Annotated in this window: 99 protein-coding genes, 1 tRNA gene, 1 pseudogene and 1 riboswitch (2 of these 102 cut by a window edge); of the genes and pseudogenes, 50 read left to right on the top strand and 51 right to left on the bottom strand. The window is 74.8% G+C overall.

Going from position 1 to position 114052, the window contains the following annotated elements; all coding sequences use genetic code 11:
* Nucleotides 1-274: the 5' portion of a hypothetical protein gene (locus tag QC029_RS31040; protein ID WP_336621551.1), read on the bottom strand. The gene continues 221 nt to the left of window position 1, outside the view; only the first 274 of its 495 coding nucleotides appear in the window; its start codon is at nt 272-274; its stop codon lies beyond the left edge, outside the window.
* 438 nt (nt 275-712) lie between these two features.
* Between QC029_RS31040 and QC029_RS00945 the strand changes: the two genes are divergently transcribed.
* The 3 genes from QC029_RS00945 (at nt 713) to QC029_RS00935 (ending at nt 3337) form a co-directional block, all read left to right on the top strand.
* On the top strand, nt 713-1660 hold the full coding sequence (locus tag QC029_RS00945; protein WP_279553318.1) for an MIP/aquaporin family protein: 948 nt from the start codon (nt 713-715) through the stop codon (nt 1658-1660).
* Between the two features lie 590 nt (nt 1661-2250).
* On the top strand, nt 2251-3006 hold the full coding sequence (locus tag QC029_RS00940) for a hypothetical protein (RefSeq protein WP_279553317.1): 756 nt from the start codon (nt 2251-2253) through the stop codon (nt 3004-3006).
* 257 nt (nt 3007-3263) lie between these two features.
* Nucleotides 3264-3337 (top strand) — tRNA-Met (locus QC029_RS00935).
* A 271-nt stretch (nt 3338-3608) separates the two neighbouring features.
* Here QC029_RS00935 and QC029_RS00930 read toward each other — a convergent pair.
* Entirely contained in the window at nt 3609-5090 is a 1482-nt protein-coding gene (locus tag QC029_RS00930) for a PLP-dependent aminotransferase family protein (protein ID WP_279553316.1), read from the bottom strand.
* 73 nt (nt 5091-5163) lie between these two features.
* On the opposite strand from QC029_RS00930, the gene QC029_RS00925 reads away from it, so the two are divergent.
* The 3 genes from QC029_RS00925 to QC029_RS00915 all read left to right on the top strand — a co-directional run bounded on the left by QC029_RS00925 (nt 5164) and on the right by QC029_RS00915 (nt 9030).
* Nucleotides 5164-5985 (top strand): DMT family transporter, encoded by an 822-nt coding sequence (locus QC029_RS00925; protein ID WP_336621552.1) that lies wholly within the window; start codon nt 5164-5166, stop codon nt 5983-5985.
* A gap of 1039 nt (nt 5986-7024) precedes the next feature.
* On the top strand, nt 7025-7228 hold the full coding sequence (locus tag QC029_RS00920) for a cold-shock protein (protein WP_006604579.1): 204 nt from the start codon (nt 7025-7027) through the stop codon (nt 7226-7228).
* 350 nt (nt 7229-7578) lie between these two features.
* Complete coding sequence (locus QC029_RS00915; protein ID WP_279553313.1) at nt 7579-9030, top strand: DEAD/DEAH box helicase; 1452 nt, start codon at nt 7579-7581, stop codon at nt 9028-9030.
* Between the two features lie 111 nt (nt 9031-9141).
* Here QC029_RS00915 and QC029_RS00910 read toward each other — a convergent pair whose 3' ends face one another.
* A complete protein-coding gene (locus tag QC029_RS00910; protein ID WP_279553312.1) occupies nt 9142-10227 on the bottom strand; it encodes a hypothetical protein in 1086 nt (361 codons plus the stop codon).
* 202 nt (nt 10228-10429) lie between these two features.
* Here QC029_RS00910 and QC029_RS00905 point away from each other — a divergent pair, with 202 nt between their 5' ends.
* The 10 genes from QC029_RS00905 to QC029_RS00860 all read left to right on the top strand — a co-directional run bounded on the left by QC029_RS00905 (nt 10430) and on the right by QC029_RS00860 (nt 19790).
* Complete coding sequence (locus QC029_RS00905) at nt 10430-10834, top strand: sortase-dependent protein (RefSeq protein WP_279553311.1); 405 nt, start codon at nt 10430-10432, stop codon at nt 10832-10834.
* Nucleotides 10831-11442: a class F sortase gene (locus QC029_RS00900; protein ID WP_279553310.1), complete on the top strand. Its 612-nt coding sequence runs from the start codon at nt 10831-10833 to the stop codon at nt 11440-11442. Before QC029_RS00905 ends, QC029_RS00900 begins: the two co-directional genes overlap by 4 nt.
* 87 nt (nt 11443-11529) lie before the next feature.
* Complete coding sequence (locus QC029_RS00895) at nt 11530-12021, top strand: RNA polymerase sigma factor (protein WP_279553309.1); 492 nt, start codon at nt 11530-11532, stop codon at nt 12019-12021.
* Nucleotides 12005-12472: a hypothetical protein gene (locus tag QC029_RS00890; protein WP_279553308.1), complete on the top strand. Its 468-nt coding sequence runs from the start codon at nt 12005-12007 to the stop codon at nt 12470-12472. Before QC029_RS00895 ends, QC029_RS00890 begins: the two co-directional genes overlap by 17 nt.
* A 671-nt stretch (nt 12473-13143) precedes the next feature.
* The gene (locus QC029_RS00885) at nt 13144-14061 is read left to right on the top strand and encodes a sulfotransferase domain-containing protein (protein ID WP_279553307.1); all 918 of its coding nucleotides are present in this window, start codon (nt 13144-13146) and stop codon (nt 14059-14061) included.
* A gap of 123 nt (nt 14062-14184) precedes the next feature.
* Nucleotides 14185-14301 carry a DUF418 domain-containing protein gene (locus QC029_RS00880; protein ID WP_336621550.1) on the top strand — a complete coding sequence of 39 codons (117 nt, stop codon included), beginning with the start codon at nt 14185-14187 and terminating at the stop codon, nt 14299-14301.
* 78 nt (nt 14302-14379) lie between these two features.
* Nucleotides 14380-14500, top strand: a riboswitch (cobalamin riboswitch).
* Between the two features lie 49 nt (nt 14501-14549).
* Nucleotides 14550-15590, top strand: coding sequence for an ABC transporter substrate-binding protein (locus QC029_RS00875; RefSeq protein WP_279553305.1), 1041 nt, complete (start codon nt 14550-14552; stop codon nt 15588-15590).
* Nucleotides 15591-15676: 86 nt separating this feature from the next.
* Nucleotides 15677-16702, top strand: a complete 1026-nt coding sequence (locus QC029_RS00870) for a FecCD family ABC transporter permease (RefSeq protein ID WP_369281310.1) — start codon at nt 15677-15679, stop codon at nt 16700-16702.
* Nucleotides 16699-17523 carry an ABC transporter ATP-binding protein gene (locus QC029_RS00865; protein WP_279553303.1) on the top strand — a complete coding sequence of 275 codons (825 nt, stop codon included), beginning with the start codon at nt 16699-16701 and terminating at the stop codon, nt 17521-17523. The genes QC029_RS00870 and QC029_RS00865 overlap by 4 nt, the downstream gene beginning before the upstream one ends.
* A 107-nt stretch (nt 17524-17630) precedes the next feature.
* On the top strand, nt 17631-19790 hold the full coding sequence (locus tag QC029_RS00860; RefSeq protein WP_279553302.1) for a SpoIIE family protein phosphatase: 2160 nt from the start codon (nt 17631-17633) through the stop codon (nt 19788-19790).
* 162 nt (nt 19791-19952) lie between these two features.
* On the opposite strand, the gene QC029_RS00855 is transcribed toward QC029_RS00860, so the two are convergent.
* Genes QC029_RS00855 through QC029_RS00830 form a run of 6 tightly spaced genes read right to left on the bottom strand, consistent with a single transcriptional unit; the run spans nt 19953 to nt 25703 of the window.
* Complete coding sequence (locus QC029_RS00855) at nt 19953-21014, bottom strand: NAD(P)/FAD-dependent oxidoreductase (protein ID WP_279553301.1); 1062 nt, start codon at nt 21012-21014, stop codon at nt 19953-19955.
* Between the two features lie 10 nt (nt 21015-21024).
* The gene (locus QC029_RS00850) at nt 21025-21543 is read right to left on the bottom strand and encodes an isoprenylcysteine carboxylmethyltransferase family protein (RefSeq protein ID WP_279553300.1); all 519 of its coding nucleotides are present in this window, start codon (nt 21541-21543) and stop codon (nt 21025-21027) included.
* Complete coding sequence (locus QC029_RS00845; RefSeq protein ID WP_279553299.1) at nt 21540-22628, bottom strand: type III polyketide synthase; 1089 nt, start codon at nt 22626-22628, stop codon at nt 21540-21542. Before QC029_RS00845 ends, QC029_RS00850 begins: the two co-directional genes overlap by 4 nt.
* Complete coding sequence (locus tag QC029_RS00840; protein WP_279553298.1) at nt 22625-23806, bottom strand: NAD(P)/FAD-dependent oxidoreductase; 1182 nt, start codon at nt 23804-23806, stop codon at nt 22625-22627. The genes QC029_RS00845 and QC029_RS00840 overlap by 4 nt, the downstream gene beginning before the upstream one ends.
* Entirely contained in the window at nt 23806-24642 is an 837-nt protein-coding gene (locus QC029_RS00835) for a UbiA family prenyltransferase (protein WP_279553297.1), read from the bottom strand. Before QC029_RS00835 ends, QC029_RS00840 begins: the two co-directional genes overlap by 1 nt.
* Nucleotides 24639-25703 carry an NAD-dependent epimerase/dehydratase family protein gene (locus QC029_RS00830; RefSeq protein ID WP_279553296.1) on the bottom strand — a complete coding sequence of 355 codons (1065 nt, stop codon included), beginning with the start codon at nt 25701-25703 and terminating at the stop codon, nt 24639-24641. The genes QC029_RS00835 and QC029_RS00830 overlap by 4 nt, the downstream gene beginning before the upstream one ends.
* Nucleotides 25704-26205: 502 nt before the next feature.
* Here QC029_RS00830 and QC029_RS00825 point away from each other — a divergent pair.
* The 4 genes from QC029_RS00825 (at nt 26206) to QC029_RS00810 (ending at nt 30433) form a co-directional block, all read left to right on the top strand.
* On the top strand, nt 26206-26520 hold the full coding sequence (locus QC029_RS00825) for a hypothetical protein (RefSeq protein WP_279553295.1): 315 nt from the start codon (nt 26206-26208) through the stop codon (nt 26518-26520).
* Nucleotides 26521-26722: 202 nt separating this feature from the next.
* On the top strand, nt 26723-27439 hold the full coding sequence (locus QC029_RS00820; protein ID WP_279553294.1) for a TetR family transcriptional regulator: 717 nt from the start codon (nt 26723-26725) through the stop codon (nt 27437-27439).
* Between the two features lie 168 nt (nt 27440-27607).
* Entirely contained in the window at nt 27608-29230 is a 1623-nt protein-coding gene (locus QC029_RS00815) for an MDR family MFS transporter (RefSeq protein WP_279553293.1), read from the top strand.
* A 999-nt stretch (nt 29231-30229) separates the two neighbouring features.
* Nucleotides 30230-30433: a cold-shock protein gene (locus QC029_RS00810; protein ID WP_093658049.1), complete on the top strand. Its 204-nt coding sequence runs from the start codon at nt 30230-30232 to the stop codon at nt 30431-30433.
* Nucleotides 30434-30726: 293 nt separating this feature from the next.
* Here the strand turns inward: QC029_RS00810 and QC029_RS00805 are convergent, their stop codons facing one another.
* The 3 genes from QC029_RS00805 to QC029_RS00795 form a co-directional block, all read right to left on the bottom strand.
* Nucleotides 30727-31794 (bottom strand): protein kinase family protein, encoded by a 1068-nt coding sequence (locus QC029_RS00805; protein ID WP_279553352.1) that lies wholly within the window; start codon nt 31792-31794, stop codon nt 30727-30729.
* Between the two features lie 472 nt (nt 31795-32266).
* Nucleotides 32267-33898: a cellulase family glycosylhydrolase gene (locus QC029_RS00800; RefSeq protein WP_279553292.1), complete on the bottom strand. Its 1632-nt coding sequence runs from the start codon at nt 33896-33898 to the stop codon at nt 32267-32269.
* Between the two features lie 516 nt (nt 33899-34414).
* Entirely contained in the window at nt 34415-35869 is a 1455-nt protein-coding gene (locus QC029_RS00795) for a glyceraldehyde-3-phosphate dehydrogenase (RefSeq protein ID WP_279553291.1), read from the bottom strand.
* 148 nt (nt 35870-36017) lie between these two features.
* On the opposite strand from QC029_RS00795, the gene QC029_RS00790 reads away from it, so the two are divergent.
* Nucleotides 36018-36875, top strand: a complete 858-nt coding sequence (locus QC029_RS00790; protein WP_279553290.1) for a hypothetical protein — start codon at nt 36018-36020, stop codon at nt 36873-36875.
* Between the two features lie 493 nt (nt 36876-37368).
* On the opposite strand, the gene QC029_RS00785 is transcribed toward QC029_RS00790, so the two are convergent.
* Nucleotides 37369-38574 carry a S8 family peptidase gene (locus tag QC029_RS00785; protein ID WP_279553289.1) on the bottom strand — a complete coding sequence of 402 codons (1206 nt, stop codon included), beginning with the start codon at nt 38572-38574 and terminating at the stop codon, nt 37369-37371.
* Nucleotides 38575-39043: 469 nt separating this feature from the next.
* On the opposite strand from QC029_RS00785, the gene QC029_RS00780 reads away from it, so the two are divergent.
* The gene (locus QC029_RS00780; RefSeq protein WP_279553288.1) at nt 39044-39553 is read left to right on the top strand and encodes a GNAT family N-acetyltransferase; all 510 of its coding nucleotides are present in this window, start codon (nt 39044-39046) and stop codon (nt 39551-39553) included.
* A gap of 126 nt (nt 39554-39679) precedes the next feature.
* On the opposite strand, the gene QC029_RS00775 is transcribed toward QC029_RS00780, so the two are convergent.
* Nucleotides 39680-41101, bottom strand: a complete 1422-nt coding sequence (locus QC029_RS00775) for an NAD(P)-binding domain-containing protein (protein ID WP_279553287.1) — start codon at nt 41099-41101, stop codon at nt 39680-39682.
* 670 nt (nt 41102-41771) lie between these two features.
* Here QC029_RS00775 and QC029_RS00770 point away from each other — a divergent pair.
* Nucleotides 41772-42230, top strand: coding sequence for a CBS domain-containing protein (locus tag QC029_RS00770; protein ID WP_279553286.1), 459 nt, complete (start codon nt 41772-41774; stop codon nt 42228-42230).
* Between the two features lie 138 nt (nt 42231-42368).
* Here the strand turns inward: QC029_RS00770 and QC029_RS00765 are convergent, their stop codons facing one another.
* Nucleotides 42369-43871 (bottom strand): SulP family inorganic anion transporter, encoded by a 1503-nt coding sequence (locus QC029_RS00765; RefSeq protein ID WP_279553285.1) that lies wholly within the window; start codon nt 43869-43871, stop codon nt 42369-42371.
* A gap of 370 nt (nt 43872-44241) precedes the next feature.
* Between QC029_RS00765 and QC029_RS00760 the strand changes: the two genes are divergently transcribed.
* From QC029_RS00760 to QC029_RS00750, 3 genes are all read left to right on the top strand, one after another.
* A complete protein-coding gene (locus tag QC029_RS00760; RefSeq protein WP_279553351.1) occupies nt 44242-44625 on the top strand; it encodes a MerR family transcriptional regulator in 384 nt (127 codons plus the stop codon).
* 157 nt (nt 44626-44782) lie between these two features.
* Nucleotides 44783-46468, top strand: coding sequence for a ribonuclease J (locus QC029_RS00755; protein WP_279553284.1), 1686 nt, complete (start codon nt 44783-44785; stop codon nt 46466-46468).
* Nucleotides 46469-46562: 94 nt separating this feature from the next.
* Entirely contained in the window at nt 46563-47294 is a 732-nt protein-coding gene (locus tag QC029_RS00750) for a spermidine synthase (RefSeq protein ID WP_279553283.1), read from the top strand.
* Between the two features lie 213 nt (nt 47295-47507).
* On the opposite strand, the gene QC029_RS00745 is transcribed toward QC029_RS00750, so the two are convergent.
* The 9 genes and pseudogenes from QC029_RS00745 to QC029_RS00710 form a co-directional block, all read right to left on the bottom strand.
* Nucleotides 47508-50327 (bottom strand): DUF5682 family protein, encoded by a 2820-nt coding sequence (locus QC029_RS00745; protein ID WP_279553282.1) that lies wholly within the window; start codon nt 50325-50327, stop codon nt 47508-47510.
* Nucleotides 50328-50332: 5 nt separating this feature from the next.
* Complete coding sequence (locus QC029_RS00740) at nt 50333-51445, bottom strand: AAA family ATPase (protein WP_279553281.1); 1113 nt, start codon at nt 51443-51445, stop codon at nt 50333-50335.
* A 22-nt stretch (nt 51446-51467) separates the two neighbouring features.
* Nucleotides 51468-52994: a VWA domain-containing protein gene (locus QC029_RS00735; protein ID WP_279553280.1), complete on the bottom strand. Its 1527-nt coding sequence runs from the start codon at nt 52992-52994 to the stop codon at nt 51468-51470.
* The gene (locus tag QC029_RS00730) at nt 52991-54409 is read right to left on the bottom strand and encodes a hypothetical protein (RefSeq protein ID WP_279553279.1); all 1419 of its coding nucleotides are present in this window, start codon (nt 54407-54409) and stop codon (nt 52991-52993) included. Before QC029_RS00730 ends, QC029_RS00735 begins: the two co-directional genes overlap by 4 nt.
* Nucleotides 54379-54897 (bottom strand): hypothetical protein, encoded by a 519-nt coding sequence (locus QC029_RS00725; protein WP_279553278.1) that lies wholly within the window; start codon nt 54895-54897, stop codon nt 54379-54381. The genes QC029_RS00730 and QC029_RS00725 overlap by 31 nt, the downstream gene beginning before the upstream one ends.
* A gap of 655 nt (nt 54898-55552) precedes the next feature.
* Nucleotides 55553-56011, bottom strand: coding sequence for an NAD(P)-dependent oxidoreductase (locus QC029_RS00720; RefSeq protein ID WP_279553277.1), 459 nt, complete (start codon nt 56009-56011; stop codon nt 55553-55555).
* A gap of 125 nt (nt 56012-56136) precedes the next feature.
* A pseudogene (locus QC029_RS31035) lies at nt 56137-56181 on the bottom strand (hypothetical protein); the annotation flags it as partial.
* A gap of 96 nt (nt 56182-56277) precedes the next feature.
* On the bottom strand, nt 56278-56424 hold the full coding sequence (locus QC029_RS00715) for a hypothetical protein (protein WP_279553276.1): 147 nt from the start codon (nt 56422-56424) through the stop codon (nt 56278-56280).
* Between the two features lie 234 nt (nt 56425-56658).
* Nucleotides 56659-57228: a snapalysin family zinc-dependent metalloprotease gene (locus QC029_RS00710; protein ID WP_279553275.1), complete on the bottom strand. Its 570-nt coding sequence runs from the start codon at nt 57226-57228 to the stop codon at nt 56659-56661.
* A 423-nt stretch (nt 57229-57651) separates the two neighbouring features.
* Here QC029_RS00710 and QC029_RS00705 point away from each other — a divergent pair, with 423 nt between their 5' ends.
* Nucleotides 57652-58272, top strand: a complete 621-nt coding sequence (locus QC029_RS00705; protein WP_279553274.1) for an L-threonylcarbamoyladenylate synthase — start codon at nt 57652-57654, stop codon at nt 58270-58272.
* Between the two features lie 256 nt (nt 58273-58528).
* Here QC029_RS00705 and QC029_RS00700 read toward each other — a convergent pair whose 3' ends face one another.
* Both QC029_RS00700 and QC029_RS00695 read right to left on the bottom strand, forming a co-directional pair.
* Complete coding sequence (locus QC029_RS00700; protein WP_279553273.1) at nt 58529-59536, bottom strand: 1-aminocyclopropane-1-carboxylate deaminase; 1008 nt, start codon at nt 59534-59536, stop codon at nt 58529-58531.
* 65 nt (nt 59537-59601) lie between these two features.
* The gene (locus tag QC029_RS00695; protein ID WP_279553272.1) at nt 59602-60336 is read right to left on the bottom strand and encodes a GntR family transcriptional regulator; all 735 of its coding nucleotides are present in this window, start codon (nt 60334-60336) and stop codon (nt 59602-59604) included.
* Nucleotides 60337-60694: 358 nt separating this feature from the next.
* On the opposite strand from QC029_RS00695, the gene QC029_RS00690 reads away from it, so the two are divergent.
* The 3 genes from QC029_RS00690 (at nt 60695) to QC029_RS00680 (ending at nt 63015) form a co-directional block, all read left to right on the top strand.
* On the top strand, nt 60695-61357 hold the full coding sequence (locus QC029_RS00690) for a cupin domain-containing protein (protein ID WP_279553271.1): 663 nt from the start codon (nt 60695-60697) through the stop codon (nt 61355-61357).
* Nucleotides 61347-61487, top strand: a complete 141-nt coding sequence (locus QC029_RS00685) for a DUF6126 family protein (RefSeq protein WP_279553270.1) — start codon at nt 61347-61349, stop codon at nt 61485-61487. Before QC029_RS00690 ends, QC029_RS00685 begins: the two co-directional genes overlap by 11 nt.
* A gap of 637 nt (nt 61488-62124) precedes the next feature.
* On the top strand, nt 62125-63015 hold the full coding sequence (locus QC029_RS00680; protein ID WP_279553269.1) for an alpha/beta fold hydrolase: 891 nt from the start codon (nt 62125-62127) through the stop codon (nt 63013-63015).
* Nucleotides 63016-63239: 224 nt separating this feature from the next.
* Here QC029_RS00680 and QC029_RS00675 read toward each other — a convergent pair whose 3' ends face one another.
* From QC029_RS00675 to QC029_RS00665, 3 genes are all read right to left on the bottom strand, one after another.
* Nucleotides 63240-64049, bottom strand: coding sequence for an ABC transporter permease (locus QC029_RS00675; RefSeq protein ID WP_279553268.1), 810 nt, complete (start codon nt 64047-64049; stop codon nt 63240-63242).
* Complete coding sequence (locus QC029_RS00670) at nt 64046-65056, bottom strand: ATP-binding cassette domain-containing protein (RefSeq protein ID WP_279553267.1); 1011 nt, start codon at nt 65054-65056, stop codon at nt 64046-64048. The genes QC029_RS00675 and QC029_RS00670 overlap by 4 nt, the downstream gene beginning before the upstream one ends.
* A gap of 256 nt (nt 65057-65312) precedes the next feature.
* Nucleotides 65313-66725, bottom strand: coding sequence for an FAD-dependent oxidoreductase (locus tag QC029_RS00665; RefSeq protein ID WP_279553266.1), 1413 nt, complete (start codon nt 66723-66725; stop codon nt 65313-65315).
* Between the two features lie 291 nt (nt 66726-67016).
* Here QC029_RS00665 and QC029_RS00660 point away from each other — a divergent pair, with 291 nt between their 5' ends.
* Nucleotides 67017-68078: a nitrous oxide reductase family maturation protein NosD gene (locus QC029_RS00660; RefSeq protein WP_279553265.1), complete on the top strand. Its 1062-nt coding sequence runs from the start codon at nt 67017-67019 to the stop codon at nt 68076-68078.
* Nucleotides 68079-68153: 75 nt separating this feature from the next.
* Here QC029_RS00660 and QC029_RS00655 read toward each other — a convergent pair whose 3' ends face one another.
* Complete coding sequence (locus tag QC029_RS00655; RefSeq protein ID WP_279553264.1) at nt 68154-68750, bottom strand: TetR/AcrR family transcriptional regulator; 597 nt, start codon at nt 68748-68750, stop codon at nt 68154-68156.
* A 248-nt stretch (nt 68751-68998) separates the two neighbouring features.
* Between QC029_RS00655 and QC029_RS00650 the strand changes: the two genes are divergently transcribed.
* Nucleotides 68999-69904, top strand: a complete 906-nt coding sequence (locus QC029_RS00650; protein WP_279553263.1) for an NAD(P)-dependent oxidoreductase — start codon at nt 68999-69001, stop codon at nt 69902-69904.
* Nucleotides 69905-70034: 130 nt separating this feature from the next.
* On the opposite strand, the gene QC029_RS00645 is transcribed toward QC029_RS00650, so the two are convergent.
* The 4 genes from QC029_RS00645 to QC029_RS00630 all read right to left on the bottom strand — a co-directional run bounded on the left by QC029_RS00645 (nt 70035) and on the right by QC029_RS00630 (nt 75497).
* The gene (locus tag QC029_RS00645) at nt 70035-71690 is read right to left on the bottom strand and encodes an FAD-dependent oxidoreductase (RefSeq protein WP_279553262.1); all 1656 of its coding nucleotides are present in this window, start codon (nt 71688-71690) and stop codon (nt 70035-70037) included.
* An 18-nt stretch (nt 71691-71708) separates the two neighbouring features.
* Entirely contained in the window at nt 71709-72629 is a 921-nt protein-coding gene (locus QC029_RS00640; protein WP_279553261.1) for a diiron oxygenase, read from the bottom strand.
* A gap of 507 nt (nt 72630-73136) precedes the next feature.
* Nucleotides 73137-74405 carry an acyl-CoA dehydrogenase family protein gene (locus QC029_RS00635; protein ID WP_279553260.1) on the bottom strand — a complete coding sequence of 423 codons (1269 nt, stop codon included), beginning with the start codon at nt 74403-74405 and terminating at the stop codon, nt 73137-73139.
* Nucleotides 74406-74540: 135 nt separating this feature from the next.
* Nucleotides 74541-75497, bottom strand: coding sequence for a sulfite exporter TauE/SafE family protein (locus tag QC029_RS00630; RefSeq protein WP_279553259.1), 957 nt, complete (start codon nt 75495-75497; stop codon nt 74541-74543).
* A 585-nt stretch (nt 75498-76082) separates the two neighbouring features.
* Between QC029_RS00630 and QC029_RS00625 the strand changes: the two genes are divergently transcribed.
* Complete coding sequence (locus tag QC029_RS00625; protein ID WP_279553257.1) at nt 76083-76619, top strand: winged helix-turn-helix domain-containing protein; 537 nt, start codon at nt 76083-76085, stop codon at nt 76617-76619.
* Nucleotides 76620-77157: 538 nt separating this feature from the next.
* Here QC029_RS00625 and QC029_RS00620 read toward each other — a convergent pair.
* Nucleotides 77158-77616 carry an Rrf2 family transcriptional regulator gene (locus tag QC029_RS00620; RefSeq protein WP_279553256.1) on the bottom strand — a complete coding sequence of 153 codons (459 nt, stop codon included), beginning with the start codon at nt 77614-77616 and terminating at the stop codon, nt 77158-77160.
* Nucleotides 77617-78243: 627 nt separating this feature from the next.
* Here QC029_RS00620 and QC029_RS00615 point away from each other — a divergent pair.
* A complete protein-coding gene (locus QC029_RS00615; protein ID WP_279553255.1) occupies nt 78244-78900 on the top strand; it encodes a CAP domain-containing protein in 657 nt (218 codons plus the stop codon).
* A gap of 117 nt (nt 78901-79017) precedes the next feature.
* Here the strand turns inward: QC029_RS00615 and QC029_RS00610 are convergent, their stop codons facing one another.
* Together QC029_RS00610 and QC029_RS00605 are read right to left on the bottom strand one after the other, a co-directional pair.
* On the bottom strand, nt 79018-79512 hold the full coding sequence (locus QC029_RS00610) for a lamin tail domain-containing protein (RefSeq protein WP_279553254.1): 495 nt from the start codon (nt 79510-79512) through the stop codon (nt 79018-79020).
* A 326-nt stretch (nt 79513-79838) separates the two neighbouring features.
* Nucleotides 79839-80543: a ribonuclease H gene (locus QC029_RS00605; RefSeq protein ID WP_279553253.1), complete on the bottom strand. Its 705-nt coding sequence runs from the start codon at nt 80541-80543 to the stop codon at nt 79839-79841.
* A gap of 134 nt (nt 80544-80677) precedes the next feature.
* Here QC029_RS00605 and QC029_RS00600 point away from each other — a divergent pair, with 134 nt between their 5' ends.
* A complete protein-coding gene (locus QC029_RS00600; protein ID WP_279553252.1) occupies nt 80678-81415 on the top strand; it encodes a 3-keto-5-aminohexanoate cleavage protein in 738 nt (245 codons plus the stop codon).
* A gap of 169 nt (nt 81416-81584) precedes the next feature.
* On the opposite strand, the gene QC029_RS00595 is transcribed toward QC029_RS00600, so the two are convergent.
* Genes QC029_RS00595 through QC029_RS00585 form a run of 3 tightly spaced genes read right to left on the bottom strand, consistent with a single transcriptional unit; the run spans nt 81585 to nt 84522 of the window.
* Nucleotides 81585-82463 carry an ABC transporter ATP-binding protein gene (locus QC029_RS00595; RefSeq protein WP_279553251.1) on the bottom strand — a complete coding sequence of 293 codons (879 nt, stop codon included), beginning with the start codon at nt 82461-82463 and terminating at the stop codon, nt 81585-81587.
* A gap of 56 nt (nt 82464-82519) precedes the next feature.
* Complete coding sequence (locus tag QC029_RS00590; protein ID WP_279553250.1) at nt 82520-83548, bottom strand: iron chelate uptake ABC transporter family permease subunit; 1029 nt, start codon at nt 83546-83548, stop codon at nt 82520-82522.
* The gene (locus tag QC029_RS00585) at nt 83545-84522 is read right to left on the bottom strand and encodes an iron ABC transporter permease (protein WP_279553350.1); all 978 of its coding nucleotides are present in this window, start codon (nt 84520-84522) and stop codon (nt 83545-83547) included. The genes QC029_RS00590 and QC029_RS00585 overlap by 4 nt, the downstream gene beginning before the upstream one ends.
* Nucleotides 84523-84758: 236 nt before the next feature.
* Between QC029_RS00585 and QC029_RS00580 the strand changes: the two genes are divergently transcribed.
* The 10 genes from QC029_RS00580 (at nt 84759) to QC029_RS00535 (ending at nt 97067) form a co-directional block, all read left to right on the top strand.
* Entirely contained in the window at nt 84759-85799 is a 1041-nt protein-coding gene (locus tag QC029_RS00580) for an ABC transporter substrate-binding protein (protein ID WP_279553249.1), read from the top strand.
* An 80-nt stretch (nt 85800-85879) separates the two neighbouring features.
* Nucleotides 85880-86785 carry a siderophore-interacting protein gene (locus QC029_RS00575; RefSeq protein ID WP_279553248.1) on the top strand — a complete coding sequence of 302 codons (906 nt, stop codon included), beginning with the start codon at nt 85880-85882 and terminating at the stop codon, nt 86783-86785.
* 123 nt (nt 86786-86908) lie between these two features.
* Nucleotides 86909-88471, top strand: a complete 1563-nt coding sequence (locus tag QC029_RS00570) for an aspartate aminotransferase family protein (protein WP_279553247.1) — start codon at nt 86909-86911, stop codon at nt 88469-88471.
* Between the two features lie 23 nt (nt 88472-88494).
* On the top strand, nt 88495-89796 hold the full coding sequence (locus tag QC029_RS00565; protein WP_279553246.1) for a lysine N(6)-hydroxylase/L-ornithine N(5)-oxygenase family protein: 1302 nt from the start codon (nt 88495-88497) through the stop codon (nt 89794-89796).
* Nucleotides 89793-90365: a GNAT family N-acetyltransferase gene (locus tag QC029_RS00560; protein WP_279553245.1), complete on the top strand. Its 573-nt coding sequence runs from the start codon at nt 89793-89795 to the stop codon at nt 90363-90365. Before QC029_RS00565 ends, QC029_RS00560 begins: the two co-directional genes overlap by 4 nt.
* Nucleotides 90362-92194 (top strand): IucA/IucC family siderophore biosynthesis protein, encoded by a 1833-nt coding sequence (locus tag QC029_RS00555; protein ID WP_279553244.1) that lies wholly within the window; start codon nt 90362-90364, stop codon nt 92192-92194. Before QC029_RS00560 ends, QC029_RS00555 begins: the two co-directional genes overlap by 4 nt.
* A 6-nt stretch (nt 92195-92200) precedes the next feature.
* Nucleotides 92201-93775, top strand: coding sequence for an MFS transporter (locus tag QC029_RS00550; protein ID WP_279553242.1), 1575 nt, complete (start codon nt 92201-92203; stop codon nt 93773-93775).
* Nucleotides 93772-96024: a penicillin acylase family protein gene (locus QC029_RS00545; RefSeq protein WP_279553241.1), complete on the top strand. Its 2253-nt coding sequence runs from the start codon at nt 93772-93774 to the stop codon at nt 96022-96024. Before QC029_RS00550 ends, QC029_RS00545 begins: the two co-directional genes overlap by 4 nt.
* Complete coding sequence (locus QC029_RS00540; protein WP_279553240.1) at nt 96021-96629, top strand: GNAT family N-acetyltransferase; 609 nt, start codon at nt 96021-96023, stop codon at nt 96627-96629. The genes QC029_RS00545 and QC029_RS00540 overlap by 4 nt, the downstream gene beginning before the upstream one ends.
* Before the next feature lie 66 nt (nt 96630-96695).
* Entirely contained in the window at nt 96696-97067 is a 372-nt protein-coding gene (locus tag QC029_RS00535) for an MmcQ/YjbR family DNA-binding protein (protein ID WP_279553239.1), read from the top strand.
* A 21-nt stretch (nt 97068-97088) separates the two neighbouring features.
* Here QC029_RS00535 and QC029_RS00530 read toward each other — a convergent pair whose 3' ends face one another.
* Nucleotides 97089-97697, bottom strand: coding sequence for a PadR family transcriptional regulator (locus tag QC029_RS00530; RefSeq protein ID WP_279553238.1), 609 nt, complete (start codon nt 97695-97697; stop codon nt 97089-97091).
* Nucleotides 97698-97844: 147 nt separating this feature from the next.
* On the opposite strand from QC029_RS00530, the gene QC029_RS00525 reads away from it, so the two are divergent.
* On the top strand, nt 97845-98237 hold the full coding sequence (locus QC029_RS00525) for a nuclear transport factor 2 family protein (RefSeq protein WP_279553237.1): 393 nt from the start codon (nt 97845-97847) through the stop codon (nt 98235-98237).
* A 64-nt stretch (nt 98238-98301) separates the two neighbouring features.
* Nucleotides 98302-100323: an NADPH-dependent 2,4-dienoyl-CoA reductase gene (locus QC029_RS00520; protein ID WP_279553236.1), complete on the top strand. Its 2022-nt coding sequence runs from the start codon at nt 98302-98304 to the stop codon at nt 100321-100323.
* Here QC029_RS00520 and QC029_RS00515 read toward each other — a convergent pair.
* The 7 genes from QC029_RS00515 to QC029_RS00485 all read right to left on the bottom strand — a co-directional run bounded on the left by QC029_RS00515 (nt 100320) and on the right by QC029_RS00485 (nt 109328).
* The gene (locus tag QC029_RS00515) at nt 100320-100940 is read right to left on the bottom strand and encodes a TetR/AcrR family transcriptional regulator (RefSeq protein ID WP_279553235.1); all 621 of its coding nucleotides are present in this window, start codon (nt 100938-100940) and stop codon (nt 100320-100322) included. The two genes, QC029_RS00520 and QC029_RS00515, sit on opposite strands and share 4 nt — an antisense overlap.
* Nucleotides 100925-101701, bottom strand: a complete 777-nt coding sequence (locus tag QC029_RS00510) for an enoyl-CoA hydratase family protein (RefSeq protein ID WP_279553234.1) — start codon at nt 101699-101701, stop codon at nt 100925-100927. The genes QC029_RS00515 and QC029_RS00510 overlap by 16 nt, the downstream gene beginning before the upstream one ends.
* A gap of 165 nt (nt 101702-101866) precedes the next feature.
* Entirely contained in the window at nt 101867-103057 is a 1191-nt protein-coding gene (locus QC029_RS00505; RefSeq protein WP_279553233.1) for an acyl-CoA dehydrogenase family protein, read from the bottom strand.
* Nucleotides 103058-103116: 59 nt separating this feature from the next.
* Entirely contained in the window at nt 103117-105123 is a 2007-nt protein-coding gene (locus QC029_RS00500; RefSeq protein WP_279553232.1) for a biotin carboxylase N-terminal domain-containing protein, read from the bottom strand.
* Nucleotides 105124-105133: 10 nt separating this feature from the next.
* The gene (locus tag QC029_RS00495) at nt 105134-106738 is read right to left on the bottom strand and encodes an acyl-CoA carboxylase subunit beta (protein ID WP_279553231.1); all 1605 of its coding nucleotides are present in this window, start codon (nt 106736-106738) and stop codon (nt 105134-105136) included.
* Complete coding sequence (locus QC029_RS00490) at nt 106735-108468, bottom strand: acyclic terpene utilization AtuA family protein (protein ID WP_279553230.1); 1734 nt, start codon at nt 108466-108468, stop codon at nt 106735-106737. The genes QC029_RS00495 and QC029_RS00490 overlap by 4 nt, the downstream gene beginning before the upstream one ends.
* Nucleotides 108465-109328 carry a TIGR03084 family metal-binding protein gene (locus QC029_RS00485; RefSeq protein WP_279553229.1) on the bottom strand — a complete coding sequence of 288 codons (864 nt, stop codon included), beginning with the start codon at nt 109326-109328 and terminating at the stop codon, nt 108465-108467. Before QC029_RS00485 ends, QC029_RS00490 begins: the two co-directional genes overlap by 4 nt.
* A 108-nt stretch (nt 109329-109436) precedes the next feature.
* Between QC029_RS00485 and QC029_RS00480 the strand changes: the two genes are divergently transcribed.
* Nucleotides 109437-110279, top strand: a complete 843-nt coding sequence (locus QC029_RS00480) for an NADPH-dependent F420 reductase (protein WP_279553228.1) — start codon at nt 109437-109439, stop codon at nt 110277-110279.
* A 63-nt stretch (nt 110280-110342) separates the two neighbouring features.
* On the opposite strand, the gene QC029_RS00475 is transcribed toward QC029_RS00480, so the two are convergent.
* The 3 genes from QC029_RS00475 to QC029_RS00465 form a co-directional block, all read right to left on the bottom strand.
* Nucleotides 110343-111143 (bottom strand): TetR family transcriptional regulator, encoded by an 801-nt coding sequence (locus tag QC029_RS00475; RefSeq protein ID WP_279553349.1) that lies wholly within the window; start codon nt 111141-111143, stop codon nt 110343-110345.
* Between the two features lie 166 nt (nt 111144-111309).
* Nucleotides 111310-111858 (bottom strand): thiol-disulfide oxidoreductase DCC family protein, encoded by a 549-nt coding sequence (locus QC029_RS00470; RefSeq protein ID WP_279553227.1) that lies wholly within the window; start codon nt 111856-111858, stop codon nt 111310-111312.
* The gene (locus QC029_RS00465) at nt 111855-112262 is read right to left on the bottom strand and encodes a hypothetical protein (RefSeq protein WP_279553226.1); all 408 of its coding nucleotides are present in this window, start codon (nt 112260-112262) and stop codon (nt 111855-111857) included. The genes QC029_RS00470 and QC029_RS00465 overlap by 4 nt, the downstream gene beginning before the upstream one ends.
* Nucleotides 112263-112553: 291 nt before the next feature.
* Here QC029_RS00465 and QC029_RS00460 point away from each other — a divergent pair, with 291 nt between their 5' ends.
* Both QC029_RS00460 and QC029_RS00455 read left to right on the top strand, forming a co-directional pair.
* Nucleotides 112554-113030 (top strand): NUDIX domain-containing protein, encoded by a 477-nt coding sequence (locus QC029_RS00460; protein WP_279553225.1) that lies wholly within the window; start codon nt 112554-112556, stop codon nt 113028-113030.
* A gap of 79 nt (nt 113031-113109) precedes the next feature.
* Nucleotides 113110-114052: the 5' portion of an ABC transporter ATP-binding protein gene (locus QC029_RS00455; RefSeq protein ID WP_279553348.1), read on the top strand. The gene runs 791 nt beyond the window's last position; only the first 943 of its 1734 coding nucleotides appear in the window; it begins with the start codon at nt 113110-113112; the stop codon falls past the right edge of the window.

Genomic DNA, 114052 nt, shown 5'->3' with positions numbered 1-114052 from the left:
GCTTCGGTCCGCCCGGGGACTTCGCACAGCACGTCGACGCACTGATCGCCTCGGGCCGGCGCGGCGACGCGGTCAGGCACTTCACGACCAGGGCCCGGGGCGTGCCGGGCTTCGTCGTCGCGTCGATGCGGCTGGTGCCCGGCGTGCGGCCGAAGCTCACGGCGATGGCCCACGCGCTGCCCCACGACATCGCCGTGATGGACGACACCCGGCGGGGCAGGCCCCTGGCGGCCGATGTGTGGTCGGCCGCGACCGCGCGGGCGCTCGTCCTCACCGGCGGAAGGAGCCCCGCGGGTTTCCGGCGCGCCGCGCAGGCGGCTCACCCGGGTGCTGCCCGCCGCCGACCAGCGCACGCTCGACGGTCTCGGCCACGGTGCCGTGGTGATGGCGCCCAGGAGGCTCGCGCCGAGCCTCGTCACGTTCTTCCGGGACTGAGGTCCTCGCACGGGCCGACGGCGGTGAGCGCGGGCCGGCGGGCGCCGGGGCGGTCCCGGATGTCACCCCGCGGCTCCGTGCCGGTTCGCCCGGGCCCGGGTCCGGGCCCGGCTCCGCGACGGGCGGGGCGGGGGCGGGGGTCCACGGCGTGCCCCGGACGGCCGGGGCCGGACGGGTGGCATCGGCCCGTACCGGCGGGAATACGCGGTAGGCATACCGGTACCACCCCGGTCGCGGTGCGCGCCGAGACCGTTCCGGACCACTCGAGGGGACCAGTATGGCCGTAGAGATCCCGCCCCTGGTGAAGCCGTCCCGGCTCCGGCGCCGAGGAGGCCTGTGGGGCGAATGCATGGCGGAGTTCCTCGGGACGTTCGTCCTCATCTGCTTCGGGTGCGGCGTGGTGGCCATGGCGGTCGCGGCGCTGCCCGGATCGGGGCGCACCGAGGGACCCACCACGTTCTTCCTCGGCGCCGGGGACTGGCTGCTGATCACCTGGGGCTGGGGCATGGCCGTCGTCTTCGGCGTGTACGTGGCCGGAGGGGTCAGCGGAGCGCACATCAACCCGGCGGTGACCCTGGCCTTCGCGGTGCGCCGCGGGTTCCCCTGGGCCAAGGTCCTCCCGTACGTGGTCTCGCAGGTGATCGGGGCCTTCGCCGGGGCGGCACTCGTGTACGGCGTCTACCACGAGGCGATCAGCACCTTCGACGACGCCATGCCGGGCCCGAAGACCAACGGGCACACCCTGGCGTCCTTCTCCATCTTCGGCACCTTCCCCGCCCCGTACTTCCAGGGCGGTGTCTGGGGGCCCCTGGTGGACCAGATCGTCGGCACCGCCTTCCTGGTCGTCTTCGTCGTGGCGCTCATCGACATGCGGAACACCGGTGTCAAGGCGAACCTCGGACCGCTGCTGGTGGGGCTCGCCGTGGCCGCCATCGGCATGTCCTTCGGCGCGAACGCCGGGTACGCCATCAACCCGGCCCGTGATCTCGGCCCGCGCCTGTTCGCGTGGGCGGCGGGCTGGCAGGAACTCGCGATGCCGGGAACCCTGGACGGGGTCTTCAGCAACTACTTCTGGATCCCCATCATCGGACCGCTCGTCGGTGGCGTCATCGGCGTGCTGGTCTACGACCTGCTCGTCGGCGACGTCCTGCACATCCGCGCGCAGGAGGAGGCGGCGCCGGAGGTCGGCCGGACCCGCCCCCAGACGTCGACCGACAAGGAGTGACCGCGGGAAGCCCGCGGGGCCGGCGGACGCCGTGCTCCCGCCCCGGTGCCGGAGGCGGTCCGGGAGACCGCCCGGCCGAACGGGTCGAGGACGTACGCCGCGCGACGACCGCGCCGCCCGACGCCTTCCCGGCGGGCCGCCTGACCGACTGACCGACCCGCCGAGGTGGTGACGCATACCGGGTGTGCTGCCCCCCGGCCTGGTCCGCTCCGGCAGCCGACCGCGTCGGTGTTCTCCCACGACGGTGTCCTCCAGCACGGGGACAGCGACGGGAACGGAGGCGTGGCCGTCGAACGGATCGCCTGACGCGCGACACGGCGACGCGGCGACGCAACAGGTGACACGTTCCAGGAGAGGGACCGCCTTCTCGATGAGGGACCGGAGGCCGTGGCGTGGCACCACCCGCGTCACCGCTCCCGCACCGGCGCCTCAGGCGGAGGCGGAAGGTGTCGCGCGACGCGGAGGCCGGGCCGGGGTACGGGTGTCGGTGCGGTGTCGGCCGTGTCGCGTATCGACGAGGAGGCGGCTTTCGGCCACATTGGCGAGTAGCATCCGGCAACAACACCCCCCTACAAGGAGCGTGAGCCGTCATGGCCGATGAGTGCATCCAGAGTGTGTACGCGCAGCGTTTCGCCGCCGATCTGGAGAACAACCGCGCCGAACAGCGGGAGATCGACGAGCAGATCACCAGGCTCCGGGCACGGCTGGAGCAACTGCGGGCGGACGAGCGGTGGTTGTCCGAGATGCGGCAGGAGACCGCCTCGGCGACCGGGGCCCACCAGGGCGCGGAGGACGGCGGCGCGGACGGGGACGGCAGCGCGGACGGGGACGGCGGTTCCGCCTCCGCCCCGGTCCCGGTGGAGGAGACGGCCGTCCCGCAGCCGCGGCAGGAGGAGACGGTCGGCAAGCCGGCCGCCACCGGGAAGACCACCGCCGGGAAGACCACCGCCGGGAGGACCGCCGCCAAGTCCGGTGGGCGCAAGTCCGCCCGGAAGAGCCCCGCGAAGAAGGCCGCCGCCGGGAAGACCGCCGCGAAGACGGCGGGGCGGAAGCCCGCGGGGCCGTCACTGCGCGAGCTGGCCCGGGAGGCTCTGGAGCACCACGGCGAGCCCCGGTCGGCCGCGGAGATCACCAAGGAGTTGCAGGCCGCCCACCCCGAGCGCACCCTGACCGTCCAACTGGTGCGCAACGCCCTGGAGAAGCTGGTGGCGACCAGTGCCGCCGAACGCTCCAAGCAGGGCAGCAGCGTCTACTACACCTCCTCGCAGCCGTCGGCGACCGCGGCCCCGGACACCGAGGGGACCGAGGCGCCGCAGACGGCGGAGCCGGCCACGGCGGACGCGTAGGAACACCGCCGTCACGCCTCCCTCGGGGTGGCCGCCGGCCTGCTGTGCGCGGACCGCGAGCCCCCTCCCGGCCTCTCGGGCGCGGCGGCCGGGCCGACCACCGGGTCCGGGACCTGTCCGTCGGCGCCGTGGCCGAGGACACGGTGGCGGGCCCCACCGGGTGCGGGGCGTTCGGCGTCGACGCGGCCCGGGATCCACGCCTCCGCGCCGGCCCGTTTCGCTGAACGCCGTGATGTGTCGTAGAGTTCAGGAACCGCCGCGGGGTGGAGCAGCTCGGTAGCTCGCTGGGCTCATAACCCAGAGGTCGCAGGTTCAAATCCTGTCCCCGCTACTGGAAGGGTCAGGCCCGGCGCATTCTGCGCCGGGCCTGATCTGTTCGCTCCCCGGAAGTGCGTGCGGCACGCGGGGAGATGTGGCCGGCCGGGAGTGTGGCGCGAAGCGGGTGCTCCCGTCGTGTCCCGCGCCGGCTCCGGACGGAGACCGCCCGTCGTCCTACGCGGTGCACGGGAGAGCGGGCCCGCCCCACGGGAGTCTCGGCCGTGTCGGGCGGCACGGGCCTGCTCGGCGTACGCGTCCGGCGCCTGGGCCGCGGCCCCTCAGCGTCATCGACGGTCTCCCGCCCCTCCCGGGGCGTCGCCGAGTCGGGGGCAGGCCCGGTGGAGCCGGTGGACGCCCTCTCCGATCTGCCCGGTACCGGGGGTGCTCACATAGCTCAGGCGCAGACGGGGTCCGGGGGGCTCGGCCGCGAAGTAGGGGCTGCCGGGGGTGACCGCCACGCCGGCGCGCAGGGCCGCGGTGACGACGGCGTTCTCGTCGGTGCCGTCGGGAAGCCGCAGCCACAGGTGGTAGCCGCCGCGGGGGCACCGATCGGGGACGAGGTGGGGAAGGACTTCGCGCAGGGCGGCCAGGGCGGCGGTCCGGCGGTCGCGCAGGGCGGCTGCGAGGGTGCGCAGGTGGCGGGACCAGGCCGGGGAGCCGACGAGTTCGAGCGCGGTCTCCTGCAGGGGGCGGGGGACGAAGAGGCTGTCGACCACCTGGATGGCCCGCAGGCGTTCGTAGACGGGCCCGCGTGCGGTGAGGGCGCCGATCCGCAGACTGGGCGAGGTCGCCTTGGTCAGTGAACGTACGTGGACGACGACCCCGTCCGGGTCCTCCGCGGCGAGCGGCGGCGGCAGCCGCGGAGTGTCGGCGTGGGCCAGGCGGCGGGCGAAGTCGTCCTCGAGGACGAAGGCGTTGTTCGCCCGGGCGATCCGCAGCACCTCCTGCCGCCGCTGCGGGGGGAGTACGGCACCGGTGGGGTTCTGGAACAGCGGCTGGCAGACGAAGACCCGGGCCCGGGTGGCCCGGAAAGCCTCGGCGAGCAGGTCGGTGCGGACACCGTCGGCATCGACCGGGACGGGGACGGGGCGCAGGCCCGCGGCGCGGGCCACGGCGAGGACGCCGGGGTAGGTGGGGGATTCGACGAGGACGGGCGCGCCGGGTGAGGCGAGGGCCCGCAGGGCGGTGGTGAGCGCGCTCTGGCCCCCGGCGGTGATCAGCACGTCGGAGGCGCTCAGACGGCCGTTCGGTCCGCCGACGTCGCGGGCGAACCAGTGCCTGAGCTCGGCGATCCCCTCGACGGGGGGCCGGGACCAGGCGCCGGGCCTGCGGCCGGCGCGTGCCAGGGCCGCCGCCAGGGCGGATTCGGGTTGCAGGGTCGCGTGCGGGTATCCGCCGTTGAGGTCGATGACTTCGGGCGGTGGAGCGGTGAGCGTCGCCAGCACCCCGTCGGCGCCGGCGCTCCATGTGCTCGCGTCGACGGCCACCGGGGACGCGTCCGCGCTGAGGGCCACGTCCTGCCAGGAGACGTCGCCCGGTGCGCCCGGGGTGCGGCGGGGAGCCGAGCGGAAGACACCGGTCCCGGGCCTGGTGACGACGAGGCCCTCCGCGGCGAGGGCGGAGACGGCCCGGGACACCGTCACCGGACTCACCCGGTACCGGTTCACCAGCTCCCGGCTGGAGGGCAGCTTCTCCCCTTCGGAGTAGCGCTCCAGGTCGTTCCGCAAGGCCGTCACCAACTGAGCGACACTGCTACGCTCCTGCATGACGGTACAAGATAGCGCTACCCATCCGGCGACAGTAGCGGCGGGCAGCGGCACCCTGCTCGCGGTGCTCGCGATCGTGTCCTTCTCCTTCAGCTTCCCGGCCACGGTGTGGGCCCTGGACGGCTTCGGTCCGTGGACGGCGACCGGCGCACGGGGCCTCCTGGCCGGTCTCCTGGCGGCGGTCTGCCTCGCGGCGGCCCGCGTACCCGTGCCCGAACGCAGGCACTGGCCGGGCCTGCTGACGGTTGCCGGTGGATGCGTCATCGGCTTCCCCCTGCTGACCACGCTCGCCCTCCAGGTCTCCACGACCGCGCATTCGGCCGTCGTCATCGGCGTCCTCCCCCTGGCGACCGCCGTGGCCTCGGCCGCGATCACCGGCCGGCGGCCCCCTCGGGCCTTCTGGGCGGCGGCCGTGCTGGGCGCCGTCGCCGTCGTCTCCTTCGCGCTCCGGCAGAGCGGCGGGCTGCCCACCCTCGGTGACGCGTACCTCTTCGGCGCCCTGCTGGTGTGCGCCGCCGGATACGCCCAGGGAGGACGGCTCGCCTCCCACCTGCCCGGCTGGCAGGTCATCGCCTGGGGCGTCGTCGCCGCCCTGCCCTTCTCCGCGCTCGTCACGGTCCTCGCCCTGCCCCGGGAACCGGCCCACCCGACCGCCGGGGCAGTCGTCGGCCTGGTCTACATCGCCGCCGTGTCCCAGTTCGGCGGCTTCGTCCTGTGGTACCGGGGGATGGGCGTCATCGGTGTTCCCAGGGCGAGTCAGATCCAGCTGGCCCAACCCCTCATCACGCTCGTCTGGTCGGTCTTCCTCATGGGCGAGCGGCTCCCTCCCCTGGCCCCTCTCACCGCCCTGGTGGTCCTGTGCTGCATCGCGGCCACCCAACGCGTCCGCCACTGACGCGCGCGGGCGACGAGTCGCGGGCGCTCCGCAACATCCCCCGCCGGCACCCCCGCCGGCGGCTCCCACCGGAGCGGGGCCTCGAACACCGGGCGGACGACGGGCTCCACGGGTGGGCGGAGCAGTCCGCTCCCGGCCCCGTGCGCCTCCCGCGCCGGGCACACGGGACCGTGCCCTACGTCACATCCGCGACGCCCGGTCCTTCCCCGCCGGGATCCCGGGAACCACCATGCGCGGGAGGGCCTCGGCGCCCCTGACGCAGTCCTGTTCTCCCGGAACCGGAAAACCTACTGTGTTCGCACGAGATACCGGCAGGCACCGAAGCCGGGACCCCCGTCGTGGGCGGCGGCCGGTGGTGCCGGGGCCCGCAGAGTGCCCGACAGGGCGAGGGGTACGGGTGTCCCGGGAGGACCGGCCGAGCACCACCGACAGCCTCGGCGACGGCTCCCCCGCCTGCGCCACGGACCGCGCCGCGGAGATGCCCGGCGCCGCCCTCCCGCGGGCCGTCGGCGAGGCCGGACCCGTCACCCCTCCGCGGTCCGGGGACGGGCGCCGCCGCTCCTCCCGCTGCCGGCCGCGCATCGCCGGGTGCCCGCGAACTCGCCGACCGGGACGGCCCGCTCGAGGACGACGATGCGGCCCGGCCAGGAGCCGCGCCGGTCGGCCGACCCCTGGCCGAAGGGCCCGGGCGACGCACCCGGGCACGGTGGGGGCCGCCCTCTCCGCACAGGGGCGTTCCCGTCCGCGGAGACGGATATCTGCTGTCGCGGGAGGAGAAAAAATCCAAAAGCTCCGCGAGATCTCCGCGGCGCGGCGGGAGGAGGCCGAAAAGCCTTCCGCCCACCGCCGCTCTCCCCGTGCTAGTGTCGATCTCAGTTGCAGTTGTGGTTCCCAAAGACTTACAAGTGCCCTCACCGCCATCCTGTGCGGTGGGTGCGCTTTCTTGTTTCCGGTGCTTTTTCCGGACGGGGCAATCATCGCGGCGACTCGGGGGCCGCGCAGTGCGGTCCCGGAAACTGCCCCGTCAAAGGAGACAGACATGGCTACTGGCACCGTGAAGTGGTTCAACAGCGAAAAGGGCTTCGGCTTCATCGAGCAGGACGGCGGCGGCGCCGACGTCTTCGCCCACTACTCCAACATCGCCGCCCAGGGCTTCCGTGAGCTTCAGGAAGGCCAGAAGGTGAGCTTCGACGTCACGCAGGGCCAGAAGGGCCCGCAGGCCGAGAACATCGTTCCCGCCTGACGCCTGGCGCGTTCGAGAGCCGGGGCCCGCATCCTTCGGGGTGCGGGCCCCGGCTCTTCGCCTTTCCCGGCCCCGGCCCGGTGCGCCGAGCCGACTTCCGCACCCTGCCGGGGCGCGAAGCCGCGCGGGTTCCACGGCGGGCCGCGCCCCGGACCCCGGGCCGGCCCCCGTCGTCCCGAACGGGTCCGGGCGGCCCCGCCGTTCCGCGACTCCCGGCCCCCGGCTCCCGTGGCCCATTCCGGGCCGTCCGGACTTCATTTCCGTTTTCCACCGGCACGTTCCTGCGTTTTCCCGCCCGCTCGTTTCAGCCAGGGGAATCCTCGACACGCGCCGTTTCGAGGAGGTTCCGCATGAACCGCGCCACCCGTACGAACGACCGCCGCTCCTTCACCGCGAAAAGCACCTCCGCCGGTTCGGGCAGGAGCGGCGGATTCCGCTCGCGGGCTCCCGGCCGCCCGGACGTCCGCGGCCGCTCCGGCGGCCACGGACGCCGGCCCGCCTCGCTCCAGGGCGAGTTCGCGCCGCCGGTCACCGTCACGCCCGCCCTGCCCGCGGCGGCCACGTTCGCCGAACTGGACATGCCGGCCGCGCTGCTGAGGACGCTCACCGACCTGGGCATGAACGAGCCGTTCCCGATCCAGGCGGCCACCCTGCCGAACTCGCTGGCCGGCCGGGACGTCCTGGGCCGGGGCCGCACCGGGTCGGGCAAGACCCTCGCGTTCGGGCTGGCCCTGCTCGCCCGCACCGCCGGGCAGCGCGCCAGGCCGCGCCGGCCGCTGGCCCTGGTCCTCGTGCCCACCCGCGAGCTGGCCCAGCAGGTCACCGACGCGCTCACCCCGTACGCCCGCTCGCTGTCCCTGCGGACGGTCACCGTGGTCGGCGGCGTGTCCATCGGGCGGCAGGCCGGCGCGCTGCGCTCCGGGGCCGAGGTGGTGGTCGCCACCCCGGGACGGCTCAAGGACCTCATCGAGCGGGGCGACTGCCATCTGGACCAGGTCGGGGCCACCGTGCTGGACGAGGCCGACCAGATGGCCGACATGGGCTTCATGCCCCAGGTCACCGCGCTGCTCGACCAGGTGCGCCCCGAGGGGCAGCGGATGCTGTTCTCGGCCACCCTGGACCGCAACGTCGACCTCCTGGTCCGCCGCTACCTGAACGACCCGGTGGTCCACTCCGTCGACCCCTCGGCGGGTGCGGTCACCACCATGGAGCACCACACCCTGCACGTCCACGGCGCCGACAAGCACGCCGTCACCACCGAGATCGCGGCCCGCGACGGCCGGGTGATCATGTTCCTGGACACCAAGCACGCCGTGGACCGGCTCACCAGGCACCTGCTGAGCAGTGGTGTGCGCGCCGCCGCACTGCACGGCGGCAAGTCCCAGCCCGAGCGCACCCGCACCCTCACCCAGTTCAAGGACGGCCACGTCACCGTGCTGGTGGCCACCAACGTCGCCGCCCGCGGCATCCACGTCGACAACCTCGACCTGGTGGTCAACGTCGACCCGCCCGGCGACCACAAGGACTACCTGCACCGCGGCGGCCGTACCGCGCGGGCCGGCGAGTCCGGCAGCGTCGTCACCCTGGTCACCCCCGACCAGCGGCGTGCCATGGACCGTCTGATGGCCTGCGCCGGCATCGTCCCGCACACCGCCCGCGTCCGCTCCGGAGAGGCCGAACTGAGCCGCATCACCGGCGCGCAGGCGCCCTCCGGCGTCCCCGTGACCATCACCGCACCGGTACAGGAGCACGCCAGGCGCGGCGGGGCCCCGTCGCGCCGCCGCCGGAACCGCGGACGCTGACGACGCCCGGCCGCAGACGCCGGACGCCCCGGACCCGCCACGGTCCGGGGCGTTCCCGGCGCACCACCACCGCGCACATGGCCGGCCGGGGGCGGCCCCTGGAACGGGCGGTCAGAACGGGCGCTCGTACGGGTGGTCCCTCACCCGGTCGTAGATCCCGCGCAGCCATGGCCGGCGGACGGCGGGCAGCCGTGCCAGCGTGGCGAGGAACACCCCGGAGTCGGGCCGGAACGGCTCCCACGGGTGCGGCGGCGGCGGATCGTCGCGCAGAACGCCGTCGGGCAGTCCGCGCGTCGCGGGGACCGGCGGGCGGACCTGACGGAAGGCCAGGCACGCCCACACGTCGGCGGCCAGCGGCACGGTGTCCACGGCGCCGGACGGCTGCCACACCCGTCCCGTCCGGGGGTGCCGCGGAACCAGGGCGATGTCGGCCGCGGGGCCGCAGGCGGGCAGGCCCGGTCCGGCCGGGGCCGCCTGCCTGGCCGACGGTCCCGGCGGGAGCAGCGCGCCGAGCGCGCGGCCGAACGTGTCCGCGGCGAGACCGCCGGGAACGGCCACGGGTCCGCCCGCCGAGGCGGCCAGCAGATGCGCCAGCGCCGCCCCGACCGCCGCCTCCCACCGCGGGCTCCACGCTCCTGACGGCTCGACCGGCGGCGTGGCCTCCCACTCCCCCGGCAGCACGTCCCAGTCGTCCCAGTCGTCCCAGTCGTCCGTGTCGTCCGTCCGAGGAGCCGGTTCGTCGGCCGGGAGGCGGCGCACGGCGTTCGGGGCGAGCCACACCGCCTGCCACGACGAGCAGTCGTCGATGCGGGTCGCCGCGGGCAGGCCGCACCGCGCGCACGCCAGGTTCGGGCCGTCCCTCCCGTCCGGCCCGATGCAGTAGCCGCCGCACCGCTCCGGGATCAGGACGGTGCCGCGCACGTCGCCCGGTGCGACGACGACCGCTCCCGGCTCGCCGCAGGACAGGGCGTCGACCGGTGCGAACACGCCGCGCTCCTCCGCCTCCTCCGCCCCGATCCCGCTCCACAGCCGCCACGGCGGGCCGAAGGGCTCCGGATCGACCGCGTACGTCCCCGGCTCCATCAGCGCGGGGAGCAGTTCGTGCCGGTACCGCTGGTGGGCGTGAACGGGAAGCGCGACCTGCGACACGGGGGCGGTCAGCACGGCGCCGCACCGCGCGCACGCGAACACGGCCATACGTCCTCCCCACCGCCCGGACAGCCGGATCATCCCCCACCCGGCGACCGGCGGCCAACCCCCTCCTCCTCCGCGTGTGGCGGCCCCTGACGGCTTTGCCGTCTCTTTACAACCAGTCCGGCCGCCGCCTCGTCTCTCCGCTCGATCCGTAACGCAGCCCGCCGCGTCACCCGGTGGGCCGACCGACGAGAGAGAGCGATCCATGCGCCGAACTGTCCTCAGTGCCACGGCACTGGCGTGCGCCGCCGTGCTGGCGAGCGCGGCGCCCGCGCTCGCCGACGGGGCGAGCCCGGTCCCCACGAACGGGCCGGCCACCGTGGCCCCCGCCCCCGCCCCGCCCACCGCGGCTCCCGCGCCGGCTCCGTCCACCGCGGTCCCCTCCGCCGCGGCGCCGACGCCGGTCGCGAGCGTCCCGCCGGCCCCGACGCCGGCGCCGAGCCAGGTCTCCGTCGTGCCCAGCGGCGCGCCGGACACCGGTGCGGCGCCGGTGTCGTCGCGCTCCGGGGCCGGGACCGCGGGCGGGCTGGTCGGCGCAGCCGCCGCGGTGCTCGTCGGCGGCGGCGCGGCCACCCTCCTCGTACGTCGCCGGCGGGCGACCGGGGCATGACGTCGCTCTCCAGGCGCGCCTTCGCCGCCGCGGCGCCGGTCTCGCTGCTCGTGGGCTGCGGCGGCCCCCGTGCCGGCCGGGACGCGACCGCACGGTCCGCCGGCACGCCACCGCCCCCGCGGCCCGCGGCGAGGACGGCACGCGCCCTCGGCCGTTCGGTCCCGGTCCGGTTGCGCATCCCGGCCATCGGGGTCGACACCCCGGTCATGCGGCTGGGGCTGGCCTCGGACGGCAGCGTGCAGGTGCCCCCGATCACGGCGCACGACCGGGCGGGCTGGTACCGGCACTCGCCGACGCCGGGTCAGACCGGCCCGTCGGTGATCCTCGGCCACACCACGGTCGGCGTCCACGGGGACGGGGTCTTCCGGCACCTCGCGCGGCTGCGGCGGGACGAGCGGATCGCGGCGCGCCTGGAGAACGGCACGACGGCGGTGTTCGCCGTCGACGCCGTACGGACGGTCGCCAAGGCCGCTTTCCCGGTGGACGCGGTCTACGGGAACGTGGACCGCCCCGAGCTGCGGCTCATCACCTGCGGCGGCCCCCGCGGCGGTGACGGCTACCTCGGCAACGTGATCGTCTTCGCCGCGCTGGCCTCGGCCGGCCCTTGAGCCCCCGCCCGGGTCCCGGGCCGGTGGAACCGTACTCCAGCGGCCCGGGACCCCTGCCCGCATGTGCCACCACGACCATGGAGAGCGTTGAAACGGTCCCGCAGGAGAGCAGCGTCCGAGCTGTTCGCCGCCCTCTACCCGCGTCTCGCCGGCTGGTGCCGCCGGCTGGTCGACGACGACGAGACGGCCCACGAGATCGCCTCGGAGGCGTTCACCCGGCTCTGGGCCCGCTGGACGTCCGTCGCGGAGCCCCAGGGTTTCCTCTACGTCACCGCGGCCAACCTCGTCCGGGACCACTGGCGCAAGCTGGAGCGCGAGCGCAGGGCGGTGCGCCAGGTCACCGCCGAAGCCGTCGTCGGCCCGCAGACCGAGCAGGCCGACCCCTCGGTCCGCCTGCTCGTGCAGTCGCTGCCGGAGCGACTGCGCGTCCCGATCCTGCTGCACTACTACGCCGACATGTCGATCCGGGAGGTGTCCGTGCTGACCGGGCGCAAGGAGGGAACCGTCAAGGCCGACCTCCACGCGGCCCGGGAGCTGCTCCGCGCCCACCTGAGGAGAAGCCTTGATCACACACGCTGACGAGGGTCCGGACTTCGAGCCGGACGATCCCCTCGCCGTCATCCTGCGGCCGTCCTCCGAACGCCTCGGTCCGCCCCCCGGCCGCTACGAGGCGATCCGCCGCGCCGCGGCGCGCCGCCGGCTGCTCCGCGCGGCGGCCGGGGTCGGCGTGTCGTGCGCCGTCGCCGCCCTCGTCGCGCTGCCGCTGTACTTCTCCGCACAGGTGGCGCCCGTGCCCCCGGCGGTCCCCCTCGCCCCGCCGCCCGCGAGCGGTCCGCCGGCCTCGCCCTCCCCGTCGGCGCCACCGGAGACCGCGAGCCCCCGCCCCGCCGGGGAGGAGCGCCCCGGCACCCCGCCCGGGCCGGCCGACCCCACCCACGCTCCGTCGGCGATACCGGGCTCTCCGTCGGCCGAGCCGACGGTGGTCCGGAGCCCGCCCGTCGCCACGGCCGGGAGCGGCGCCCGGCCGTAGGCCGCGGCCCGCGCGGTCGTGGCCGCCGCCGGCGCGTCCGGAAGGCCGCGCGCCCGCACCTTCGTCCGCCGCCGTCCGCGGTCCCCGGAGGGCCGCCGCACGGGGGCCGCGGGCGGGAAACGCACCGGCAGGGCGACCGGGCTCCGGTCGAAGGGCCCCTGCCGCCGCTCCGGTTCCTCCACGCCGACGACCGGTTCGGTGCCGGGGATGCGGTCGCGGGGCTTCCCCGCGGCGACCGCGGCGACCACCCGGGCGGGGCTCCTCGCCGGGCAGGTGTGCCGGCCCACGCCCCGCGCCGGGTGGGCGCGGTGTGACGACCCGCCGGATTCCGGTCCGCGGGACCGGGCGCGGCGCCATGGCGCCGGTGATGCCGGGGCTCACCCGCGACCACCACGAGCGCCGGAGTGCCTGATCGTCACGGGACCGGCCCGATGCCTCAAGGGGCTGACGGCAACGAACACGGCGGGCCGGTCGCTCCCCGCCGCGCGCCGTTCGACGCCGTGCGGCGGGCGGATTTCCCCGCAGGCGGCAGGCCCGAGGACCTTTCACCGACGGTGTCGGCGGGCGGCGTTCCGCGCGCCGAACGCGGGGGCTCCCCCCCGGGAGGCGGGCCCGCCCGTGGCCGGTATCGCGCTGTTGAGCGGCCGGCACGTCCGGCGGAGAATCCCGCCATGCGCACACAGATGCCCCCTCGGCGCACGTACCGGAGTTTCTTCACCGACAGCACGTACTGGGACAGCTACCGGCCGCGTCCCGGCGACATCGTCATCTCGACCCCGCCCAAGGTGGGCACCACCTGGACACAGCGGATCACCTCCGTCCTGGTCTTCCAGAGCACCCGGCTCCCGGGGCCCCTCATGGAGATCAGCCCCTGGCTCGACTGCGCCTTCGTCCCCCTGGACCGCATGCTCGGGACCCTGCGGGAACAGCGGCACCGGCGGTTCATCAAGACCCACCTCCCGATGGACGCCCTGCCGGTCCACTCCGAGGTGTCGTACCTGGTCGTCGGACGCGATCTGCGGGACGCCGCGCTCTCCACCCACAACCACGCGATGGGCACCGGCCGGGCGGCCGGCCTGCTCCCGCCCGGGCCCGTCGGCGACGACGTCCACACCCCCGTCCATCCCCCGGTCCCCGAGGACGTCCACGAGCACTGGCGCGGGTACTTCACCCGCAGCGCCTTCCCGTGGGAGTCCGACGGCTGGCCGTTCAACTCGCCCACCCACCACCTGGCATCCTGGTGGCGGCACCGCGACGAGCCCAACGTCCTCTTCCTCCACTACCAGGACATGCTCGACGACCTCGACGGGCAGATGCGCCGCGTCAGCGCGTTCCTGGACATCCCGGTGGACGAGGGCCTCTGGCCCGAGCTGGTACGGGCGTGCACCTTCTCCGACATGCGCTCCGGGCAGGACCGGATCTTCGGGGAGGGCGCGATCGGAACCGCGGCCACCTCGTTCCGGTTCTTCCACAGGGGACACAGCGGGCAGTGGCGCGGCACCGCCACCGAGGAGGACCTCGCGCTGTACCGCGCGGCGATGGAACGGCTCCCCGCCGACCTGCGCGCCTGGCTCGCCCGCGACGCGTGAGGAGCGGCCGGCCGCGGGCCCGCCCGGCCGGCGGCGGCCGGCCCCGAGCGGCGGGCCGTCCGTCCCGCGCGGCGGAACGGACGGCGGAACGGACGGCTCGACGGCGCGGGGCGGGCGTGGTGGGTGATCGGGCTGTGGGCGGCGGTGTGCGCGGTGCTGACGGCGGGCTCCGCGCTGTGGCTGCGGCGGTTCTCGGCGGGGCCGCCGGAGGCGCTCCAGAGGTGGGCCCCGCGCCGCTGAGGCGGGGCGTCCGCACCCTTCCTTCCGCCCCACCCGCGCGGGTGCGTAGTATCGCCTGGTCATCACCGCGACGGGTGCCAGGAAGCCGGTGCGAATCCGGCACGGTCCCGCCACTGTGACCGGGGAGCACAACCCTTCGTGAACGCCACTGCGCAAGCGGGAAGGCCGGGGGAGCGTCGATCCGGGAGTCAGGACACTGTCCTGTCGCGGGTCTGTCCGAGGAGCGAGGACTCCGCAGGAGGCGTCACGTGTACGACGGCATGTCCCGTCCTTCTTCTTCCCACCCGTCCGGTGCGCGCCGGACGGCCGCGCGCGGCCCGTTGGCGCTGGCACTGGCACTGGTCGCCGCCCTGGTGGCCGGCTGCGGCGCCGGCGGCGGCACGGGCGACCGGGCGGCGTCCGGTTCCCCGGAGGGTTTCCCCGTCACGGTCGACAACTGCGGCGTGCGCACCACGTACGAGGAGCCGCCCTCACGGGTCGTGACCATCCACCAGCACCCGGCGGAGCTGATGCTCGCGCTCGGGCTGAGGGACGTCATGGTCGGCACCGCCTTCCCCGACTCGGCGGTGCTGCCCGAGTACAGGGAGGACTTCGAGAGCGTCCCGGAGCTGGCGGAGAAGGAGCCCTCCTTCGAGACGGTCCTGGAGGCCGAGCCGGACTTCGTCTACGGCGGCTACGGCAGCGCCTTCGCGGAGAACGAGGGCCGCTCCCGGCAGGCGTTCGCCGACGCGGGCATCGACACCCACCTCAACCGCGAGTACTGCGGCGACGGCGGAGCCACCATGGACGACGCCTACGAGGAGATCCGCACCATCGGCAGGATCTTCGGCGTGCGGGAGCGCGCCGAGGAGCTGGTGGCCGACCTCCGGAAGCGGACCTCCCGGGTCGCCGAGGCCGTGGAGGGCGCGCCCGCCGTGCCGGTGTTCGTCTACGACAGCGGCGACAAGTCCGCCTTCACCGCGGGCGGCAGGGGCCTGGGCACCGAGATCATCCGGCTGGCGGGCGGACGCAACGTGTTCGACGACCTCGACGAGGTCTTCGGGGACGTCTCCTGGGAGCAGGTCGTCGAGCGCAGGCCCGAGGTCGTCGTGATCTACCACTACCGCGGTGCGGGCAGCGTCGAGGCGAAGAAGGAGTTCCTGCTCTCCCAGCCCGCCCTCGCCGACGTTCCCGCCATCAGGAACAAGCGGTTCGCCGTCCTGCCGCTGACCGCGACCCTGGTCGGCGTACGTCCCCCGCACGCGGTCGGGGACCTGGCCCGCGCCCTGCATCCCGAGCGCTTCCGGTGACGGCCCGCCCGGCGGCGCCGGAGGCCCCCGGGGCCGAGGCCGGCGTCCCCGCGCGGAGGAAGCGTCCCGGCCCCCCGCCCTACCCGGTGGTCCTGGCGCTCCTCGGCGCGCTCCTGCTGGTCTCGCTGACGGCCGGGGTGGCGATCGGCTCGGTACGCGTCCCTCCCGGCCAGGTCTGGGGCATCGTCGCGCACCACCTGGGGGCCGGCTGGGTGGAGGCGGACTGGACCCGGGCGCGCGAGACCATCGTGCTGGACGTGCGCGCCCCCCGCGTCCTGCTGGGCGCCGTGACCGGTGCCGGGCTGGCGGTGGTCGGCACGGCCATGCAGGCGCTGGTCCGCAATCCGCTCGCCGATCCGTACCTGCTGGGCGTGTCCTCGGGCGCCTCCCTGGGCGCGGTGCTGGTCATCGTCTCCGGCGTCGCCCTCTTCGGCCCCCTGTCGCTGCCGGTGTCCGCGTTCGCCGGCGCCCTCCTCACCCTGCTGCTGGTGTACGTGACCGCGCGGGCGGGAGGACGGATCACGTCGGTGCGGCTGGTGCTCTCCGGGGTCGCCGTCGCGGCGGTGCTGACCGCCGCGACCCACCTGGTGCTGCTGACCGCCGAGCGGGGCAACCAGGCGCGGGAGGTCCTCGCCTGGACGCTCGGCGGCCTCGGCGGGGTGCGCTGGGGCACCCTCTGGCTGCCCGCGGCCGTCCTGGTGGCGGCCGTCGCGCTGCTGCTGGTGCAGGCCCGCCCGCTGAACCTGCTGCTGGCCGGTGAGGAGGCGGCCACCACCATGGGGCTGGACGTGGCACGCTTCCGCGCCCGGATGTTCGTCCTGCTGTCCCTGGTCACCGGTGTCCTGGTGGCCGCGGCCGGGCCCATCGGCTTCGTCGGCCTGATGCTTCCGCACACCGTGCGGCTGTTCGCCGGCGGTGACCACCGCCGCGTCCTGCCGGCCGCCGCCCTGGCCGGAGCGGTGTTCCTGGTCTGGGCCGACATCGCGGCCCGTACCGTCGCCGCTCCGCAGGAGATTCCCGTCGGGGTGCTGACGGCCCTGTGCGGCGGGCCGTTCTTCCTGTGGCTGATGCGCCGGGACGCCCGGCGGAGCACCAGCCGGAGGGCCCCGTGAAGGCGGCCGGACTCGGGGTCGAGGACCTCACGGTCGCGGCCGGGGCCCGCCTGCTGGTGCGGGAGGTGTCCCTGACCGCCTCCTCCGGCGAGGTGGTCGGTCTGGTCGGCCCCAACGGGAGCGGCAAGTCCAGCCTGCTGCGCGCCGTCTACCGGGTGCTGCGCCCCGACGCCGGGCGGGTGCTCGTGGACGGGGCGGACGCCTGGTCCCTGCCCGCGCGCCGGCTGGCCCGCACCATGGCGGCGGTGGTGCAGGAACCGGGCGCCGGCCTCGATCTGACGGTGCGCGAGGTGGTGGCCATGGGGCGCACCCCGCACAAGCGGCTCCTCGACGGCGACACCGCCGACGACGCCCGGCTGGTGGCCTCGTCCCTCGCCCTGGTCGGGGCGGCGGAGCTGGCGGACCGGCCCTTCGACAGGCTCTCCGGCGGCGAGCGGCAGCGTGTGCTCATCGCGCGGGCCCTGGCGCAGCAGCCCGCCCTGATCGTCCTCGACGAGCCCACCAACCACCTCGACGTCCGCCACCAGCTGGAGGTGCTGGGCATCCTGCGCCGCCTCCCGGCCACCGTTCTGGTCGCCCTCCACGACCTGAACCTGGCCGCCTACTACTGCGACCGCCTCTACGTCCTCAAGGACGGCCGGGTCGCGGCGTCGGGGCCGCCCCGGGAGGTGCTCACGGTGCGGCTGCTGGCCGAGGTGTACGGCGTGGCGGGGGAGGTCGTCCTCCACCCCCGTACCGGGGCGCCCCACGTCACGTTCCTGCCGGAGGAGACCGCACCGGGCACGCAGGGGTCGCCGGAGAGCGGTCCGCTTCCCCGCTGACCGCACCCGACGGCCCGGAGGACGCGTCCCCGCCCCTCGGCGGGTCCGGGAGCGCGGCGGGGAGATGCGCCGGGCCTGCTCCGTGCGGTCGCCACGGACCGGGCGTAATGTCCCTTTACGTGAGCTATGGGCATGATGGGCGATCGAGCGACGAGGAGGCCGTGGACGGGGCGCTGGCCGCCACCGTGCGCCAGACCGGTGCCTCGGCCGGGGCCGTCTACCTGCTCGCGCGGGACGAGCCGATGCTGGGTCTGGTGGTGATGTGCGGCGTGCCGGCCGCGACGGCCTCGCCGTGGCGGCGGCTGCCCCTGGTGGTCGCCGGCCCGGTCTCCGCCGCGGTGCGCGAGAACCGCCTGGTGTGGGTGGCGGGCCAGGAGGACATGGCCCGCGACTACCCGCGTGCCGCGGCCGCCCTGCCCTACCGGTTCGCCCTCGCGTCCGCCCCCCTCGAGGGCACCCGCCGGCGCTGGGGCGCCCTGCTGCTGGTGTGGTCCGCCGGCCGCCCCCCGCACCTCACCCGCCGCGAACGGGGCCACATCGCCTCCAGCGCCCGGCGCATCGCCCACCTGCTGGACCACGCCGCCCGCCCCCCGACCATCCCGGACCAGCCGCGGCTGGTCCCCGTGAACGATCCCGGCGCGCCCGCGGCGCAGTCCGCGCTCGCGGCCGCCGACCTCGTCGAGCGGCTGCCCGTCGGCACCGTCGCCCTGAACCTGGAAGGGCGTGTCACCTACCTCAACACCGCCGCCGCCGAGCTGCTGGGAAGCAGCACCGACCGGCTGCTGGGCACCGTCCCCTGGCAGTCGCTGCCCTGGCTGGACGACCCCGTCTACGAGGACCACTACCGCGCCGCGGTGCTCAGCCGGGAGCCCGTCGCCTACACCGTCCTGCTCCCGCCCGACCGGTGGCTGGACTTCCGGCTCTATCCCGACGACAGCGGCATCAGCGCGCTGATCACCCCCGGCCACACCCCCGGCCGCGCCGCCGCGGGCCCGCCCGGCCCGGCCGCCGCGCCGTTCTCCGCCGTCGCCTCCCCGGTCAGCGTGCCCGCCGCCGCGGGACGGATCCACCAGCTGATGCACCTGGCGGCCGCGCTGAGCGAGACCGTCAGCGTGCGGGACGTCATCGGCCTGGTCGCCGACCAGGTCCTGCCCGCCTTCGGCGCCCAGGGCATGGTGATGTCCGCCGTCGACGCCGACCGGCTGAGGATCACCGGGCACCGCGGCTACGCCCCCGAGGCCATCGAGCTCCTGGACGGCCTGCCGCTGGACACCGACCTCACCCCCGTCGGCCACGCGCTGGCCAGCGGCGTCCCCGCCTTCTTCGCCAACCCCCGGGAGATCGCCCGCGCCTACCCGCGGTCGCCGGCGGTCAGCGGCAAGCAGGCCTGGGCGTTCCTGCCCCTGATCGTCTCCGGGCGGGGCGTGGGCTGCTGCGTCATCTCCTACGACCGCCCCCACACCTTCACCGCCGGGGAACGCGCCGTCCTCACCTCCCTGGCCGGCCTGATCGCCCAGGCGCTGGACCGCGCCCGCCTGTACGACACCAAGCACGAACTCGCCCACGGCCTCCAGCAGGCCCTCCTGCCCCACAACCTGCCGGCCCCGAAGGGGCTCCAGGTCGCCGCCCGCTACCTGCCCGCCACCTACGGCATGGAGATCGGCGGCGACTTCTACGACCTCATCCGCCTGGACGAGGCGAACACGGCGGCCGTCATCGGCGACGTCCAGGGCCACAACACCACCGCGGCCGCGCTCATGGGCCAGGTCCGCACCGCCGTCCACGCCCACGCCACCACCGGCGCGTCCCCCGGCGCCGTCCTCGCCCGCACCAACCGCCTCCTGGCCGATCTCGACCCCGGTCTGTTCACCAGCTGCCTGTACGCCCACCTCGACACGGCCCGCCACCGCGCCCGCCTGGCCACGGCCGGACACCCGCCTCCCCTGCTGCGCCACCCCGACGGCCGCGCCGAGGTCCTGCGCCTGCCGCCGGGCCTGCTGCTGGGCATCGACCCCGGCGTCCACTACCCCACCATCGAGATCCCCCTGCCGCCCGGTACCACGCTCGCCCTGTACACCGACGGCCTCGTCGAAGCCCCCGGCACCGACATCGACGACGCCATCGCCCGCCTCGCCCACCTGCTCGCGCGGGCCGGGCAGCGGGACCTCGACTCCCTCGCCGACGACCTCGTCCGCAGCACCACGCCTCCCGCACCGCGCGCCGACGACATCGCCCTGCTCCTCATCCGGGCGTCGCCCGGGCGGTGACGGGCCGGCCGGACGGGTGTCCGCGGCCGGCGGTCCGCCGCCGGGCGGCAGGCCGCCGGGGTGCCGGCCGGTGAACCGCGTGCGCCGCGCGGGGTGGCGGCGGGGTGGTGGCGGGGTGGTGGCGGGGTGTGGTGGCGGGGTGATCGCAGGGACGCCCCCCGGCTACCCGCTCCCCCGGCCCGTCACCGCCCGGGCGCGCTCCCCCGCCGGGCGCGCCAGGGCGTCGACGGCCGCGGAGAACAGCCACGGCAGCCGCTGCGCCGCGGGCACCAGCGCCACACGGACCAGGGGCGCCCTCGTCGCGCCGAGGAGCGCGTGGGTCAGCCAGCGGTAGCGGCGGGTGATCCGCCGCCACTGCCGCTCGTAGGCCGCCGGGTCGCCGCCGGCGACCGCCCGCACCGCCGCCGGCGCCTGCGCGAGCGCCAGCGCGATGCCCTCACCGGTCAGCGCGTCGACGTATCCGGCGGCGTCGCCGACGAGCAGCACCCGGCCGGCGGTGCGCGCGCTCGCGCCCTGGCGGAGCGGGCCCGCCCCGCGTACCGGTCCGGCGGACCGGGCGGCGGCCAGCCGCTCCCGCAGCTCGGGGAAGGCGGCGAGGTGGTCGTCGTACGGTCCGCGGCCGGTGGTGAGCACGGCGACGCCCACCAGGTCGTCGGCCACCGGGGTCACGTAGGCCTCCGCGTCGCGGGCCCAGTGCACCTCGACGTGGTCGCTCCAGGGGGCGAGCGCGTAGTGGCGCCGCAGCCCGTGCCGCGGGCGGACCCGGTGCGGCCGGTCCAGGCCCAGGGCCCGGCGGATCGGCGAGTGCAGGCCGTCGGCCGCGACGAGGTGGCCGGCACGGGTGCCGTCGACCACCACACCGTCCTCGTCCTGCTCGACACGGCGCACGGTGCGCTGCTCCACCCGCACGCCCGCGGCCAGCACCGCCTCGCGCAGCGCCGCGTGCAGCACCGTGCGGCGCACCCCGCGGCCCGGGCCCGCCCGGAAGCCGGCCTCGGCCCGGCGCGGTCCGGCGACGTACCGGACGCCCCGCAGGTCGTGCCCCGGCGGGTGCACGCCGAGTGCCGCCAGGGCGGCGACGGCGCCCGGCATCAGGCCCTCGCCGCACGCCTTGTCGACGGTGCCGGCGCGCCGCTCCCAGACGGCGACGTCGAGCCCCGCCCGGGCCGCGTGCAGGGCCGTGGCGAGCCCCGCCGGCCCCCCGCCGGCGACGAGCAGGTCCATGCGCGCCCCCTCAGGCCAGCCGCGCCAGGGCGGCGTCCTCGGCGCGGATGCGGGTGGCGAGCAGGAAGCCGTTCAGCGTGGTGAAGACGGCCGCCGTGATCCAGGCCGAGTGCACCAGCGGGAGCGCGAGCCCCTCGACGACGACGGCGACGTAGTTCGGGTGGGGGATCCAGCGGTAGGGGCCGCCGGTCACGCGGGGCGCGCCGGGCACGACGATCACCCGGGTGTTCCACTGCCGGCCCAGGGTGGCGATGCACCACCAGCGCAGCGCCTGCGAGGCCGCGACGAGGACGAGCATGGACCAGGCCAGGGCCGGTGCGGTGTCCGGCCGCCGCACCCACACCTCCACGAGCGCTCCGGCGAGCAGGCCCGTGTGCAGCACCACCATGAACGGGTAGTGGCCCCGCCCGGACTCCACGCCGCCCCGCGCGATGCTCCAGGCGGCGTTGCGGTTGGACACGACGAGTTCGGCGACCCGCTCCAGGCCGACGGCCAGGACCAGGACGGTGAACAGGACCTCGCCGCTCACCTCTCGCCTCCCGGGGCGCGCAGGAGGACGAGCTCGGAGCAGAAGCCCGGGCCCATGGCGAGCATGAGCCCGTGGGAGCCGGGCCGGGGCGGGTGGTCGGCGAGCGTGTCCGCCATGACGTGCAGCACCGAGGAGGAGGACAGGTTGCCGATCCGGCGCAGCGAGTCCCAGGTCACCCCCAGGGCGTCCCGCTCGACCCCGAGCGCTTCCTGCAGGGCCTCCAGGACCTTGGGGCCGCCGGGGTGCGCGACGTACCAGCCGATGTCGTCGCCGGTCAGCCCGTGGTCGGCGAGGAAGCCGCGGACGTCGTCGCCGACGTACCGGCGCACCAGGTCGGGGACCGAGGAGTCGAGCACGATCCTGAGCCCGCCGGAGCCGACGTCCCAGCCCATCGCCCGCTCCGTGTCGGGGTAGAGACGGCTGCGCGAGGCGAGCACCTCGGGACGGGCGGGGTTCTCGGACCGCGCCAGCGGGTGCTCGGGGCCGACGGCGACCACCGCCGCGGCGCCGTCCCCGAACAGGCCGCCGGCCACGAGGTTGGCCGCCGAGGTGTCGTCGCGCTGGAGCGTGAGCGAGCACAGTTCGACCGACATCAGCACCGCGACCGCGTCCGGGCTGCCGCGCAGCAGGTCGTGCAGGCGGGCGACGCCGGCCGCGCCGGCGACGCAGCCGAGGCCGACGAGGGGCAGGCGCACCACGTCGGGGCGCAGCCCGATCTCCGCCGCGACACGGGCCTCGAGCGAGGGGACGGCCAGGCCGGTCACCGTGCACGACACGATGTAGTCGACGTCGGCCGGCGTGAGGCCGACGTCCTTGAGCGCCTCGACGACCGCGCGGCCGCCGAGTTCGACGCCGGCCCGGATGAAGACGTCATTCGACCGGCCGAAGTCCCCGAGCCGGGCGTACTCCTCCAGCGGGAGCACGGTGTGCCGGGTCTCGACGCACGCGTTGCGGTGGAGCCGCTCGACGACGCCGCGGTCGACCGTGCCCTCGACCAGCGTGGTGGCGAAGGACTCGGTGATCTCCTCCTGCCGGTGGCGGTGCTCGGGCAGGATGCCGCGGACGCTGAGGACGCGCATGGTCATGCTGGCTCCCGGGATCGGCCGGTCGGACGGGTGGGTACGGCGAGCGCCCGGCCGAGGCCGAACGCGACGGTGGGGGTGAGCCGGCCCCGGGCGAGGCCGAGCTCGACGAGGCCGTCGAAGACGCGCTGGTCGGCGGCCGAGGCGCGCAGCCCGGCCTCGACGACGCGCGCGCTGCGGGCGAGCCGGGCGGCCAGGGCGGTGTGGCGCAGGTGGGGCAGCAGGATCCGGCGGGTGGCGCGGGCGTGCCGCTCGCCCGCCCGCTCGGGTCGTCCGTCGTGCCGGGCCTCGGCCGCGGCCCGGCCGGCCGCGATGCCGGTGGCCACCGCGTAGTAGATGCCCTCGCCGGTCAGCGGGTTCACCAGGCCGGCGGCGTCGCCCGCGAGCAGTACGCGGCCGGCCGGAGGACGCCAGCGCGCCGTCGAGAGCGGCAGGTGGTGCCCGACCCAGTCCCGCCCGCCCTCGGCCGCGCCGGGCAGGAGCGCCTCCAGTCGCTCGAGCAGCTGGGCGCGGGTCGGCGCCGGCCGGTCCTCGCGGAGGACCTCGCCGTACCCGACGTTCGCGTGGCCGTCACCGCGGTCGAAGGACCAGGCGTACGACGGCTGGTGGCGGATGCCGAACTCGATGACCTGTGCGCCGCGCCGCCCGGGCGCGACCGGGGCGTAGCCGCGCAGCGCCAGGGCCGCCGGGCCGCGGGGGCGGCCGAGCGCGCGCCGGACGGCCGAGTGGGCGCCGTCGGCGCCGACGACGACCGCGGCGGAGATCTCCTCGTCCAGGACCACCGCGTCGGTGTGCTGCCTCAGGTCGCGGACCCGGTGCCGCAGGAGCCGGGCGCCGGCGGTGACCGCGGCGTCGACCAGCCGGGCGTCGAGGACCCGGCGCGGCACCACCCACGCCGGGCGGGCCATCCGCCGCTCGGCGGCCAGGCCGCCCCGGCCGAGGCGGAGGCGTTCGACCGGGACCCGGTCGTCGACGAGACCGGTGACGCCGACCTCGGCGAGGAGGTCGAGGACGTGCGGGGCCACCCCGTCGCCGCAGGCCTTGTCCCGCGGGAAGTCCGCCCGGTCCAGGAGGGCGACGCGCAGGCTCGCGTCGGCGCGCAGCGCGCCCAGGGCGGCGGCGGCGCCGGCCGGTCCGGCGCCGACCACCACGAGGTCCCAGCGGGCGGGCGCGGGCGCCATCAGCCGGCCGCCACGAGCAGCATGACGTCGAGCAGGGCGATGGCCACCGCGGCCCGGAAGGGGGTGCGCCCGCGGGCGGCCAGCGTGAGCGCCGCGAGGACGGCCACCAGCGCGAGGACCACCCACGCCCACGCCGGAGGGGTCCCGGCGGGACCGAGCACGGCGAGCAGCGAGGCGGCGGGCAGCAGCACGGCGGCCAGGACGCGCGAGGGGCGTTCGCCGATCCGGTGCGGCAGGCCGCGGACGCCGGTGCGCTCGTCGTCGGCCAGGTCGGGCAGCGTGTTGAGCAGATGCGCCCCGACGCCGAGCGCGGCCCCGGCGCCGGTCGTCCACAGGGGCGCCCAGGCCGGGGAGGGGCCGGCGAGGGTGACGGCCGAGGGCAGCGCCCCGAAGGCCCCGGCGTACGGCACCCAGGACCACGCGGTCGCCTTGAGCCCGAGGTTGTAGACGTGGCCCGCCCCGGTGACCAGGACGACGTTGACCAGCGCGCTGCGCCAGCCGGCGAGCGCGGACAGCACGAGGCAGGCGAGCGCGGCCGCCACCAGGGCGCGCACCACCCGGCCGACCGGGAGGGCTCCGGTGGCCAGCGGCTTGTCGGTGCGGCCGACGGCGCGGTCGCGGGGGAGGTCGCGCAGGTCGTTGCCCCAGCCGATGGTGAGCTGGCCGGTGAGCACCGCCCCGGTGACGACGGCGGCGTCGAGCGGGCGCAGGTCGCCGCGGAGCGCGAGCAGGCCCGCGATGGCGGCGACCGCCAGGGCGGGCCCGCCGTGGGCGGCGGCGAGCAGCGCGAGCGCGGGCGGCGGTCCGGGGCGCGCCGGGGCGGAGCCGGCGGTCACGGGCGGCGCCGCACCGCGACCGGCCCGCGGCGGATCGCGTCGCCGAGCGCGCCGAGCACGGTGCGCGGGCGCAGCACGGGCGTCCCGCCGGACGCGGCCTCCCTCATGCCCTCGACCACCTCGGCGAGCACGTCCGGGCCGTCCTTGGTCGGGGCCCAGTCGAGTTCGGCGCGCGCACGGGTCGTGTCCAGCGTCGGGAGCGCGAAGCCCATGTCGAGCCACCCGGTGTCGACCTGCTGCAGGCGCGCGTGCCAGGCGGCCGACATGGCGGCGCGCACCACCGGGGAGGGCACGTGCACCAGCCTGGCACCGAGCGCGTCCGCGATGACCGCCGCGGTCACGGGCGTGTCGGCGGCGAGGTTGAACGGCCCTGCCGCGCGCCGGTGGAGCACCGCGGCGATCGCCTCGGCGACGTCGTCGGTGTGGACCATCGGGATGGTCAGCCGCCGGTCCATCGGCAGGACCGGCAGCAGGCCGAGCGCCCTGGCGGGCACGGGGGCGGGCACCCCGTACCGGAGCAGGGAGCTGCCGGCGGCGCGCCGCCCGACGATCCCCGGCCGGAGGCGGGTGACGAGCGTGCCGGCGCCGGAGGCCTCGTGCCGGTCGAGGAGGCGCTCGGCCGCCGACTTGTGCCGGCTGTAGCGCGAGGTGGGCACGCCCCCGGTGGGCCAGGACTCGTCGACCGGGCGGTCGTCCTTCTTCGGTGAGTAGGCGCCGACCGAGGACATGTGGACCAGATGGGGGACGCCGGTCTCGGTGACGGCCCGGAGCACCCGGCGGGTGCCGCCGATGCCGAGTTCGGCGAGGTAGACGAGGTCGTGGGACGGCTGGAAGCCCCACGCCAGGTGGACGACCGCGTCCGCGCCGTCGAACGCCTCGACGAGCGTCTCGTGGCAGGACTCGGTGCTGAGGTCGGCCGGGTACCAGTGGACGCCGCGGCCGTCGGGGCCCTCGGGCACCCGCCGGACCACGCCGGCGAGGTCGTGCCCGCCCTCGGCACGCAGACGTCGTACGACGGCGGAGCCGATGTTCCCGGTCGCCCCGGTGACCACGATGCGCATGCAGGACCGGTGCCCCGTCGCCCGCCCGCTCACACGAGGCATCCCGGCATCCGGCGGACACCCGCGGCGCCCGGCGGACGGCGGCGGCACCGGTCGGCCCATCCGGTTCACCCGGACGGGCCGGCCTGCCGTCCCGCGGCACGGGACGCTGCCGCGGAACGCCGAGGCGCCGGCGGCTCAGGGGCAGCCGCGCCGGGCGCTGTCGACGCCGAGGCCGTCCGGCACCGCGCACGGCGCCGTGTCCGGCACCGGACGGCGCGGGGACCGGCGGCGGGGTGGCGCCGCCCGGCCTCGCGCGGCCGGGCGGTCCGCGCTCGCGTGCGCGAGGGTGTCGCCCCACCCCCGCCCACCGGTGGCGGAGGTCTGTCCCACCGGCCCCCGCGTGGGCCGCCGACCCCTATACGGAATCCTCAACTCCCCTGTGACCTGCGGCTTTGTCAGTGCCCCTCGGTAGAATGAAGGGAGTTCGAGACGGTCGGACGACGACCTCAGGAGGATGCCGATGGCCGCTGCCGCGCTCGCCGCCGAGCACCGTTCGAAGGCCCTGACGACACCCGCGACCACCCCGCTGCCCACCTTGACCACCCTGCCGAAGAAGCCGCTCCCGGCCGGCCGGCCCCGTGAGTGGTACGTCTCCCACAACCGCCGCCTGAAGGCCATGCGCCTGGCCATCGCCCTGCTCGACGCCGGCGTCCACCGCCCGGAGCAGGCCTCCGGCCGGAGGATACGCGCCACGGCCGAGCGGATCGGCGTCCGCCCGCCCTCCGACGCGACCTGCCGCCTGGTCCGTTCCCTGATCGGTCACGACAGCCGCTGACCCCGCCAGGCGCCCCGCACGAAGACGCCGCCGGATGCCGTCCCGTACGGAACGGCATCCGGCGGCGTCGCGCTCACCGGGGCCCGTCCCTGCCTCCGCCCCCTGCCGGAGACACCTCACACCCCCAACGGGTCCCGCGTCCCGGTGGCGGCCCGAGCGCAGGCGGGGAAAAGATTTTGCAGAGTGTGCATTTTTGCATACCATGCAACGCATGCCGGAGAAGGGAACCGCGACGAGCGGACTGCGGGAGCGCAAGAAGCAGGCCACCCGCGCGGCCCTCAGGGAGGCGGCGGTACGGCTCGCGGCGGAGCACGGGGCGGAGAACGTCACCGTGGAGGCCATCAGCGAGGCCGCCGGTGTCTCCCCGCGGACGTTCTTCAACTACTTCGACTCCCGCGACGACGCCTTCGTCATGGCCGACGCGGAGTCGGGCGCGCGGGTCCGGCGCGGTGTGCTCGAGGCACCGGCCGGGGTCTCCCCGCTGGAGGCGCTGCGCGACGCCCTGGCGGCGGAGCTGGCGGAGATCGAGCAGAGGCACGAGGTGTGGAGCCTCCACGCCAGAGTGCTGAGCGCGTCACCGCACCTGCTCGCGCGCAGCCTCGCCGCCCACCTGGCCGACGAACTCGGCCTGGCCGAGGCGCTCGCCGAGCGCACGGGTTCCGGCTCGCGTCCGTGTTCCCCGTCCGCCGCGGACCGGGCGCCGTGCGCCTCCGGGGACGAGCGGCGGAGGGCCGAACCGGGACTGTACCCGCGGCTGCTGGCCGCCGTCGGCGGCGCCGCCGTGAGGGTCGCCGTCGAGTACTGGTGCCCCCGGCAGGACAGGCTCGCCTTCACCGACGTCTTCCGGCAGGTCTTCGAGCACCTCGCCGCCGGACTGCCCGCGCCGCCCGAGGAGCCCGAGGAGCCCGAACGGCGCTGACCCGGCTTCCGATCCACCCGCCCGGCCGGGCGGTACTCCCGCGTGCCCCGTCCGCACCGCCGTGCGTTCGGCACCGGCGCGTGCGTGGGCCGCCCACCGAGCCCCCAGAACCCCGAGAGGGACGTAGTGACCGCATCACAGGCGTCTGAACAGGCGCCGCCCACCTCCATGACCGACCGGCAGATACTCCAGGCGATGTCCGGACTGATGGCCGGCATGTTCGTCGCCATCCTGGCGGGCACCGTGGTGGCCAACGCGCTGCCCCGGATCATCACCGACCTGGGAGCCAGCCAGTCCTCCTACACCTGGGTCGTCACCTCCGAACTGCTGGCCATGACGGCGACCGTGCCGCTGTGGGGCAAGCTGTCCGACCTCTACGACAAGAAGCTGCTGCTCCAGCTCTCCCTCGGCCTGTTCGTGGTCGGCTCACTGCTCGCCGGGTTCTCCCAGGGCGTCGAGCTGCTGATCTTCAGCCGGGTGGTCCAGGGCATCGGCGCGGGCGGTCTGACCGCCCTGGCCCAGATCGTCATGGCCGCCGTCATCCCGCCCCGCAGACTGGGCAGGTACGCAGGCGTCTTCGGCGCCGTCTTCGCCGTGGGCACCGTGGCCGGACCGCTGATCGGGGGCGTCCTGGTGGACACCTCGTGGCTCGGCTGGCGCTGGTGCTTCTTCATCGGCGTGCCGTTCGCGCTGCTGGCGATCGTGCTGCTGCAGCGCACCCTGCGGCTGCCCACCGTCCGCCGCGAGGCGAGGATCGACTTCCTGGGCGCCTTCCTGATCGTCGCGGGCGTCTGCGCGCTGCTCATCTGGACCTCGCTGGCCGGGAACCGTTTCGACTGGGCCTCCTGGCAGACCGCCGCCCTGACCGGCGGCGGCGTGGCACTGCTGGCCGCCGCGGTCTTCGTCGAGTCGCGGGCCGCCGAGCCGGTCGTTCCGCTGGAGATCTTCCGCAACCGCACCGTGACGCTGACCACCGTCGCCAGCCTGCTGGTCGGTGTCGCCATGTTCGGCGGCACGGTCTTCCTCTCGCAGTACTTCCAGATCTCCCTGGGCAAGTCCCCGACGGTCGCCGGCCTGATGAGCCTGCCGATGATCCTGGGCCTGCTGGTCTCGTCCACGGTCGCCGGACAGGTCATCAGCGCGACCGGCAGGTGGAAGAGGTACCTGGTCGCGGGCGCGGTCGTCATGACCGCCGGGCTGGGGCTGCTCTCCACCATCGACTCCGGCACGGGCTTCGGCCTGCTCAGCCTCTACATGGCGGTCCTCGGCGTCGGCGTCGGGATGCTGATGCAGAACCTGGTGCTGGCCGCGCAGAACGACGTCCCCGCCGCCGAACTGGGCGCCGCCACCTCCGTGCTGTCCTTCTTCCGCAGCATGGGCGGCACGATCGGCACCAGCGTGCTCGGTGCGATCCTGGCCAACCGCGTCGCGACCGAGATGGCCCGGGGCCTGGAGGAGGCGGGCATCCCCGCCGGGACGGGCCGGGCCCCCGGCGGCGGGGAGGGCGGCGTCCCGGACGTGGCCACCCTGCCGGGGCCGGTACGGGCGATCGTGGAGCACGCGTACGGGGTCGCCACCGCGGACCTCTTCCTCGTCGCGACGCCCTTCGCCCTGCTCGCCCTGATCGCCGTGGTGTTCCTCAAGGAGAAGCCGCTGAAGACCACCAGCGGCATGGAGCGGCTCGCCGAGGAGACCGGCGGCCCCGCCGGCCGGGCCGCGGGCGGCCCGGAACACCGGCCCGCGGACGGTGCTCCGGAGAGCGGCAGGGAGCCGGCGGCCCCGGTCGGCTGATCCCGCCGGAGCCTCCACGGCCGGCGGGGAGCTGCCACGCCTCGGAGCACGGATGCCGTGCGGTGGGGGCTCCGGGGGCGGCACCGCCGACCGGGCCGGTGCCGTCCCGGAGGTGCCGGTCCGCCGGCGCGCCCCCGAACGACGGGCGCGGCTTCGCCCCGCTCCGTGGCGCGCCGCAGCGGCACCGGCGGTCTCGGCCTCGGCCTCGACGGGGTACGCGTCCGCGCCGGACGCGTCGCGGGCACGGCCGCCGTCGAGTGCTGATCGTCGACGGCCATCCCGTCGTACGGGACGGTCCGCGCGGCATGTTCGCCTCCGGTCCCGGCTTCGCCGTCCCCGGGAGGCCGGAGGCGGGCTCGAAGGGGTCGGACTCGCCCTGCGTCTCGATCCGGACGTCGTCCCCACGGACCCGCGCATGCCCGCCGACGGCGGGGGCGAGGCGGGCGCCACCGGCTACCCGCCCGAGGACGCGTCCCGTGACGGACCGTTCACGGCGGTCCGCGCGGCCACCGAAGGGCGCGCCGTCCCGTCCCCCGCCGTCGCGTCCCGTCGGGGGTGCGGACCGGCGGACGGGGCACCCTCCGCGGCACTCCGCCGGGAACCGCCGACCGTTCCTGCGCCGCCCCGGCCACCGGGCGGTGACGCACGGTGCCGTCCCCGGGCGCGAGGGGACCGGGACGGCCCCGGTCCCGTGTCCCGCGCCCCGGCGGGTCCGGTCGGACCCGCCGGTACCGCGCCGGCGCCCGTGCACGGTCCGGCCCGGCCGGCTCCGCCGGGCGCACCCCGTCGGAAGATCCGCCGGAACACGATCGGCCGTGTCGGTGGCGGTTGCCGATCGTGCGGTGTAGCGTCGTCATCAGCAGTCGTGGTTCCGAAGTTTCGTTCGCCCGTGGTCACGATCACGGGCGTTCTTGCTGTTCAGCTCTCCTCCGGACCAGGGCGATCACCTCCCGGGCCCGTAAGGCGGGTCCGGTTCCCGCGAAGGAGAAGGAAGAGATCATGGCCAAGGGCACTGTGAAGTGGTTCAACAGCGAAAAGGGCTTCGGCTTCATCGAGCAGGAGGGCGGCGGACCTGACGTCTTCGCCCACTACTCCAACATCGCCGCCCAGGGGTACCGCGAGCTGCACGAGGGCCAGAAGGTCGAGTTCGACGTCACCCAGGGCCAGAAGGGCCCGCAGGCGGAGAACATCCGCCCTGCGTGACCCCGGCACCTCCGCAGGCCCGGCATCCGTCTCGGATGCCGGGCCTCGCCCGTTCCCGGCCACACGTCCGCGTCCGCGTCCGGCGGCAGGGGCGGTCCGATCGCCGTCCGGCACGGGTTCGCGCCGCCGCTCCGGAGCCCGCTCCACTCCGGACGGGTGGTCGCGCCGTCCGGGCCGCCGAGCGGGTTCCGCACCGGGTGCGCGCGGACGGGGCACCGCCCTGCCTGCCGGGGTCGCCGAGGGCCGGTGCGGGGCGGCCGGTACCCGCTGAGGTCACGGCCCCCGGTGGCCCCTCAGCCGGTGGACGGGCTGTGCGCCGCGCCGATCCGGCGGATCTCCTCCAGTGGGTACGGGGTCTCCCTGCTCTCGTGGCGGAACCGGCGGAAGAAGTCCGCCATCACCGCGGTGAGCGGCGCGTGGCGGGCGATGACGGCCGCGGCGGCCTCGGGGATCCCCGTGGGGCGCTCGCCTCGGGCGTACGCGCGCACCTGCGCCTCGCGGTCGTCCCGCCCGTGTCCGTACAGGGCGGTGACCAGCCAGTTCACCAGGTAGGCGACCGAGTAGCAGCGGTCATAGGTCTGATGCCGGTCGACGAAGTCGGCCTCCTCCCCCGACAGCTCGAACCGGGAGGAGATCGCGAGTCCGTAGTCCGCGAAGTAGAGGCGCCGGCCGTCGGTCAGGATGTTCTCGAAGTGGGCGTCGAAGTGCAGGAGCCCGCGGCCGTTCATGAACGAGATTCCGGCTTCCAGTTCCCTCTCCACCATGGCGCAGGCCCGGTCGGCGGCCTCGCCGCCCGCTCCGATCCGAGTGCTCAGCCACTGGTGGAGGTTCTGCGGGATGTACTCCAGGAACAGCGCGACGCTCGCCGAGGACTGCCGCAGGGCCTCGATCCGGCGGCGCACCTGCGCTCCGCCGCCCCAGTAGGCGACGGCCCGTTCGACGTCGGCCAGTTCCTCGGGCAGGGGCGTCGAGTCGGGCAGCACCCTCCAGTGGTACGTCAGGGGGAAGCCCTCGTGTTCCGCCGCGAGCACCCAGTTCGTCGTCATGATGTGCGCGGCGAGTTCCCTCCAGGCCCCGAAGCCCGGCCCGCCGATGGCGCCGATGCCGTACTGGCAGAAGACGGGCAGCTCGAACAGGTTCGCCGTGGACCGGACGTGCTCGGGTCGCCTCTCCACGTCGGTGAGGGGCACCCGCTTCACGAAGACCGGGGTTCCGCCGACCTCCAGCAGGGCCGACTTGCCGCCGATACCGGAACCGAGCGGCACGGCGGCGTCCACGAGTTCGCGCAGGGCGTGGTCGCTGCGCAGGGCCAGGGCCGTGGAGACGGCGGCGTGTGCGGCAAGACGCGCGCCGCGCGACATGTCCGGGGACTCCACTGCTGCCTCCACCTGGTGACCGGCCTCGACGCCGCGACGGCTGCGCGCCCTCGCCGGGCGCGGCCGTGCCCGGCGAGGGCTGCGCGGTCCGGACTCCGGGACGGGCGGGGGCGTCCGGGTTACCGGTGCGACGACGGACCCGGCCCCTTCGTGACGCACTGTACGCGGTGCCCGGCGGCGGAATCGGCGGAACGCGGCGCCTTGGCGGACCGCCCCTGGCGGACCGCCTCCGCCGGCGGCTCCGGGGCCGTCCGTCCGGTCGCGGTCCGGGCACTTCCGGGTTCCGGGCGGCCGTACCGCTTCGGCTTCCGGCGCGGGAGCAGCGACCCGTCCCGAGGACGGGGGCGCCGGCTTCCCGGGCCCGTGCCGGCATACGCGCCCGAGCGGCGCCGGAGGTCCGCTCACCGGCGGGCCGGCCGCGGGGGCCGGGGCGCCCCGCCGGTGAGGAGGGACCGGATCAGGCGACGGCGCAGGCGCTGCCGCTGAGCGTGAACGCGGTCGGCGCGGTGTTCGTACCGCCCCGGCCGGCGAGGAAGCCGAGGGTGACGGAGCCGCCCGCCGGGATGGTGCTCGTGTAGGACGCGGGGGTCACGCTCACCGATCCCCCGTCCTGCGCGGGCGTACCGCCCCACATGGTGCTGATGACCTGGCCGTCGGGGAGGGTGAACGCGAGTGTCCAGTCCCTGATGGCGGCGGTGCCGGTGTTGCGGATCACGATCTCGCCCTGGAAGCCGCTCCTCCAGTCCCCCACGACCCGGTAGCCGACGGAGCAGGTGCCCGTCGTGCCGCCGGTGGTGGTGACGGTGACGGTGCCCGAGCGGGCGGAACGGTTGCCGGCCGCGTCCTCGGCGTAGACCGCGAAGGTGTGGACGGTGCCGGGGGTCAGGCCCGTGAGGGTGACCCGGTTGGTCTCCGAGCCGGCGACCCGGGTCTCGGCGCCGCCGTCGACCCGGACGATGCCATAACCGGTGACGCCCACGTTGTCGGTGGAGGCCGTCCAGCTCAGGGTCGCGGAACCGGCGGTCACCTCGGAGGCGGTGGGGGTGCCGGGGGCGGTGGGGGCCTCGGTGTCGCCGGGGCCGCCACCGCCGAAGACGGTGGCCTCGCGGGAGGTCTGCGCGATGCCGTCGGCCCCGTGGAAGACGCGCTGGCCCCAGGCGCTGAGCCGGCCGGGGTCGAAGTCGATCGCCAGGTCGAGGATCGGGTCGGTGTTGCCGCTCCAGGACCAGGCCAGGTAACCGAGGTCGAGCCGCTCGGCGGTGGCCATCATGGCGTCCTCGTTGGGGTCGCCCCACTGGTCGGCGGGGCCGCCGAACTCGCCGATGAGGATGGGCAGTCCGGCGTCGACGAAGGCGTTGAGGTAGTCGGAGACCTTCTCGGCGGTGTCGTAGACGCTGTACATGTGGATCGAGAAGATCAGGTTGCCGGTGGGGTCGGCGTCGTAGACCGTCCGCGCGTCGGCGCGCATGACCCCTTGCCAGTCCTGGCCCCAGTTGGGCGCGTCCACCATGATCGTGTGCTCGAATCCGGCGCCGCGCAGCTTCTGGACGGCCTCGATGGTGGGCCGGGTCCAGCCGGCGGGGTCGGTGTTGCCCCAGGGCTCGTTGCCGATGTTGATGATGACGTAGTCCTCTTCACCGACGAGTACGTCCCGCAGGCCGATCCAGTAGTCGGCCGCCTGGTCCAGCGAGGCGGCGGCCGGCTCCTCCCCGTAACCGGTGGTGTCGTGCACCTCCAGTACGCAGATCAGCCGATTGGCCTTGCACTGGTCGATGACGCGGGCCACGTCCTCCGGGCTGTTCTCGGCCCAGCGGTGGCCGTTGGCGAGGACGACGCGAACGGTGTTGGCGCCCAGTTCCTTGATGTCGGCGAGCGACTGCGTCTCGTTCGGGTACCAGGTGTGGGCGTGGTTGACGCCGCGCATGACGAAGTCGTTGCCGTTGGCCTCGAGCAGGCGGCCGTCGCGGATGTGGAGGCCCGCGGCCGTCGCGCCGGCCGGCTCGGCGTGCGCGGCCGGGCTCAGGCCGCCCACGCCGAGGAGGGCGGCCAGCCCGGCTAACAGGACGGCCAGTGCTCTCGTTCTTCTCACTGCGACTCCGGAAGTGGACGGAAACCGACGTGGGTTTCTGATGGATTTTGGGAGCGCTCCCATGCTTCTCGTGTCGTTCGGGCCCCGTCAAGACGTCGCACATGGGCACTCTCTCCGGGATGGCCGGAGGGCGGCGGCTGGAGGTCGGCGGCCGGAGGGTGCCTCCGACGGCCTCGCACCTGTGCGACCGCGGCGGGTGCGAGATCGCGGGCACGCGGGCACGCAGCTTCCGGGCCGTTCCGTACCGCCGCCGCACCGCCCCCGTGCCCCCGCGGCGGCTCGGCCTGCGGGGACACGGGGGCGGGAGGCGTCCCGGTCGCGGGACGCCTCGGCACGCCCGTACCGCGACCGGGCCGGAGGCAGGTCCTCCGCCGCGGCCGGCGGCCGGCGGATGAGGGGCGGGACGGCAACCGGGCGCCGATCGGGACCACCGCCGCCCCGCCCGCCGGGTCACCGGGCCGGACGGGGCGGGGCGAGGCGAGGCGGGGCTGAGTGAAGCGGGGCGGGGCGCCGGGATCAGACCGCCGGGGCCGGGTACGTCGGGTACTCCACTCCGGAGACGTACTGAACGACACGGGTGACCTGGCAGGAGTAGCCGAACTCGTTGTCGTACCACAGGTAGAGGATCGCGTTGTCACCCTCGACCTTGGTGGCCCCGGCGTCGACGATCGAGGCGTGGCGCGAGCCGATGAAGTCGCTGGAGACCGCGTCGGGAGCGCTGATGAAGTCGATCTGACGCTTGAGCGGCGAGGTCAGCGACACATTGCGGAGGTAGTCGAGCACCTCCTCGCGGGTGGTCTCGCGCGCGAGTTGCAGGTTGAGGATCGCGATCGACACGTCCGGCACCGGGACGCGGATGGAGCTGCCGGTGATCCTCGCCTTGAGGTCGGGCAGCGCCTTGGCCACGGCGGAGGCGGCGCCCGTCTCGGTGATCACCATGTTGAGCGGCGCCGAACGGCCGCGGCGGTCGGACTTGTGGTAGTTGTCCAGCAGGTTCTGGTCGTTGGTGAACGAGTGGACGGTCTCCACGTGGCCGCGCAGGACGCCGTACTCGTCGTCCATCGCCTTCAGGGGCGGGACGATCGCGTTGGTGGTGCAGGACGCGCAGGACAGGATCCGCTCGTCCGGCTTGATCGTCTCGTGGTTGACGCCGTGGACGATGTTGGGGACGTCGCCCTTGCCCGGGGCGGTCAGGACGACCTTGTCGATGCCGGGGCGCAGGTGCTTCGACAGGCCCTCGCGGTCGCGCCACCTGCCGGTGTTGTCGATGAGGATGGCGTTCTTGATGCCGTACGCGGTGTAGTCCACCGACGACGGGTCGTCGGAGTAGATCACCTTGATCTCGTTGCCGTTGGCGATGATCCTGCCGTTCGCCTCGTCGACGGTGATCGTGCCCTGGAACTGGCCGTGGATGGAGTCGCGGCGCAGCAGCGAGGCGCGCTTGACGATGTCCTTGGCGTCCTGGGCCGCCGCTCTGCGGACGACGATGGCGCGCAGCCGCAGACCGTTGCCGGAACCGGCCTTCTCGATCAGCAGACGGGCGAGGAGACGGCCGATGCGGCCGAACCCGTAGAGGACGACGTCGCGCGGCTCGCGGCGCTCGATCCTGTCGGCGCCCGTGGCACCGGCGACGGCCTCGGCGGTGAACTCCTCCACCGACAGGCCGCGGTCGTCGGCCCTGTACGTCGCGGCGAGCATGCCGATGTCGATCTGGGAGGGGCCGAGGTCGAGCGTGGTGAGGGCCTGCAGGAACGGCAGCGTGTCGGTGACCGAGAGTTCCTCACCGGCGATCTGCCGGGCGAATCGATGGGTCTTGAGGATGCTGACCACCGACTTGTTCACCAGGGAGCGGCTGTGGAGCAGGACCGTGACGTCCCGCTCCCGGTGCAGCTTCCCGATCATCGGGATCATCGACTCCGCGATCTCCTCGCGGTACTTCCAGTTGGTGAACGAGTCCACGGTGGCAGTCACAAGTTCATCTTTCGAGCTAGGCGGTGCTCATATGTTAACCACCCCTCGTTCCGATCACTCAGGCAGGTCTCCCGAGCGGGCGCCGCCGGACCGCGCCGGCGCCCGGGAGCCCTGACACCGGCGCGGACGCCCTGCCATCCTGGACGCCATGACCACGGGGAACGGCGAAGACGACACGGATCGCGGCCTCTTACGGCGCAGGCGCTGGACGGGTGCGGCCCTCACCGTCGTGGCCACCGCGCTCGCGCTGGTCCACCTGGCGTGGCCGGACCTGAGGATCGACAGCACGACGGTCGCCCTGCTCGTGATCGCCGCGGTGCCGTGGCTGGGCGACCTGTTCCACAGCATCGAACTGCCGGGCGGCGCGAGGCTGGAGTACCGGCGGCTCGAGGAGCGCATCGGGGCGGCGGAGGAACGCGCGACACGCCTGGACCAGCAGGTGGACGGAGCCGCGGCGACCGCCCGCGTGGCTCTCGCCGTGGCCAACAGCCCCGATCCGGACGAGGACGAGCGGGACGACGGCTCCCGGGCCGTCGAGGCGCTCGACCGCCTCGTCGCCGAGTACGCGGAGCTGCGCGCGTCGATGCCGAGCGGCCCGCTGCGCACCGCGCGGCAGGAGCGGGTCTTCGGCGAGATGCTGAAGGTGGTGCCGCGCGTGCCCGGCTTCGACGTCGACGCCCTGCTCGCCTCCGGCGAGCCCGGCGAGCGCCTGGCCGCCCTCGCCCGCCTGTACGCCGACCCGGACCCGGCGAAGCTGGAACGGCTGGTGGACGCCGCGGTCCGTGAGGAACTGCCCTTCCTCACCTACTGGTGCGCCAACACCGTCGAGCGCCTGCTGAGCGGGACGGACGCGGACGCGGTCCCCGCCGGCCTCGTCCGCCGCCTCCGCTCCCGCCTGCGCGAACTCCCCGCCGAGAGCGACCGCGCCCGCTCCCTGCGCCGCGTCCTGCGGCGGCTCGGCCCGCCGGAGGACCCGGGCGTCATCGGCGGCATCCCCCGCCGGTGAGCGGCGCCCCGGGGGTCGGGCCGTGTTCGGGGTCCACTTCCGGTTGGCGGTCCCGGTACGGCTCCATGTCCGCACGCGGGTGCCGTCGGCGGAGGAGCGGTCGGTCACGTCCGGGCACTCGCCGGCCAGGCCCGTGAGGGTGCCGGTGGCGCCGCTGCCGCCGTTGCGCGGACCCGCGTCCTGGTTGAGGGCGAGGCCCCACGTGACGGTGCCGCTGCTCCGGTCGCGGCCGTGTCGGACGGCGTCGGCCGTGTCCTCGTTGCGCCGGTTGGCGATCCACGTGCCGCCGGAGAGCTCGGTGCTGAACTGCCGTACGTTCGGGCACTGGTCGTGGACCCGGGTGTCGACCGCCTCCGGGGGCGGAGGGCGGCGGAGGGGACGGAGGGCGGCGGCGCGGGGACGACGAGGCCGTCCCCTCCGGGGGTGGGCCCGGAGGGGACGGCCGTGGTCGTGCGGGCCGGGGAGGCCCCGTGGTGGTGCCGTACCGCCGGTGCTACGGGACGAGCCGCAGCATCCGGTTCGGGGAGCCGGTGCCGATGCTGGTCAGCGTGTTGGCGGTGGCCCCGCTCACCAGCGCGTTCGAGACCGCGGACGGTGTGGCGCCGGGGTGGCCGGCCAGGTAGACGGCGGCGGCTCCGGCGACGTGCGGGGCGGCCATCGAGGTGCCGGAGATGGTGCTGGTGGCGGTGTCACTGGTCCGCCAGGCCGCCGTGATGGACGAACCCGGGGCGAAGATGTCCAGCACCGAACCGTAGTTGGAGTAGCTGGCCTTGGCGTCCGTGTTGGTCGTGGCGCCGACGGTGATCGCGCTGGGCACGCGCGCCGGGGAGGACGAGGAGGCGTTGGTGGAGGAGTTGCCCGCCGCGACCGCGTAGGTCACCCCCGAGGCGATGGAGTTGGCGACCGCGTTGTCCAGCGAGGTGCTGATGCCTCCGCCCAGCGACATGTTGGCGACGGCGGGCTTGGTGGCGTTCTGGGTGACCCAGTTGACACCGGCGATGACACCCGCGGTGGTGCCGGAGCCGCTGTTGTTCAGCACGCGCACCGCCACGATCTTCGCCTTCTTCGCCACGCCGTACGTGGTGCCCGCGGCGGTGGAGGCGACATGCGTGCCGTGGCCGTTGCCGTCCTGGGCGATGTTGTCGCCGTCCACGGCGTCGTAGCCGTTCACGGCCCGGCCGCCGAAGTCGCTGTGGCTGACGCGCACACCCGTGTCGATGACGTAGATCGTCACACCGCTGCCCGCGGAGTCGGGGTAGGTGTAGGTGCCGTTGAGCGGGGTGTCGGCCTGGTCGATGCGGTCCAGGCCCCAGGGCGCGTTGCTCTGGGTGGCGTTCAGGTGGACCTTCTGGTCCTGCTCCACGGAGGCGACCGCCGGGTCGGCGGCGAGCCGCTTCGCCTCGGCCTCGGACAGCTCGGCGGCGTAGCCGTTGAGCACGGTGCCGAAGGTCTGCTTCACCCGGCCGCCGTACTCGGCCACGAGGCTCTTGCCCGCCCGGGAGGTGGCCTTGACGCCGGAGTCCTTCTTGAGCGTGACGATGTAGCTGCCCTTCACGGCCGTGGGGGACCCTGCGTGCAGAATCCTTCCTTCGGCGGGAGCGGCCTGCGCCGGCAGGGCGATGAGGGTGCCGAGCAGCGCGGCGGCGGCCACCGGGACGGTGACGGCGATACGGCTCTTGAGGGAACGCGATCTTGCCATTACGAGGGATCCTCCTCATTGGCAGCGCGCCGGATGGGGCGCGCACTGTGGGGGGGTACGCGGGATCGCGTACGCAGCCGGGAGCCCGCGTTGCGACTCCCGGCTGAACAGCAGAGTGATCCAACTACGTGCGTTAGGCAAGAGAGTTGACCGCCTGTCATGGCACCGACACAAATTTTTAATGACGGCACGGCGCATTGCGGTCGTTCACCCCGAAGCGCACCGTTCGCCCCGTCTTCACCGGCTCGCACCGGAGACGGCCGCGGCACCGGGGACACCGGAGACCTCGGGGACCTCGCGCGCGGGGCCGTGCCCGCCCCGCGCGCGGTGCGGAGCGCGGATACGGCGCCGGGTGGGGTCAGGCGGGGTGCGTCTGCCCGTACTTCCCGGGCGGGCCCTTCGGAACGCCGGTGCCGCGGCGCCCGGTCATCGCGTTGCGCGGAGGGCGCGGACCGTCCGGGGTCCGTACATGATCTCAGGCATCGAAGCGGGAACCGGAGCACCGCGGTGGCGCATCCGCCCGTACCGGCCGGACGACTGGGAGGCCGTCTCCCGGATCCACGACGCGGCACGGCTGGACGAGCTGCGCGACTCGGTCGGCGTGGAGGCGTTCCTGACGCCTGCGGAGACCTACGAGGGCGAGGGGCTGTTCGACGGCCGGGTCCGGGTGGCCGAGGGCGGCGGTGCCGTCGTCGGCTTCGTCGCCCTCGCCGACGACGAGGTCACCTGGCTGTACGTCGACCCGGCCCGCTACGGCGAGGGGGCCGGAACCGCACTGCTGCGCCACGCCGCGGCACACGGCGGTCCGCGTGTGGAGACCACGGTGCTCGCGGGCGACGAGCGTGCTCTCGGCCTCTACCTCCGCGAGGGCTTCGTCATCGCCGAGACCAGGGAGGGCCGATCGGCGGGGAACGAGGCCTTCCCCGCCACCGGTCACGTCATGGAACTGCGCAGTCCTCACCGGGAGTCGACCGCCTGAGGTCCGGCGTCGCACGGACGAAGGCCGCGCCGGCCGGCGGCCTGCGCCGGGCACAGGGCGGGGAGGGCGGCGCGGGGCCGCGACCGGTCCCCCGATCCGGTCGCGGCCCCGCGGGTCCGGGGGTGGTCACGCGCCGCAGCAGCCGCCCGCCGGGGCCCGGTCGGCCGCCTCGGCCGGCGTCGCGGCCGGGGCGGAGGCGCCGAGCCGGACGAGCTGCGGGGCCGGGGCGCAGCAGCCTCCGCCGGTCCGGTCGCCGCCCTCGGCCGCCTCGGGGGCGTCGAAGAGTCCGGCGCCGCCGCAGACCCCGGTCTCGGGCAGGGTCAGCTCCACGCGGTCGGCTGATTCCAGGTCGCCGGCGAGGGCGGCGGCGACGGAGCGGACCTGCTCGTAGCCGGTCATCGCCAGGAAGGTCGGGGCGCGGCCGTAGGACTTCATGCCCACCAGGTAGATCCCGGTCTCGGGGTGGGACAGCTCGCGGTGGCCGTGGGGGTAGACGGTGCCGCAGGAGTGGACGTTGGGGTCGATCAGCGGCGCGAGCTCCACCGGCGCCTGGAGGCGCTCGTCCAGGTTCAGGCGGACCTCGGACAGGAAGGACAGGTCGGGGCGGAAGCCGGTGAGCACGATGACCTCGTCCACCGGCTCCAGCCGCCGTCCGTCCTCTCCGGCCGGCACCAGGCGTCCGTCGCCGTCGCGCTCGACGGCCTGGGTGCGGAACCCGGTGACCGCCTCCGCGTACCCGTCCTCGACGGCGGCCTTGGCCGCCAGACCCAGCGCCCCGCGGGCGGGGAGCTGGTCGGCGCTGCCGCCGCCGAAGGTCGAGCCGGAGATGCCGCGGCGCAGGACCCACACCGCCTTCGTCCCGGCGCCGTCCTCGGCCCGGGCGAGGTCGGCCAGACAGGCCAGCGCGGTGAAGGCGGAGGCGCCGGAGCCGATGACGGCGGTGCGCTTCCCGGCGTAGCGGGCGCGGACGGCCGGGTCCTTGACGTCGGGGACGCGGTAGGCGACGCGGTCGGCCGCCGCCCTCTCCCCCAGCGCGGGCAGGCCGTCGCCGCCGGCCGGACTCGGGGTGGCCCAGGTGCCGGAGGCGTCGATCACCGCGCGGGCCAGGACGCGCTCCTCGCGGCCGTCGGCGGTGGTGAGGTGGACGGTGAAGGGCTGGGCGGCGCGGTCGGCGTCGACCACGCGGTCGCGCCCCGTCCGGGAGACGCCGGTGACGGTGGCGCCGTAGCGCACCCGCTCCCCCAGGACGTCGGCCAGCGGCTGGAGGTAGGAGGCGGCCCAGTCGCCTCCGGAGGGGTAGGCGGCCGGGTCGGGCCTGCTCCAGCCGGTGGGGGCGAGCAGCTTCTCGGCGACCGGGTCGACGACCTCGCCCCAGGTGGAGAACAGCCGCACGTGCGACCACTGCCGCACCGCGGTGGCGGCCGAGGGCCCGGCCTCCAGGACCAGCGGTTCGAGGCCGCGTCCGATCAGGTGGGCGGCGGCGGCCAGGCCGACGGGGCCGGCTCCGATCACGGCGACGGGCAGTTCGGCGGTGGCAGGCGCGTGCACGGTCGGCTCCTTCTGATTCGACATGTGTCGATGGCTTGCGCGGCCAGCATGTCACCTGATTCGACAGCCGTCAACATAGGCGGATATCGAATCAAGGGGCGGGTCGTGGAGCGTGCCGCCGTCGCCGGAACCGAGCCGGAACCGAGCCGGCGCCGACGGGGCCGGACCGCGTGCCGGAGGCGCCACCTGGGCCGACGGCCGGGTTTCGGCATTCGGGGCGGTGGCGGATACGGTGGAGGGAACGCGCCCTGTGGGCGCGGGGTGTGCCGGGAAGCCTGGTCGGCGGCAGCAGGGGGCCGTACGTCCGTGTGCCGACACCCCGGAGGTCCTTCCCATGGATGCCACTCGCCGCGAGCGTTCCCCCTCCTCCGGACTGCCACCGTGGCCGGAGCGTCGGACGGTGGCCCCGGCCGGCGCCGGCTCCCCCCTTCCCTCTCCCCCTCCGACCGGCGAGCCTGTCCCCCGATCCGGCCGGTGCCGCGTGCGTCGGAGCCCCCCGCCGGTTCCCCGCCTTCCGCCGGAGCGGCCGGGATCCCGCTCGAACGCCGCGACGGCGGCCGACGCCGTCCGTACGGGCAGGGGACGCGGGGCGCGGACGCCGACGACATCCCCGACGACCACCAGCAGTCCGGCCCCGGGCACGGCGGCGCCGGACCGTGAGGAGGCGGCCATGCGTGCGCGGAACCTCGCCGAGCCCTACCCGTTCGTCAGCACGGACGACAGCGCCGTGGAGGCGGCCCGGCTGCTGGCCGAGCGGTCGCTGCCGGCCCTTCTGGTCCTCGACGCCGACGGCCTGCCCAACGCCGTCGTGCCCGGCTCGCAGCTCATCCGGCAGATCCTGCCCTCCTACGTGCTGGACGACCCGCAACTGGCGGCCGTCGTCGACGAACAGCACATGGCCGAGGCCTCGGAGCGGCTCGGGAACCTCACCGTCGCCGAATGGCTGCCGCCCCATGTGTTCCCGCCGCCCATGGTCGGCCCCGACGCCCGCCCCATGGAGGTGGCCGCGCTGATGGCCCGCTCCCACAGCCCGCTGGTCGCCGTCATCGAGCGCGGCAGCAGCCGCGTGACGCTGCTGGGCAGCGTCACCGCCGCGCGTCTCATGCGCCACTTCACCGGAGCGCGGTGACCGGCGCCGCGGGAGCGCCGGGCGCGCTCCCCGGACGGCGCGGCGGGCGGCCGCGGTGAACGCCGCCGGCCGCCCGGGTTGGCGCGGGGCCCGGGCGGCCGGCGGGTCCGTGTGCGGGGAGGAGGCGTCCCCCGCGGATCAGTGGCTGTCGGCGAGTTGTCCGGCGAGCCGGTCGTGGATGGCGGCGCTGGGCCTGTTCAGGCCGACGATGGTGACCTTCTTGCCGCGGGCGGCGTACTTGGTCTCGATCGCGTCCAGGGCGGCGACGGAGGAGGCGTCCCAGATGTGCGCGTCGGAGAGGTCGATGACCACGTCGTCGGGGTCGCCGGCGTAGTCGAATTGGTGGACCAGGTCGTTGGAGGAGGCGAAGAACAGCTCGCCGGTGACCGCGTAGACGACGCTGGTGCCGTCGGGGTCCACCACGCCGGAGACCTCGGCCAGGTGGGCGACCCGCTTGGCGAAGATCACCGTGGCGGTGACGACGCCGACGATGACGCCGATGGCGAGGTTGTGGGTGGCGACGACCACGGCGACGGTGACGGCCATCACGGCGGTCTCGCCGATGGGCATCCGCTTGAGCGTCTTCGGCCGGATGGAGTGCCAGTCGAAGGTGGCGAAGGAGACCAGGATCATCACCGCGACCAGGGCGGCCATCGGGATGGTGGAGACCACGGGGCCGAGGGTGACGACCAGGATGAGGAGGAAGACGCCGGCGAGGAAGGTCGACAGGCGGGTGCGGGCGCCGGAGGTCTTCACGTTGATCATGGTCTGGCCGATCATCGCGCAGCCGCCCATGCCCCCGAAGAGGCCGGTGACGACGTTGGCGACGCCCTGGCCGATGGACTCGCGGGTCTTGTTGGAGCGGGTGTCGGTGATGTCGTCGACCAGCTTGGCCGTCATCAGCGACTCCATCAGGCCCACCAGCGCCAGCGCGAGGGCGTAGGGGGCGACGGTGGCGAGGGTGTCGAGGGTGAGGGGCACGTCGGGCAGACCGGGGGCGGGCAGGGAGGAGGGCAGGTCGCCCTTGTCGCCGACGGTGGGCACCGCGATGCCGGCGGCGATGGTGACGACGGTCAGGATGACGATGGACACCAGCGGGGCGGGCACCACCGTGGTGACCCTGGGGAAGAGCACCATCAGGGCCAGGCCGCCGGCCACCAGCGGGTAGACCGCCCAGGGCACGTCGGTGATCTCCGGCACCTGCGCCATGAAGATCAGGATGGCGAGGGCGTTGACGAAGCCGACCATCACCGAGCGCGGCACGAACCGCATCAGCTTGGCCACCCCGAGCGCGCCGAGGGCCATCTGCATCAGGCCGCCCAGGATGACGGCGGCGACCAGGTAGCCCAGGCCGTACTCCTGGTTGAGGGGGGCGATGACCAGGGCGATGGCGCCGGTGGCGGCCGAGATCATCGCCTTGCGGCCCCCGACGACCGAGATGACCACGGCCATGGTGAAGGAGGCGAACAGGCCGACGGCCGGGTCCACCCCGGCGATGATGGAGAACGAGATCGCCTCGGGGATCAGCGCCAGGGCGACGACCAGGCCGGCCAGGACCTCGGTGCGGAAGACCTTCGCCGAGGCGAGCCAGTCGGGGCGGGAGGGACGCAGCCGCCAGGCTGCGGAGGTGTCAGCGGACATGCATCCGTTTCCGTGTCGGGCGCGCGGGCGGCGGGGCGTGCGCGCGCAGCGTGCGCGGCTCCGTGTCGGGAGCGGGGGAGTCCGGTCGCGCCGCGGCCGTCGTCGGTGACGGGGGTGCGACCGGGGATCGGCGGGCCGCAGGGGGCCGCCGGTCGGGCATCATGGCCCGACAGGGCTGGGGAGGGCGGTGTTCCGCCCGGCAACGAACTCTACCCTGACGTGAGGGATGACCGCGACCTCTGATCCTTTGAATCGCAGGTGAAACCTGTGCGGGATCTTGTGATCCTCCTCACGCGGTAGGGTTGGGGTTTACGAACCCGAAAAATGTTCGGGCATCAGAGGGGAATGGGCAGTGACGGACGAGCAGCGGATGCAGATCGGCGAGGTGGCCGAGCGGACGGGCCTGTCGCTGCGCACCATCCGGCACTACGAGGAGGTCGGCCTCGTCGTCCCCTCCGCCCGCACCAAGGGCGGCTTCCGGCTCTACACCGCCTCCGACGTCGACCGCCTGATGGTCATCCGCCGGATGAAGCCGCTGGACTTCTCCCTGGAGGAGATGCGGGACCTGCTGTCCATCACCGACCGGCTCGCCTCCGACCAGCCCCCGCCCGGCCCCGAGCGCGAGCGGCTGCGCGAACGCCTGGACACCTACCGCAAGGTGGCCGAGGCGCGCTGCGAGACGCTGCGCGCCCAGCTCATGGCCGCCGAGGACTTCGCCGCCACCCTCCGCCGCAGACTGGGAGCCCGGGACTGACCGGCAGCGGCGTGCCACCGCGCTCCACCGCCGCGCTACCCTCGCGCTCCGCCACGGCGGGACTTCCGCGGCCCGGCGACCGCCTCGGCCGCACGGCGCGGACCGGCCGGCGGGAGGCCGATGGATCACTCCCACAACTCTCCGGTAGCGTCAGAGTATGAGCCACCCGCATCCCGAACTCGGTCCGCCTCCGCCCCTGCCCGAGGGGGGCCTGCGCGTCACCCCGCTGGGCGGCCTCGGCGAGATCGGCCGCAACATGACCGTCTTCGAACACGGCGGCAAGCTGCTGATCGTCGACTGCGGCGTCCTGTTTCCCGAGGAGACCCAGCCCGGCGTGGACGTGATCCTGCCGGACTTCACCTCCATCCGCGACCGCCTGGAGGACGTGGTGGCCGTGGTGCTCACCCACGGCCACGAGGACCACATCGGAGGCGTGCCCTACCTGCTGCGCGAGCGGGCGGACATCCCCGTGGTCGGATCCAGGCTGACGCTGGCGTTCCTGGAGGCCAAGCTCAAGGAGCACGGCATCAAGCCGCGCGCGGTGCGGGTGAAGGAGGGCGACCGGCGCGGGCTGGGCCCCTTCGACTGCGAGTTCGTCGCGGTCAACCACTCCATCCCGGACAGCCTCGCCGTCGCCGTCCGCACCGGTGCCGGCCTGGTGCTGCACACCGGCGACTTCAAGATGGACCAGTTCCCGCTGGACGGCCGCATCACCGACCTGCGCGCCTTCGCCCGGCTCGGCGAGGAGGGCGTCGACCTGTTCCTCACCGACTCCACCAACGCCGAGGTGCCCGGCTTCACCACCTCCGAGGTCGATCTGAGCCCCGCGATCGAGCAGGTGATGCGCACCGCGCCCCGGAGGGTCATCGTCTCCAGCTTCGCCAGCCATGTGCACCGCATCCAGCAGGTGCTGGACGCGGCCCACAGCTACGGCCGCAAGGTCGCCTTCGTGGGCCGCTCCATGGTCCGCAACATGGGCATCGCCCGTGAGCTGGGCTATCTGAAGGTCCCGTCCGGCCTGGTGGTCGGCATGAAGGACGTGGAGAAGCTGCCCGACCACCAGGTCACGCTGGTGTGCACCGGGTCGCAGGGGGAACCGATGGCGGCGCTGTCCCGCATGGCCAACCGCGACCACATGATCCGCATCGGCAAGGGCGACACGGTCCTGATGGCCAGCTCCCTCATCCCCGGCAACGAGAGCGCCATCTACCGGGTGATCAACGGGCTGACCCGGTGGGGCGCGAACGTCGTCCACAAGGGCAACGCCAAGGTCCACGTCTCCGGCCACGCCAGCGCCGGCGAGCTCGTCTACTGCTACAACATCGTCAAACCCCGCAACGTCATGCCGGTGCACGGCGAGTTCAAGCACCTCAAGGCCAACGCCGACCTCGCCGTCCGCACCGGCGTCGACCCCGACCGGGTCGTCATCGCCGAGGACGGCGTCGTCGTCGACCTCGTCGACGGACGCGCCGCCATCACCGGCAAGGTGCCCGCGGGCAACGTCTACGTCGACGGCATGGAGGTCGGCGGCGCCACCGAGGCCTCCCTGAAGGACCGGCTCACCCTCGCCGCCGAGGGGGTGGTGACGGTCATCGCCATCGTCGACGCCGACACCGGGGCGCTGGCCGAGGCCCCGGACTTCCTGGCCCGCGGTTTCGTCCACGACGAGGCGACCTTCGCCTCGGCCGTCCCGGTGATCGAGAAGACCCTGGCCTCCGCGGCCGAGGAAGGGGTGGGGGACGCGCACCAGCTCGAACAGCTCATCACCCGCGCCGTGGCCTCCTGGGCCTTCCGCACCTACCGCCGCAAGCCCCTGATCATCCCCGTCGTCATCGACGCCTGACCGGCCCCGCCCCCGCCCCCCGGCTCCCGCGCCCGGGCCGCCGCTGCCGCGGCCCGGGCGCGTGCGGGGCGCCGGCACACGAAGGGACGAGAACATGAGCCCGCGTTTCCAGGAGATCGACTGGCGGCCCACACCGATGGGCGACATCAGCCTGCGGCGCCGGCTGGACCCGGTGACCGGACAGGAGGTGTACGAGGTCAAACTCGGCGACGAGTTCCTCATGTCCAGCCTCTTCACGGCGGGCGAGACGGAACTGGCCCGCCTCGGCCTGGCCGCGCTCCCGGACGACCGCACCGGCCTGGACGTCGCCGTGGGCGGACTCGGCCTCGGATACACCGCGCGGGCCGCGCTGGAGGATCCGCGGGTGGGTTCCCTGGTCGTCATCGACGCACTCCCCGACGTCATCCGATGGCACGAGCAGAAGCTGGTGCCGCTGGGCGCCCGGCTGGTGGAGGACCGGCGCTGCCGACTCGTCCGGGGCGACTTCTTCGCACTGGCCGCCGATCCCCGCGGACTCGACCCGGAACAGCCGGGCCGCCGCTTCCACGCCGTCCTGCTGGACGTCGACCACTCGCCGCGCCACGTGCTGCACCCGCGGCACGCGGCGCTCTACCAGGAGGCCGGGATGCGGGCCCTGGCCGAGCACCTCCATCCCGGCGGCGTCTTCGCCCTGTGGTCCGACGACCCGCCGGACGAGCGGTTCACCGCCGTGCTCGCGGAGGTCTTCGCCACGGCCGAAGCCCATGTCGTCGGGTTCGACACCCCCTACCGGCGGGAAGCGGCGGCCAACACCGTCTACGTGGCCGGGAAGGGCACCGGGGCGTAGGGACGGGAGCCCCAGCGGTGGCCGGGACCGCGGGCTTCCGCCCGGCTCCGGGGGGCCGGGCGGAAGCCCGCAGCCCCGCCACGCGTCCGGCCGGCCGGGACCGGCGGACCCGGCGGAGCGCCACCGGTACGGGGCCGGACCCGCCCGCCGGGCCGGGGCCCCACGGCTCCGGTCGGCGGCGGGTCCGCCGCGCGGGCCTCCGCCCCGCCGGAATCACGGGCCGGCCAGCAGCGCCTCCAGCGCCACCGCCGTGTCCGGGTGGCGCCCCGCCAGCACCGCGCCCGACGGGCCGGGGGCCGCCGTCTCCCACGTCCCGTCGCAGCCCAGCAGGCCCGCCACCGCGTCACACGTCGCGGGGTGGGCGGCGAGCAGCGCGCAACCGCGGCCGCCGTCCGTGTGCCGCGCCGGAAGCACGGTTTCCGGCATCGGCCGCTCCTGCCACGGCGGCACCCACGCGTCCAGCGCCGCGAGCCGCCCGGGGAAGGTCCGTCCGGCCTCGCGGATCAGCAGCGGGGCCAGGTCCGCGCCGTCCGACCGCAGGGTGGTGATCAGGGTGGGCAGCCAGGGCAGGAGCACCGGGTCCGGCAACCGCCCGAACGCGTTCGAGACCGCTTCCACGACGAAGTCGGTGAGTCCCGGGACGGGCTCCAGGGCGTGCAGGAAGCCGCTGAGGTAGCGCGGGTAGACGGGCACCACCATGGGGTTGTCCAACATCTCGTCGCACCTTCGGCGGAGGTCCGCGCGGGTCAGGTGCCCGAGGTGCGTCCGAACCGCCCACAGCAGCGCCGTCTTCGACGGGTCCCGCGGATGCGACTGGGCCAGGGCCAGCTCCAGTTGGGTCCGGTCGCACCCCAGTGACAGTGCCAGGCCCTCCATGCCGAACAGGAAGCCGAGCATCGCCGCCACATGGCGGACGGTGGCGTCGTCGTCGGTGAACGCCGTCGGCAGCAGGGTGCAGTAGTGCGCGTATCCGGTCCTGACGAAGGACTCGATCCACGGCGGCAGCACCGGCTCGCTGGTGCGGTAGTACGCCAGCAGCCGCCGTACCCGGCGCAGCACCTCCGGTGCGCCGTCGACGCTGCGCTCGGCCGACAGCACCTCCAGGGCGTGTGTGCCCAGTTCGCCGGCGAGGCGGCGGCTGCGCAGGTACAGCGTCGCGTCCTCGACGGCTTCCAGAACAGTCGCGGCGGTGGCCTGCGGGCCGTACGCCGTGCGGCGCAGGCGCTGCTCCAGGACCTGTTCGACGCTGACGCCCTCGTAGCCGAGTTCGATCAGCGCGCGCTGGTGGGTGCCCAGCGCCAGATCCCAGGACTCCTGGATCGGGCGCTCCCCCAGTTTCCGCTCCCCCATGATCGGCCGCGCGGCGCCGTGCGGCATCAGGTACCGCAGCATCCACAGCACGTCGGAGCACCGTTCCAGCTCCGGCCGGGCGGCTATGTCCAGCAGCGCCCGCCGCACGCCGCGCTGCTGGAGCTTCAGGTTCAGGGGGGCCAGCCGGTCGTGCACGTCGCGGGCCAGCGGTGGCAGCGCGTCGTAGCCGACCCGGCCGACCCGGTCGCCGCCCATCATGATCTCCACCAGACGGCGCACGTCGCGCCGGCCGGGCACGGTGTCCTTCTCGATGCAGGTGACGGCCGCGTCCTGGAAGTCGTACGGCGTGGGTTTGGCCCGGTCGCGCATCCCGGCCAGCAGGATCGACGTCTCGAACACCGCGATGGCGTCGGCGGTGGAGGCGAGGTAGCCGTTGCGGCGCGCGGCGCGCACGATCTCCACCGACCAGCCGAGCAGTTCGGCCTCGTCCAGCCGGTCCAGGGCGGGCGGCCGGCGCAGGAAGCCGGTCAGCTTGTCCGAGGGCGGGCCCTCCGGCGCCGGGGCCGCCGCGGCCGCGGCCTTCCCGGCCCGCGGTCTCCTCGCGCCCGCCTGTCCCGCCAGGCGGTACGGCTCCACGCGGGTGCGCCTGAGGTTCTTCGCCCAGAGCGTCGCGGCGATCGACACCGAGCCGGCGGCGAGGCCGAACTGCGCCTCGATCGCCGCGTGGCTGGAGGGGATGAGGCCGTGCTGCCACGTGGTCGCGGTGGGCGGGCCGATCTCGAAGGTGTCGGTGCCGTGGACGCCGAACTCGGCGACACGGCTGGCGGCGTGGAAGGCGCCGCAGACGTAGAGGCAGTCCGCGGGGTCGGTGCCGGTCTCGGCCAGGTGCCGGCGCATCCTGGTCCACATGTGGCGCTCGCGGTCCTCGTCCACGCGCACCCGGTGGGGGTCGCCGGGGGCCAGGCGCCGGAAGAGGCTGCCGATCAGGAACATGACCTGGCGGTAGGTGTCGTGGTCGCTGTCACCGAGCGGCAGTTCGACGTACTGGTGCCACCACTCCGACCAGTGCCGCACCCGGCCGTGGCGCAGCAGGTGCTCCTCCAGTTCGGCGAAGCGCGGCCGCAGGTCGCCCATCTCCACGCCGACCGCGTCGCCGTGGAGCGCGGCCTCCTCCTCGGCGGGCCGTGCGTCCGGCGTCCCCGGCCCGGTACCGGGCCCGGCGGAGCGCGTCCCGCGCGCGTCCCACTGGAAGACGTGGTCCGAGGAGCGGTCGACGAGGACCAGTTCGACGCCCGGTGTGTCCAGCGCGTAGGCGATCGCCTGGTACTCGGCGGACGCCTCGGTGATCGGCGCGACCACCGACAGCGGGGACCACTCGGCCGGGAACCCGTCGACCTCGGTCGCGAACGCCTGGACCGCCACCGGGAGTTCGCAGTTGCGCAGCTCGGTCAGCAGCGGGGCCATGTCCTCGCACAGCTCCAGGTACACGACCTTGGGCTGCTTCCGGCGCAGTCGGCGTGCCATCGCGGTCGCCGAGGCGGGCGAGTGGTGGCAGACGGGGAAGATCTCCAGCGGCTCGCGCACCGCGCGGTCGACGTCGTCGACGATGCCCAGCAGGATGCCCTCCAGGGCGCCGGGTCCGTCCGCGAACGTCTCGGCGGCCTGCTCCAGTTGCGCGCGCAGTGCGGCGAAGGTGCTCTCGTCCACGGTGCTCCCGTTCATGGCGTTCACGACAGGGTGGCGATCGCGTCGCGGCCGCCCTCCAGGAACTCCGGCCAGGATCCGCCCTCTTCCTTGCTGCGCGGTTCGACGACGCCGTGCAGGTACTTGTTGAGGATGGCCAGGTCCTCGGGCTCGCGCCGGGCCAGTGACCCGACGAGCGAGGAGGCCAGGGTGCGGGCGGTCAGGGCGCGCTCGCCGAAGAAGTTGCCGTGCAGGATCGCGTCCTCGAGCACGCCGATCTGCTCGGCGGTGGACAGTGCGGACTCCAGCCTCTCGTCGTCGCTGCCGGCCGCGGCCGCCGAGGCGCGCAGGTCGGCGAAGCTCCGCAGCAGCACGTCCAGCAGCGTCGGCGGCACGTCCAGCTCGATCCGGTGGCGGCGCAGCAGCTCCTCGGTGCGGAAGCGGACGATCTCCGCCTCGCTCCTCCTGTTCGTCACCACCGGGATGCGGACGAAGTTGAAGCGGCGCTTGAGCGCCGAGGACAGGTCGTTGACGCCCCGGTCGCGGCTGTTGGCGGTGGCGATGACGGAGAAGCCGGGCTTGGCGAAGACGATGCCGTCGCTGTCCAGCTCGGGGACCGAGATGTACTTCTCGGACAGGATCGAGATGAGGGCGTCCTGGACGTCGCTGGTGGAACGGGTGAGTTCCTCGAAGCGGCCGATCGCGCCGGTCTCCATCGCGGTCATGATCGGTGAGGGGATCATCGACTCCCGCGACTGGCCCTTGGCGATCACCATGGACACGTTCCAGGAGTACTTGATGTGGTCCTCCGTGGTGCCGGCCGTGCCCTGGACGACCAGCGTGGAGTTGCGGCAGATCGCGGCGGACAGCAGCTCGGCCAGCCAGCTCTTGCCGGTGCCGGGGTCGCCGATGAGCAGCAGGCCGCGGTCGGAGGCGAGGGTGACGATGGCCCGCTCGACGAAACTGCGGTCGCCGAACCACTTCTGCGGGATCTCCCGCTCCAGCCCGTCGGAACGCTCGGAGCCCAGGATGAACAGGCGGACCATCTTCGGGGACAGGCGCCAGGAGAACGGCTTGGGGTTGTCGTCGACGGACTCCAGCCAGTCCAGTTCCTCGGCGTACTTGATCTCGGCGGGGGCGCGCAGCAGGTCGGACATGTCAGGGCCTTTCTGGGCGATTCTAGGCGAGGAACGTCTTGAGTTCGTGGACGAGCTTGCGGATGTGGCCGGAGACGACGGGTGCGCCGAGGTCCTTGAAGCGCTCCCGGAACCACGGGTTGACGCTGCCGCGGCCGGAGCTGGTCACCGAGCCGACCGGGATGAACCTGGCCCCCGAGCGGTGGACGGCGGCCATGGACTCGAACAGCTCCTGGTGGCGCCATTCGTAGAAGTCGGAGATCCACACCACGACGGTGTTGCGGGGCTCGGCGATCTTCGGCTGCGCCAGCGCCATGGCGACCGTGCCGTCGGTGCCGCCTCCGAGGTTGGTGCGCAGCAGGGTCTCGAAGGGGTCGTGCACCCACGGCGTGAGATCGAGCGCCTGCGTGTCGTACGCGATCAGGTGGACGTCCACCTTCGGCAGTCCGGAGAAGATCGACGCGAGGATGGTGCAGTTGACCATCGAGTCGACCATGGAGCCCGACTGGTCCACGACGACGATCAGCCGCTGGGGCGTCGTCCTGCGGGCGGTGTGCCGGTAGTAGAGGCGGTCGACGTACAACCGCTCCTCCTCCGGACTCCAGTTGGTGAGGTTCTTCCAGATCGTGCGGTCGAGGTCGAGGTTGCGGAACACCCGTTTGGGCGGGACGGAACGGTCCAGGGCGCCGACCGTGGCCTTCTCCACCTGGGTGCGCAGCACCTCGGCGACCTCGTCGACGAAGCGGCGGATCAGGGACTTGGCGTTGGCCAGGGCCACGCCGGAGAGGTTGTTCTTGTCCCGCAGCAGTTGTTCGATCAGGGACATGCTCGGGGTCAGCCGCGCGGCGAGCTCCGGGTCGGCCAGCACCTCGCGCAGGTGCATCCGCCTGACGAGGTCGGCCTCGATGGCGCCGAGCTCCGGTCCGATCGCCGGGATCAGCCGGCCGAGGTCGGGGGTCGTGCCGCGGCCGCCGGTGCCGGTCGGGCCGGCGTCCGGTCCCGCGGCCCCCCTCCCGGCTCCTCCCCCGGCCCCTGCGCCGGGGCGGCCGCCGCGCAGCTCGCCGGGCCCGCAGCCGAGTGCGCGCTCCAGCCAGCCCGCGTCGGACTGCCAGCGCGCCAACTGCCCGGCCGTGACCGTGCCGGAACCGGAGGCGAAGACGTTGAGCAGCACCTTCGACGCCAGCGCCGCGCGCCGTACCTCGGCGGCCCGGTCGCGTGCGCCGTCGTCGGTGTCGGGGCCGGTGTCGGGGTCGGGGTCGGTGTTGGTGTCGGTGTCGGGCACCATCAGGCCGTCGAACTCGGCGGCCAGTTCCGGGTGGCGCTGGACGATCGAGTCGACGGAGGCCTGCGGGTCCAGCAGCGCGGAGGGCAGACCGATGTCCTCGACGACGGCGAGACTCGCCGATTCCAGCGCGGGCTGCTCCTCGTGGTCGAGGAGGCGGGCGAGGAGCCGCCAGTACAGGACCTGGCGGCGGTTGCCGTGGGGGTCCGCTCCGGGATCCCGCGGGGGCGCGTACCCGGCCGGTCGTCCTTCGGTCCCGGCCGTCTGTCCGGTCGTGTGCTCGGTCATTTCCGCAGCAGCCTCCCGGCACGCTCCCGCAGCACGGTCACCGCGGCGGTGGCGGCCTTCTCCGCCCTGACGCCGGTCTTGTCGGTCGTGCCTCCGGCCCACCCCCCGGCGTGGACCGCGACGGCCTTCCGCCGCACGGTCGTCTCGACGGCCAGGGGCTGGACGCCGAACGCTCCGGCGTCCCAGCGGAGCAGCCCGATGCACGCGCCGGACGCCGCGACGGCCTCGGGGGTGAGGGGGCCGGCGGCCGGGACGCGGTCGGTGTCGACGGCGAGGGGGTGGCCCGCGAGGGTGAACGCCAGTGCGCCGTCGTCCTTCCGGACGGTGTAGCCCTCCAGGAAGACGGGTACGGCGATCCGCGCCGGATGCCGGTCCAGTGGCGCCGTCGTCGCGTCGGCCGCGGTGGGCAGGGCGACGCGGGCGGTGGCGAAGGCGTCGGCGGGCTCACCCGGCCGGGCGTGCTCGTCGTCCCACAACACGTCGCCCTCGGCGGTGACCGGCATGTCGACGAGGTCCATGGAGCGGCCTTCGCCGACGGCTGCCAGGAGCGACATGTGCGGGCGGAGCAGCTGCCACAGACCGGCTCCGACGACCGTGTCGGGCTTGGGCGCCGACACGCTCGCACGCACCAGACGGGGCGCGGCGCCGTCCGCGGGTTCGAACACCGCGTGGACCTGGGCCTGTACGGCGGTCGCGTGTTCGTGCACGTCGACGCCGAGGGGCAGGAGGCGGCCGGTGGCCGTGCCGGTCGCGGGCACGTCGGCCGCGCCGGGCAGGGTCAGCAGCATCGCGCGCGACCACAGGTCGCCCCAGCGGCGTACCGGAACCCGTTCCAGGGTCGCGCCGGGGCAGGAGGCGGCGAGTTCGGCGGCGAATCCGTCGAGGAGCACCGCCAGGCGGCGCAGGGCCGGGTCCGGAAGCATCGCGGAGACGACCTGCGCGGACGCGGAGACCACGTCGTGGTCGATGCCCCGCCACCCGGCGCGGGCCAGGTCGGACAGCCAGGAGCGCGCGGCGGCGAGCAGGTTCACCGCCTGCCGCCCGCCGGGCGCGGGAGCGGTCTCCTCGGCGCGGGGACGGCCGATCGCCTCCCGGAGCCGGTTCGTCAGTGCGTCGTGGACGGAGCCGAGCAGCGCGGTGCGGGCGGCGGCGAGGGCCGCGAAGTGATCCTCGCCCGCGGCTCCGGCCGCCGCCTTCCCGGCCGCCTCGGCGACCCTGGCGGCCAGGGGCGTCGCCGCGACGGCGTGGGCGAGCTCCGTCAGACCGGCGGCCTGGTCGGGCCGGGGACGGAGCAGGCCGGCGACGAGGGCCCGGTCGAAGGCGTCGACGGCCGCCATGGCTTCGTCGAGTCCCTCGACGGGTTCGGTGAGCAGGTCGGCGCGCATCACGCCACCGCCCTGGTCGGCGGGAACCACTGCATCTCCGGCAGCGGTGCGGTGGTCGGGGCGAGTTCCAGGTAGGCCAGGTGGCGGAGGAACCGGCTGAAGACGGGGGCGGCGGCCTTGGTGTCGTCCTGCGGTGGCCGTGTTCCGCTCATGGCGGCGGCGACGGTCTGCGCGTCCGGTTCCCCGTCCGCGGTCTCGACCCTCAGGTAACGGGCGACGCGCTCGGCGCCGTACTGCAGCACCGCCTCGCCGACCAGGGCCCGGATGTGGTTGCAGAACGAGCCCCGCGCGCCGCCGCAGGGCCGGTTGTTGTTGGTGCTGCAGGCGAACGCGTAGGTGCCGGCCGCGACCGACGAGACGTAGACCCGCTCGATGTCCGAGCCGCTGGACACCACGCCCTGCAGGCGTCCGTCGGCCAGCTCGACGAACGGGACCTTGGCGAGCTTGCGCGGTCGTGCGGGTGGTACCACCCGTGCCGTGCTCGACTTCTCCCAGGCTGACAACGCACCATCTCCCATGCATCAAGGGGGGTTTCCGCGCCACGACGGCGGGACACGGCTGAACATAGTTGCGATCACTGACAACGCCGGTCGCGGTGTTCCGCGGGCGGGTGCCGGCAGGCAAACGGAGGGTTCAGCTCCGGTATGTCGGTGCCGTCGGACACGATCCGGACCGTGGACCTGAGACCGGAGTCGCCGCCCCCGCCCGTGGCTCCGCGGCGGCCGGGAGGGACCGTGCCGCGCGACCGGCCGGATCGCCGGTCCGGTGACCGGATCGGCCACGCCTGCACAGCCCTCGACTCCGCCGGATGCCGGGCGAGCGGGGCCTGGAGGGGTTCACCGGGGAGGCGGCCGGACCGCCCCGGGGCGCGGACGCCACGCGGGAGGAGCCGGTCGGCATCGTCCGCCGGATCCGCGCGGCCGGCCCGGAGCACGACCATCGCCCGCGGCTCCCCGAAGCGGACGTGCCGCGCCCCCGGGCCGGTGGCCTGGTCCGCCACCCCCGGACGGTCTCCGGGACGCGCCCGCGGCGGAGAGCGCCGACGAGGCGCCGGGGTACCGGTCCGTCGCGCTCCGAGCGGCGTGGCGGACCAGGCGGCTCCCGGCCTTCCCCCGCCGCGGTTCCTCGGTCGCCGCTGCGGCCTGCGGCTGCCGGGCCCCTGCCGCGCGGGCCTCACCGCGTCGCTGCGGGGACGCCGTCCGGGCGGTCGGCGAGAAGTGCCGCGATGTGGTCGGCGCGGCGCAGGGCCGCCCCGGCCATGGCGCACCGGGTCGTTCCGGCGAGGTGCGGGGTGAGCAGGGCGCCCGGCAGACCGGGGAGCGGGGAGGCGAAGGCGGCGTGCTCGTGGGCGAAGGGGTCGACGGCGGCGGCTGCCGGAGGGCGGGCCGGGTCGCGCAGCGCGTCGGTCAGGGCTTGCTCGTCGACGATCCCGCCCCGGGCGGTGTTCAGCAGGATCGCTCCGGGCCGCATCAGCGCCGGTTCCGCCCGGCCGATCATCCCGCGGGTCCGTTCGGTGAGCGGGAGGTGCACCGACACCACGTCACCGGTGGCCAGAGGGTCCTCGAGGGACGCGATCCGGCGCACCGCCCCCTCCGCCGGCGGCGGGCGGTGGGAGGAGCCCTGGACGGCCATGCCCGGGGTCGGTTCCGACAGCTCGGCCGCGGGAACGGTCGGGGTGTTCCCGCGGCCGTCGCGTGTGGCCCGTTGTGTGCCGCCGGGTTCCGGGTCGGGGCGAGCAACTGGGCCAGGGCGGACTCCGCGACCGCGTTCGCGTTGGAATCGGGGGCGCAGGTGACCGCCACACCGTGGCGGGCGGCGGCGGTCAGGTCCACGTGGTCGGTGCCCGGCCCGTCCGATCACCCTCAGCCGGTGGGTCGGCGCCGGGCCGGTCGCCGCCGTCAGGAAGCCGGCGCGCAGCGGGACGCCCGCGCCGGGTCGTTCACCCGCCGGAGGTTCGGCGTGACGGCCGGCCCGTGCCCGGGCAGACGCTCCGGCTCGCGGTCGAGCAGGTCACCGGGGGCCGCGTCCAGCGGCAGGATCCGCATCCGCCCCCTGACTCCCTCCTCCCTGAGCGGACCGTACGAGGTCCGGCATCCCGGCCCCGGACTCGGGGGCGCGGGGTGGCCGGATCGCGCCGTCGGGGATCCGGGAGCGGTGGGGTGGTGGGAGGGGGACGACTGGAGGACGGACAGGCCGGAGCGGCTGGCGGCCTCCGCGCCGCCGGATCCGGAGGGCGCCCGCGCCGTGCGCGGGCACGGGCGCCCTCCGTGCTCTCCGCGTCAGTCCGTGATCACCGCGTTGCGCGGCGTTCCCGCCGGCCAGGCGAACGTTCCGCCGAAGTTCTCCTCGACCTCCGCCTTCTCCGCCGCGTTGGGACGGGGGTTCGTGCACGCGGTCCCGGCGCTGGAACCCGACATCAGGCTCGAGCAGGGGCCGGGCTTGCGGTCCGGCAGGCCCAGGATGTGGCCGAGTTCGTGGGAGGAGATCCGGATGGTGTCGTAGCCCTGGGCGACGGCCTGCCGGCCCATGTAGACGGTTCCGCTGCCCAGCGCGGTGGTGTAGGCACGAGGCCAGCCGTTGTCGGCGAGGATCCGTATGTTGGCACGCTGCCCGGCCGCGACCGGCCGCAGCTCGACACTGTCGACGCTCTCGTTCCAGATCGCCGCGCCCCGGTCGACCGCGGCCCTGAACTCCGCGGACGCGCTCGCGTCGTAGGTGATGATCCGCGGCGCGAGGGCGCGCTCCTCGGCGGTCGGGGCGGCGGGAGCGGCGGAGGCCTGGCCGCCGGTCAGGGCGAAGGCCACCGCCAGGGCGGCGGTGAGGCCGCGCACGAGTGTGCGGGAGTGCATGGTCGTCCTCCTTGTGGGGGAAAGGCAGGCGTGCTCATGACACACTGCAGGCTCACTGCCCACCGGAGGCGGACGCCAATCCGTTTATCGGCCCACCTGACCGGGGGCCGGTTCCGGCCGGGTCGTGCCGGTGGTACGCCCACCGGCAGCCGGTCCGGCACGCTCCGCGCGGACAGCGGTACGTGCCGGCGGCTCCCACTCCGGGGAGACCGCGGAGGTCTCGCGCGCACCGCCCGCCCCTTCGGAACGTCACCCGCCGCGACGATCACCCGACGCCGTGCGGGACGGGACGGCACAGGGCGGGACCGGGCGGGACGGGACAGGGCCGGGCGTCGTACGGCTCCCGGGCGGCGGGGCGTCACGGCCCCGGCGGCCCCCGTCCCGGCGTCCGGCCTCGGATGCCCGATCGCGTAGGGTCGGCGGATGGCGAAGTACTTCGACGTTCACCCCGAGAACCCCCAGCAGCGCACCATCGGCAGCGTGGTGGACAGCATCCGCTCCGGCGCGCTCGTCGCGTACCCGACGGACTCCTGCTTCGCGCTGGGGTGCCAGCTGGGCAACCGCGACGGCATCGCCCGGATCCGGTCGATCCGGAACCTCGACGACCGCCACCACTTCACCCTCGTGTGCCAGAACTTCGCGCAGCTGAGCCAGTTCGTGCGCGTCGACAACGACGTGTTCCGCGCGATCAAGGCGTCGACGCCCGGAAGCTACACCTTCATCCTCCCCGCGACGAAGGAGGTGCCGCGTCAGCTGATGCACCCGAAGAAGAAGACGGTCGGGGTCCGGATCCCCGACCACGTCGTCGCCCAGGCCCTGCTCGCCGAGCTGGGGGAGCCGCTGCTCTCCAGCACCCTGCTCCTGCCCGGCGAGGAGGAGCCGATGACGCAGGGCTGGGAGATCAAGGAACGGCTCGACCACGTGGTGGACGCCGTGGTGGACTCGGGCGACTGCGGCACCGAACCGACCACGGTGATCGACTTCTCCGGCGGCGAGGCGGAGATCGTACGCCGGGGAGCGGGCGACACCGGCCGGTTCGAGTAGGCGCGCCGACCGCGCCGCCGCATGCCGCTGCGGGCGGGGTTCCGGACGCCCCGCCCCCCGCGGGCGGTGCTCCCGCCCGTGCGCCCCGGGTCCCGGCACGCGCACCGGTCGCAGGGTCCGGGCGCCGAGCGGATCGCGGTCCTCGGGCGCGGAGGCGGGCCGGGAGCCGGCGCGTCCGGTTCGGTGGACGGTGCCGCGGCGCACCCGGACGTCCCGCGCCGGTCCTTCCGGGGCGCCCGGCGCGGGACGGGCCGGGTCAGCCGAAGACGCCGCTGTAGGCGTTCAGGGCGGGCTGGCCGCCCAGGTGGGCGTACAGGACGTTGGAGTCCTTGGGGATGTCACCGCCGCGGACGAGGTCGATGAGCCCGGCCATCGACTTGCCCTCGTACACGGGGTCGATGATCATGCCTTCCAGGCTGCCGGTGAGGCGGATGGCGTCCACGGTGGACCGCACGGGGACGCCGTACAGGTCGCCGGCCCACCCCTCCAGGACGGTGATCTCCTCGTCGCGCAGGTCCCGCCCCAGGCCGATGAGGTCGGCGGTGCCGCGGGCGATCTTCTCCACCTGGGCGCGGGTCTCGTCGATCCTCGCGGAGGCGTCGATGCCCAGGACGCGGCGGGGGCGGTCCTGGGCCGCGAAGCCGGCGATCATGCCCGCGTGGGTGCTGCCGGTGACGCTGCACACCACGATCGTGTCGAAGAAGACGCCCAGTTCGCGCTCCTGCCGCTGCACCTCGAAGGCCCAGTCCGCGAAGCCGAGACCGCCCAGGGGGTGGTCGGAGGCTCCGGCGGGGATCGCGTACGGCGTGCCGCCGGCCGCCCGGACGTCTTCCAGCGCCTGGTGCCAGCTGTCCTTGAAGCCGATGCCGAACCCGGCCCGGACCAGGCGTACGTCGGCGCCCATGATGCGCGACAGCAGGATGTTGCCGACCTTGTCGTTGACCGGGTCGGGCCAGTCCACCCAGCTCTCCTGGACCAGCACGGCCTTCATGCCGGCCTTGGCGGCGGCCGCCGCCACCTGCCGGGTGTGGTTGGACTGCACTCCGCCGATGCTGACCAGGGTGTCCGCGCCCCGGGCGAGCGCGTCGGGGAGCAGGTACTCCAGTTTGCGGGTCTTGTTGCCGCCGAAGGCCAGCCCGCTGTTGCAGTCCTCCCGCTTGGCCCATATCCGGGCCCCGCCGAGGTGGTCGCTGAGCCGGTCCAGGGGATGGACGGGGCTGGGGCCGAACAGCAGGGGGTAGCGCTCGAACGCCTCGAGGGACATCTGTGGCTCCTTCGTCTCTGCCCCGGTCGCGGGACGTGGGGTGCCGTCGCCGGCGGGTCTGGTGGTCAGTGCGGGGAGGGCGTGCCGCCCCCGGTGCGGTCGGCGCCGGTGCGGTCGGCGCCGGTGTCGGCCTCGGCGTCCGGAGGCAGGGTGTCGAGCAGGGGCGCCAGGGTCTGCCAGTTGGCGCGGGTGGCGGCGGCGGCCCCGTCGACGTCACCGGCCGCGCACCGTTCGACGATGCGATCGTGCTGGGCGACCGAGCCCCGGCCGCTCAGCGAGGAGAAGCGCAGCCGTTCCAGACGCCGCACCACCGGCGTGAACTGCTCCAGCACGGTGCGCACCGCGGGGTTGGCGCAGGCGGTGACCGCGACACCGTGGAAGTCGTCGTCCGCCGCGATCGCCGCGTCGACGTCGTTGTCCCGCAGGGCGGCGGCGAAGCGTGTGTTGGCCTCGCGCATGGCGTCGAGTTCGGCGGCCGACAGGTTGGGCAGCGCCTCCCGGACGGCGAGTTCGTGCATGGCCGCCGTCACGGACTGGGCTCCGCGCACGGCCCGGACGTCCAGCGGGCTGACCCTGGTGTAGCGGCCGGGTTTGGCCTGCACCAGTCCGGCCTGCTCCAGACGCGCCAGAGCCTCCCGCACCGGCGTGCGGCTGACCCCCAGCCACTGCGCCAGGTCGCCGTCGTTGAGCCGCTCGCCCGGGGCGAGCGTGCCGTCGACGATGGCGTCCCGGATCGCCCGGTAGGCGTTCTCCCTCAGCAGTGACCTGGAAACGAGCCCTTGGCTCTTCGGAACCGGCATGCAATATATTGCATGCTGCATGACAGGCTCTGTCAAGGAGCGGCTGCGGCGGATCGCGGTACGACGGGGGTCGGGGCCGGAGAGACTCCGTAGGGGATCCGCAGGGGATACGCCCCCGCGGCGGGGCGATGCCGGACACCGGACCGGACGGCGTCCGCGCCATGGACTCCTCTGCGCCTCCCTGCTCCGGCGTCAACGGCGGGGTCCCGGGGGCGGCGGACCGCCTGGGTCCCTCGCCTCGTGGAGCGCAACGCCCCGTGCTCTCATGGTGGAGCGGGAAGCGGAGGCCACCTCCTCCGCCTTTTGCCTTGGAGGCAATCCGTTTGCCTGTGGGGCAAGCATGTGGCTCAATGGATGCATGGGCCAAGAAACCCCCGCCACGGGTACGGACCTGTCCGGTGTCGCGCCGCGCCTGCGCGACCTGCGCAGGCGCGGCGGCCTCACCCTGGAGGCGGCGGCCCGGCGGCTGGAGATGTCCCCCGCGCACCTGTCCCGCCTGGAGACGGGACAGCGGCAGCCGTCGCTGCCGCTGCTGCTGGCACTCGCCCGGACCTACGGCACCACGGTCTCGGACCTGCTGGGCGAGACCCCGCCCGACCGGGACCAGGTCATCCGGGCCGGGCAGGTGGAGGCGGCCGAGGCCGGCGGCTGGATCTACCGGCAGGCCGGAGGGTCGCGCCGGGCCATGCAGGCGCTGCGGGTGCACGTGCCGCCGGAGGCCCAGGGCGACCTGGTCCGCACCCACGTCGGCGAGGAGTGGCTCTACGTCCTCACCGGCCGCCTCGGACTCACCCTGGGAGGCGAGGAGCACGTGCTCGGTCCGGGCGACGCGGCCCACTACGACAGCCTCACCCCCCATCGGATCACCGCCGCCTCCGCGCAGGGCGCCGACCTGCTCTTCGTCCACACCCTGCTGCGGAGCCACACCGGCGACCTGTGCCTGGGCGGCGCGGACCGTCCGATCCCCCAAGGTGCCCAGCGGCACACGACCCTCCCGGAAGGTGGCCCCCATGCCGAGTGAAGACACCGGTGTCGAGCGCGGGGACGGCCGTTTCCCCCGCGGACTGGTCCTCCGCCTGTTCGCCTACATAGTCGCGGGCCACGTCTTCGCGTTCTTCCTCTACCTGCTGTTCGCCCTCGGAGCCGAGTAGGCATCCCCCGCCCCGGCACGCCCCGGACGCGTTGCGACGCGCCGCAGGGGCGTGTCCGGGTGCGCCCGGGGCGCGGGGAACGCGCGGGGCGGCGGGCACCGGGCGGAACCCGTCGCGTCGCGCCGCGCCGCCGGTCGCCGAGCACGCCGGACGAGGCACTGAGGCCCGCCTTCCGCTCCGACGCCGGCGCGTTCACCTCGCGGGTCCCACCGACCGGCTCCACGGCCTCCCGCGCCGGGCCGCGGCGCACCCGGCCGCGGGCACTCACCGCCCCGGCCGCACCCGCCCGTCCGGCAGCCACCGGAGGATCGCACCGGCGCGGCACCGGCGCGGTCGCCTGCGGTGCGCCGCCCGGGCACCGGCTGTTCGGACCGACGTGACCGGACAGCCGCAGGGTCTCCGCTCCGACGGGGAGGCGGCTCTCCGCGACGAGGGCATCTGCCACTCCCCTAAAGAGACGAGACGTATCGTCTCGCTTCTGTTACGGTTCCTCCGTGTCCGGGGAGCCGTTGGCCGAGGACGCGGTTCCGGCCGAGGAGCAGGCCGACGCACTGTCGCGGACCGCGCTCGACGAGTCGCGGCTCCACGGCCCGAACCGAAGGGCTCGAACCGAAGGGCCCGAACCGAGGGGGGAGACATGGAGACCTTTGCCGAGACCGGGGACGGCTACCGGCTGTGGGTCGAGGCGGTCGGCGAGGAGGACCTGCCGCCGCTGCTGCTGATCATGGGAGCAGGCGCCGGTGGACTCGGCTGGCCCGACGGGCTCGTGGGCCGACTGGCCCGGCACCACCGCGTCATCCGCTACGACCACCGCGACACCGGCCGCTCCACCCGTGCCTTCCACGAGCGGCCCTACGCGATCCGCGATCTCGCCGGTGACGCCGTGGCGGTGCTGGACGCCCTGTCGATCGACCGCGCGCACGTGGCCGGGATGTCGATGGGCGGCTACCTGGTGCAACTGCTGCTCCTGGACCACCCGGAGCGGCTGCTCAGCGCCGCGCTGTGGGGCACGTCGGTGCTCGGCGGCGCGCGTCCCGACCCGGAGATCCGCGACGAGGACCTGCCCGGCCCCGACCCGCGCCTGCTCGCGATGTGGGAGGAGATGGGACAGGAGCGCGACCGGGAGGCCGAACTGCGGTGGCGCGTCGAGCACTGGCGCCTCCTCAACGGCGGTGTCCTGCCCTTCGACGCCGGGGAGTTCGCGGACCTCGAGCGCCGCGTCGCCGCGCACAGCGGCACGTGGACCGCCTCGTCCGCGCACGCGCTCGCCGACCGGTCCGGCATGGAGCGGGGGGAGGAGCTGGCGCGGGTGACGGTCCCGACCCTGGTCGTCGACGCCCCGGAGGACCCGGTCACACCCCCGCCGCACGCGGCCCGGCTCGCCGGTGCGATCCCCTCCGCGCGGCTCGTCACGATCCCCGGACTCGGGCACGCGCTCGGGAGCGCGGCCGTGCCCCCGCTCGCCGACGTCCTCCTCGCGCACACCCGGCCCGCCGACACCGCCGACACCGCCGGCCGTACGCCCTGACCGTCCGCCGGGGCCCCGCGGGCATCCGCCCCCCTCCCCCGGCCGCCCCGTGGGGGACGCCTCGCGCGGGCGGGCCGCGCCGGTCCGTTCCGCGGGTACGGCTGCCTAGCAGGGGCGCAGACGCCTTTGGAGGGTGCGCGCGAACATCTCGCGCACACCCTCCCGGCACGGGCCTCGGCGGTGCGGGACCGGGCTCCGCGGCGCCCGGCGTGCGCGTGCTCCCCTCACGCCTTCGCCCGGTACGCCTTCATCGCCATCGGGTAGAAGGCCGCCGCTATCCCCACCGCCCAGACCAGCGACCACAGCAGCGGCCGACCCACCTCGCCGCCCAGCAGCAGACCGCGGTACGCGTCCGACAGATGGGTGACCGGGTTGACGTCCGCCCAGGCCTGGAGCCAGCCGGGCATGGTGTCGACGAGGACGAAGGCACTGCTGGTGAAGGTGATCGGGAAGATCAGGGTGAAGCCGAACGCCTGGACCTTCTCCGCGTCGCCCGCGAGCATGCCGATCAGCACCGCGCACCAGGACACCGCCGCCGCGAAGACGACGAGCAGCAGCGCGCCCGCGAGGAAGCCGCCGAGTCCGCCGGTGACGCGGAAGCCGAGCGCCAGGCCGAGGCCGATCATCAGGAGCATCGCCCACACGTGCTTGGCCAGGTCGGCGGTGATCCGTCCGATCAGCGGGGCGGAGCGGGCCACCGGCAGGCTCCGCAGCCGGTCGAAGACGCCTTTGGTGAGGTCGGTGTTGAGCGCCAGTGCCGTGTAGGTGGTCATGAACAGGGTGTTCTGGACGATGATCCCCGGCAGGGCGTACGTCAGGTACGCATCGGGCGACCCGGCCATCTGGCCGCCGAGCACATACGTGAAGAGGAACACGAACATGATCGGCGTGATGCTGTAGTCGACGAGCTCCAGCGGGTTGTGCTTGATGGCGACGAGACTGCGCCACGCCATGGTGGCGGTCTGCCGCAGTCCGGTGCCGGGGCGGACCCGGCCGCTCGCGGTGACGGGGGCGCCGGCCGTCGTGGCGGTCATGATCCGCTCACCGCCTTCTCGGTCTCGCGGTCGCCGGATTCGGCGTCCGCACCGGGGCCTTCCCCGTCCGGCCCCGTGCGGCGACCGGTCAGGGCCAGGAAGACCTCGTCCAGCGACGAGCGGCGCAGCGTCAGCTCGCCGACCGCGACGCCGGCCCCGTCCAGGCGGCGGACGACGGCGGGCATCAGCTCCGGGTCGTTGACCGGTACCGTGACCAGATCGCCCTCGATCCGGGTCTGCGGCCCGGCCGCCTGGGCCACCAGGGCGTGCGCGGTCGGCAGGTCGTGTCCCCGCACCGGCCGCAGTTGGAGCACCTGCCCGCCCACCTGCGTCTTCAGCTCGTCGGAGGTGCCCTCGGCGATGACCCGGCCCTTGTCGATCACCACGATCCGGTCGGCGAGCAGGTCGGCCTCGTTCAGGTACTGCGTGGTCAGCAGCGCGGTCACGCCCTCGGCGACCAGACCGCGCAGCATGTCCCACACCTCGTTGCGGCTGCGCGGGTCCAGTCCGGTCGTCGGCTCGTCGAGGAAGAGGATGGGGGGCCGGCCCACCAGGCTCGCCGCCAGGTCCAGCCTGCGCCGCATGCCGCCCGAGAACGTCTTCACCGCGCGTCCCGCCGCTCCCGTCAGCCCGAAGCGCTCCAGCAGCTCGGCCGCCCGCGCCTTCGCCTCACGCCTCGACATCCCCAGCAGCCGCCCGATCAGCAGCAGGTTCTCCGTGCCGGTGAGGTTCTCGTCGACCGCCGCGTACTGGCCGGTCAGACCGACGAGCGAGCGCACGACGCCGGCCTCCCGCACCACGTCGTGACCGGCGACCTCGGCCCGCCCGGCATCCGGCTGGAGCAGCGTGGCGAAGATCCGTACGGCGGTGGTCTTGCCCGCTCCGTTGGGCCCGAGGAGCCCCAGCACCGTCCCGGTGCGGGCGACCAGGTCCACGCCGTCCAGCGCCCGGGTCTCCTTGAACCGTTTGGCCAGGCCCTCCGCCTGGATCGCGTACTCATGCGTCATGGGACTCGTCCCCTCGCGTCGAGGTCGCGCTTCGGCGGTCGCCCCGGGTCCCCCGGCCCGGAGCCCGCCCTACGGACAACTGTGACGCACGTCACTGACATTCCGCCCGGTGGACCGCCGGGCGGGATCCGCGGCTTCCGGCCCGTCCCGCGTCCTCCGTCCCCGGAGCGCGGCGGACGGGGGCGGCGGGCGACGGGCGGAGGGGGGCCGGCGCGAGGGCGGTGCGCCGTCTGCCGTGCGCTCCGGGCCGCGCCCGTCAGTGCGCGCCGGCCCGGCGCACCTCCGCGACCGCCTTCCGGGCCGCCACCAGGACCGGGTCCCACAGCGGGGAGAACGGCGGCGCGTACCCCAGGTCCAGGGCCGTCATCTGTTCGACCGTCATTCCGGCGGTCAGCGCGACCGCGGCCGCGTCCACGCGCTTGCCCGCGCCCTCGCGCCCGACGATCTGCACGCCCAGCAGGCGGCCCGTGCGGCGCTCGGCGAGCATCTTCACGTGCATCGGCGCGGCCCCCGGGTAGTAGCCGGCGCGGCTGGTGGACTCGACCGTCACGGTCACGAACCGCAGCCCCAACGCTTCGGCCTGGGTCTCCAGCAGGCCGGTGCGGGCGATCTCCAGGTCGCAGACCTTGCTGACCGCCGTGCCGACGACGCCGGGGAAGGTGGCGTAGCCGCCGCCGACGTTCGTGCCGATGACCTGGCCGTGCTTGTTGGCGTGCGTGCCCAGCGCGACGTGCCGGGTGCGGCCCGAGACGAGGTCGAGGACCTCGACGCAGTCGCCGCCCGCCCAGATGTCCTCCCGGCCCCGCACGCGCATCGCCAGGTCCGTCAGCAGGCCCCCCGACTCCCCCAGCGGCAGACCGGCCTCGCGCGCGAGGCCGGTCTCGGGCCGCACGCCCAGCCCGAGCACCACGGTGTCGGCCTCGTACTCGGCGTCCTCGGTGGCGACCGCCCGCACCCGGCCGTCCTCACCCGTGCGGACGGCGGTGACGGTGGCGCCGGTGACCGTCTCGATGCCCATGCGGCACATCGCCTCGTGCACCAGCCGGCCCATGTCGGGGTCGAGCGTGCTCATCGGCTGCTCGGCCCGGTCCAGCACCGTGACCCGGTGGCCGCGGCGGATCAGCGCCTCGGCCATCTCCACGCCGATGTAGCCGGCGCCGACCACGACCGCGCGCCGGGGGGCCTCCGCCGTGCGCGCCGCCTCGGCCCTCTCCAGGGCGTCCAGCAGCGCCCGGCCGTCGTCCATGGTCTGCACGCCGTGCACGCCCGGCGCGTCGATGCCCGGCAGCGCGGGGCGCAGGGGGCGGGCGCCGGTGGCGACGACCAGGTGGTCGTAGCCCAGCCACTCCCCGGCGGCTGCGCCGTCCGCGCGTCCGCGGACGCGGACGCGCCGGCCGTCCGGGTCGAGTTCGGTGACCTCGGTGTGCAGGCGCAGGTCGATGTCCCGTTCGCGGTGCTGCTCGGGGGTCCGCGCGATCAGGTCGCCGGCGTCCGCGACGTCGCCGCCGACCCAGTAGGGGATGCCGCAGGCGGAGTACGAGGCGTGACCGCCCCGTTCGAGGGCGATGATCTCCAGTTCCCCGGCGCCCTTCAGCCTGCGCGCCTGCGAGGCGGCCGACATGCCCGCCGCGTTCGCTCCGATGACCACCATGCGCTGCGCGGTCGCCATGGCGTGTGCTCCCTTCACCGTGTCGGGCACGTGCCGGTCCCGGCTTCCGTATGCCCACGCTGTGCCCCGGTACCGCCGGGCGGGCGGTCCCGGGCCGCGGCAGCGCGACCGCGACGGCGTCGCTGACGGGAGGTCACGGTGGCGGTACGGTCCGCGTGCGGCCCCTCCGGGGTGCCGGGCCGCGTGCCCTCGGCCGCTTGGACCAGTGAGGCCGACCGGAACGGCGGCAGTGTTCCTGCCTCGGGTTAACACATGTGGCGAATATCAACATACCGCCCATATTTTCAGTTCATGACGAAACGACAGATCACTCGCTTCGGATGGGCCGCGGTCGTCGTGGTCTCGGGTGTGGCCGCCGCTCCGGCGGCCTCCGCCCAGGACGACACGCACCTGGTCCGTCCGGGAGAATCGATCCAGCAGGCCGTGGACGCCGCGGAACCGGGGGACACGGTCGTCCTCGCCCCCGGCACCTACCGGGAGAGCGTCCGGATCACCACGTCCGACCTGACACTGCGGGGCTCGGGTCCGGACACCGTCCTCATGCCGGCGACCGGCCGGACCGGAAACGACTGCGCGCGCGAGGGCCACGGCATCTGCGTGTCCGGGACGGACGGCCGGCCCGTCACCGGCGCCGCCGTGCACTCCCTGACCCTGCGCGGCTTCAAGCAGAACGGCCTGTGGGCCTCGTGGACCGACCGGCTGAGCGTGCGGCACGTGACGGCCGAGCGGAACGGGAAGTGGGGCATCGCCCAGCAGAAGTCCACCCGCTCGGACATCAGCTACAACACCGCCCGGAACAACGCCGACGCCGGTCTCTTGCTCTCGAACACCGTGGAGCGGGAGAAGGGCGCCGCCGACGCCGACGGGACGGTGGTCCGGGAGAACCACCTCCTGGACAACCGGATCGGCGTCACCGTCAGACGGCTGCGGAACCTCGTCGTCAGGAACAACGAGATGGCGGGCAACTGCGCGGCCATGTTCGTCGTCGGGGACGAGACCAAGCCCCGGGCCGGAGCGCTGACGGTCTTCCGCAACGACGTCCACTCGAACAACAGGTACTGCCCGGCGACCCCCCGTCTGCCGTTCCTCCAGGGGTCCGGGATCGTCCTCACCGGCGCCGAGGAGACCTGGGTGGCCGAGAACCTGGTCGAGGACAACGTGGGCTCCTCGCCCCTGTCGGGCGGCATCGTCCTCTTCAAGAGCTTCGTGGGGGCCCGCAACGAGCACAACGTGGTCGAGGACAACATCGTGCAGGGCAACGGGGCGGCCGACCTGGCGAACCGGGGCGCCGGCGCGGGCAACGTCTTCCAGGACAACCTGTGCCGGGACTCCAAGCCCGAGGGTCTGTGCTGACCGTGTGACCGGCCGCGTCCTTCCCGCCCCTCTCCGGGCGGGAAGGACGCGGTTGGCGTCCGGCGGCGCGCGGCCTCAGTCCCGGGGGGCGACGCCGCCGTCCAGGAGGGGGCCGAGCTCCCGTGCCACCACCGTGAGGGCGCGCACGTCACGCTCGGCCCTGGCCACCACGATCGCCCCCTCCAGCGCGCTGATCATGAGCGTCGCCAGCGAGGCGGCACGCCCGGCCGGCACGCCCATGTCCGTCAGCGCCTGCGCCACCGGCCGGTTCCAGGCGGCGAACGCGGCGGCGGCGGCCTCCCGGGTGGACTCGGCGGACTCCGCGCAGTCCACCGTCGCGGCGACGACGGGGCAGCCCGACGCGAACCCGACCGACCGGTACTCGTCGGTCCACTGGCGCACCATCGCGGCGAACAGGAGGCTCGGCGAGGGCTCGGGCATCTCCGCGAGGAACCGGGCGACGCGTTTGGCGGCGTAGCGGCCGGCCCATTCCACGGCCTCGTTGACGAGCTGCTCCTTGCCGCCCGGGAAGTAGTGCTGCAGGGAGCCCCGCGGGGCCTGCGCGTGGGCGACGACGTCGCGCAGGCCGGTCCCGGTGACTCCGCCGCGCCGGATGAGCTGGGCCGCGCTGAAGACCATCCGCTCGCGCGGCCCCCGTCCGGAAACCGCCATCCCCGACCTCCGATCCCGTGGCGAGCCGGGCGAGCGGTCCTCGCCCGCGGACCGGACCAGCCTAACGACGCCGCCCGGACCGCCCCGGGCGCGGGAGCCCCCTCCCCGCTCCGGCCGGCCGCGCAGGCCCGGGCGGGCCGCGCGCCGGTTCTCCATGACGGGCGTCATGGAGACCGCTACTATGACGCGCGTCATAAGCGACGAGGCCGGCGGCTGCGCGAGCACGCCGGCCGGAGGGGCGGCACACGGTGGACGTGGGTTTCATCGGTCTCGGCGTCATGGGGCAGCCCATGGCGCTCAATCTGGCCCGAGCGGGGACGGCGCTGACCGTCTGGAACCGCACCGCCTCCAGGAGCGAGCCGTTGCGCGCGGCCGGCGCCGAGGTGGCGGCGGGCCCCGCCGAGGTCCTCGAACGCGCCCGCGTCGTCTTCCTCATGCTGGCCGACGGCGCGGCGATCGACTCCGTCCTGGGACGCGGCACGCCGGACTTCGCCGCGAACGTCGCCCGGCGCACGATCGTGCACATGGGAACGACGTCGCCCGACTACTCGCACGGCCTCGAAGCCGACGTCCGCGCGGCCGGGGGCGGTTACGTCGAGGCCCCCGTCTCCGGATCGCGCGGGCCCGCCGAGGCCGGGCAGCTCGTGGCCATGCTGGCCGGGGAGCGGACGGCGGTGGAGTCGGTCCGTCCGCTGCTGCGGCCGATGTGCCGCGAGACGTTCCTCTGCGGGCCGGCGCCGAACGCGCTGCTGATGAAGCTCGCGGTGAACCTGTTCCTGATCACCATGGTCACCGGCCTCACCGAGGCCTTCCACTTCGCCGACCGCCACGGACTGGACCGGGAGCGGTTCCTGGCCGTGCTCGACGCCGGACCGATGGCCAGCGGCGTCTCCCGCATGAAGGCGCCCAAACTGCTGGCCCGCGACTTCGACGTCCAGGCCGCCGCCCTGGACGTCCTGAAGAACAACCGGCTGATCTTCGAGGCGGCCCGGGAGGCCGGCCTGGCCTCGCCCCTGCTGGACGTCTGCCACTCCCTCTTCGGCGAGACCGTCGCGCTGGGACACGGCGGGTCCGACATGGTGGCCGTCCTCCACGCGATCGAGGCCAGGACCGAGCGGGCCGACCCCGCCCCTCGGCTCGGCACCCGCACCTGAGCGCGGGCCCCGCCCCGGCCGGCGTGCGCGCCGGGGGGCGGGAGCGCCCGGTCCCGCCCGCGCCCCCGCCCGGACGGGGCGAGGCGCGGGCGGGGCCGGCCGGCCGTTCGCACCGCCGGCGGCGGGGCGTTCAGCGCGTGAGCGGAAGCAGCCGGCGGCCGCCCCTCGCCGCCGCCACCAGTTCGGGGACGGTGGCCAGTCTGTCCCGCGGCCGGCCGTCCCGGCGCCCGCGGGCCACCTCGGCCCGGTCGATCGCGGCCAGGCCGCGGGCGTCCACCAGGTGGCGGTTGCGGCTCCGCACGAGCCGGCGGAAGGCCTTCGCGCCGTGCTCGGGCGTGGGCAGGGCTCCGTCGAGCGCGTCGCCGAGCAGGGTGCCGACCGTCTCGGCCGCGCAGGCGCGGTTGGCGCCGATGCCGCCCGAGGGCCCGCGCTTGATCCAGCCCACGACGTACGTCCCCGGCCGTCCGGCCACCCGCCCGCCCTCGTGCGGAACGGTGCCGGTGGAGTCATCGAACGGCAGCCCGGCGACCGGCACGCCCCGGTGGCCTACCGCCCGCACCACCATGCCGACCGGTATCTCCAGCTCTCCCCCGGCCGCCGTGGCGCGGACGGCGCGCACGCTCCCGTCACCGATCACCTCCACGGGCGCGGAGTGGAAGCGGAGCACGATGCGCCGTCCCGGTGCGGGCGGGAGGGACCAGTCCACGGCGTGGCGGGCGACGCCCCGCAGCACCGCGGCCCTGTCCTCCGGTCCGGCCGCGTCGATGCGCGCCCCGATGCGGGGGTCGTGGTCGTCCACGACCAGGTCCACACCGGGCAGGTGCTTGAGGGCGAGCAGCTCCGGTCTGGTGCAGGCCGCGTCCTCGGGGCCGCGACGCCCGAGGAGGACCACCTCCCGCACCTTCCCGGCGCGCAGCGCCTCGAGCGCGTGGCCGGCGATGTCGGTGGAGGCCAGGGCCTCCGGGTCGGCCGTCAGGATCCGGGCGACGTCGAGGGCGACGTTGCCGTTGCCGACCACGGCCACCCGCTCGCCGGACAGGCCCACGGCGTCCGGGGCGGTCTCCGGGTGGGCGTTGTACCAGGCGACGAACGTGGTGGCCGGAACGCTTCCGGGCAGGTCCTCGCCCGGGATCCCCAGACGGCGGTCGGCGCGGGCCCCGACCGCGTAGACGACCGCGTCGTGGTGCGCGGCCAGCTCCTCCGGCGTGACGTCCCCGCCCACGTCGAGCCCCAGGTACATGCGGACCCGCGGGTGCGCGTGGAGCCGCGCGAAGGTGTCGCCGACCTTCCTGGTCCCCGGGTGGTCCGGTGCCACGCCGTACCGCACGAGGCCGCCGGCCACCGGCATCCGGTCGATGAGCGTCACCTCGGCGTTGGTGTGCAGCAGCAGGTCCTCGGCGGCGTACATGCCGGCCGGGCCGGTGCCGACGACCGCGACGCGCAGCGGCGCGAAGTCGGACGGCAGGCTGCGCTCGAACGCGGGACTCCCCCAGGCGTGGAAGTTCGGGCCGTGGTCGGCGGGTTCGGGCTCCTCGTCCCCGAAGTACGCCGCGTTGACGGCGGCGTACTCCCGCTGCGCGCCGGTGAGGCGGTCCTCGGGGAGGATCGCGTCCACCGGGCAGGCGTCCGCGCAGGCGCCGCAGTCGATGCAGGCCCTCGGGTCGACGTACAGCATCTCCGTGCTGCCGAAGGCCCGTTCCTCGGGAGTCGGGTGGATGCAGTTGACCGGGCAGACGGCGACGCAGGCGGCGTCGGTGCAGCAGTTCTGGGTGATGACGTGGGTCATGTCGCGGCTCGCTCGGCGTCAGATCAGGTGGGCGCGCTTGTAGAACACCAGCGCCGGCTTCGTCAGCAGGCCGGCGGAGGCGAGGAACTCCATGAGCCCCGAACAGCTGGATCGCATCATGGACTTGTGGTGCTCGTTGGCCCTCGCCTCCCTGACGGCACGCCGCTCGTCGAGTCCGGCGTTGGCGTAGACCTTGCGGTTCACCATGCTGGTGACGATGACGTAGGCCGCGATCGCGATCACCAGGGCGTGGATCCGGCGGCGCAGCGGGCCGGCGCCCGCGAGGCGCTTGCGCGTCTCGTCGCGGGCGAACTTCATGTGCCGGGACTCCTCGACGACGTGGATGTTGTTGATGGTGCGGACGAACGGCACGACCCGCTCGTCGCGCATCCAGTCGCGCTGCATGACGTCGAGGACCTCCTCGGCCACCAGGATCGCCGCGTACGCCGCCTCGCCGAACGCCAGCGTCTTGAACGCCCGGCCGAGTTCCAGGGCGAACCGGTGCGGCCGGTAGGGCGGGGCGCCCAGCTTCTGGGCCCCGCGGGCGAACATGATCGAGTGCCGGCACTCCTCGGCTATCTCGGTCAGCGCCCACTGGAACTCGGCGCTGGTGGGGTCCTTGGCGTAGATGTCGCGCAGCACCATCTGCTGGAGGATCATCTCGAACCAGATGCCCGTGCTGGCCACCGAGGCGGCCTCCTGCCGCGTCAGCTCCTTGCGCTGCGCGTCGGTCAGCTCGTCCCAGTAGGGCGTGCCGTAGAGGGTGCTCCACTCGGGGCTGGCGCCGTGGAAGTCCTTGTCCAGCGGCGTCTCCCAGTCCACCTCCACGGCCGGGTCGTACGCCAGCCTCGCCGCCGAGTCGAGCAGCCGCCGGGCGACGTCGTGCTCTCCGTGCCGGTCCTGTGCCGTCGGTCGAACGGTGCCGGTGGTGCTCGTCATGTGCGCTCCTCGAAACGTGTGCGACGTTCCCTGTCCGCCCGTCGCGCCGGGAGGCGGCCGCCGCGCCGCCGGTCCGCTCCCGGACCCGGCGGATCCCCGGAAGCCACCCCTCCGCGCTTGTTAGACAAAATGTAAAGCAAGGGCGCCCTTCCGTGCTACCCCCGGTAACAAGGTATGGCCCCGGCGGCCGGCGGCGCCTCCCGGCCCGGGCGCCGGGGCGGACGTGGAGGGCCGGCCGCCGCGGGGGAGGGAAGCGGCGTCACGGCGTCCGGGAGCGGGTCGCGCGAGGTCCGGCCCACGCCCGTGCGGGGTCTCATGCCCACGTCGGCAGCACCGACGCATCCCCGAGGCACCACCGAGGCGGGGCAGACCGTGCGTGACGGCGGTCCCGCCCCGGAGGGACGGCGCGGTTGTCAGGGGTGCGGCGGGCATGTCCCTCCCCCGGGGCCGAGGGGGGTCCGCGGGCGGCCGGCGCCGGTGGCGGCGGAGTGCCCGGCTCGACCGCCCCTACGGCGTGGAAGGGATGCGCGCTCCGTGCAGGTAGTGGTCGCCGATGTCGCGCAGCCGGGAGGCGGTCGGGTTCCGCGCCGTCAGGACGCGCGCGTTGCGCCAGAACCTGTCGAGCCCCGGGCCGTCGGCGAGTTCGAGGACCCGCCCGGTGATGTGCAGCGCGGTCCTGCCGGTGACGGCTTCGGCGGTGGCCACGAGCACCGCCGTGTCGGCGCCGTGCGGCGGGGCGCCGGCGCCGTGCGGGGCGCCGAGCTCCCGCGCCAGCGCCTCCGTGGCGCGCTCGACCACCGCCGCGGCGGTGTGGGCGGCGGCCGCCAGTTTCCCGTAGGCGAGCAGGAGGTCGGCCTCCTCGTCCGGAGGACCGTACTCCCGCTCCGCTCCGGTGGCCGTCCACGGGGGCGGGGTCCTCCGGCTCACGTCCCGGGCCTCCGCCAGGGCGCCCTCGGCGATGGCCAGTTCGACGTGGGCGAGGGCGAGCCGGAGGGCCTGCGGGGCGAGCGCGGCCGAGGCCCTGGCCGCGTGCTCGTCGTGCGGACCGGCGCCGAGCACGTGCTCCGCGTCGACCGGGACGTCGTGGAAGCGGACGTCGCCCGCCCCCGCGAGCCGCTGGCCGAGGCGGTCGTGCAGGGCGTCGGCCACCACACCGGCATGGGACGGGTCCACCACCACGACGAGCGACGCGCCCGTGACCGCGCACACCGCGTCCAGGACGAGCCGGTCCGCCACGGCCACCCCCGCGGCGAGGGTCCGGCGCCCGTTGAGGACGTACCCGTCGCCCAGGGGGGCGAGGGTGAGGCCGGTGACCGCCCCGGTGCCGGGCGCGTCGACGTCCCCCGCCCACAGCCACTGCTCCTCGGCGGTGCGGCGTTCGAGCCCGGCGGCGCGCTCGGGCCCGGCGACGAGGCGGCCGGCCCAGGACAGGGCGTAGTGGCGTGCCAGGAGTTCGCCGACGGAGCTGTCGACCGCGGCGATCTCGCGGATGAGCGCGCAGGCCCGCCGCCAGTCGACGCCCCGTCCCCGCGGTCCGGGCGGGGTCAGCAGCCCGAGGAAGCCGGCTTCGCGGAGTCGTGAGACCTCCTCGAGCGGGGGCCTGCCCGCTCGGTCGCGGGCGAGGATGTCGACGGCGAGGTCGTCGGCGAGTTCGCGGGCGACGCGCGGCCACAGGCCGCCGGCGCCGGGGGCGGTCCACGTCTCCGGGGCGCCGGGCGCGGTGACGTTCACCGTCGCGCCCGGCGCGCTCGGGACCACGGGGAGCGGACCGCGCACGCGGCCGGGGCGTGGGGGGTGACAGGTGGCATGGGTACCTCCGGGGTCGGTCGGGGGATGCCGGGCGAGCGCCTGCCGGCGATGGGCGTGCGGGGCCGGGCGGACCGGGAAGGGCCCTGCCCGGGCCCGTTCCCTTCAGACCGTGGTGACGTTCGCGGCGGGCCGGGTCTCCGCGGTGTCGTCGGCGCCGTCCGCCACGGCGTGCGCGGGCTGCGCCGCCGCGCTCTGCCGGCGGTGCTCCCGGATCGAGTAGGCCAGGGCCGCCGCCCACGCGGCGTAGACGACCCCGTACACCGTCCACTGGGTGGCGTCGCCCGCGTCGATCCAGTCGCTGCGCAGCAGGGTGCGGGCGTTGGTCAGGATGATGAGGCCTCCCACCGCGGACCCGAGGACGCGCGGGGGGACGTGGCGCACCAGCCACGCGGCGACGGGCGCGGCGATCAGGCCGCCGACCAGCAGGGCCGCGGCCCAGCTCGCGTTGACGCCCTCCGAGCCGAGGCCGACGAGGAAGCCGATGCTGGCGGCTACGGCGACGAGGAACTCGCTGGTGTCGATCGAGCCGATCACCTTGCGCGGTTCCATGCGGCCGCTGGCCAGGATCGCGGGCGTGCCGACCGGCCCCCAGCCGCCGCCCCCGGTGGCGTCCAGGAAACCGGCGACGACGCCCAGCGGGGACAGGAACCTCTTGCGCAGCGGCTTGCCGAGCCTGTCCTGGGGGAGCCCGGCGAACGTGAACCGGGTCAGGACGTACAGGCCCAGGCCCAGCAGGATGAGGGCCATCACGGGCTTGGCCGTGTCCGTGGAGAGCTTGGACAGGAAGGTGGCGCCGGCGAACGCGCCTATCGCGCCCGGGATGCCGATCCTCACCACCACGCGCCAGTCGACGTTGCCGAAGCGCCAGTGGGCGGCGCCCGAGGCCAGGGTGGTGCCGATCTCCGCCAGGTGCACGGTGGCGGACGCCGCGGCGGGGTTGGTGCCGATCGCGAGCAACAGGGTGGTGGAGGTGACGCCGTAGGCCATGCCCAGGCTTCCGTCCACCAGTTGGGCGCCGAGCCCGGCCAGGGCCAGCAGGATCAGGGTTCTCACAGCCACCTCACGCAATTCCTAGTTTCCACACTTGATAGGTAGGGATAGTGGGGGCGAACGTCCACTGCGGCAAGTGGCCGCCCGACATGCGGACAGCCGCGTATCAGCAATCGGGACGAGGATCGCCGATCGGCCTCGGTGAACGGGTTCGTCGCAGGTGGAAGACCTCCGCGTCCGGCGTGGGCTCCCGCGGCGGGCGCCTCCGGGACGCCTCCGCTCGGCGCGCCCCGGAGTCCCCGCGCCACGCTTCCCCAGTTTCCCCACCAGTTCACTCGGGAAGCTTGACGCCATCTCACGGAGCCAGCAGGATGACGGACATGTCCCGCACGCAGCAGCCGCTCGTACGCCGCCGGCACGTCGACTTCCGTCGTGTGGCCGGTGCTGCCTGCCGACGCGCCTAGGACGCGTCGCCGCTCCGCGCGTCGCCTCCCCCGCCCCTCCCCGGGGCTCCCAGGCATGTCCGCTGCCGCCGTACCGCGTCCGGGACCGGCCGGTGTCCGCCTCCGCGCCCTTCCCGCCCCGCTCCCCTCCCCTCCCGGCCCAGCGACCTGCCACGCCCCCCCCCCCGCACACCGCGAAAGGACCGATCCGATGACCGTGGCACTGCCGGCCCGCGCCCTCCGCCCCGACACCCCTCTCCCCACCCCCCACCGCCCGCGACCGGTCCGGGAGGAGGGACCGGACGGCGTGGAAGGCGGTGACGCGACACCGCTCGTCGGCTACCTCCTCTTCCTGCCCGAAGACGTCGATCCCGCGGCGCTCCTCACCGCGAGCGGGCTCAGCCCGCGGATCCGGCCCGTCGCCCGGGACGACGCCCCTTCCCCGGTGATCCGGGGCGACGACCTGGTCCACATCGACACCGCGCGCCACGTGGCCGAGGTGGAAGGGCGCGAACTCGACCTGACGTTCCTGGAGTTCGCGCTCCTGGCCCGGCTCGTCGCGCACCCCCACCGGGTCCACTCCCGCGAGCACCTGGTCAACAGCGTCTGGGGCCACACCCACGTCGGCGACGGACGCACCGTCGACGTCCACGTCGCGCGGCTGCGCCGCAAGCTGGGGGCGGCCCACCGGCACCGCATCGTCACCGTGCGGCGGGTGGGCTACAAGTACGTGCCCGGCCCGCGGTAGCGCCCGGGCGGGCGCGGCACGCCGGGGGGACCGTCGAGCAGTCCTCCGGCCAACGCCTCCTGCCGCCACATCGGATGGGGCCGGCCGGAGTCGGCACCGGCAGGCGAATCGGACGGGACCCCGGATGGGTGGGTGCGGGCACGCCGAGTGCGCACACGCGGCCGGACTCGGGAGAGGCGGACGCGGACGCGCGGGGAGCGGGAGGGCGGGCTGATCGGATCCGCGGACCGCCGCCCCGGGCCGCGGCACGCGCGGCGGCGCCACGACGACGGCGGTCCACGGGCGCACCGCACCGGAACCGGACCGCTCGGGGGCGGGTCGGCACAGCGGGCGGAGGAGACGACGCCTGCCCGGAGGCCGGGGGCCGGGGAGGGATTCAGCCCCGCTCAGGCCCGGCAGCGGCGGCAGGAGGCACGGGCGGGGCCGGCGTGGCGCCGCCGCGCGGGGCCGACGCGCTCTGCGGCCCCGATCACATCGGCGGGGAACCGGTGGGTCGGGCGGTCACCGGTCACGACGCCGGTCCCTCGTGCCGAACGGGTCAGGGGTTGCGCCAGGCGGCCGGATTCTCCACCAGGCCGGAGATGTCGCCGGGCAGCGCGCCCGAGGCGACGTCCGCCAGCGACACCCCGTCGAGGATCTGGCGGACGTTGGCCCGCAGCGCGACCCACAGCGGCAGCAGGGACTCGGCCGGGCCGGTGTACGACAGTTCCGGCGGGCGCATCCCGCGCACCGACACCAGCGGCCCGTCCACGGCTCGGATCACGTCGGCGACACTGATCGACTCCGGTGACCTGGCCAGCCGGTAGCCGCCGTTGGCCCCGCGCTGGCTCACCACCAGCCCGCTCCGGCGCATGTCGTTCAGGATGCCTTCCAGGAACTTGTGCGGGATCTCCTGGGCCTCGGCGATGGCCTCCGTCTTCAGGGGACCGGCCTCCCGGGCCGCGGCGAGGTGCAGCGCGGCCCGCACCGCGTAGTCCGCCTTCGCCGAGATCCTCATGGTCGCATTATCCCGCACCACCCACGGCGTACGAGGCGCGGGTCCCTGCCGCCTCCTCCGTTCCCGGAGCCCCGCACGGCCCCCTCCTCCTCCCTCTTCCGGACGACCGGGAGACCGGGGGACCAACCGGTGGCCGCGAAGCCCGGCGCCGACGCCGATCACCGCGCCCCACCGGCTCGCCGCGCGGTCCCCGTGCCCCCGGGACCGGCTCCCCGGGAACGATCCGTGACATCCATCACATCGGATACCGGTACTAAGCCCGCGGGATAGTAGGTGACATCCGGCGGACATAAGCGACTTGTCCCTCTCGACATGAACATATCTCGCGCGCTGTCCGGCAGCCCGCGCCCCGCACGGGACGTTCGCCCGTCCGCGGATGCGCGGGACGGTTCCTGACGGGGCGACACGGGGGCTCCACGACCGCGGCACCCCGGCCCGGCACGCCCGCGCGGTCCTCGCAAGGGGCGTGCGGCCCTACGAGCGGGCTTAGTACCAACGCTCGTTGCCCCGCCCGCCGGGCGGTCCCGACAATGGCGGCCCGCACGGCGTTTCCGCAGCTCAGGCAGGAGGACCGTGCGGGTTCAGCCGTACCGGGGGGACTCCGCGATCCACCGATTGGGGTCACACATGAGGAAGCACCGCAGAACGAGGCGCTACCGGAAGATATCCGTCGCGGCTCTCGCCGTAGCCGTCGTGGGAGTGCCCGCCGCGGCCATGGCGTGCGTGGACCGGCCGGCGACCGCCGACGACCGGTCCCGCTCCTGGCAGGGCAGGTACGCCGACGGCCGGTCGGCGCCGTCGAAGTGGACCCCGCGGCCCGCCGAGGGGACGACGCGGACCCCCGGCGCCGCCCCGACCGCCCCCGCCTCCACCGCACCGAGCGCCCCCGCCTCCACCGCACCGGCCACCGGTGCCGTGGCCCGCGTCGTGGAACTCGTCAACAGCGAGCGCGGCAGGGCGGGATGCGCGCCGCTGAAGGTGAACGAGAAGCTGACCAGGGCCGCCCAGGCCCACAGCCAGGACATGGCCGACCACAGGAACATGTCCCACACGGGCTCCGACGGGTCCGGTCCCGGAGACCGCCTGAAGAGGGCCGGCTACACCTGGAGGACGTACGGCGAGAACGTCGCCTACGGCTACAGGACCCCCGAGAGCGTGATGAGCGGCTGGATGTCCAGCCCCGGCCACAAGCGCAACATCCTCAACTGCGCGTTCGAGGAGATCGGCGTCGGGCTGGCCCAGCCCGGCCACTACTGGACGCAGAACTTCGGCACCGCCCGCTAGGGGCGTCCCGGTGGGCCGAGGGGCCCGGACCGCACCGCGGTCCGGGCCCCTCGGCGTTCTTCTCGGCGTTCTTCCGACCGGTCCGTACGCCGTGCGGGCCTCCGCACGGCGTGCGGGTCACTTGTGGTAGGTGATGTAGCCGTTGCCGTCGGCGTCGGATCCGCTCCTGGTGTAGGAGTGCACGTCCGAGCGGCTGCCGGAGGGCTTGTACAGGTAGATCGTGTCGCGGTCGTTGTTCCACATGAAGTTGCAGTTGTCGCGGTAGACCACGTTGTACTTGTCCGAGTCGGTGCCGTTGCCGCCGCGGAGCCTGACGTAGTCGCCGGGCTGGAGGTAGTGGTTGGCGGTGAAGGCGAAGCGGTTGCCGGCCGCGTCCTTGACGACGTAGCCCCGGAGGTTGACCGTCGAGGAGGACGAGTAGTTCCTGATCGTCAGGTACTCCTCGTCGGTGTTGCCGTAGGAGCAGCTGTTGGAGTCCCGGCCGGGTGCGTCGTACTGGATGCCGCGGACCTTCAGCGCCGAGTTGTACTCGGCGGACTGGGCCGGGGCGGCGGCGAGGAGGACGAGGGCGCCGGCGGTGACGGACGCGGCTATGACGGGGCGCTTGCGCAAGGGAGTTCCCCTCCACGGTGCGAAGGAATCGTGCTGTACGTGAAGGACTCGCGGCGGACCGTGATGGTTGCACCGTAAATGACATCGGTCGTACCGCGGTCGCACGGCGTCCGCCGTCCGCCGTCCGCCGCCTGCACGTCGCGGCGGCGCCCGTGGCGCGGCACGGTTCCCCCGCGCGGACTCCCCGGCGTCCCCCGCGCGGACTCCCCGGCGCACACCGGCGGGTCGCGTGGGCGCCACGGCCCGCACGGCAGCGGGGAGGGCGCCGCCGGACGAGGGCCCCTGCCCCGGCGGTACGGGCGCCGCGCCGCCGGGGCACACCGCCGTCACGCCCCGGCGGCCCCTGCGGCGGCGCAGGCGGGGTGGCCCCAGCCGTCGGGGTTCTTCGCGATCGTCTCGCCCTTCGCGTACGGCCGGCCGCAGCGGCACCGGCCCGGGAACCGGGCCTTGACCGAACCGCCCGGGGAACGTGTCGCTCCGGACCGCTGCGCCGTCTTCGCCCCCGCCCGGCGGGGCCGCTGGGCGGCGGGTGCGGTGCCGGGCTGCGGGGGCGGCAGATCGTCCCCCGCGGCGGAACCGGCCGGCTGCTGCGTGCGGGCGACATGGCTCGCCGCCCGGTCGGCCGCGTCGTTGAGGGGGTCGCCGTCCACCTGGTGGGCCGGGGTGTGGACGAAGTCCACGGTCCGGTCGGCCAGCAGCGCGTCGATGCTCATCACCAGGGCCTGGTTCGCCACCGGTGTGCCGGCCGCGGTCCTCCAGCCCTTGCGGCGCCAGCCCGGCAGCCAGGTGGTGACCGCCTTCATCGCGTACTGGGAGTCCATCCGCACCTCCGCCGGTACGGCCGGGTCCAGCACCTCCAGCAGTTCCCGGAGCGCGGTCAACTCCGCCACGTTGTTGGTCGCCCGGCCCAGCGGACCGGCCTCCCAGCGTTCCACTCCGCCGTCCGCACCGGCGATGACCCACGCCCAGGCCGCGGGCCCGGGATTCCCCTTCGACGCGCCGTCACAGGCGGCGATGATCCGTTCCACCACCCTGCGATCCTGCCACCTCCCCGCAGCGGTCCCGACCACCGGCCCCCGCAGACCTCCGCGGGCCCCCGCCGGCCTCACGGGTGGGAATCCCGCGGTCCGGATGGGCCCGGGCATGGGCGTGGCACGATTGCGGAGTGATTCAGGCCTGTCTGAACGGCCGGCGCACGGCCGAGGAGCACGACGGCGTCCCCCTCACGGCGGAGCGGCTGGCGGCCGACGCGAGGGCGGTCCGCTCCGCCGGGGCGAGCAGTGTGCATCTGCACCCGCGGGACGGATCCGGCCGGGAGACCCTGGAGGCGCGGGCCGTGGCGGCGGCCGTGCGGGCGGTGCGCCGGGCCTGCCCCGGACTGCCGGTCGGGGTGTCGACCGGCCTGTGGATCTGCGACGGGAACGCCGCGGCGCGGCAGGCCGCGGTGCGCGCCTGGTCCGCCGTGGCCGACCGCCCCGACTTCGCGTCCGTCAACCTCGGCGAGCCGGGTTTCGAGGACCTGGCCGGGGCCCTGCTGGACCTGGGCGTCGGGATCGAGGCCGGTGTGTGGTCGGAGCAGGACGCCGTCCGGCTGGTCGAGGGCCCCCACGCCGGTTCCTGCGTCCGGATCCTCGTCGAGATGATCGACCTGCCCGTGCCGGAGGCGCTGCGGGAGGCGGACCGGATCCTCCGGCGGCTGGCACGGGCGGGGGTCTTCGCCCCCGTCCTGCTCCACGGCGAGGGTGAGTGCACCTGGCCGGTGCTGGACAGGGCCCTCGCCCTGGGCCTGCAGACGCGGATCGGTCTGGAGGACACCCTCACCGGCCCGGACGGCCGCGACGCGGAGGGGAACGCCGCACTGGTCGGCATCGCCCTGCGGCGACGGCCGGCGGGGGGAGCCTGACGGCGGCGGCCTTCCACCGTGCTCCCCCGCCCCCACGCCCGCGCCCGTGGAGGCGGGCGCGGGCGCGGTGGAGTGCGTCTCCCCGGGACGCGGCCGAACCCGCCCCGGCGAGGGATCTCCCCGGGGCCGCCGGGCCGGAGCCGGGGGGCCCAACGCCAGGGACCGGGGATCAGGTGAGGCTCTCGACCGCCCGCGGCCCACGGACGCGATGCCGCGCCGCCGGCACCACCAGCGGGGTGCCGGTCTCCGGGTCGTCGATGACCCGGCAGGGCAGACCGAAGACCTCCTCGACCAGTTCGGCGGTCACGATCTCCTCCGGCGGTCCCATGGCCACCACCCGCCCGCCGCGCATGGCGATCAGGTGGGTGGCGTAGCGGGCGGCGTGGTTGAGGTCGTGGAGGACGGCGACCAGGGTGCGGCCCTCCTCCTGGTGGAGGCGGGCGCACAGGTCCAGGACGTCGATCTGGTGGGCGAGGTCCAGGTAGGTGGTCGGCTCGTCCAGCAGCAGCAGGGGTGTCTGCTGGGCCAGCGCCATGGCGATCCAGACCCGCTGCCGCTGGCCGCCGGAGAGCTCGTCCACCGAGCGGTCGGCCAGTTCGGCGACGCCGGTGGAGGCCATCGCCTCCGCGACGACACGCTCGTCCTCCGCCGACCACTGGCGCAGCAGGCCCTGGTGGGGGTAGCGGCCCCGGGAGACCAGCTCCGAGACGGAGATGCCCTCGGGCGCGACGGAGGACTGCGGCAGCAGGCCGAGGGTGCGGGCGACCTGCTTGGCGTTGGCCGAGGAGATGTCCCTGCCGTCCAGGAGCACCGATCCGGCGGCCGGCTTCAGCATCCGCGACAGGGCGCGCAGCAGGGTGGACTTGCCGCAGGCGTTGGGGCCGATGACGACGGTGAACGACCGGTCCGGTATCGCGACCGTGAGGTCCTCGGCGATCGTCCGCCGGTCGTAGGCGAGGGTGAGGCCCTCGCCGCGCAGCCTCGTCCCCCCGGCCGCCGCCGCGGGAACCTCGTGATCGCGGTGGTCGCGGTGGTCGCCCTGCGTCATCCGTCCTGCTCCGTCCTCGAGGTGTCCGCCTGTGTCGTGCGCCGTCGCGGTGGCGTTCATATCCGGCCCGCCTTCCGCTGGGTGGCCAGCAGCCACACCAGGTAGCAGCCGCCGAGCAGGCCGGTGACGACGCCCACCGCGAGCTGCCGTCCGGCGAAGAGGTTCTGGGCGGCCCAGTCGGCGAGCACCAGCACGGCCGCGCCCATGCAGGCGGCGGGCAGCAGGTTGGGGCCGGGGGCGCGGGTGAGCCGCTTGGCGAGCTGGGGCGCGGTGAGCGACACGAAGGAGACCGGTCCGGCGCAGGCGGCGGCGAAGGAGACCAGGACGACGGCGGAGCCCAGCGCCACGGTGCGGGAGCGCTCGACCCGCACGCCGAGGGAGTGCGCCGCGTCGTCGCCCATCTCCGTCATCCGCAGGGCCCGTCCGCAGCCGAGGACGATGACCGGGCCCAGTACCGCCAGCGCGATCAGCAGCGGGGTGAGTTCGGGCCAGCCGCGGCCGTCGAGGCTGCCGGTGATCCACAGGATCGCGCGGGAGGCCTCCATCAGCTTGCCGCGGGTGAGCAGGTAGCCGTTGACGCCGGTGAGCATCGCCAGGACGCCGATGCCGGTGAGCACCAGCCGGTAGCCGTGGAGGCCCTGGCGCCAGGCGAGGGCGTAGATGAGCAGTCCGGTCAGGAGCCCTCCGGCGATGGCTCCGCCGGCCAGGGCGGCGCTGCTGCCGCCGGCGAGGACGACGAGCAGCGCACCGGTGGACGCCCCCTGGGTGAGGCCGAGCATGTCGGGGCTGCCGAGCGGGTTGCGCACCACGGACTGGAAGACCGCGCCGGCCAGGCCGAGGGAGGCGCCGACGAGGAGGGCGGCGATCACCCGGGGCAGCCGCAGCTCGTTGACGATGAAGTCCTGGGCCGGGGTGCCGCCGCCGGTGAGGGTGGTCAGCACCTCGGCGGGGGCCATGGGGTAGTCGCCACTGCCGATGGTGGCGACGCCGGCGGCCAGGGCGGCGATCAGGCAGCCGGCGGCGGCGGCCAGGGCACGGGGGCGGAAGCGGATGCTGAGCGCCTGTCCGGCGCGGAGGGTCCTCATGCCGCCGCCACCTTCCGCCGCCGCAGGACGTACAGGAAGAGGGGCCCGCCGAGGACGGCGGTGACGACGCCGACCTGGAGTTCGCCGGGGCGGCCGAGGATCCGGCCGAGCACGTCGGAGCCGAGCAGCAGCACGGGGGCGAGCACCGCGCAGTAGGGCAGCACCCAGCGCAGGTCGGGGCCGGTGAGCGCGCGGACGAGGTGCGGCACCATCAGGCCGACGAAGACGATGGGCCCGGCGGCGGCGGTGGCCGCGCCGCACAGCAGGGTGACGGCGACGATGCAGGCGGTGCGGACCCTCTCCGGCCGGGCGCCCAGCGCGCGGGCCTGGTCGTCGCCGAGCGCGAGGGCGTTGAGCGGCCGGGCGAGGGCGAGGGCGACCAGGACGCCGACGGCGACGAACCACAGCACGTTGACGACGGTGTCCATCCGGGCCGAGGCCAGCGAGCCGACGGTCCAGAAGCGCATTCGCTCCAGCGACGCGGTATTCATGATCATCGCGGCGTTGACGTAGGAGTACAGGGCCGCGTTGAGCGCCGCACCGGCCAGGGCCAGCCGTGCCGGGGTCGCTCCGCGCCCGCCGCCGACCGCGTAGACGAGGGCGGAGACGACGGCCGCGCCGAACAGGGCGAACCACACGTAGCCGGTGAAGCCGGTGACCCCGAAGAAGGTGATGGCGGTGACCACGGCCGCCGACGCCCCGGCGTTGATGCCGAGCAGCCCGGGGTCCGCGAGCGGGTTGCGGGTCAGCGCCTGCATCACCGCGCCGGCCAGGCCGAGGGCGACCCCGATGAGGAGCCCGAGCAGGGTGCGCGGCAGCCGCATCTCGTGCACCACGCTCCAGGTGGCGGACCCGCTGTCGAAGAGCCCGGCCCAGACCTCGCCCGCGGAGAGCGGCCGGGCGCCGAAGCCGAGGCTCAGCGCCAGCAGGACGAGCAGGAGCGCCAGGGCACCCGCCAGCCCGGCGGAGCGCAGGGCGGTACGGGTTCTCGTGGGTGGTCCCTCGACGGGAGGGGGCGGCGCCGGTGCCGGCGCCGTCCCCTCCCTCGCGGGGCTCGGCTTGGTGAGTGACACGTGCGGACTCCGGTGGGCCGGGGGGAGATCGGCGACCGCCCCCTTGGGCTCGAACTTTGGTTAGGTTAACCTAACAGCCGCGACCGGTCGTCTGAACACCTGTCGTATCCATGTGCGTTTGCTAGAGAGGCCCAGCCATGTCCAACGCAAGAACCGCCCACCTCTCCCGTCGGGGCATCCTCGCCGCGGGCGGCGCCCTCGGTCTGGGCGCCCTGCTCGCGGCGTGCGGTGACGGCGGCGGTTCGGGGGCGTCGGACAAGGCGGCGGCGAAGGACGGCGGCCCCTGGTCGTTCACCGACGACCGCAAGGAGAAGGTCACCGCCGACAGGACGCCCGAGCGCATCGTGGCCTTCACCGGCACCGCCGCCGCCCTGGCCGACTTCGGCCTGAAGGACAGGATCGTCGGCGTCTTCGGCGAGACGGTCCTGGAGGACGGTTCGGCCCACCCGCAGGCCGGCGACCTGGACGTGAAGAAGGTCGAGGTCATCGGCAACGCCTGGGGCGAGTTCGACATCGAGAAGTACGCGGCGCTCAGCCCCGAGCTGCTGGTCACGCACCAGTACGACCAGGGCTCGCTGTGGTACGTGCCGGACGAGAGCAAGGACAAGATCCTCAAGCTCGCCCCCAGCGTCGCCGTCCAGGTCGCGAACGTCTCGCTGCTCAAGCCGATCCAGCGCTACGCCGCGCTGGCCGAGTCCCTGGGCGCGGACCTGAAGTCCCGGCAGGTCACCGACGGCAAGGCCCGCTTCGAGGCGGCCGCCGAGAAGCTCCGCAAGGCCGCCAAGGCCAGCGGCGGGCTGCGGGTGCTGGCCGCCTCCGGCAGCGCGGACTACTTCTACGTCTCCACCCCCGCGCCCGCGGCCGACCTGAAGTACTTCGCCGAACTGGGCGTCAACTTCGTCGTCCCCGAGGACATCAAGGCCAGCGGCGGCTACTTCGAGAGCCTCAGCTGGGAGAACGCCGGGCAGTACGAGGCCGACCTCATCATCCTGGACAACCGCAGCACCGCCCTGCAGCCCAAGGACCTGAAGTCCAAGCCCACCTGGGAGGCGCTCCCGGCGGTCAAGGCCGGCCAGGTCGCCGAGTGGGACCCGGTGCCGCGCTTCTCCTACCAGGGCGCCGCCCCGCTGATGGAGAACCTGGCCGACGCCATCGGCAGGGCCAAGAAGCTCGGCTGACGCCCGGCCGGGCCGGAGCACGGCCCGGCTCCCCTCCCCAGACCGCGCAGGACAGCAACCTCCGAGAAGGAGATCCGCAGATGACACCGCGCACCGCCGCCCCCGTCGCCGTCCGCCGGACGCCGGCGCCCCGCCGTGCCGCCGCCCGGCCCGCGTCGCCGTTCCGCTTCTTCGACGCCGCGGTGGTGCGCACCCGGCGGCTCGGCCCGTCCCTGGTCCGGATCACCTTCGGCGGGGGGCAGTTGAGGGAGTTCGCCGGCGGCGGCCGGGACCAGAGCTTCTCGCTCTTCCTGCCGCACCCGGGCCAGACCGAGCCCCTCGTCCCGGTGGAGCGGGGCGACGGCTGGTTCGCGGCCTGGCGGGCGATGGACCCGTCGGTGCGCGCGGTCATGCGGTCCTACACCGTGTGCGCGCAGCGCCCGGAGGCGGGCGAGGTGGACGCCGACTTCGTCCTGCACGGCGACACCGGGCCCGCCACCCGCTGGGCGCGGCGCGCCCGGCCGGGCGACCGGGTCCGGCTCCTGGGCCCGCGGACGGCGGACAACAAGAGCGTCGGATTCCGTCCTCCGCCGGACACGGGCCGGGTGCTGCTCGCCGCCGACGAGACGGCGCTGCCGGCCGTCGCCGGGATCCTGGCCTGGCTGCCCGCCGGGACCGGGGCGCGGGTGTGGATCGAGGTGCCCCGCGCCGAGGACGCGCGGCCGCTGCCCACCGCGGCCGACGCGGAGGTCACCTGGCTGGCGCGGGAGGACTTCCGGCGGCACGGCGCGGTGGTCGACGCCGTGCGCGAGGCCGTACTGCCCGAGGACGCCTGGGGCAGTCCGTACGCGTGGGTGGCGGGCGAGTCCGGGGCGGTGCGCGCGCTGCGCCGCCACCTGGTGGCCGAACGCGGCTTCGCGCGCGACCGGGTGGCCTTCTCCGGCTACTGGAGGCTGGGCGCCTCCGAGGAGGACCTGCGCGCCGAGGCGCTGGCCGGCGCCGCCTGACGCGGGACCCTCCCGCGCGGAGCCCCCGTACTGCCCGCGGTACGAGGGGCTCCCGCATGATCGCCAGTAAGTTAGGATAGCCTTACCTAAGTTGATCGCCCCCTCGATTCGGAGGACCCGCGCGTGAGCCCCCAGGGATCCGCCTCCCCGCTCGCCTCTGCCGACACGGCCGGCCCGGCCGCCGTCGACCCCCGCTCCCACCTGCTGAACGACTCCACCGCCGAGTACTACCGGCGGCTGGTGTCCGAAGGCGTGGCGCGGGTCGCCCGGACGGTCGCCGGCACCGGCCGCCCGTTCACCGGGGTCGCCCCCGCCGAACTGGCCCCCGTGATAGGCGCCATCGACCTCGACCGGCCGCTGGGCGACCCGGCCGCCGCCCTCGACGAACTGGAGCGGGTCTACCTCCGCGACGCGGTCTACTTCCACCACCCCCGCTACCTCGCCCACCTCAACTGCCCGGTGGTGCTCCCCGCCCTCCTCGGCGAGGCCGTCCTCTCCGCCGTCAACTCCTCCCTCGACACCTGGGACCAGAGCGCCGGCGGCACCCTGATGGAGCGCCACCTCGTCGACTGGACCGCCGCGCGCATCGGTCTGGGCCGCGCCGCCGACGGCGTCTTCACCAGCGGCGGCACCCAGTCCAACCTCCAGGCGCTGCTGCTGGCCAGGGAGGAGGCCTTCCGGCTGCTGCGGAAGAACTCCCCCACCGCGCCGCCGGTCTCCGCGATGCTGCCCAAACTGCGCGTCCTGACCTCCGAGGCCGGCCACTTCTCCGTGCTGAAGGCCGCCAAACTCCTCGGCCTGGAGCCGGAGTCCGTCGTCTCCGTCCCCTGCGACGGCGACCGCCGGATGCGCGCCGACGCCCTCGCCCGCGAGCTGCGGCGCTGCCGGGATGAGGGCCTGACCGTGATGGCCGTCTCCGCCACCGCCGGCACCACCGACTTCGGCTCCATCGACCCGCTGCCGGAGATCGCCGACCTGTGCCAGGAGGCCGGCACCTGGTTCCACGTCGACGCCGCCTACGGCTGCGGACTGCTGGCCTCGACCACCCGCCGCCACCTCCTGCGGGGCATCGAGCGGGCCGACTCGGTCACCGTCGACTACCACAAGTCCTTCTTCCAGCCGGTCAGTTCCAGCGCCCTCGTCGTCCGCGACGGCGCCACCCTGCGGCACGCCACGTACCACGCCGACTACCTCAACCCGGCCCGCAGCGCGGAGCAGCGCATCCCCAACCAGGTCGACAAGTCCCTGCAGACCACCCGCCGCTTCGACGCGCTCAAGCTGTGGCTGACCCTGCGCATCATGGGCGCCGACGCCGTGGGCGCGCTCTTCGACCGGGTCGTGGACCTCGCCGCCGAGACCTGGCGGGTGCTGGAGGACGACCCCCGCTTCACCGTGGTCACCAGGCCCACGCTCTCCACCCTGGTCTTCCGCTACACCCCGGGTGAGGGCGCCGACGAGACGGCCGTGGACCTGGCCAACCTGCACGCCCGCGAGGCGCTGGCCGCCTCCGGCGAGGCCGTGGTCGCCGGGACGGTGGTCGACGGCCGCCACCACCTGAAGTTCACCCTGCTCAACCCGGAGACCACGGCGGACGACGTCCGCGCCGTCCTCGACCTGATCGCCGGGCACGCCCAGGAGCACCTGGCCTCGTCCGCCGCCCGCCTCACCGGCTCGCCGGCCGCCTGAACCGCCCTTCCCACGGAGACGACGTGTCCACCCCTCACGACTTCATAGCCATCGGGCTCGGCCCCTTCAACCTGGGCCTGGCCTGCCTGACCGAGCCGATCGACGACCTCGACGGGCTCTTCCTGGAGAGCCGCTCCGAGTTCGACTGGCACCCCGGCATGCTGCTGGACGGCGTCACCCTGCAGACGCCCTTCATGGCCGACCTGGTGACCCTGGCCGACCCCACCTCCCCCTACTCCTTCCTCAACTACCTCAAGCAGTCCGGCCGGCTGTACCCGTTCTACATCCGCGAGAGCTTCTATCCGCTGCGCGCCGAGTACAACGCCTACTGCCGCTGGGCCGCCGGCCGGCTGTCCTCCGTCCGCTTCGGCCGCGAGGTCGTCGCCGTCTCCCACGACGAGGCCGAGGACCTGTACACCGTCACCGCCCGGAACACCGCCACCGGCGAGCACACCGAGCACCGGGCCCGCCACCTCGTGGTCGGCACCGGCACCCCGCCGTACGTCCCCGAGGCCTGCGAGGGGCTGGGCGGCGACGCGATCCACAACTCCCGCTACCTGGAGCACAAGGAGGTCCTCCAGGCCAAGCGGAGCATCACCGTCGTCGGCAGCGGGCAGAGCGCCGCCGAGATCTACCACGACCTGCTCTCCGAGATCGACACCCGCGGCTACCGCCTGAACTGGGTCACCCGCTCCCCGCGGTTCTTCCCGCTGGAGTACACCAAGCTGACCCTGGAGATGACCTCCCCCGACTACGTCGACTACTTCCACGCCCTGCCCGAGGCCACCCGCTACCGGCTGGAGGGCGAGCAGAAGGGCCTGTTCAAGGGGATCAACTCCGACCTCATCAACGGCATCTTCGACCTGCTGTACGCCAAGAGCGCCGCCGGCCCCGTCCCCACCCGGCTGCTGACCAACACCGCGCTCGCCTCCGCCTCCTACGACGAGGCGAGCGGCGCCTACACCCTGGGCCTGCACCAGGTGGAGCAGGACAGGGAGTTCACCCTCACCACCGAGGGCCTGGTCCTGGCCACCGGCTACCGCCACCGGGCCCCCGCCTTCCTCGACGGGATCCGCGACCGGCTCCGCCTCGACGGCTCCGGCCGCTTCGACGTCGCCCGCAACTACAGCATCGACACCACCGGCCGCGGCGTCTTCCTGCAGAACGGCGCCACCCACGCCCACAGCGTCACCTCGCCCGACCTGGGCATGGGCCCGTACCGCAACTCCTGCATCATCCGCGACATCCTCGGCCGCGAGGTCTACGCCGTCGAGAAGTCCATCGCCTTCCAGGACTTCGGTGCACCCGAGGGAGGCATCGCGTGAGCGACGTCCTCTTCCACCGCGAGGACCCCCGGCTGGGGGGCTTCTCCGTGGTCACCCTCGACCCCGAGGCCGACGCGCCCCTGCTGCACCGCTGGGTGACCCATCCCAAGGCCGTGTACTGGATGATGCAGGACGCCGACGAGCAGCAGGTCGCCCACGAGTACGGCAAGATCGCCGAGCACCCGCACCACGACGCCTTCCTCGGCCTGCACCGCGGCCGCCCCGCCTTCCTCGTCGAGCGCTACGACCCCGCGCACGTGGAGCTGGCGGGGCTGTACGACCACGAGGCGGGTGACGTCGGCATGCACTTCCTCACCGCGCCCTCCGACACCCCCGTCCACGGCTTCACCCTCGCCGTCATCACCACGGTGATGGCGATGCTCTTCGACGACCCGGCCACCCGCCGCGTGGTGGTCGAGCCCGACGTCCGCAACACCGCCGTGCACGACCTCAACGCCGCCGTCGGCTTCGAGGTCGTCGGGACGATCGCCAAACCGGAGAAGGAGGCCCTGCTGAGCGTCTGCACCCGCGAGCGCTTCGAGGCCGCCGTACGAGGAGCCGCCCTGTGACACCCCCCGCCCGGACTTCCGCCCACACCCTCCCGCCGCACCCCGGACCGCAGGAGGCCGTGGCCCACCTGACCCCCGGTAACTGGGACACCGCCGTACGGCTGCTGCTGCGCAAGGCCCTGTCGGAGTTCTCCCACGAGCGCCTGCTCGCCCCCACCGCGCTGGGCGGCGGCCACTACGCCGTCACGAGCGACGACGGCGCCGTCGAGTACCGCTTCACCGCCCGCCTGATGGCGCTCGACCACTGGCAGATCGACGCCGGCAGCATCACCCGCCACCGCGGCGGAGCCGAACTGCCCCTGGACGCCTTCGCGTTCTTCACCGAGTTCCGCGGCGCCCTGGGCCTGAGCGACGAGATCCTCCCCGTCTACCTGGAGGAGATCAGCTCCACCCTGGCGAGCACCGCGTACAAGCTGGCGAAGAAACCCGTCACCGCCGCCGAACTGGCCGCCGCGGACTTCCAGGCGATCGAGACCGGCATGACCGAGGGCCACCCCTGCTTCGTCGCCAACAACGGCCGCCTGGGCTTCGGCGTCCACGAGTACCTGGCCTACGCGCCCGAGGCCGCCGCCCCGGTGCGCCTGCTGTGGGTGGCCGCCCACCGCGACCACACCACCTTCACCTGCTCGTCCGACACCGACTACGACACCCTGCTCCGCGCCGAGCTCGGTGAGGAGACCCTCGCCCGCTTCGCCTCCGTCCTGCGCGGCCTGGGCCTGGACCCGGCGGACTACCTGCTGGTCCCCGTCCACCCCTGGCAGTGGTGGAACAAGCTCGCCGTGACGTTCTCCGCCGAGGTCGCCCAGCGCCGGATCGTCCTGCTGGGCGAGGGCGAGGACGAGTACCTGGCCCAGCAGTCCATCCGGACCTTCTTCAACACCGACGACCCGGCCAAGCACTACGTCAAGACGGCCCTGTCCGTGCTCAACATGGGCTTCATGCGGGGCCTGTCCGCCGCCTACATGGAGGCCACCCCGGCCATCAACGACTGGCTGGCCGGACTGGTGGAGAAGGACCCCGTGCTGCGCGCCACCGGACTGAGCGTCATCCGCGAACGCGCCGCCGTCGGCTACCGCCACCCCGGCTACGAGGCCGCCACCGACCGCTACTCGCCCTACCGCAAGATGCTCGCGGCCCTGTGGCGCGAGAGCCCCGTACCGCGGCTGGAGGAGGGGCAGCGCCTGGCCACCATGGCGTCCCTGCTCCACACCGACGGCGACGGGGGCTCGCTGGCCGCCGCGCTGATCGAGCGCTCCGGTCTCACCCCCGAACAGTGGCTGGGCCGCTACCTCGACGCCTACCTCACCCCGCTGCTGCACAGCTTCTACGCCTACGACCTGGCGTACATGCCGCACGGCGAGAACGTCATCCTCGTCCTGGAGGACGACGCGGTGGCGCGGGCGGTGTTCAAGGACATCGCCGAGGAGATCGTCGTCATGGACTCCGGTGTGGAACTGCCCCCCGAGGTGGAGCGCATCCGCGCGGAGACCCCCGAGGACATGCGGCTGCTGGCGATCCTCACCGACGTCTTCGACTGCTTCCTGCGCCACCTCGGCGCGATCCTCGCCGACCGGGGCGTGCTGACCGAGGACGCCTTCTGGCGCACGGTCGCCGAGGCGGTGATCCGCTACCAGGAGTCCGTCCCGGAGCTGGCCGAGCGGTTCGAGCGGTACGACATCTTCGCCGAGGAGTTCGCGCTGTCCTGCCTCAACCGGCTCCAGCTGCGCGACAACCGGCAGATGGTTGACCTGGCCGACCCCTCCGGCGCGCTCCAGCTCGTCGGCAGCCTGCGGAACCCCATCGCCCCCTACGCGCCCGGGAGGGCCTGACCCGCCGTGGTGACGACCGACCCGACCGCCGGCCCCGGCCCGGCCCCGGACCCCGCGCCGGCGGCCGGGCCGCCCGGCGGACACCCCGCCCGCTGGGCGATCCTCGCCGTCGTCTGCCTCGCCGAGCTGGTCGTGGTGCTCGACAACACCGTGCTCAACGTGGCGATCCCGTCGCTGACCTCCGAGCTGGGCGCGTCCACCGCCGACGTCCAGTGGATGATCAACGCCTACGCGCTGGTGCAGGCGGGCCTGCTGCTCGGTGCGGGCAGCGCCGCCGACCGCTACGGCCGCAAGCGGATGCTGCTGGCCGGGCTGGCCCTCTTCGGGGTCGGCTCGCTCGCGGCCGGGCTCGCCGCCTCCTCCGCCCAGCTCATCGCGGCCCGCGCGGGCATGGGCGTGGGCGCGGCGCTGCTGCTGACCACCACCCTCGCCGTCGTCATGCAGGTCTTCGACGCCGAGGAGCGGCCCAGGGCCATCGGCCTGTGGGGCGCCGTCAACGCCCTCGGCTTCGCCGCCGGGCCGGTCGTCGGCGGGCTGGTGCTCAGCCACTACTGGTGGGGCGCGATCTTCCTGATCAACATCCCGGTGGTGCTCGTCGGGCTGGTCGCCGTCGCGGTCCTCGTGCCCGAGAGCCGGGATCCGCGCGGGGGCCGCCTCGACCTGCCGGGGATCGCGCTCTCCGTCGTCGGCATGACCTCCGTGGTCTACGCCGTCATCACCGGCCCGGAACACGGCTGGACCTCCGCGGGGGTCCTCGTGCCGGCCCTGGCCGGCGCCGCCGTCCTGGCCGTCTTCGCCGGATGGGAGCGCCGGACGGAGCACCCGATGCTCGACCCGGCGCTGTTCCGCAGCCGCCGCTTCACCGGGGCCGTGACGGGCGTCGTCCTGATCACCTTCGGCAGCGGAGGCGCCCTCTACCTGCTCACCCAGCAGTTCCAGTTCGTCCGCGGCGACACCCCGCTCCAGGCGGGTCTCGCCATCGCGCCCTTCGCGCTGACCGTGGTGCTGGTGAACTTCACCGGCGCCTCCGCGCGGCTCATCGCGCGGTTCGGCCTGCCGGTGATGGCCGCCTCCGGGATGGTCCTGATGGCGGCCGGCCTCGCGGTCGTCGCCCTCGTCGGCGGCGGGGGCTACGGTGGGATGCTGTGCGGTCTGGTGCTGATGGGGGCGGGCTGCGGTTGCGCCAACCCGGCCATCGCCGAGGCCGTCATGGGTGCGATCCCCCGCGAGAAGGCCGGCGCGGGCGCGGGCGTCAACGGCACCCTGGCGGAGATGGGCGCCGGTCTGGGCGTGGCCGTCCTCGGAGCCGTCCTCGCCTCCCGCTTCGGCGCCCTGCTGCCGGACTCCGTGGACACCGCCGAGTCGCTGCCCGCCGCCCTGGCCCGGGCCTCCGGCGAGGCGGAGCGCACCTGGGTCGCCGAGGCGTTCGCCTCCGGCCTCCAGACCGGCCAGTTCGCCGGGGCCGCGGCGATCCTCGCGGGCGGCTGCGCGGCCGGCCTGCTGCTCGGCCGCACCGGGCGGCCCGTACGGGATGCGGTCACCGGCCCGGATCCCTCCACCGGGAAAGGACGCCGAGGGTGACCGTGAGGGTCTACCGGGACGCCTGGGGCGTACCGCACCTGCGCGCGGGCGGCGCGGACGAGCTGGCGTACGCCCAGGGCCGCAACGCGGCCGTGGACCGCGCCTGGCAGATCGAGGTCGAGCGGCACCGCTCGCAGGGCACCACGGCGGCGTTCCTCGGCGCCGAGGCCGTCCCCTGGGACAGGTTCGCGCGGCAGGCCCGGCTGGACGACACCGCCCGGCGGTGCATGGACGCCCTGGAGCGCGAGGACCCCGGCACCGCCGCCTGGGTGCGCTCCTACGTCGACGGGGTCAACGACGGCCTGGCGGAAGGGGCCCGCCGGGCGCCGGAGTTCGCCCGGACCGGGCTCGCGCCCAGCTCCTGGCGGCCGTGGACGCCGCTGGGCGTCTGGCTGTCGGCGCACATCCTGTTCGCGGGCTTCCCCACCAAGTTCTGGCGCGACGCCGTCGCCCGCCGCCTCGGGCCCGAGTGGGTGGGGGTGTTCGCCACCGACGGCCCCGGCACCTCCGGCAGCAACGGCTGGCTCGTCCCCGCGGACCGCACCGCCACCGGCGCGGCGGTCATCGCCGGGGATCCCCACCGGTTCATCGAGGCCCCCGGCGTCTACCAGCAGATCCGGCTGGCCTGCCCGGAGTTCGACGTCGTGGGCCTCGCCGTCCCCGGTGTCCCCGGCATCGCCCACTTCGGCCACACCGGCCACGTGGCCTGGGCCATCACCAACGCCATGGCCGACTACCAGGACCTCTACCGCGAACGGCTGCGCCGCGCCGGGCCGGACGGCGAGCGGGTGGAGGCGCTGGGGCCGGACGGCTGGCGGCCCGCCGAGCGCCGCACCGAGACGATCGAGGTGGCCGGCGCCGACCCCGTGACGGTCGAGGTGATCGAGACCGGACGCGGCCCCGTCATCGCCGTCGGCGACGGAGCGGCCGACCGGGCGGAGCCGGACGGCGCGCCCGCGGGGGCCACCGGCCCGGGCGTCTTCGGCGCGGTCAGCCTCCGCCACCCCCCGCGCGTCCGCGAGGACCTCGGCTTCGGCGTGCTGCCCGCCCTGCTGCGGGCCCGCTCCGTCGCCGACGTCGACCGCGCCCTCGACGGCTGGGTGGAGCCCGTCAACGTCGTCCTGGCCGCCGACACCGCCGGCGGGACGCTGCACCGGACGGCGGGCGCGGTCCCCGTGCGCCATCCGGACAACCGGCTGCGGATCGTGCCCGCCTGGGACCCCCGGCACGGCTGGCGGGGCTGGCACGGGCCGATGCCGCGCGAGCGGGTCGGGGGCGTCGCGGTCATGGCCAACCAGCGGGGGATCGCCGAGCCCCTCGGCGTGGAGTTCGCCCCGCCGCACCGGGCCGCACGCATCCGGGAGCTGCTGGAGGAGCGGGCCGTGTGGTCCGCGAAGGACATGTCCGCCGTCCACGGCGACACCCGTCTGGCCTCGGCGGCCCCGCTGCTGGACCTGCTCGCGCAGGCCGCTCCGGACGAGCTGGGCCTCGCCGCCCGGGAGCTGCGGGAGCGGCTGCTGCGCTGGGACCGCCGGATGGACGCCGGCAGCGCCGACGCCGCGTCGTTCGCCGCCGTCCGCACCGCGACCGTACGGCGGCTGGCGGACCATCCGCTGCTGCGGCCGCTGGCCGGCCTCCCGCCCGTACCGGAGGTGTTCCGGCCCTGGCTCGCGCTCGTCCCGCGCGTCGGCTACGCCCTGGAGCACCTGCTGGTCGCGGACCGGCTGCCGCTCGCCGACCGGGCCGCGGCCGTACGGGCGGCCGTGGAGGAGGTGGCGGCCCGCGAGGCCGCCGCGGACGGCCCGCCGGCGCGGTGGGGCGACACGCACCGGCTCGTGCCCTGGCAGGCGCTCCCCGCCGACCCTCCCGAGCCCTGGCCGGGCCTGTCCGGCGACCACGACTGCGTGCTGGCCACCTCCAGCGTGCCCGGCGTCACCGACCTCAGCGCCCGCGCCTCCGCCGCCCGCTACGTGTGGGACCTCGCCCGCCGCGAGGACAGCGCCTGGGTGGTGCCGCTCGGCGCCTCGGGCGTGCCCGGGGACGCGCACCACCGCGACCAGCTCCCGCTGTGGGCGCGCTGCGAACTCGTCCCGGTCGTCACCGACTGGGCCCTGCTCGCCGAGGAGCGCCCCGCGCCGGCGGAACCGGCGGAACGGCCGGAGTCACCGGGGGCGCCGGAACCGCCGGAACCGCCGGAACCATCCGAGCCGTCCGAACCGTCCAAGCCGTCCGACCGAGGAGAGAAGTGACCACTCCGGCCGCATCCGCCGCCCCCGGGCCCCGGCGCCGCGAAACCGTGCACGAGACGCGCGTCGACGGCTTCGGCACGGTCCGCGTCGTCCCCGTCGATCCCGCGGGCGACATCGACCTGCTGTACGGCTGGGTGACCCAGGAGCGGGCCCGCTTCTGGGGCATGCGCGACCACACCCGCGAGCAGGTCCTGGAGATCTACGCGTACCTGGACTCCCTGACCACGCACCACGCGTACCTGATCCACCTCGACGGCCGGCCGGTCGCGCTCTTCCAGACGTACGAGCCGGACGCCGACCCGGTCGGCGAGTGCTACGAGGTGCGGCCGGGGGACTTCGGCCTCCACCTGATGGTCGGCCCCGCGGACGGCGCCCCCCGACCGGGCTTCACCGACACCCTGCTGACCGTCTTCCTCTCCCACCTGCTGGCCGAGGACCCGGGCCGCAGGCGGATCGTCGCCGAACCCGACGCCCGCAACGAGAAGGCGATCGCCCGTCTGCTGCGCACCGGCTTCGTCCTCGGCCCCGAGGTCGAACTGCCGCACAAGCGGGCCCGGTTGGTCTTCCTGGACCGGGACGTCTTCCTCTCCCGCATCGCGTCCTGACCGTCCCGGTCGGCGGGTGCCGAGACGCGCGGCCCGGATGTCGGTGGCCGCGGCTACGGTGGTGCCGTGATCGATTCCGACGACGTCCGCCGCATCGCGCTGTCCCTCCCGGAGACCGTGGAGAAGGAGGCGTGGAGCATGCCCACCTTCCGGGTGGCGGGGAAGATGTACATCACCGTCCCCGACGACGAGACCTCCGTCGCGGTGCGGTGCCCCCGCCACGAGCGCGCCGAGCTGATCGCGGCCGAGCCGGAGAAGTTCTGGGTGCCGCCCCACGAGGCGTCCTCGGCGTGGGTGCGGGTCCGGCTGGCCGCCCTGGAGGACCTGGTCGAGCTGCGCGACATCCTCGTCGACTCCTGGCGGCAGGCGGCTCCCGACCGGCTGCTGGAGGCGCACCCCGCCCTGGTGCCGGGCGGCGCGGAGCGGCAGGAGGCGTAGGGGCGGGCGGACGCGCGGCGCTCAGGGGCGGGAGCGGGAGCGGGGCGCCGCTGCGGCCCGGGCGGCCCCGGCGGCGGCACTGCGCTGCCGCAGGACCTTCAGGGCGGTCTCGCACCACTGCAGGTTCTCCCGCTCGAAGGCGATGCCGCGCAGCAGCGTGAGGTAGGGACCCACGCGCTCGGCCCCGGCGAAGTACTCCTCCTCGGTGCGCCCGTCCAGCAGCTTGGCGCGGCCCCGCTCGCAGCGGGCCAGCCTGGCCGCCGACCACTCCATCTGCGTCTCGACGGCGGCGCGGACCCCTTCCAGGTCGCCCACGTCGGCGCTCTGGACCTTCACCAGCAGTTCGTCGCGGATGATGGTGGGCCGGGCGAGATCGGCGGCGGTGTAGTCGCGCAGCGCGGCGTACCCCGCCTCGGTCAGGGAGAAGAGCCGCTTGTTGGGGCGGCGCTCCTGCTGGACGACGCGGGCGGCGACGAGCCCCTCCCTCTCCATGCGCTCGAGTTCGCGGTAGATCTGCTGGGGGGTGGCCGTCCAGAAGTTGGCGACCGAGGAGTCGAACCCCTTGGCCAGGTCCCAGCCGGATGCCTCGCCCTCCAGCAGGGCTGCCATCACCGCGTTGCGCAGAGCCATCCCCGTATTGGAACACGGGCACCCCTCATCAACAAGTTGACTACCTCACAGTGGCGGGCGCCGAACGGGCCGGGTGTGGACAGACCCCCGGCCGGGCTTTACTCTCCAACGCACCTAGTCAACTTTTTGCTTATCGAGGTGATCGGCATGCATCCCTTCCGTCGCGCCGTCGAGGCCCGTGACGAGCAGGCCCTGACCGATCTGCTGGCCGAGGACGTCGTCTTCACCAGCCCCGTCGCGTTCAAGCCCTACGAGGGCAGGGCGATCACCGCGGCGATCCTGCGCGCCGTGATGCGCGTCCTCGAGGACTTCGCCTACGTCCGCGAGATCTCCGCCCCGGACGGGCGGGACCACGCGTTCGTCTTCACCGCCACGGTGGGCGGCCGGCAGCTCCAGGGCTGCGACCTCCTCCACTTCGACGAGGACGGGAGGATCGACGACCTCACCGTCATGGTCCGCCCGCTGTCCGCCGCCCAGGCGCTGGCCGACGCCATGGGCGCGCAGTTCGAGCGGATCTCGCGCGAGGCCGCCGGGCGGTGACCGGCCCGCCGCGGACCGCGCCACCGCCGCCCACCCACCCGCACCGAACCGGGAGACCGCCCGCATGACCCCCTACCCCCATCTGCTCCGGCCGCTGGACCTGGGCTTCACCACCCTGCCCAACCGGGTCCTCATGGGCTCGATGCACGTCGGGCTGGAGGAGGCTCCCGACGGCTTCGCCCGCATGGCCGCCTTCTACGCGGAGCGCGCCCGCGGCGGGGTCGGTCTGATCGTCACCGGCGGCATAGCACCCAACGAGGCCGGACGCCCCCACCCCGGCGGCGCCATGCTCACCACCGAGGAGGAGGCCGCGCGCCACCGTGTCGTCACCGACGCCGTCCACGCCGAGGGCGGCCGCATCGCGATGCAGATCCTCCACTTCGGCCGCTACGCCTACCACCCCGACCTCGTCGCCCCGAGCCCGCTCAAGGCCCCGATCAGCCCCCACACCCCCCGCGAGCTCACCGGCGCCGAGGTCGAGCAGACCATCGAGGACTTCGCCCGCTGCGCCGCCCTCGCCCGGTCCGCCGGATACGACGGCGTGGAGATCATGGGCTCCGAGGGCTACCTCGTCAACGAGTTCATCGTCTCCGCCACCAACCACCGCACCGACCGCTGGGGCGGCTCGTACGCCGACCGCATCCGCTTCCCCGTCGAGATCGTGCGCCGGGTCCGCGAGCGCGTCGGCGACGACTTCGTCGTGATCTACCGGCTGTCCATGCTCGACCTGGTCCCCGGCGGTTCCACCTTCCCCGAGGTCGTCGAACTCGCCCGGGCCGTCGAGGCCGCGGGCGCCACCATCATCAACACCGGGATCGGCTGGCACGAGGCGCGCATCCCCACCATCGCCACCTCCGTGCCCCGCGGCGCGTACACCTGGGTCACCCGCAGGCTGATGGGGTCGGTCTCCGTCCCCCTGGTCACCTGCAACCGCATCAACGACCCGGAACTGGCCGAGCGGATCCTCGCGGACGGCGACGCCGACATGGTCTCCCTGGCCCGCCCCATGCTCGCCGACCCCGCGTTCGTGGCCAAGGCCGCGGCGGGCACCCCCGAGGCGATCAACACCTGCATCGGCTGCAACCAGGCCTGCCTCGACCACACCTTCGACCTCAAGATCACCTCATGCCTGGTCAACCCCCGGGCCTGCCACGAGACCGAACTCGTCCTGGAGCCCGCCCGCCGGGCCAAGAGCATCGCCGTGGTCGGCGCCGGACCCGCCGGGCTCGCGTTCGGCGTCTCCGCCGCCGAACGCGGCCACACCGTCACCCTGTACGACGCCGCGCCCCGGATCGGCGGACAGCTCAACACCGCCCGCCGCGTCCCGGGCAAGCAGGAGTTCGACGAGACCCTGCGCTACTACCGCCACCGCCTCGACGCCCTCGGCGTCGAACTGCGCCTGGGCGCCCCGGTCACCGCGGGGCAGCTCGCGGACGCCGGCTACGACGAGATCGTCCTGGCCACCGGTGTCGTCCCCCGCGTCCCGCGGATCCCCGGCGTCGACCACCCGAGCGTCGTGGGCTACCTCGACGTCCTCCACGACCGGCGGCCCGTCGGCCGGCGCGTCGCCGTCCTGGGGGCCGGGGGCATCGGATTCGACGTCGCCGCCTACCTCACCCGGCCCCGTCCCGCCGCCGGGGACCAGACGCGGGAGTTCCTCGCCCGCTGGGGCGTCGACACCGAGTACCGCTTCCCCGGCGGCCTGACCGAGCCCGCCCACCCCGCCGGCGAGCGCACCGTCCACCTGCTCCAGCGCAGGACGAGCAAGGTCGGCGCGGGCCTGGGCAGGACCACCGGCTGGATCCACCGCACCGAACTCAGGCACCGCGGCGTCACCATGCTCCCCGGGGTCGCCTACGAGCGCGTGGACGACGAGGGCCTGCACATCACCGTCGACGGACGGCCCCGGCTGCTGCCGGTGGACACCGTCGTGCTGTGCACCGGCCAGGAGCCCCGGCGCGACCTGTACGACGACCTCGCCGAACTCGGCGTCGGGGCCCACCTCATCGGCGGCGCCGACCTCGCCGCCGAGCTCGACGCCAAGCGCGCCATCGACCAGGGCACCCGCCTGGCCGCCGCCCTCTAGCGGTGCCCTCCGGACGCCGGCCGGCGCAGGGCCCCCTCCACGATGCCGGCCCACTGGGCCACGACCCGGTCGCGGCGCGCGCCGTCGTCGGTGAGGAGGTTGGCCAGGCCCAGGCCGCGGGCCATGTCGAGCAGGCCCTGCACGGTCTCCCGTACGCCGGGCGCGCTCTCGTCCGCGCCCAGCAGGCGCACCGCCATGCGGTGCGTCTCGCGGCCGATCCGCGACTCCAGCGCGGTCACCCGGGGCCCGAGCTGCGGCTCGTGGGAGGCGGCCACCCACAGCTGGAGCGCGGCGCGGAAGAGCTGGCCGGTGTAGAGGCCGACGATCGCCTCGACGGCCTCCCGGGCGGTGGCCGGCCGCGGCAGGTCCCGCAGTACGGCCGACCGCTCCTCCGCGACGTACTCCACCGCCGCCGTGAACAGGTCCTCGCGGGTGGGGAAGTGGTGCTGGGCCGCCCCGCGGGTGACGCCCGCGTGCTCGGCGACGACCGCGACCGTGCTGCCCGCCCAGCCGCGTTCGGCCAGGCAGGCCACGGCCGACTCCAGCAGCCGCTGCCGGGTGGCGCGGCTGCGGTCCTGCTTGGGCGCGTTGCCCCGTGCGGTCAGCGGTGCACCCATCGGGGGTCCCGTCGTTCGAGGAAGGCGGACATGCCCTCGCGCGCCTCGTCCGAGGCGAACAGCCGCGCGGAGAGCTCCGCCAGGCTATCGGTGTCCCGGTCGAACACCCGCAGCACCTCCGCCGTGACCAGGCGCTTGGACTCCGCCAGGCCCTGGGGCGAGCCGCGCCGCAGCCCGTCCAGGACCGGGGCCAGCGCCTCGTCCACGTCCCGCGCCGCCATGGTCACCAGTCCGATGCGGGCCGCCTCGGCCGCGTCGAACCGCTCGCCGGTCAGGCAGTACCGCCCGGCCGCCCGCGGGTCCAGCCGGGGCAGCAGCGGCATGGAGACCACGGCGGGGGCCAGCCCGAGCCGCGCCTCGGTGAGGGCGAAGGTCGCGCCGGGTCCGGCCACCGCGATGTCGCAGGCCGCCACCAGCCCGGTGCCGCCCGCCCGTACGTGCCCGGTGACGCGGGCGACGACGGGCTTGGGGAGGGCCACGACCGTGCGCAGCAGCCGCGCCAGGCCCAGCGGGGCGTCGGCCGGCCTGGCGGCCGCGCCCGCCTCGCCCAGGTCGGCGCCGGAGCAGAAGGCGGGGCCGGTGTGGGTGAGCACCACCGCCCGGGTGCGCGGGTCCTCCCCGGCGGCCTCCAGATGCGCGTGCAGCTCGCCCACCAGGCGGGCGGAGAGGGCGTTGCGGCGCTGCGGCGCGTCGAGGGTGAGGGTGGTGACGCCCCGCTCGGCCGAGCGCCGCACCAGGGTCTGCCGTGGTGTCCGCGTCACTCCGTGGACCTCCTCTCCCGCCCGCCCGCGCGCGGGGCGCGCCGCGGGGTCCTCCTGCCGCGCGCGGCGCGCGGCACGGCGTCGTGGCCGGTCCGGCCGGGGGGCGGGACGTCGGCGTACTCGCTGGGGAACACGGTGTCCTCCGGGACGGGTTCGGGACGCGTCTCAGTAGGACCTGGGCAGGCCCAGGGTCCGGTGGGAGACGAAGTTGAGGATCATCTCCCGGCTGACCGGCGCGATCCGGGCGACGCGGGAGGCGGTGACGAGGGAGCCCAGACCGTACTCGCTGGTGAGGCCGTTGCCTCCGAGGGTGTGCACGGAGCGGTCGACGGCCCGGGCGCAGGCCTCCCCCGCCGCGTACTTGGCCATGTTGGCCGCCTCGCCGGCGCCCGTGTCGTCCCCCGCGTCGTAGAGCCGGGCCGCCTTCCACATCATCAGGCGGGCCAGTTCGAGCTCGATGTGCGCCTCGGCCAGCGGGTGCGCGACGGCCTGGTGGGCGCCGATCGGCTCCTTCCACACCTGCCGGGTGCGGGCGTAGTCCACGGCCCTGTCCAGGGCGAAGCGGCCCATGCCGAGCGCGAACGCGGCGGTCATGATGCGTTCGGGGTTCAGTCCGGCGAAGAGCTGGAGCAGCCCGGCGTCCTCGTCGCCGACGAGCGCGTCCGCGGGCAGCCGCACGTCGTCCAGCACCAGCTCGAACTGCTTCTCGGGCACCGACAGTTCCATCTCGATCATGCTGCGGGAGAAGCCGGGGGCGTCCCCGGGGACGATGAACAGGCAGGGCTTGAGGCGCCCGGTGCGGGCGTCCTCGGTGCGGCCGACGACCAGGGTGGCGTCGGCGATGTCCACGCCGGAGACGAAGACCTTGCGGCCGGTCAGGATCCAGTCGCCGCCGTCGCGGCGGGCGGTGGTGGTGATGCGGTGGGAGTTGGAGCCGGCGTCCGGTTCGGTGATGCCGAACGCCATCCTGCGGCTGCCGTCGGCGAGTCCGGGCAGCCAGGCCCGCTTCTGCTCCCCGGTGCCGAAGCGGGCGATGACGGTGCCGGTGATGGCGGGGGTGACGATGAGCATCAGCAGCGGGCAGCCGGCCGCGCCCAGTTCCTCCAGCACGATCGACAGCTCGGTGATGCCGCCGCCCCCTCCCCCGTACTCCTCGGGGAGGCTGACGCCGAGGTAGCCGAGGCGGCCGGCCTCCTGCCACAGTTCGTCGGTCTGCCCTCCCGCCCGGCGCACCCGCTCGAAGTACGCGCGGCCGTAGCGCCCGCCGAGCGCGGCGACGGCCGCGCGCAGCGCCCGCTGCTCCTCGCTCTCCAGCGGTGCCGCTCCCGTGCCCGCGGCACGTCGGTCGACGGTCATGCCCCTGCCCTTCCTCGGTCTGGGATCCTCCCGGCGCCGGTCCGGCACCGGTCGGCGGTTCACGGGGTGACGACGGCGAGGACCGCGCCGACGTCGACCCGCTGTCCGGGGGCCGCCCGCAGCTCCCTCAGCACCCCGTCGGCCGGCGCCGTGACGCGGTGCTCCATCTTCATCGCCTCCAGCCACAGCAGCGGCTGTCCCGCCGCCACCGCGTCGCCGACCGCGAGCCCGTCGGCGACGCGTACGACCGTGCCCGGCATCTGGGCCAGCAGGGAGCCCGGTTCGGTGCGGTCCCCGGGGTCGGGGAAGCGGGGCAGCGCCGTGAACGCGTACGCGCCCAGCGGCGAGTCGACGAAGACCCTCTCCCGTTCCTCCCGCCCCTCCCGCCCCTCCGGCCCGTCCTCGTACGCCGCGACGCCGAAGGCGTGCCGTACGCCGTCGACCTCCAGCTCGACGCGGGCGGCGTCCGCGCGCAGGACCCGTACGCCCGGCAGGTCCTCGGCGAGCGGCGGCCCGCCGCGCGCGGGCCGGTAGCGGACCTCCAGCTCGGCGCCGCCGGGCTCGGCCCGGTAGCGCCTGCTCTGCGGCCGGGAGGGGAGGTTGCGCCAGCCGCCGAGCCGCCCGGAGACGGTCCGCGCGGCCGCGCGGCGGGCCGCCGCGTCCGCCAGCGCCGCCGCCAGCGCCGCCACGCGCAGGCGCCGCTCGCCGTCGGCGTGGTCCTCGCACAGCCCCGGCAGGTGCCGGTCGTAGAAGCCGGTGTCGAGGCGCCCGGAGACGAAGTCGGGGTGGCGCAGCGAGCGCACCAGCAGGTCGCGGTTGGTGGCCGGGCCGTGTATCCGGGACCGGGCCAGGGCGTGCGCCAGCTTCCGTACGGCCTCGGCGCGGGTCGGGGCCCAGGCGACGACCTTGGCCAGCATCGGGTCGTAGTGGACGGTGATCTCGTCGCCGTCGGCCACCCCGGCGTCCAGCCGCACCCCGTCCCCCTCGGGCACCGAGAACCGGTGCAGACGTCCGGTCTGCGGGCGCCACCGGCGTGCCGGGTCCTCGGCGTAGAGGCGTGCCTCGACCGCGTGGCCGCGCGGCGCGGGCGGCTCCGCCCCGGGCAGCGGGGCGCCCTCCGCGACGCGCAGTTGCAGCGCGACGAGGTCGAGGCCGTACACGCACTCGGTGACGGGGTGCTCGACCTGGAGGCGGGTGTTCATCTCCAGGAAGTACGCCCGCCCGTCCGGCGCGAGGAGGAACTCCACCGTGCCCGCGCCCCGGTAGCCGACCGCGCGCGCCGCCCGCCCGGCCGCCTCGTGCAGTGCGGTGCGCTGCCCGTCGGTCAGGAGGGGCGCCGGGGCCTCCTCGATCACCTTCTGGTGGCGGCGCTGGAGCGAGCAGTCCCGGGTGCCCAGGGTCCACACCGTGCCGTGCGCGTCCGCCAGCACCTGCACCTCGACGTGCCGTCCGCCCTCGACGTAGGGCTCGGCGAAGACCTCGCCGTCCCCGAACGCGGCGGCCGCCTCGGCCGCCGCGTCGCGGATCCCGCCGTCCAGCGCGGCCAGTTCGCGCACGATCCGCATGCCGCGTCCGCCGCCGCCCGCGGCGGCCTTGACCAGCAGCGGCAGGTCCTCCTCGCGCGCCTCCCCGGGGGCCACGGGCTCCAGCAGCGGCACCCCGGCCCCCGCCATCAGCTCCTTGGCGCGGGTCTTGGAGGCCATGGCCTCGATCGCCTCGGGCGGCGGGCCGATCCAGACCAGGCCCGCCTCCCGTACCGCCCGTGCGAAGCCGGCGTTCTCGGAGAGGAAGCCGTAGCCGGGGTGGACGGCGTCCGCGCCCGCCGCCAGCGCGGCCGCGACGATCAGGTCGCCGCGCAGATAGGTGTCGGCGGGGGCGTCGCCGGGCAGCCGTACGGCCGCGTCGGCCTCCCTGGCGTGCGGTGCGTCCGCGTCCGCGTCGGAGTGGACGGCGACGGTGGCGACGCCCAGTTCCCGGCAGGTGCGGAAGACGCGCCGGGCGATCTCGCCGCGGCCCGCGACCAGGACGGCTCCGATGGTCCGCCGGTGCCCGTCCGCTGCTGTCATGTCCCGCTCCTCACATCCGGAAGACGCCGAAGCCGCCGCGTGCGCCCGCCACCGGTGCGGTGTGCACGGCCGACAGGCACATGCCGAGTACGGTGCGCGTGTCGCGCGGGTCGATCACGCCGTCGTCGTAGAGCCGCCCGGAGAGGAACACCGGCAGCGACTCGGCCTCGATCTGCCGCTCGACCATCGCGCGCAGCGCCGCGTCGCCCTCCTCGTCGTACGGCCTGCCCCTGGCCGCCGCGGACTCGCGCATCACGGCGGACAGCACCCCGGCGAGCTGCTGCGGGCCCATGACGGCGCACTTGGCGCTGGGCCAGGAGAACAGGAAGCGGGGGTCGTAGGCCCGGCCGCACATGCCGTAGTGGCCGGCGCCGTAGGAGGCCCCCATCAGTACCGACAGGTGCGGGACCCGGGAGTTGGACACGGCGTTGATCATCATCGCGCCGTGCTTGATGATGCCGCCCCGCTCGTACGCGCCGCCGACCATGTAGCCGGTGGTGTTGTGGAGGAAGACCAGGGGGATGTCGCGCTGGTTGGCGAGCTGGATGAACTGGGCGGCCTTCTGCGCCTCCTCGCTGAAGAGCACACCGCGGGCGTTGGCCAGGATGCCGACGGGGTGGCCGTGCAGGGCGGCCCAGCCGGTGGTCAGGCTGGTGCCGTAGAGCGGCTTGAACTCGTCGTAGTCGGAGTCGTCGACGATCCGGGCGATCACCTCGCGCGGGTCGAAGGGCACCTTGAGGTCGCCGGGCACGATGCCCAGCAGTTCGTCCTCGTCGTGGCGCGGCGGGCGTACGGTCGCGGGGTCGGGCGCGGGGTGCGCCTTGCGCCAGTTGAGGCGGGCGACGACGCGGCGGGCCCGGCGCAGCGCGTCCGGCTCGTCCACGGCGAAGTGGTCGGCGAGGCCGGAGACGCGGGCGTGCATGTCGGCGCCGCCCAGCTCCTCGTCGTCGGCCTCCTCCCCGGTGGCCATCCTCACCAGGGGCGGTCCGCCGAGGAACACCTTGGCGCCCCGGTCCACCATGATCACGTGGTCGGACATGCCCGGCACGTAGGCGCCGCCGGCCGTGGAGTTTCCGAAGACGACCGCGATCGTGGGGACGCCCGCCTCGCTCAGCCGGGTGAGGTCGCGGAAGAGCGCGCCGCCGGGGACGAAGACCTCCTTCTGGCTGGGCAGGTCGGCGCCGCCGGACTCCACCAGGCTGATGACCGGCAGCCGGTTGGCCCGCGCGATCTCGTTGGCCCGCAGCGCCTTCCGCAGCGTCCAGGGGTTGCTGGCGCCGCCGCGCACCGTCGGGTCGTTGGCGGTGACCAGGCACTCGACCCCCTCGACCACGCCGATGCCGGTGACCAGCGAGGCTCCGACGGCGTAGTCGCTGCCCCAGGCCGCCAGCGGGGACAGCTCCAGGAACGGGGTGTCGGGGTCGAGCAGGAGCTCGATCCGCTCCCGGGCCGGCAGCCTGCCCCGGGCGCGGTGGCGGGCGACGTACTTCTCGCCGCCGCCGGCCAGGGCCTTGGCGTGCTCGGCCTCCAGCCCGGCCAGGCCGGCGAGCATCGCCTCGCGGTTGGCGGCGTACTGCGGCCCGGTGGTGTCCAGCGCCGAGCGCAACACGGTCACAGCAGCTCCTCGGGTATGTCGGTGTGGCGGGAGCGCAGCCACTCCCCCAGCGCCTTGGCCTGCGGATCGAAGCGGGCCTGCGAGGCGGCGCCCTCGCCGAGGATCCCGTCGATCACGAAGTTCAGGGCGCGCAGGCCGGGCAGTACGTGCCGGGTGACGGGCAGCGGGCCCGCCTCCGGGAGCAGTTCGCGGAGCCCGCCGACGGTGAGGGTGTGCGCCAGCCAGCGCCACGACCTCTCGTCGCGCGCCCACAGGCCGATGTTGGCGCTGCCGCCCTTGTCCCCGCTGCGCGCCCCGGCCACGGCTCCCAGCGGCGCCCGGCGGGTGGTGCGCAGCACCGCCTCGGGCAGCGGCTCGGGCAGCGGCGGCTCCCCGACCGCCTCCAGGGGGCGGGTGCGGCGGGGCGGCGGTACGGGGACCCGCCGTCCGTCCGGCAGCACGGCGGTGTGCGGCACCCGGTCCGCGTCCAGGTACGCCGCCTCGAACACCCCGTAGGGAGCGCCCTTCCCCGGCGGCGCGGTGACGTGGAAGCCGGGGTAGCTGCCGAGCGCCAGCTCGACGGCGGCGCCGCCGACGGCCCGGCCCACCCGCTCCGGGTCCGCGTCCCGCACGACGAGGCGGAGCAGGGCGCTCGCCTCCTCCTGCACGGGCGCGTCCGCGGTGTCGGTGCGGGCCAGGGTCCAGCGGACCTCCCCGGGACGGCCGCCGGGCGCGGCGGCCAGGCGGTCCTCCATCTGCTCCCGCACCAGCGCCGCCTTGGCCTCGACGTCGAGTCCGGTGAGGACGAACACCACCTCGTTGCGGAAGCCGCCGAGGCGGGTGAGTCCCACCTTGAGGGCGGGCGGCGGGGCCTCGCCGCGCACGCCCTCGATCCGCACCCGGTCCGGTCCGTCGGCCCGCAGCCGTACGGTGTCCAGCCGCGCCGTCACATCGGGCCCGGCGTAGCGCGCTCCGGCGGTCTCGTACAGCAGTTGGGCGGTGACGGTGCCGACGGTGACGGCGCCGCCGGTGCCCGGGTGCTTGGTGATCACCGAGCTTCCGTCGCGGTGCAGTTCGGCCAGTGGGAAGCCGGGGCGGCGGACGTCGAGTCCCTCGGAGGCGAAGAAGGCGTAGTTGCCGCCGGTCGCCTGCGTGCCGCACTCCAGCACGTGCCCGGCCACCACGGCGCCGGCCAGCGCGTCGCGGTCGCGCGGGTCGTCCGCGTCCCAGCCGAAGCGGGCGGCCGCGGCTCCGGTGACCAGCGCGGCGTCGGTCACCCGGCCGGTCACCACCACGTCGGCGCCGGCGTTCAGGCAGGCGGTGACGCCGGCGCCGCCGAGGTAGGCGTTGGCGGTGAGGACGCCCTCGCCCCAGCCGCCCCGGGCCAGCACGTCGTCGCCCTCGACGTACGCCACCCTCGCCGGTACGCCGAGCCGGCCGGCCAGGTCGCGCACGGCGCCGGCGAGGCCGGCCGGGTTGAGCCCGCCGGCGTTCGCCACCAGCGCCGTGCCGCGCTCCACGGCCGGGCCGAGGGTGTCCTCCAGCTGGCGCAGGAAGGTCTTCGCGTAGCCGAGGCCGGGGTCCCTCATCCGGTCCCGGCCCAGGATCAGCATGGTCAGTTCGGCCAGGTAGTCGCCGGTCAGCACGTCCAGCTCGCCGCCGGTGAGCATCTCGCGCACCGCGTCGAAGCGGTCGCCGTAGAAGCCGGAGGCGTTCCCGACGCGCAGCACGCCGCCGGCGGAGGCGCTCACCGCGTGCTCCCGGCCGTGCGCGCCCCCGGCGCCCGCCCGGCGCCGGGCGGTCCCGCGAAGGCCTGGGCGATGGAGAGCCAGCGCTCGGCGTCGGCGCCGGTGGCCCGCAGGGCGGTGTCGTCGCGGTGGACGCGCTGGGTGACGAGGAGGCAGAAGTCCAGCGCGGGCCCGCTGATCCGCTGCGGCGCGTCCTCGGGGCCGTACGCCCAGACCGTCTGTGCGCCGGGGGCGCGGCCGGCCGCCGGGGGCGGGGTCAGTTCGACGCGGAACGGCTCGGCGGGCGGGCGGAGTCCGCGCACCGCGTGGGCGAAGTCCCGGGTGCGTACGCCGAGCCGGGCCACGTGCCGCAGCCGCGCGGTCGGTTCGCGCCGCACGCCCAGTGCCCCGGCGACGTCCCCGCCGTGCGCCCAGGTCTCCATCAGCCGGGCCGTCGCCATGCCCGCGGGGCTCATCGGCGGTCCGTACCAGGGGATCCGGTGCTTCCCCGGGCGCGCGGCCAGTGCGTCCAGCGCTTCGGCGAGCTCCCGCCGCCCGGTGCGCCAGGCGGCCAGCAGTTCGCCGGGCGGGAGCGCCGCGCCGCGCCGGGCGCCGTCGTCCACGTGGACGCCCACGGCGGCCGGGTCCGCGAACGCCGCCTCGGCCTCGCGCCGGAACGCCTCCGGGTCGCGGACGGCCAGCAGGGCGCGCCCGTCGGTCCAGAGGAGGTGGGCGATCTGGTGGGCGACGGTCCAGCCGGGCGCCGGGGTGCCAGCCGTCCACCGCCCGCCGCCCTCCCGGGCCAGGGGCGCGACGAGCGCGTCCAGCTCCTCGCTCTCGCGCCGCAGGTCCTCCAGCACCTCGTCCGCAGCCGAACCCGGCACGCCGCCCTCCCGTCGTCTCGGTCCCGCGTCGGCGCCCCGCGCCGCCACCGCCCCGCCACCGCCCCGCCCGGCGAGCGTGACAGGGGAGGCGGAAACAAGCAAGCACGCATGCATGGTTTTCTGCGGGCGGCGCCGGAGGCGGTGAGCGGCACGCCGGGGGAACAGATCCCCCGGCGCCCGGGTTGCGCAGGGTGCCGCCCCGGCCCCGGCCGGGGCGGCACGGGTGCGACCGCCGTCCCGCGCGGACGGCTGCCGGTCGCCCCGCCCGACGGACGCGAAGGACACGCGATGAAGATCGGCATCATCGGCGCAGGCAACATCGGCGGCAATCTGACCCGGCGGCTGACCGCACTCGGCCACGACGTGTCGGTGGCGAACTCGCGCGGACCGCACACCCTCGCCGCGCTGGCCGAGGAGACCGGGGCCACCCCCGTCACCGCCGCCGAGGCGGCGCGCGGGGCGGAGGTCGTGGTGGTCACCGTCCCCCTGAAGGCGGTGCCCGACCTGCCCTCCGGGCTGCTCGACGGGGCCGCCCCCGCGGTGGCGGTCATCGACACGGGCAACTACTACCCGCGGCAGCGCGACGGCCGGATCGACGCCATCGAGGACGAGGGGCTGACCGAGAGCCGCTGGACCGAGCGGCAGATCGGCCACCCGGTCGTCAAGGCGTTCAACGGCACCTACGCCCAGGACATCCTCGACGGTCCTCGCCCCGCGGGCGACCCGGAGCGCCTGGCCCTGCCGGTGGCCGGGGACGACGAGGACGCCAAGCGCCGCGTGCGGGACCTCATCGAGGAGATGGGCTTCGACACCGTCGACGCGGGCGGCATCGACGACTCCTGGCGCCAGCAGCCCGGCACGCCCGTGTACGGGCTGCGGGCCGGGGTCGAGGAGGTCGCCAAGGCGCTGGCCGAGGCGTCCCCGGAGCGGCCGGACGACTTCCGCGCCTGACGCCGGGCCGGAACCGGCGCCCGGTCCGCCGCGGCGGACCGGGCGTCCTCCGCCCCGCCGCCGTCAGCCCTCGCCGTCCCGCTCCCCGGGGTCGCGGCGGGCCCGGGCGGCCGTACGCCCGCCCACCGCCCTCCTTCCCGTCCTCCCCTTCACCGGTTTCCCCGGTTTCGCCGGTTTCCCCGGCTCGTCCGGCTCGTCCGGCTTCCCGCGCTGCGGGCCGCTCGCCGCCATCCCCGCCGCCGTCGGCATGAAGTCGCTGAGCAGTTCGTGGGTCTCGCGCACCAGTGGCCGCAGGAGGCGGAACCGGGTGAGGGATATGGCGCGGGCGGCGATCGGCGCCACGCGCTCGGCGAGGCGGCGGCTGTTCGCCGAGCCCTCGGAGCGGTCGTAGACCCAGAACAGGACCAGGCCCATCTGCTGGAGCCAGAGCAACCGGGGCAGCTGCTCGGCGAGTTCGGGGTCGTACCCGGCGTCCGAGCCCGCCAGGACCCTGCGGTGGACGTCGATCGCGGCCTCGCGGGGGCCCTCGGACTCGGCGGAGAAGGGGCTGAGCGGGCTGTCGGGGTCGGCGGCGTTCTTGAAGAACTGGGCGGCGAACTCGTGGTACGGCTCGGCGACCTCCAGCCAGGCGAGGAGGACCCCGCGGATGCGTGCCGCGAGGTCCCGCTCGCTCTCCAGGACGCCCTCGACGGCCGCCTGGTGCTGCTCGGTGATCCGGTCGTAGAACCCCTGGATCAGGTGTTCCTTGCTGCCGAAGTAGTAGTACGCGTTGCCCACGGAGACCCCGGCCTCCTGGGCGATGGCGCGCATCGTCGTCCGGTCGTAGCCGCGCTCCCCGAACAGCCGCAGGGCGGTCTCCAGGATGAGGGTCCGCGTCTGCTCGCCCCTGGGCTGCCCGGCCGGCCGCGCCGCCCTCTCCGGCTTCCCCGGTCTCCCGGCCCCGGCGGGCCGGGCAGCCCCGGCGGGCTCGGGCGGCTCGGCCGCGGCGTCCTCGCGTGCGGGCTTCGGTGCTGCTTCCACACGGGTGAGCCTAATCGGGCGCGGGACAGGTTCCCCCACAGGCCGGGGGGAGGGCGGGCGGCGGGGCCTGGCCAGTACGGGTCCAGCCCGCGTCGGGGTCGTAGGTCCAGCCGTCGGAGGTGCGGTAGACCCGCCCGCCCCAGGCGCCGTCCCCCTCCGGCCGCCGGGTCGCCCGGCGGTACCTCGCCGCGGCGAGCACCGCCGCCCGCGCCAGCGGCGCGCCCACCGGGGTGCTGAGCCGGTGGGCCGTGGGCCGGTGGTCGGCCAGGGCCCACAGGCACACGATCCAGGCGGCCGGCCCCCGGTAGACCTGCCCGCCGTCCCCCACGACCGTGATCTCCTCCAGGGTGCGGCCGTGGTCGAGTTCCGGCAGCCGCCGCCGCGCCTCGTCCGAGCCGGCCGGCACCAGGTCCAGCGGAACGAGCTGGCGCTGCCGAGCCAGCCAGTCGCGGACGTGGCGGCACAGCGGGCAGCCCGCGTCGTACAGCACCGTCAGCCGGTGGACCGGGACGCGCGTGGCGTCCCGGTCCGCGGCGGTCGTCCCGGTCACGCCCGTCACGCCCCGGCGGCCGGAGCGGTCCAGCCCTGCGGCGGCACCGGGGGCGTCTGCTCCCGCTCCATCGCGCCCCGCCGCCGGACCCGGTTGAGCACGTAGACGTTGCCCAGGTGCAGCACGCCGAGCACCAGCAGCACCACGCCCAGCCGCCCGGACAGCGCCTCGAACACGCCCCTGGTGCTCTCCACCGGCGTCCCGATCCTCAGGTACAGCGCGACGAAGCCGAGGTTGACGAGATAGAAGCCGACCACCAGCAGGTGGTTCACGGCACCCGCGAGCTTCTCGTTCCCGCGCAGGACGTCCTCCAGGAAGAGCTGTCCGTTCCCGCTGAGCGTGCGCGCCACCCAGATGGTCAGGCCGATGCTGACGGCCAGGTAGACGACGTATGTGACCACAGTGAGGTCCATGCCCCCACCCTTCGTGAAGCGCTCTTTGAACGTGTTCAAAAAGCTGTTGGCACGGACTGTAGACCTGTTCTTGAACACGTTCAAGTCGGTTGCGCGCAGCGGGTGATGGGCCCGCGCGCCCCGGCCGGGGGCGGTCCGCACCGCCGGGCGCGGGCGCCTCCCCCGCCGGGACCGGCGCGTGCGTCATCGTGAACGGCGACGGCCGCCGCGCCGGCTCCGCACCGGGGAGCGGCGGCGCGGGCGGAACGCAGACGGAGCACGGAACCCCTCACCGAAGGAGAAGGAGACGGCGTGAAGAGGCTCATCGCCCGGATCTGGCACCGCGTCGGCGGCTCGCTGCAGTGGCGCCTGCTGTGGCTCGCGAACCCGACGTTCATGGTGGGCGTCACCGGCGTCGTGCGCGACGGGGAGGGCAACGTGCTCCTCCTCAGGCACCGCATGTGGCGCGAGGACCGCCCGTGGGGCCTGCCGACGGGCTACGCGAAGAGGGGCGAGACCCTCGAGGACACGGTCGTCCGCGAGGTGCGCGAGGAGACCGGGCTGGACGTGCGCGTCGGCGGACTCGTCCGGCTGCGGAGCGGGTACCGGCTGCGGATGGAGGTGGCCTACGAGGCCCTGTCCACCGGCGGCGCCCTCAGGATCGACCCCCTCGAGATCCTGGAGGCGAGGTGGTTCGCGCCCGGCGACCTCCCCGAGGGGCTGCAGGAGTCCCACCGGGACCTGATCGAGCGGGATATCCGGCTGACTTCCTTCCCGGAGCCGTCGTAGAGTGCCGCGGCGCATGCCGGATGATGGGGCGTCGACGCCCGACGCGGCCCACGACCACACCGACACGGGGGACCACCGCTTGCTGACCGCACTGCTGAGGAAACACCTGGCTCCCTACCGGGGAGCGATATCCGCCCTGGTGCTGCTGCAGTTCCTGCAGACCTGCGCCACCCTCTACCTGCCCACCCTCAACGCGGACATCCTCGACGAGGGCGTCGTGAAGGGCGACACCGGCCGCATCCTCCTCCTCGGCGCCGTCATGATCGCGGTCACCGTGATCCAGGTGGGCTGCAACGTCGGCGCCGTCTTCCACGGCGCGCGGACCGCGGCGGCGTTCGGCCGGGACGTCCGGGCCGCGGTCTTCGACCGCGTGCAGTCCTTCTCGGCGCGCGAGCTGGGCCGCTTCGGGGCGCCCTCGCTGATCACGCGGACCACCAACGACGTCCAGCAGGTGCAGACCCTGGTGCTGATGGGGTTCACGCTCATGGTGTCGGCGCCGATCATGTGCGTGGGCGGCATCGTGATGGCCCTCGGGCTCGACGTGCCGCTGTCGGCGGTGCTGGTCGCGGTCGTGCCGGTGCTCGGCATCGCCGTGGGCCTGATCGTACGGCGCCTGCGGCCGCTGTTCCGCACCATGCAGGAGCGGCTCGACACGGTGAACCGGGTGCTGCGCGAGCAGATCACCGGCAACCGCGTCATCAGGGCCTTCGTGCGCGACGCGTACGAGCGCGAGCGCTTCCGCACCGCCAACGCGGAGCTGACCGAGGTGTCGCTGGGCACCGGGCGGCTGCTGGCGCTGATGTTCCCGATCGTCATGACCGTGGTGAACCTGTCGTCCGTCGCCGTGGTCTGGTTCGGCGCGCACCGCATCGACGACGGGGACATGGAGATCGGGGCGCTGACCGCGTTCCTCGCCTACCTCATGCAGATCGTGATGAGCGTGATGATGGCCACCTTCATGTTCATGATGGTCCCGCGCGCGGAGGTGTGCGCCGAGCGCATCGAGGAGGTCCTGGCCACCT

This window comes from Streptomyces sp. DH37, assembly GCF_029813835.1.
GTDB lineage: Bacteria > Actinomycetota > Actinomycetes > Streptomycetales > Streptomycetaceae > Streptomyces.
The sequence above is the reverse complement of the archived record's forward strand: the minus strand, read 5'-3'. Positions and strand labels throughout refer to the sequence as shown.

Excerpts from the sequence above, each read along its gene's own strand:
- QC029_RS00945 (WP_279553318.1), top strand. The coding sequence starts at position 713 with ATGGCCGTAGAGATCCCGCCCCTGGTGAAGCCGTCCCGGCTCCGGCGC.
- QC029_RS00940 (WP_279553317.1), top strand. The coding sequence starts at position 2,251 with ATGGCCGATGAGTGCATCCAGAGTGTGTACGCGCAGCGTTTCGCCGCC.
- QC029_RS00930 (WP_279553316.1), bottom strand. The coding sequence starts at position 5,090 with ATGCAGGAGCGTAGCAGTGTCGCTCAGTTGGTGACGGCCTTGCGGAAC.
- QC029_RS00920 (WP_006604579.1), top strand. The coding sequence starts at position 7,025 with ATGGCTACTGGCACCGTGAAGTGGTTCAACAGCGAAAAGGGCTTCGGC.
- QC029_RS00915 (WP_279553313.1), top strand. The coding sequence starts at position 7,579 with ATGAACCGCGCCACCCGTACGAACGACCGCCGCTCCTTCACCGCGAAA.
- QC029_RS00910 (WP_279553312.1), bottom strand. The coding sequence starts at position 10,227 with ATGGCCGTGTTCGCGTGCGCGCGGTGCGGCGCCGTGCTGACCGCCCCC.
- QC029_RS00905 (WP_279553311.1), top strand. The coding sequence starts at position 10,430 with ATGCGCCGAACTGTCCTCAGTGCCACGGCACTGGCGTGCGCCGCCGTG.
- QC029_RS00900 (WP_279553310.1), top strand. The coding sequence starts at position 10,831 with ATGACGTCGCTCTCCAGGCGCGCCTTCGCCGCCGCGGCGCCGGTCTCG.
- QC029_RS00885 (WP_279553307.1), top strand. The coding sequence starts at position 13,144 with ATGCGCACACAGATGCCCCCTCGGCGCACGTACCGGAGTTTCTTCACC.
- QC029_RS00860 (WP_279553302.1), top strand. The coding sequence starts at position 17,631 with ATGTCCCTTTACGTGAGCTATGGGCATGATGGGCGATCGAGCGACGAG.
- QC029_RS00855 (WP_279553301.1), bottom strand. The coding sequence starts at position 21,014 with ATGGACCTGCTCGTCGCCGGCGGGGGGCCGGCGGGGCTCGCCACGGCC.
- QC029_RS00845 (WP_279553299.1), bottom strand. The coding sequence starts at position 22,628 with ATGACCATGCGCGTCCTCAGCGTCCGCGGCATCCTGCCCGAGCACCGC.
- QC029_RS00840 (WP_279553298.1), bottom strand. The coding sequence starts at position 23,806 with ATGGCGCCCGCGCCCGCCCGCTGGGACCTCGTGGTGGTCGGCGCCGGA.
- QC029_RS00830 (WP_279553296.1), bottom strand. The coding sequence starts at position 25,703 with ATGCGCATCGTGGTCACCGGGGCGACCGGGAACATCGGCTCCGCCGTC.
- QC029_RS00825 (WP_279553295.1), top strand. The coding sequence starts at position 26,206 with ATGGCCGCTGCCGCGCTCGCCGCCGAGCACCGTTCGAAGGCCCTGACG.
- QC029_RS00820 (WP_279553294.1), top strand. The coding sequence starts at position 26,723 with ATGCAACGCATGCCGGAGAAGGGAACCGCGACGAGCGGACTGCGGGAG.
- QC029_RS00815 (WP_279553293.1), top strand. The coding sequence starts at position 27,608 with ATGACCGACCGGCAGATACTCCAGGCGATGTCCGGACTGATGGCCGGC.
- QC029_RS00810 (WP_093658049.1), top strand. The coding sequence starts at position 30,230 with ATGGCCAAGGGCACTGTGAAGTGGTTCAACAGCGAAAAGGGCTTCGGC.
- QC029_RS00805 (WP_279553352.1), bottom strand. The coding sequence starts at position 31,794 with ATGTCGCGCGGCGCGCGTCTTGCCGCACACGCCGCCGTCTCCACGGCC.
- QC029_RS00790 (WP_279553290.1), top strand. The coding sequence starts at position 36,018 with ATGACCACGGGGAACGGCGAAGACGACACGGATCGCGGCCTCTTACGG.
- QC029_RS00785 (WP_279553289.1), bottom strand. The coding sequence starts at position 38,574 with ATGGCAAGATCGCGTTCCCTCAAGAGCCGTATCGCCGTCACCGTCCCG.
- QC029_RS00780 (WP_279553288.1), top strand. The coding sequence starts at position 39,044 with ATGATCTCAGGCATCGAAGCGGGAACCGGAGCACCGCGGTGGCGCATC.
- QC029_RS00770 (WP_279553286.1), top strand. The coding sequence starts at position 41,772 with ATGCGTGCGCGGAACCTCGCCGAGCCCTACCCGTTCGTCAGCACGGAC.
- QC029_RS00765 (WP_279553285.1), bottom strand. The coding sequence starts at position 43,871 with ATGTCCGCTGACACCTCCGCAGCCTGGCGGCTGCGTCCCTCCCGCCCC.
- QC029_RS00760 (WP_279553351.1), top strand. The coding sequence starts at position 44,242 with ATGCAGATCGGCGAGGTGGCCGAGCGGACGGGCCTGTCGCTGCGCACC.
- QC029_RS00755 (WP_279553284.1), top strand. The coding sequence starts at position 44,783 with ATGAGCCACCCGCATCCCGAACTCGGTCCGCCTCCGCCCCTGCCCGAG.
- QC029_RS00750 (WP_279553283.1), top strand. The coding sequence starts at position 46,563 with ATGAGCCCGCGTTTCCAGGAGATCGACTGGCGGCCCACACCGATGGGC.
- QC029_RS00745 (WP_279553282.1), bottom strand. The coding sequence starts at position 50,327 with ATGAACGGGAGCACCGTGGACGAGAGCACCTTCGCCGCACTGCGCGCG.
- QC029_RS00740 (WP_279553281.1), bottom strand. The coding sequence starts at position 51,445 with ATGTCCGACCTGCTGCGCGCCCCCGCCGAGATCAAGTACGCCGAGGAA.
- QC029_RS00735 (WP_279553280.1), bottom strand. The coding sequence starts at position 52,994 with ATGACCGAGCACACGACCGGACAGACGGCCGGGACCGAAGGACGACCG.
- QC029_RS00725 (WP_279553278.1), bottom strand. The coding sequence starts at position 54,897 with ATGGGAGATGGTGCGTTGTCAGCCTGGGAGAAGTCGAGCACGGCACGG.
- QC029_RS00720 (WP_279553277.1), bottom strand. The coding sequence starts at position 56,011 with ATGGCCGTCCAGGGCTCCTCCCACCGCCCGCCGCCGGCGGAGGGGGCG.
- QC029_RS00715 (WP_279553276.1), bottom strand. The coding sequence starts at position 56,424 with ATGCGGATCCTGCCGCTGGACGCGGCCCCCGGTGACCTGCTCGACCGC.
- QC029_RS00710 (WP_279553275.1), bottom strand. The coding sequence starts at position 57,228 with ATGCACTCCCGCACACTCGTGCGCGGCCTCACCGCCGCCCTGGCGGTG.
- QC029_RS00705 (WP_279553274.1), top strand. The coding sequence starts at position 57,652 with ATGGCGAAGTACTTCGACGTTCACCCCGAGAACCCCCAGCAGCGCACC.
- QC029_RS00700 (WP_279553273.1), bottom strand. The coding sequence starts at position 59,536 with ATGTCCCTCGAGGCGTTCGAGCGCTACCCCCTGCTGTTCGGCCCCAGC.
- QC029_RS00695 (WP_279553272.1), bottom strand. The coding sequence starts at position 60,336 with ATGCCGGTTCCGAAGAGCCAAGGGCTCGTTTCCAGGTCACTGCTGAGG.
- QC029_RS00690 (WP_279553271.1), top strand. The coding sequence starts at position 60,695 with ATGGGCCAAGAAACCCCCGCCACGGGTACGGACCTGTCCGGTGTCGCG.
- QC029_RS00685 (WP_279553270.1), top strand. The coding sequence starts at position 61,347 with ATGCCGAGTGAAGACACCGGTGTCGAGCGCGGGGACGGCCGTTTCCCC.
- QC029_RS00680 (WP_279553269.1), top strand. The coding sequence starts at position 62,125 with ATGGAGACCTTTGCCGAGACCGGGGACGGCTACCGGCTGTGGGTCGAG.
- QC029_RS00675 (WP_279553268.1), bottom strand. The coding sequence starts at position 64,049 with ATGACCGCCACGACGGCCGGCGCCCCCGTCACCGCGAGCGGCCGGGTC.
- QC029_RS00670 (WP_279553267.1), bottom strand. The coding sequence starts at position 65,056 with ATGACGCATGAGTACGCGATCCAGGCGGAGGGCCTGGCCAAACGGTTC.
- QC029_RS00665 (WP_279553266.1), bottom strand. The coding sequence starts at position 66,725 with ATGGCGACCGCGCAGCGCATGGTGGTCATCGGAGCGAACGCGGCGGGC.
- QC029_RS00660 (WP_279553265.1), top strand. The coding sequence starts at position 67,017 with ATGACGAAACGACAGATCACTCGCTTCGGATGGGCCGCGGTCGTCGTG.
- QC029_RS00655 (WP_279553264.1), bottom strand. The coding sequence starts at position 68,750 with ATGGCGGTTTCCGGACGGGGGCCGCGCGAGCGGATGGTCTTCAGCGCG.
- QC029_RS00645 (WP_279553262.1), bottom strand. The coding sequence starts at position 71,690 with ATGACCCACGTCATCACCCAGAACTGCTGCACCGACGCCGCCTGCGTC.
- QC029_RS00640 (WP_279553261.1), bottom strand. The coding sequence starts at position 72,629 with ATGACGAGCACCACCGGCACCGTTCGACCGACGGCACAGGACCGGCAC.
- QC029_RS00625 (WP_279553257.1), top strand. The coding sequence starts at position 76,083 with ATGACCGTGGCACTGCCGGCCCGCGCCCTCCGCCCCGACACCCCTCTC.
- QC029_RS00620 (WP_279553256.1), bottom strand. The coding sequence starts at position 77,616 with ATGAGGATCTCGGCGAAGGCGGACTACGCGGTGCGGGCCGCGCTGCAC.
- QC029_RS00615 (WP_279553255.1), top strand. The coding sequence starts at position 78,244 with ATGAGGAAGCACCGCAGAACGAGGCGCTACCGGAAGATATCCGTCGCG.
- QC029_RS00595 (WP_279553251.1), bottom strand. The coding sequence starts at position 82,463 with ATGACGCAGGGCGACCACCGCGACCACCGCGATCACGAGGTTCCCGCG.
- QC029_RS00590 (WP_279553250.1), bottom strand. The coding sequence starts at position 83,548 with ATGAGGACCCTCCGCGCCGGACAGGCGCTCAGCATCCGCTTCCGCCCC.
- QC029_RS00580 (WP_279553249.1), top strand. The coding sequence starts at position 84,759 with ATGTCCAACGCAAGAACCGCCCACCTCTCCCGTCGGGGCATCCTCGCC.
- QC029_RS00575 (WP_279553248.1), top strand. The coding sequence starts at position 85,880 with ATGACACCGCGCACCGCCGCCCCCGTCGCCGTCCGCCGGACGCCGGCG.
- QC029_RS00530 (WP_279553238.1), bottom strand. The coding sequence starts at position 97,697 with ATGGCTCTGCGCAACGCGGTGATGGCAGCCCTGCTGGAGGGCGAGGCA.
- QC029_RS00525 (WP_279553237.1), top strand. The coding sequence starts at position 97,845 with ATGCATCCCTTCCGTCGCGCCGTCGAGGCCCGTGACGAGCAGGCCCTG.
- QC029_RS00520 (WP_279553236.1), top strand. The coding sequence starts at position 98,302 with ATGACCCCCTACCCCCATCTGCTCCGGCCGCTGGACCTGGGCTTCACC.
- QC029_RS00515 (WP_279553235.1), bottom strand. The coding sequence starts at position 100,940 with ATGGGTGCACCGCTGACCGCACGGGGCAACGCGCCCAAGCAGGACCGC.
- QC029_RS00505 (WP_279553233.1), bottom strand. The coding sequence starts at position 103,057 with ATGACCGTCGACCGACGTGCCGCGGGCACGGGAGCGGCACCGCTGGAG.
- QC029_RS00500 (WP_279553232.1), bottom strand. The coding sequence starts at position 105,123 with ATGACAGCAGCGGACGGGCACCGGCGGACCATCGGAGCCGTCCTGGTC.
- QC029_RS00480 (WP_279553228.1), top strand. The coding sequence starts at position 109,437 with ATGCATGGTTTTCTGCGGGCGGCGCCGGAGGCGGTGAGCGGCACGCCG.
- QC029_RS00465 (WP_279553226.1), bottom strand. The coding sequence starts at position 112,262 with ATGGACCTCACTGTGGTCACATACGTCGTCTACCTGGCCGTCAGCATC.